Below are 115343 nucleotides of genomic sequence, written 5' to 3'. Positions count from 1 at the left end.
AGGAAATTATGACCAAACAGACCAAAAAGCAGATGTTCGCACTGGCCGCCATCGCCTCGATCGGCCTCTCCGCATCCACTGTCTTTGCGCAGGTGAAAGACGTCGTGGTGGATGGCAAGGGTGAAATCCCCTACCTGATCGACGGCCGTAACGTCGTCGCCCGCAGCGGTACCGGCCTGTGCTGGCGCACCGGCTACTGGAGCCCGGCAGCCGCCGCCACCGCGATGGCCGGCCAACTGCCGGTCGGCTGCGAATGCGACAGCGACATCGTGCCGAAGGACAAGTGCGCACCGGCTCCCGCCGCTACTCCGACTGCAGCCCCGGCTCCCGCCGCAGCCACGCCGAAGCCCACCGCCGACAAGGTCAAGCTGTCCGCCGACGCCCTGTTCGACTTCGACAAGGCCGTGCTGAAGCCCGAAGGCAAGACCAAGCTCGACGACCTCGCGGCCAAGGCCAAGGGCATCAAGCTCGAAGTGATCCTCGCCGTCGGACACACCGACCGCCTGGGCTCCGACTCCTACAACCAGAAACTGTCCGAGCGCCGTGCCAACGCCGTGAAGACCTACCTGGTCAGCAAGGGCATCGAAGCCAACCGCGTCTACACCGAAGGCAAGGGCGAGCGTCAGCCGATTACCGGCAAGAACTGCTCGGACAAGCTGGGCCGCAAGAAACTGATCGAGTGCCTGCAGCCCGATCGTCGCGTGGAAATCGAACTGGTCGGCACGAAGTAATTCTGCCGGACTCAGTCAAAGGCCCTGCCTCGGCAGGGCCTTTTCATTTCCACCTCACCTTTGCTCCAATTGCGTCTTCGCCCGATCACAGTCGAGACCCGAGCCATGAATACCAATGCCGACCCGGCCGAACTGCAAAAATTCAGCGACCTCGCGCACCGCTGGTGGGACCCCACGTCCGAATTCAAGCCCCTGCACGAAATCAACCCCTTACGACTGCGCTGGATAGACGGCCACGCGGATCTCGCGGGCAAGCGCGTTCTGGACATCGGATGCGGAGGCGGCATCCTGTCGGAAAGCATGGCGGCACTCGGAGCACAGGTAACGGGAATCGATCTGTCCGACAAGGCCTTGGGCGTTGCCCGCCTGCACCTGTTCGAATCAGGCAACAAGGTGGATTACCAGCACTGCAGCGCGGAGGAGTTTGCCTCCCGACATCCCGGCGAATTCGACGTCGTGACGTGCATGGAAATGCTCGAGCACGTACCCGATCCTGCCAGCACCGTCGCCGCCTGCGCCGGACTCGTCAGGCCGGGAGGCCAAGTCTTTTTCTCCACCCTCAACCGCAATTTCAAGTCCTATCTGCTCGCCGTCGTAGGCGCGGAATACATCCTGAACCTGCTCCCGCGCGGGACGCACGAGTACGCAAAGTTCATCAAGCCATCTGAACTTGCACGCTATTGCAGGAATGCAGGTCTGGAGAGCGCAGAACTCCTGGGGATGAGTTACAACCCCCTCACCCAGACCTATTCCCTGGGACAGGATACGAGTGTGAATTACATGCTTCAGACACGACGCGAAGCCTGACGCACGAACACGGGCGCACTCGCGCGGCAGGAAATCGAAAGGCTCTGGCGCCGAGTGCAAAAAGTGCTAGACTTGCTCTTGAAATCCGGTGCCCCGCCACCAGATTACGAACCGTAATACACAGGGGCCGACTTGGCTTCGACGTGGGTTGCAAAGCAGTGCAGTGCATACCGAGGACCAGTCACCTCGTAAATCCATCTGGAAATCAACAAACGCCAACGACGAACGTTTCGTTCTAGCCGCTTAATCCCGGCTAGCGCTGCACCGGCAGGTCTCTGGGCCGGGTGGTCTTAGCGCAAGCTGAGCCGCTGCAGTGTCATTTACAGAGACTCGCGAGTTGTGCCGGGTCACTTGGCGCAACAGCTAAAAGTAAGGTGACTCGCTCCTGTCCGGCCTGCCGACCGGCTAAGGCAGGGGTTAAACCAAATTGGTCGGCTAAGTATGTAGATCTGTCTGTGGAGGGCTTGCGGACGGGGGTTCAATTCCCCCCGGCTCCACCAATTCAACGCCAAGACATTGATTTGTCTTGGCGTTTTCATTTCACCCGGCGCACAAGCACAACGGACTGCAGGCGAATTCGGCCCCGCCCGCCCCGGGCGGAAGAGGCCGCCGCTGCGGCGCGATGCATTTCAGCGCGAGCGGGTCACGATCGCTTCGATCACCTGTACGTCAGCGTCGACCCGTTCTTCGACATCCTTCGTGATTGCGGGCAGCCTGCGGACCTGCGGAGCGGAATGCGCGAAATCGGCCTTGCTGTCGCCGCCCCGCTTCGACGGCGAACGCGCAGGAGAGCCCCGCACCGTCGCACCGTGCAACGCCCGCGCGTTCGCACCTCGCACAACCCCGGACGCCGGGCGGGCCTCGGGCTTTTCCGCGCCCTGCACCGGCATCTCCACGATGGTCGCTGCCGGAGTACGAACCTCTTGCAGCGGCGGCGCAGGCCGCTGCTCCGCGAGCACAGGCTCCTGACGGACACCGCTCACAATCGGGGCACTCTCCGCAACCAAATCCACATCTTCGTCCACGCGGAAAGTCGCGCGCCCGGACTCCCACGCCACGAATACGAGCGCGGATACGATTGCCAACGCCGCACCCAAGACCAACACCATGCCAGCGCGACTCCCGCCTGCAACCATTCTTCTGCCGGCTGACAGCTCGTCGAGAATTCGAACTTCGCCACAGCCATGCTCACGTGAAGTCGTGGCGAAGAGATTCGGCACCGCCTGAGCACCCACTGCAGCTTCTGTTCCTGAACAAGCATGAGACATACACGAGCACCGATCCATTCGCCATATTCATATACAATAGTCGATTTTAACGACATAAGCATTTACTTGCCCAGCCCCTGGCACCGTGAATTCGCCAATCTTGCTTTTCGCTCCATTCGCATACTTCGTGCTCGTCTGCATCGGACTGGCGCTCCTCCGCTATCCGGCGCGGCGGCGCACGGTTCTCACGGCCGGAGCGGCACGCACACATGAGCTTGCCGCCGCACTGCGCAGCATGTTCATCGACGCTGCAAGGAGCGTGTCGGCAGCCTTTCGCCATGCGCGGACATACGGCGTCAGTATTTCCATCCCCCTGATCGAAAGCCGCCCGGTGGCGGTTTTCGCCATCGTGCTCGCCGTTCTTCCGCCCCTGGTCGTGCTTGCGATGTCGCAACGTGCGATCTTCGAGTTCGCTCCCGACGACACGCTCCCTGACCGCAAGGTCGCTGCACTTCTGGCCGGCGAGCACCTGACGCCGCCGCCACCGCTTCCGCCCACCGTTTTCGCCACGACTGAAGTCGAAATGCTCAGGCCGTCGCTCGGGTCGGCCAGCCGGGACTGGAATCTGCTCGATGACCAGTTCAGGCAACGCCTGCTCACGGTGTTCAAGCTGCTCGAGGAGCAGCATGGCTACCAAGCGGTACTGCTGGAAGGCTATCGCAGCCCGGAACGACAGGCGGAACTGCTGCTACGCGGCCCTGCCGTCACCCAGGCCGGCCCCAACATGAGCTATCACCAGCACGGTCTGGCAGCCGATGTCGCTTTCCTGCGCGACGGCAAGCTGGTCATCTCCGAACGCGACCGTTGGGCCATGCGCGGCTACGAACTCTACGGAGCCCTTGCCGAGGCAGCAGGCCTGACCTGGGGCGGACGCTGGAAGATGATGGACCTGGGGCACGTCGAATTGCGCCGGCGCGGCGTCCTTGCCGACGAACACTCCTGAGAACTTGTGCAGAAATCGTCACAAGCGCGATCGAGCGCAAGGCCTCGGTTTGCGGATGAGCGAGCGAACGACGAGACGTATCGAACGGATAGGCGAGGAGTGAGCGAGTGAGCAACGCAGCAACCGATTCGCGCAGCAGATCAACTCACAAGTTCTGAGCCACCGCCCCGTCAGCAAGACCCAACAGCAACTACGAGGAACCAATTCTCATGGCACGTCCGTTCATCGTCATCGGAGATCGGACCGATCATGGCGGCACCGTGATCGGGGCATCACTCAGCAGCGACTGCAATGGCAAAGGCATCGCGCGCGTCGGCGACCAGGTAACCTGCCCGAGAAAAGGGCACGGCCGCGTGACGGTCATCGCGACGGGCGATCCGACCACCCTCATCGACGGGCGTCCGGCCGCACGCCATGGCGACAAGACTGCCTGCGGAGCGATCCTGATCGCCTCGCAGGCGCTCACCGTCGACTGAGAGCGGACCGCAACCCCATGTTCGCCTTCGCTCTGAGACCCCTTGTACTCGCCGTTCTTGTGACAACGCTGGTCTGGGCGCTCGTCCTCGGCTGGTGGCAGGCCGCGGGATTCGAGCCCAGCACGATCGATGTCGCCACACATCTGGTGTTCTTGCCGGCAACACTCCTTGCCGGGTTCTGGCTCCTGCGCGCCTTCATCGAACACCTCCGCCTGTCGCCTCCCTCTGCCGCGAACGCACACCCTCCCCCGGCACCGGAAACGAGCGGCCTGCAGACGTCTGCCGCATCCAGTCCGACGCGCCGCCCGGACGCGCTCCTGATCGCCTTTGCACTGCAGTGCGCGCACGGAACGGATCCGGCGCAGGTGCTCGATGCAGGCAGGCACGGATGCGCCCCCCCGCTCGATGACCACCTCCGTGATGCGCACGGCTTCCCCGTATTCGCCGCGCGAGTTGCCGACCTCTCACCTGAAGCACTCGACGAAGCACTTTACGACCGTGCCGTCGACTTGTCCCAGCCGAACCGCGAAGAGGAGCGGCGTGCGCTGGCGATGCTGCACATGACGCTCCCCCGCGCTCTTGACGAAATCGCGGAGTCGATCACGCTCCATCCCGCGGCGATCCGCTCCGTATTCTGGCTTTCGGATCGGGACTGGCCTGACGAACAACGCGCCCGCCATGCCGCCTGGCTGCAGCGCAAGCACCTCGCTCCCCGCGGAATCGCCCCGGCCGACGTTCAATTTCGCCACGTTCAGGATGACGCACATGCCTTCGAAATCATCGACGACGTGACCGCGGCGCTGAATCGTCAGGAGTCCCCAGCCGTCGCGCTCGTGATGGGCGCCGTGTCGCATGTCGGCGAGGGGACGGTCGCGAACTGGGAGGCCGGATCGCATCTATTCACTGCGCACACGCAGGACGGCCGGATTCCCGGCGAGGCGGCCGCGGTGCTGTTGCTCGCGAATCCTGCAGGAGCTGCCCTTGTGCGGCGCGTTCCGTCTCCCCGTCTTTCGCGCGCCGCATCGGGCAGAAGCGCGCGCGCCGGAGATGCCGAAGCAACGACCGACGGTTCTCTCCTGGGAAGCCTGATCGACGGCATTCTGGCCGACATGCACCTCGACGCGGCACACATCGCGAATGTGCTTGCCGACGCCGACCATCGCGCCCCGGTGACGAAGGAGCTCCTTCGGACGCTCTCGGAACGGTTCCCCGCTCTCGAGCCGCTGTCGGACACCATCAGCCTCGGACCCGCGACAGGCTTTGCCTCGCCGATCGGCGGACTTGTCGCGCTGCTGTGTGCTGCCGAGGCCGCCAACGCGGCCGATGGCCTCGCTCTGTGCCTGACCTGCCAATCCCCCAATGCACGCGCGGCCATGATCGTCGACGCGAGTCCCCTGAATTCCTCGTCGCCCCCGCAAACGCCCGCCTCCGCACCTGCCGCCACCTGACCAATGTCTTCAATCCGTACCTTTCTGACCGACTCACGCACGCTCTCCTTCATCGGCGTCCTGGCCCTTGCGGCCTTCCTCATGCTGGGCGCCGAAACGCTGGAACTCGCACTGACATGGGCAGCGATCGCCTCGTGCGCACTCCTGGTTATCTGGATCGCGGTCTGGGCATGGCGGCGGCATCGGGCCGCCCTCGCCGCTTCAGCTCTCGAACGGATGCTCGACCCGCGGACGGGCGATAACGAAGGCCGGACCAGGGGAGAGATCGAAACCCTGCGCCAGCGCATGAAGGAAGCCATTCGGACGATCAAGACATCGAAGCTCGGTCTGGTCTCCGGACGCGCCGCACTGTATGAGCTGCCGTGGTACATCACGATAGGCAACCCTGCCGCCGGCAAGAGCACGGCCGTCGTCAATTCGGGGCTCACCTTCCCCCTCGGCGATGCCGCCGGCAGCGTCGTGCAGGGACTCGGCGGAACGCGCAACTGCGACTGGTTTTTCACGACGGAAGGGATCCTCCTCGACACGGCCGGCCGCTACTCCGTCCATGAAGAAGACCGCGAGGAATGGCTGGGTTTTCTCGATCTGCTGAGAAGAAATCGTCCGCTCGCGCCGATCAACGGGATCATCGTCACGGCAAGCATCGGCGAGCTGCTCCGCAACTCCCCAAGCTTCGCAATCGCGCTTGCCAAGAACCTGCGCCAGCGGGTTCAGGAACTCACCGAACGCCTCGAAGTGTTTGCGCCGATCTACGTGATGTTCTCGAAGGCCGATCTCATCGCGGGGTTCAACGAATTCTTTCAGGACGTGGACTGGAACGAGCGTGACCGTGTGTGGGGCGCCACGTTGCCCTACGAGACCGACGGTAACGACGCCATAGGGCTGTTCGACCGCTACTTCGACGAACTCTACGAAGGGCTGCGCGAAATGAGCGTAGCGCAGATGTCGATTGCCCGCGGCGAGCGCATGGCACCGGGACTGCTCACCTTCCCGCTCGAGTTCGCGGCGATCAAGCCGGTGCTGCGGTCCTTCATCGCCACGCTGTTCGAGGAAAACCCCTTCCAGTTCAAACCGATCTTCCGCGGCTTCTACATCACCTCGGCAATCCAGAGCGGAGAGACGCCCAGCAGCTCCAGCGAGCGCGTGGAAAATCGCTTCGGGCTTTCGGGCGACGGTCCGGCTGCAGCCCGGATCGCCTCGAACAACGGTTTCTTCCTGAAGGACCTGTTCTCCAAGGTGATCTTCGCCGACCGTAACCTGGTGCGGCACTATGCCAGCAGACGAAAAAAGCGCCTGCATCATGTCACCTCGCTGGCCGCGGCGGCACTGCTGGGCCTTTCGCTGGCCGGCTGGAGCTGGTCCTACGCGAACAATCGCAGCCTGGTCGAAAACGTCCGCGCCGACCTCGACCGGGCTGTCCGCCTTCAGGAAGACCGCATCGACCTGCAGTCCCGGCTCGAAGCGCTCGAACTCCTCCAGGATCGCATTGCGCAACTGGAGCATTTCGAAACGGAACCCTCCCGGTCGCTCGGGCTCGGTCTGTTCCAGGGCAACGAGGTGAAATCCAGATTGCTCGAAGAATACTACCGGGGCATCACCGAAATCATGCTTCGCCCGGTCAGTGAAAGCATCGAAGGCTTCCTTGCCGCGGTCAACCGCAACTCGGGCCGTCTGCGACAGACCGACAATGCAGACCGGGGGCCAGCCGGCAACGCTTCTCCGAACGGACAACCGTACAAGGAAGCCACACCGACCAGCGTCGAGGACGCCTACAACGCCCTGAAAACCTATCTGATGCTGGGCGACAAGTCACACACCGAGGTCGGCCATCTCTCCGATCAGCTCAGCCGCTACTGGCGCACCTGGCTGGACGCCAATCGCGGTTCCATGCCGCGGGAACAGATGATGCGCAGCGCAGAGCGGATCATCAGTTTCCACCTGCGGCACGTGAACGATCCTGGCTGGCCGACGATCGCCGGGAAGCTTTCCGTGATCGACGAAACGCGCGGGACGCTGCGCCACGTGGTGCGCGGCATGCCCGCAATCGAACGCGTCTACGGGGACATCAAGGCACGAGCGGCCACCCGCTTCCCCCCGGTGACGGTAACAAACCTCGCAGGCGCGGATGACGCGGGTCTTGTCAGCGGCAGTCACGTGATATCCGGTGCATTTACCGCCGAAGCCTGGCGAAGCTATGTTGAAGCCGCCATCAAGGATGCGGCCACCGGAGAACTCCACAGTACGGATTGGGTCCTCGACACCAGCGCGAAGGACGACCTGTCCCTTGCCGGCAGCCCTGAGCAGATCCAGAAGACGCTCGTGGCGATGTACAAGAAGGAATACGTCCAGGAGTGGCAGAAGTTCGTAACAGGCATCGGCGTCAGCGGGTTCGACGGTTTCCCTGCTGCGGTAGCCGCGATGAATCGACTCGGCGACATGACAGCCTCCCCCCTGGGGAAATTGCTGCGCACTGTGCATGAGCAGACCGCTTGGGACAATCCGGGGGCAGGCCATGCCGTAGCCGAGCGTGCACAGAAGGGCTTCATCGAGTGGTTCAAGCAGTCGATCCTGCGGATGTCGCCCGCTCCGGTCACGCTCGAGGTGTCCTCGACCACGACGACGATCGCCAGCCCGATGGGCGCCATCGGCCAGGAATTCGTCGGCGTCGGTCGTCTGCTCGCGAGGCGGGACAGCGGCGAATCGATCCTCGACCTCTATCTGCGCCGCCTCTCCGGACTGCGGACCCGCCTCAACCTCCTCGTCAACCAGGGCGACCCTGGCCCGGGCGCGGTCAAGCTGATGAGCGAAACGATCGAAGGCGGCAATTCGGAGCTAGCAGACACGCTCCGGTTCGTGGACGAGCAGATGCTGACGGGCATGCCCGACAACCAGCGCGAAGTGCTCCGCCCGCTGCTCGTGAGGCCCCTGCTGCAGACCTTCGCCGCCCTGATCGGCCCGGCCGAGCGCGAGCTCGACAAGAGCTGGATTGCAAACGTGTATGAACCGTTCGGGCGACAGCTCGCGGGGAAATATCCGTTCAACGCAACGTCGGGCATAGAAGCAACACCGGCCGAGATCGCGCAGATCTTTGGTCCGGAAGGCGCAATCTCTAAGTACGCGGCGACCAGCATCGGGCCGCTGATGGTGCGACGCGGCGACTATATCGAACCACGGACCTGGGGCGATCTCGGCATCCACCTGCGGCCGGATTTCCTCGCCGCATTCCCGGGCTGGGTCGCGCCGCTGGACGGCAGCAGCGCCACACAAGCCGCTGCAGTTGCGCAAACGAGCTTCCGACTGCTGCCGCTGCCGTCGCCGGGGACGACCGAATACACGATCGAGATCGACGGGCAGAGATTGCGCTACCGCAACGGGGCCGCTCAGTGGGCGACCTTCGTGTGGCCGAATCCGGCAGGAACCCCGGGCGCGCGAGTCGTCGCAACGACCTTCGACGGGCAGGAACTCGAGGTCGCGAATTTCAGCGGGCGCTTCGGGCTCGAAAAGCTGATCAACTCCGCCACCCAAACCCGCAATGCAGACGGCTCCTTCAATCTCGCCTGGCAAGCGGGCGAGGTCTCCGTTCCGGTCACACTCAAGATCGTAAGCAGCCCGGACATGCAGACGGGCAAGAACGCCGGCGCCAAGGGCAGCCGCAACGCGCCCCTCCCCTCCAGCGTGGCCGGCGAGGCAGTGAAGGCACCGGCCGACGACGCCGAAACCGGAACCCCGGCCGCGCTCGCGGCCACGACTCAGGAACGGGGGATCCGGCCATGAGGGGCCCCGCCATTCACGCCACCGGCTATTTCGGCAAGCTGCCCGCGCGCGGCGATTTCGTGAAGGGAGGCGGATCGGCACAACTGATCGCGATGCTCGACCGCTGGATATCGGAAAGCATGAACCTGTTGTCGGCCGATCCCCGCTGGCGCATACCATACGACAGCATGAGTCCGGTCCACTTCGCCTTCGTCGGCCCGCGCAGCCGCCTCTCGGTCGTCGGCCATCTTCAGCCGAGCCACGACGCGTCCTCGCGGCGCTTTCCCTTCCTCGTCGCGTCGACCATCGAGTCGGAGGCCGGACATGCCCACCCCGGCCCCCTGGCCCTGTCGTCCCTGTGGGAAAAGTTCGGGCACCTCGTCGGTCTTGCCCGGGCGGCCGACGAACCCGCCTCCATGCTGCACGCCCTTGCGCGCATCGACTGCGCACAGGAACTCGCACACATGGCACGACCGTCCGGCGCCGACGCGGTGCCGGATTCAATCACCATTGCGGACATCGACCGCCTGCTCGAACATGACGGCCACGCCGGAAATGCCCGCCGCATCATCCTGTCCCTCGGTGTGCTGCTGCGACCGCTGCTCGGCAGCAACAAACCGACGATCGAACGCGGCCTGCGCTTGCCCCTGCCGAGTGACCTCGGGCTTCGCGACGCGCTGGCACAGGTCTGGTTGAACCTCATCAGCGGTTTCCTCAGGAATACCCCCTGCGAACTCCAGCTGCTGCAGGCGCCGGTTGCCGGACGCAATACGCTCGTCGTCGGCTTCAACGGCGCATCGCCACTGCCGCTCGTCAGCCTGGTCTCGCCAGGGAGCGCGCCCGACGCCGTCGTGAGCCTCGAAGCCCCCGAATGGATCGACACCCACCCCGACCTGATGAGCGACTACGGAATCGCCAAGCTGTCGAGCTACCTCGCGCAGCCCGGGACGACCCTCGCCACAGCGCTCGCCACCTTCAGGGAAGTATTTTTCGGAGAATGATCTTGAAGTTCAGTTCAGCACTCGCGGCCGGGCTGCTCTATGCCGCGGCAGGCATGAGCGCACAGCCCCCGCAAACCCCGGCGCCGGACGGAATGGTGTACGTCACCGGAACGGTACCCGACGAAAACGCACGCGTGGCCGTCATTTCCCGCCTACGCGACCTCTATGGAGCAGACAAGGTCGTCGACCGCCTCGATTCGGGGGGCGTCGTCGCGCCGCCCGACTGGACCGGCCATGTCGTGAAGACGCTCGGCAACGGCATCCGCAACGTGCGCCAGGGACAGCTCGACGTCAACGGAACCCAGGTCACGATCAGCGGCAATGTCACCAACGAAGCCCGGCGGCAGCAAGTCGCCAGCGAAATTGCGACTGCGCTGAACCCGACCTACACCGTGAATAACGGTCTGCGCGTGCCGGCCGGCTCCCAGGCGCTGCTCGATCAGACGCTCGCGGATCGTGTGGTCGAGTTCGAAAGCGGGTCTGCGATCCTGACACCAACCGGCATTGCCATTCTTGACGAGATGGCGGCAGCCATTGGCAGACTCGATCGCCCCCGCGTCGACATCATCGGGCATACGGACTCCACCGGAAACCGGATGGCCAACATCACGCTGAGCCTCGCCCGAGCCGACGCGGTCAAAACCTATCTTACAGGCAAGGGCATCCCTGCGGCGGGCCTGAGCGCGCACGGCGCGGGCCCCGACCGTCCGGTGACGCCGAACGACACGCCGGAAGGACGCGCGCGCAATCGCCGGATCGAATTCCGGCTCGCCGAGTGAGCCCGGCCGGGCCGTTCAGCGTCCCGGCGCATCCTGGGTCACAAGCCCGAGCAACTCCTCGACGTGGGAGAGCGCCCCGTCGTCCCTCACCACGGTGCGCAGCCACTCGTGCAGCGACATCTCGCCCCAACGCGCTGCCTTGTCGGCGAGATAGGCCACGGGACTGTGCGGCTCGGTGCGCCGGAAGAAGTCCGCCACCTCGCGCAGCCGCTCTATCGCATCGGCCCGCGTCACGATCGCCCCGGGACTTGCTCCGCCGGGCGCTCGCTCGCCCCCCGGGATCCGCCCGCTTTCCCCGGGCGAAACCGCACGCGACTGCGAGGTCGGCGCAGGCACATCGCCGCCGAAGCGCCGCAGGGTGTCGCGCACCTCGATCAGAGCCTGGCGCGCGTCGTCGAACCCCGGGCCATCCAGACCGAGCTTCGCATCCACGACCCGTTCGAGTTCGCCCAGCGCCAGCCGTGCCGCTTCCGCCTCTGCGGCGATACGGACGAAAAAGTCGCGGGGCGTGTCCCGGCGTGCCGCCTCGAACTGGTCGAGTGTCACCGGCGCCGCACGCATGAGGAATTCCGCCTCCTGCGGATTGCGCTCCAGGCTGGCCGCCAGATTGCGCGCGGATTCCAGGTCGGCCATCGAGAAGCATCCGCGCGACGAATCCGTCACAAGGGTATCGCGAATGATGCGGCGGGACTGCGTCACCAGCCAGTCGAGATTCCCCGCTCGCATCTCCTGGTCACCGTCGTCGGAAAGGGGATGGATGTCGTCCCAATATGACTCGCACAGTCCGGCCACCAGCCGATAGCCGTCGGCAAGGCCGCCAAATCCGCGAGTTCTCGCCACGGCTTCGGTCAACCAGACGGCGAGACGGACATCCTTCGCGCGAACTGCCAGCGCATCCTCGCACAGACGCGCAACACGTGGCCAGTCGGCCTCCTTCAGCGGCCTCACCCATTCGCCCTGACTCACCGAAGGATCGTCGCAGCGGCGCGCCTCCTGGATCTCGTCGAAAAGCGCGGAAAAGGTGAGATCCTCGCCGCAGCGGTTGCCGGGCAGCGGTCGGAGCAGTGCATCGAAGTCCATGGGCGGTTCCGGTTAAGGCCAAACCGCCATTTTACATGACGCAGAAATAACCCCGACAGCATGCCGGAGCGTTTTCAGGCGTGCTGAATGAGCTCGATCTTGTAGCCGTCCGGATCCTCGACGAAGGCGATGACGGTCGTGCCGTGCTTCATCGGCCCGGCCTCGCGCACCACCTTCCCGCCGCGTGCCCGGATCTCGTCGCAGGCACGATACGCATCGGGAACCGCCAGCGCGATATGGCCGAAAGCATTGCCCATCTCGTAGGAATCGACGCCCCAGTTCCAGGTGAGCTCGATGACAGCCCCTTCGGACTCGTCCTGGTAACCGACGAAAGCCAGGGTGAACTTCCCCTCGGGGTAGTCATGGCGGCGCAGCAGCCGCATTCCGAGCACCTCGGTGTAGAACTTGATGGAACGATCGAGATCGCCGACTCGCAGCATGGTGTGAAGCAGTTTCATTTCAGCAGTCCTCTTCAGTCTTCGGCAATGAGCGCCGCATCGGCGCCATCGATGACGGGCAACGCACGCCCGGCATCGCGCAGACGCGCGCGCGCGGCCTTCCAGTCCGGATACAACGCGTCGACCACGGCCCAGAACCGCGGCGAGTGGTTCATTTCCGCGAGATGTGCCACCTCGTGAGCGACGACGTAGTCGACGAGCGTCGGCGGCAGATGGATCAGCCGCCAGTGCAGCCGGATACCGCTACGGCTGCTGCAACTCCCCCAGCGAGTGCGAGCCGACGACAGGCGCACCGCCGGCACCGCATGACCAAGGCGGAAACAGAACTCGGCCACGCGCTCGCCGAACCAGGGCAGGGCGCGAGCGCGCAGGGCGCGAACGAGCGCCTTGCGTGCCCCCGGGCCGTCGGGTAACACGAGCTCTTCGATGCCGTCCGCGCCGAGGCGCCAACGCGCCGAGCGGCCGCCCGCCCCGAGGCGCATCCGGCACGTCTCGCCCAGAAGCGGAAACAGGGCGCCATCCTCGACCGTCATCACAGGCGGCGACACCCGAACGGAAAGCTTCCCGATCAGCCAGTCATGGTGGCTGCGGATGAAGCGGTCGATCTCCGCCTGCGTCGCGGGCCATGGCGCGGCGACACGGACCCCGCGGTGATCGACCTGCAGCGCGAAGCTGCGTCGCGGAGAACGCCTCAGCACGTATCCGAGATCCCGCTCACCCAGACGGATGCTGCGGGGCTCCTCGCTCGCGGGGCGTGACTGGCGCAACAGGCCGGCCAGTCTGCTCACGCTTTCTCCTGCCATGCGTATCCGCGCCCCCCGACCTCTGCGCGGATGCGCGCCATCGCCGTCGCCACGCTTGCGGCGGGGCCTTTCACGCCGAGCTCGATGGTCCGGACCTCACCCGGCGCAGTCGGCACGCTCGGCAGGCTGAACAACTCGAGATCGGGAAACTCCGTCGACACGAACTCCATCAGATCAACCAGTTTCCCTTCCACCGCGTCCAGGACCGTGATCGCCGCTTCGGTGTAGTCATCTGCGTGGTGCAGATGGCGAAACTGCGTATCCAGCACCCATTCGATCATCGGCCAGGCCATCACGGGGAACCCAGGCACGAAGTAATGCCCGCGGATCGAAAAGCCCGGTACCTGGTTGTACGGATTCGGGATGATCGCGCTGCCCTGCGGATAGGTTCCGAGTTGCAGGCGATGCGGCGTAATTTCGGCGCCGAATTTCTCGCGCAGGATCGCCTCGGCCTCGGGATGCAGCGCGAGTTCCAGGCCCAGTGCGGCCGCCGCGCACTGACGCGTGCGGTCATCCGGTGTGGCGCCGATGCCGCCGAAGCTGAATACGACATCGCCGCTGGCGAAGCTTTCGCGCAGCGCCGCGACGAGCCGCTGCGCGTCGTCGCCGACGTAACGCGCCCAGGCAAGCCGGAGTCCGCGCGCCCCGAGCATCTCGACGAGCTTCGTCAGATGCTTGTCGCTGCGCCTGCCGGACAGGATTTCGTCGCCGATGATGATTGCGCCGAACGCCATCCCTTACTTCCGCGACTGCGGCACGGGCAGGGCATCGAGGACGGTCACACCTCGTTCGATGCGCTCGCGCCGCAACGCCTCGAGCATGAAATGGACAAATGCAAGGCCGCAGAACGCGGGCGCCACGAGATTGACGAAGGGCACATAGGCAAGCAGTGCGCAACCGCCTCCGAGCAGGAGCATGGACGTCCGCTGCACCCGCGGCAGGCGCTTGAGTTCGTCGCAGTCGGCGTGCAGCATCAGCGCGTCATAACCGAACGCACGCTGGTTCAACCAAGCGGTCAACACGACAGACGCGACAAGTCCCGCCCCGGGGATCAGCCACAGCGGCAGCGAAACGACCATGCCGAGCAGGAACAGCAGCCCCGCGATGGTCGCATTCCACGCGCTGCCGAGATTCGAGCCGCCGCGACGCAATTCCAGCTCGCCATAATCCTTCAACGCCACCCGCTCGAGCATCAGCGGCAGCGCGAACACCGCAACCAGCAGCGCCGCGGTGACGTAGATCAGCGGCAGGAACGCCAGCGCGAGGGCGATTTCGACGACGATCAGCGTCGCCGTTCCACCGATCTCCGACGTCGCGATCCATTCGCCGACAAAGGCCCATCCCTGGATCCAGCTCACGATCGCCTCGACCAGCGTCGACCATGACAGGACGGCAATCGTCATCCACACGACCAGGGCAACCAGACTGGGCCACACGAGGTGGACGAATACTCCCTTGCGCCCGAGACTGCGCAACGCCCGACCGAACGCAAGCAGGATGTCGCGCATCGCCCTTCTCCGCTCAGCGCATCATGCCGGGCAGCATGCCCTTCATGCCGCGCATCATCTTCTGCATGCCGCCCTTGGAGAACTGCTTCATGACCTTCTGCGTCTGCTCGAACTGATTGAGCAGGCGATTGACTTCCTGCACGGTCACCCCCGCCCCGGCGGCAATCCGCCGCTTGCGGCTCGCCTTGAGCAGCTCCGGCTTGGCGCGCTCGAGTGGCGTCATCGAATTGATGATGCCCTCGATCCGCCCGATCGCCTTCTCCTCGACGCCGCCCTGCAGCTTTCCGGCCATCTGCGAGAACTGCGCGGGCAGCTTGTCCATCATCGACGCAAGGCCGCCCATCTTGCGCATCTGCCCGATCTGCTCCTTGAAGTCGTTGAGGTCGAAGCCCTTGCCGGTCTTGAGCTTCTCGGCGAAGGCACGCGCCTTCTCCTCATCGACCCCGCGCCGCGCGTCCTCGACCAGACCGAGGATGTCGCCCATGCCGAGGATCCGGCTGGCCATGCGCTCGGGGTGGAATTCTTCCAGGCCGGTGAGCTTCTCGCCCACGCCGGCGAATTTCAGCGGCTTGCCGGTCACGTGGCGAACGGACAGTGCCGCACCGCCGCGCGCATCGCCGTCGAGCTTGGTCAGCACGACGCCGGTGAGGGGCAAGGCCTCGTTGAACGCGCGCGCCGTATTCACGGCATCCTGGCCGAGCATCGCGTCGACCACGAACAATGTTTCCACGGGATTGATCGCGGCATGGATCGCCTTGATCTCGTCCATCATCGCCTGATCGATAGCGAGCCGACCGGCCGTGTCGAACAGCACCACGTCATAGTAGTGGCGCCGCGCATGATCGATGACCGCGAGTGCGATATCGACGGGCTTCTGGTCGGGCGTCGTCGGATAGAAATCGATCCCGGCCTGCGCGGAAACCGCCTTCAGCTGCTCGATCGCAGCCGGCCGATAGACGTCGGCCGAGACGGCGAGGACCTTCTTCTTCATCCGCTCATGCAGCAGCTTGCCGAGCTTGCCGGTGGTGGTCGTCTTGCCCGCGCCCTGCAGGCCCGCCATCAGGATCACGGCCGGCGGCTGCGTCGCGAGGTTCAGGCCGATGTGGGCGCCGCCCATCAGGGCCTTCAGTTCATCGTGCACCACCCCCACAAGGGCCTGGCCGGGCGTCAGCGAGCCGACGACTTCCTGGCCGACGGCCTTTTCCTTCACCCGCGCGATGAAGTCCTTGACCACGGGCAGAGCCACGTCCGCCTCGAGGAGCGCAAGGCGTACCTCGCGCATTGCATCCTGGATATTGTCTTCGGTGAGGCGTGCCTGGCCACGCAGGGTCTTGACGACCCTGGAGAGGCGCTGAGTGAGATTGTCGAGCATATTGGCTGGGGCCCTAGGCCTTGGAGTAAACTGCAGGGAACTATGCAAACCATTCTACTTCATCTGTTCGCCGCGACACTCTACGCGGTTCTGGGCGCCCACTTCTGGCGAGTCACGGCACAGGCGGCGCCGAACCAGCCGAGGCGCAGCATGTCGGCCGCGGAACGGCTCACGATGTTCGGCGCGATCCTTGCCCATGGCTGGGCACTGCAGGGAGAACTGTTCCCCGGCGAAGGCATGCGCTTCGGCTTCGGCTTCGCCGTATCGCTGGTCATCTGGCTGGCGGTGTGCTTCTACTGGATCGAGACCTTCTACGCCCGCCTCGACGGCCTCCACGGCGTCGTCGTCGCCGCCGGCGTGGCAGGTAGCCTGCTGCCCCTCGGCTTTCCGGGACAGCATATGCTCGTGAATGCCGGCAGTCCCGGATTCCGCGTCCACTTCATCATGGCGATGCTGGCCTACAGCGTATTCACGCTGGCGGCGCTGCACGCGATGCTGATGGCCATCGCGGAGCGGCAGTTGCACAGCGGACGACTCACCCGGACCTTCGCGAACCTGCCGCCGTTGCTGACGATGGAGACGCTGCTGTTCCGTCTGATCGGCATCGCGTTCATCCTGCTGACGCTCACGCTGAGTTCGGGCGTCGTGTTCTCCGAAGCGCTGTTCGGACAAGCCTTCCGCCTCGACCACAAGACGGTGTTCGCGATCGTTTCGTGGCTGCTATTCGGAGCCCTTCTCGTCGGACGGCGCGTCTGGGGCTGGCGTGGACGCGTCGCGCTGCGCTGGACGCTGGCCGGCTTCGTTGCGCTGGTGCTCGCCTACGTCGGCAGCCGTTTCGTGATCGAGGTGCTGCTCGGACGCACCGCCTGATCCCCGGCAGGCGGCCCGGACTGCCGCCAGACGTATCCGCCGCGGCCTTTACAATTCATTACGCGGCGGGCAAGATCGAATGTCAGTTAGCTAAGATCGGGACATGGCAGCAAACCCCCAGACCGCCCTGAGCGGACTCGCGCGAGCACTGATCCAGCACGGCCGGCTCTCCGAAGCCGACGCGGTTACGTGCACCAAGGGCGCTGCAAACGTCCCGAACGGCTTCATCCTCGAGCTTGCTCAGCGCAAGCTCCTGACCGCGAAGACCGTAGCGTGGTTCGCTGCCGAAACATTCGGCTATCCGCTGCTCGACATTTCGTCCGTGGATCGCACCAGCATCCCCCGCGATGCGATCGACCGCAAGTTGATGGCCAAGCACCAGGTCGTCGCGCTGGGCAAGCGCCAGAATCGCCTCACCGTTGCGACGGCCGACCCGTCCAACATGCGCGCGCTCGACGAGATCCGATTCCAGACCGGAATGCAGGTCGACCTCATCGTTGTCGAAGCCGATCGCCTGGCGCGCCTCGCCGAGACCCTGTCCGAATCGACCGAGGACACGCTGAAGGAGCTCACCGGCGAAGAGTTCGACATGGATCTCCTGCAGGATCAGGAAACCGGTGCCGAACAGCCAGCCGATGACGCCTCCGCGGAAGTCGACGACGCCCCGGTCGTCAAGTTCATCCAGAAGGTCCTGATTGACGCGATCAACGAAGGCGCATCCGATATCCACTTCGAACCATACGAGAAGTACTACCGGATCCGCGTCCGTACCGACGGCATCCTGCGGGAAATCGCGCAGCCGCCGCTGATCCTGAAGGAAAAGATCGCGGCGCGCATCAAGGTCATTTCGCGCCTGGACATTTCCGAGAAGCGCATCCCGCAGGACGGACGCATGAAGCTCGTCCTGTCGAAGAACAAGTCGATTGACTTCCGCGTGTCCTCGCTGCCGACCCTGCACGGCGAAAAGATCGTGATGCGTATTCTCGACGCGTCCTCGGCGATGCTGGGGGTCGACGCGCTCGGTTACGAGCCGGAGCAGAAAAAGGTACTGCTCGACGCGATCGAACGCCCATACGGGATGATCCTCGTGACGGGTCCGACCGGCTCGGGCAAGACCGTGTCGCTGTACACCTGCCTCAACATCCTGAACAAGCCGGGCGTCAACATCTCGACCGCCGAGGACCCCGCGGAAATCAACCTGGCCGGCATCAATCAGGTCAACGTGAACGACAAGGCCGGACTGACCTTCGCCGCGTCGCTGCGCGCCTTCCTGCGCCAGGATCCGGACGTGATCATGGTCGGCGAAATCCGCGACCTCGAGACCGCCGAAATCTCGATCAAGGCGGCGCAGACCGGCCACCTCGTGCTGTCGACGCTGCATACCAACGACGCCCCGACCACGCTCGAGCGCCTGCGCAACATGGGCGTCGCGCCGTTCAACATCGCCTCCTCCGTGATCCTGATCACCGCACAGCGCCTGGCGCGGCGGCTGTGCACGTGCAAGCAGCCGGTGGACATTCCGGTCGAAGCCCTGCTCGAAGCGGGATTCAGCGGCGAAGACCTCGACGGCAGCTGGCGCCCGTACGGCCCTGTCGGATGCGAGCGCTGCAAGGGCAGCGGCTACAAGGGGCGCCTGGGCATCTACCAGGTCATGCCCATTTCGGAGGAAATTGCCCATATCATCATGACCAACGGCAATTCGATGGACATCGCCGCACAGGCTCAACGTGAGGGCGTGCGCGACCTGCGCCAGTCCGGCCTGCTTAAAGTGAAACAGGGTGCGACCTCGCTCGAGGAAGTGCTCGCCACCACCAACGAATAGGGAACATCGAAAGCTCATGGCGACCACTACCCGAGCCAGAGGCACCGCCGCCGGCCCCAAGGAAACCCTCTACACATGGGAGGGCAAGGACAAGAACGGCAAGCAGGTGCGCGGCGAAATTCGCGCGAGCGGCGAATCGGTCGTTCAGGCCACGCTGCGCCGTCAGGGCGTGCAGGTCCTCAAGGTCAAGAAGGCCAAGATGGCCCGCGGCCACAAGATCACCGACAAGGACATCGCGCTCTTCACGCGCCAGCTGGCGACCATGATGAAGTCCGGCGTCCCGCTGCTGCAGGCCTTCGACATCGGCATCAAGGGGTCCGGCAACCCCAGCCTGGCGCGACTGCTGAACGAGGTGCGCAACGACGTCGAAACCGGATCCAGCCTCTCCCAGGCCTTCAGCAGGCATCCGATCTATTTCGACAAGCTGTTCTGCAACCTGGTCGGAGCCGGCGAGCAGGCGGGTATTCTCGACGGACTCCTCGACCGCATCGCGACCTACAAGGAAAAGATTCTCGCGATCAAGGGCAAGATCAAGTCCGCAATGTTCTACCCGATAGCGGTCATCGTCGTCGCCGCGATCGTCGTGACCGTGATCATGTTGTTCGTGGTGCCCGAGTTCAAGAAGGTGTTCGCGAGCTTCGGCGCCGAACTTCCTGCGCCGACAATGGTAGTGATCGGAATGTCCGACGCCTTCGTCGCGTACTGGTACGTCGTATTCGGCATCATCGCCGGCGTCATCACGGGGATCAGCTACACGTACAAGCGCTCGACGGCGATGCAGATCGCGCTCGACCGGATAATACTCAAGCTGCCCGTCGTCGGCGATATCGTCCTGAAGGCAACGATCGCGCGCTGGACGCGCACGTTGTCGACGATGTTCGCAGCCGGCGTGCCGCTCGTCGAAGCGCTCGATTCGGTCGGGGGCGCCGCAGGCAACTACGTGTACCTGACGGCAACCAAGCAGATCCAGACCGAGGTCAGCACCGGCACCAGTCTGACGGTGGCCATGCAGAATTCGAACGTGTTCCCCAGCATGGTCGTGCAGATGGTCTCGATCGGCGAGGAGTCCGGCCAGCTAGACTCGATGCTTGGAAAGGTCGCCGACTTCTTCGAGCAGGAAGTGGACGATGCGGTCGCCGGCCTGTCGACCCTGCTCGAACCGCTCATCATGGTCTTCCTCGGCGTGGTCATCGGCGGCCTCGTCGTCGCGATGTACCTGCCGATCTTCAAGCTCGGCCAGGTCGTCTGACCCCCTCCTTCCGCCCGGCGCACACGAGCCGGGCGGCGCCACGCAAGCCCTCCCATGCCAGACTTCCTCCGCGACCCGGTCCTGTTCACCTTCCTCGCAACGCTTCTCGGCCTTTTCGTCGGCAGTTTCCTGAATGTCGTGATCCATCGCCTGCCGCAAATGATGGAGCGCGAATGGCATGCGCAGGCCGCGGAACTGCGTAACGAACCGCCCCCGCAGCAGGAGCCGTTCAACCTCGCCACCCCTCGCTCGCGTTGCCCGCACTGCGGGCACATGATCACGGCGCTCGAGAACATCCCGGTCGTCAGCTACCTGATGCTGCGCGGACGCTGCCGCCACTGCAGCGCCCCCATCAGCCGCCGCTATCCCGTCGTGGAGATGCTGACGGCCGTCCTGTCGGGCTACGCCGCCTGGCATTTCGGTTTCGGCCTTGCCGCACTCGGCGCCCTGGCCTTCGTCTGGACGATGGTCGCACTCGCCTTCATCGACCTCGACACACAGCTTCTGCCCGACAGCCTGACGCTGCCCCTGCTCTGGTTGGGACTCGCATTGAATCTCGCCGGCACCTACTCCGACATCTCGGCGAGCGTGATCGGCGCGATGGCGGGCTACCTTTCACTGTGGTCGGTGTATTGGCTGTTCAGGCTTGCGACCGGCAAGGAAGGTATGGGCTATGGCGATTTCAAGCTGCTTGCCGCCATCGGGGCGTGGCTGGGATGGCAGATGCTGCCGCTGACGATCCTGTTCTCGTCGCTGGTTGGCGCAGTGGTCGGCATCGGCCTGATCGTGTTCGCGCGCCACGGCCGCAACGTCCCCATCCCGTTCGGCCCGTATCTCGCAGCGGCGGGCGTGCTGGCGCTGTTCTGGGGCAAAACCCTGACGGGGCTCTACCTCGGCACCTTCTGACGCGGGCTTGAAGCGCCGCCGCGCGCCCCCATATCGCAAGAGCTGCAATGCTCGCGCGCGACGGGCGGCTCCCTTCTCGCCAATGCTGCGTTGCGCTAGACTTAGATGCTTGATTTCCGGAGGTTGCCATGCCCATTTATGAATATCGTTGCGACAGCTGCGGGTTCCAGAAGGAACACCTCCAGAAGATGAGCGACGAGCCGCTCGCCGTCTGTCCGTCCTGCAACGCGAACAGCTATCAGAAGCAACTCTCCGCAGCCGGCTTCCAGCTGAAGGGCACCGGCTGGTATGCGACGGATTTCAAGGGCAGCAGTTCCACCCCGGCGAAGGCCGAACCCGCCGCTGCGCCGGCAGGTTGCGGTGGCGCGTGCGCCTGCCACCCGGGCTGAGGGCGACCGCGGCACGTGAAAAAGTATTTCATCACCGGACTGCTGATCTGGATCCCGCTGTCGATCACCTTCATGGTCCTGGCGTGGATCGTCGGCACGCTCGACCAGATCATCGAATGGCTGCCTGACGGCCTCCAGCCGCGGAACCTGCTCGGCTTCGACATTCCCGGCGCCGGCCTCGTGCTCGGCCTGGTCATCCTGCTGAGCACCGGCCTCGTCGCGGCCAACGTCATCGGGCAGAAGCTCGTCCGCTACTGGGAGGCGCTCCTTGCGCGCATCCCAGTGGTCAAATCGCTCTATTACGGCGTAAAGCAGGTTTCGGACACGCTGTTTTCCAGCTCCGGCCAGGCTTTCCGCAAGGCGCTGCTCGTCCAGTACCCGCGCCAGGGCTCGTGGACGATCGCCTTCCTCACCGGCAAGCCCGGCGGCGACGCAGCCACCCACCTCAAGGGCGAGCATGTCAGCGTCTATGTGCCGACGACACCGAACCCCACCTCGGGCTTCTTCCTGATGATGGCCAGGGAAGACGTGATCGAACTCGACATGAGTGTCGATGAAGCCCTGAAATACATCATCTCGATGGGCGTGGTGGCACCTCCCGCGCACGTCGCTCCAGCGCGCTCGGCGCTCCTGAATGAGTAACCTCGCGGCCCGCAGCGGCCGCGCCTTAGTTTCGGAACTGAACCCATGCGAACCAAGTACTGCGGACAGGTAACCGCCGCCGACCTCGACCAGACCGTGACCCTGTGCGGCTGGGTACACCGCCGCCGCGACCACGGCGGGGTCATCTTCATTGACCTGCGCGACCGTGAGGGACTCGTGCAGGTCGTGTGCGACCCCGACCGCGCCGAAACCTTCCGCACCGCGGAATCGATCCGCAACGAGTACGTGATCAACCTGACCGGCAAGGTGCGCCGCCGGCCGGCCGGTACCGAAAATGCGAACCTCGTGTCCGGCGAGATCGAGGTGCTCTGCCACACCATCGAGGTGCTCAACGCGTCGGTGACGCCGCCCTTCCAGCTCGACGACGACAACCTGTCCGAGAACGTGCGACTGGTGAACCGGGTGCTCGACCTGCGCCGTCCGCAGATGCAGAAGAACATGATGCTGCGTTACAAGGTCGCAATGGCGTTCCGCCGCTTCCTCGACGGGCAGGGGTTCATCGACATCGAAACGCCGATGCTCACGAAGAGCACGCCGGAAGGCGCCCGCGACTACCTCGTGCCCTCGCGCGTCCATCCCGGCCAGTTCTTCGCGCTGCCCCAATCGCCGCAGCTCTTCAAGCAACTGCTGATGGTTGCCGGCTTCGACCGCTACTACCAGATCACGAAGTGCTTCCGCGACGAGGATCTGCGCGCCGACCGCCAGCCGGAGTTCACCCAGGTCGATATCGAGACCTCGTTCCTGAACGAAATCGAGATCACCGCGATCATGGAAGACATGATCCGCTTCGTGTTCAAGGAAGCGCTCGCGGTCGACCTGCCGAATCCTTTCCCGCGCATGACCTACGCCGAGGCCATGCGCCGCTTCGGCTCGGACAAGCCGGACCTGCGCGTGACGCTGGAGCTGACCGAAGTGACCGACGCCGTGCAGGACGTGGCCTTCAAGGTGTTCAGCGGTCCGGCGACCAGCGGTGGTCGCGTCGCCGCGCTGCGCGTGCCGGGCGGCGCCTCGCTGACGCGCGGCGAGATCGACGAGTACACCAAGTTCGTCGGCATCTATGGCGCCAAGGGCCTCGCCTACATCAAGGTCAATGACGCCGCGCAGCCGAACGAGGCGGGTCTGCAGTCGCCCATCGTCAAGAACCTCCACGAGACGGCGCTGCGCACCATCCTCGAACGCACCGGCGCGCAGTCCGGCGACCTGATCTTCTTCGGCGCAGACAAGACCAAGGTCGTCAATGACGCCCTCGGCGCCCTGCGCATCAAGCTCGGCCACGAAAAGGGCTACGTCACGGGCGACGCCTGGTGTCCGCTGTGGGTGGTCGACTTCCCGATGTTCGAGTACGACGAGGACGACAAGCGCTGGGTCGCCTGCCACCATCCCTTCACGAGCCCGAAGGATGACCATGTCGAAATGCTCGAATCGAACCCGGGCGAGTGCCTGGCGAAAGCCTACGACCTGGCGCTGAACGGCTGGGAGATCGGCGGGGGCTCGGTACGTATCCATCGTGCCGAGGTTCAGTCGCGCGTGTTCGAAGCGCTCAACATCGGTCCCGAGGAGCAGCAGCTCAAGTTCGGCTTCCTGCTCGACGCACTCAAGTTCGGCGCCCCGCCGCACGGCGGCCTCGCGTTCGGCCTCGACCGCGTGGTCACCCTGATGACCGGCGCCGAGTCGATCCGCGACGTGATCGCCTTCCCGAAGACCCAGCGCGCGCAGTGCCTGCTCACCGATGCGCCGAGCGCGGTCGACGAGAAGCAGTTGCGCGAACTGCATATCCGTCTGCGCCAGAAGGTCGAGACGCAGGTCGAAGTCGCCAAGGCCTGACGATCCACGTACACGGCATAAACGGAGGGCAGATGGGCGACCATCTGCCCTCTTTGTTTGACCGATGCGCGCCCTGGACCACGGGATGCACCGAAAAGCTACAGAATTTCCCCGACATTGCCGTAAGCTTGGGAAACGCCCCGACGTGGCGTCACCTGTACAGCCCGCAATGGAACCATGGCCGACCTCGAACGCCTGAACCTCCTCATCGTCGAAAGCAACCAGGGCATGCGCAGCCAGTTGCGGTCGATGCTCAACAGCTTCGGGATTGCCAACGTCAAGTTCGCACCCTCGGCGGGCGCCGCCATCAGCCGCCTGCGCGACCGCCGCTACGACGTCATACTGAGCGAATACAGCCTCGGCGATGGCCAGGATGGCCAGCATCTGCTGGAAGATCTGCGCAACAACGAGATCATTCCGCTCGACACCCTGTTCATCATGATCACAGGTGAGCGCAACTACGAGCGCGTGATCAGTGCGGCCGAGCTCGCGCCGAACGACTACATCCTGAAACCGCTCACCCCCGACATGCTGCACATGCGGCTGCTGCGGGCGCTGGAGAAGCGCGAGACCTTCCTGCCTGTCTATCGGCTCGTCGAAGCGGGAGAAACGCAGCGGGCCATCGAGGCCTGCACGGCCCGGGCGGATACGCACCCGCGCTACCGCATCGACTTCCTGCGCCTCGAAGCGGAGCTGCACGCCGCGCTGGGGCATACCGATCAGGCGGAAGGCATCTACCGCGAGATCCTTGCCGCAAAGGTCGTGCCGTGGGCGCGACTCGGCCTGGCCAAGATGTTGTTCGCGAAGAAGGACTACACGGCAGCCGAGGAGATTCTGAGCGCATTGGTGGCTGAAAACAGCCGGTACGTGGATGCCTACGACTGGCTCGCACGCACCCGCGAGGAAACGGGGCGCATCGAGGAGGCACGCGACGTCCTGACCAGCGCGGTCGCGCTTTCGCCTCATCGTCTCGGGCGCCTGCGTCATCTCGGCAATGTTCAGCTGGCCGCCGGGGATGCCGCTACCGCCGAGCGGACTCTGGCCGAGGTTGTGCGCAAGGGCAAGTACTCCGATTTCCGTAATCCGGAGGACCATGTACATCTGGTGCGGGCGCAGCTCAGCCAGGGCCGTACCGAAGAAGCGCAGGCGACGATCCGCGACCTGGAGTCGAGCATGGGGGGGGTGCCTGCGACGCCGGTATGCGCCTCGCTGTCGAAAGCGCTTTATCACACCAGCACCGGCGCCGCAGAACTCGCGCAGGCGGCACTCCAGGACGCACTGCTGGGCGGCGCCGCCCTGTCATCCCTGTCGATCGATATGAAGCAGGAACTCGTCAAGGCCTGCCTGGACAATCACATGGAGGCAGAAGGCAGTCAGCTGGTGATCGATATCCTGCGCAACGCCGCGGACGAACGTACGGTGGAGAAGACGCGTGCGATCCTGCGGGAAAGGGGACGCGGCGACCTGTCGAACGAGCTCGAGGAGCGCGTCCATGTCGAGGTGCGTGGCCTGATCGCTGCGGGCGCCGATATGGTCAAGGCGGGCAACTTCGACGGCGCCGTGCGGGAAATGATGTCCGCGGTGCAGAAGATGCCGGGAAATCCGCACGTGCTTTTCAACGCAGCACTCGCGCTGTTGCGGCACATCGAGAACCGCGGCTGGAACGAGCGCCTTGCGGCGCAGGCTCGCGGCCTGATCGCGCGCACGCGACGGCTCGACCCCAGCAATCCGCGCCTTGATGCGCTGAGCGGCTTCATGCAGCAGCTGGTCCGGAAATACAATCCGCACCAGGGCGGCTGACCTCGGGAACAGGGATTTCGCACGAAATTCCCAGGGCGGACCGACCCCAGGAGATTCATTTGCGGGCACTGATATTCAGATTCGCACTGTTCGCTGCGGCAGCGCTCGCGGCTTTGCCGGGTTGCGGCCGCGGACCGGACACCTCGACGACCGCCGACGCTCTCCCGCGGGAGGCGCTGGCAACGCTGGCGCTGATCGACCGTGGTGGCCCCTACCCGTATCGCAAGGACGGCACGGTGTTCCAGAATCGGGAACGCCAGCTTCCGGACAAGCCCCGCGGTTACTACCGCGAGTACACGGTGCCCACACCGGGCGAGAATGACCGCGGCGCACGCCGGATCGTTACGGGAGGGAATCCTCCCGAGGTGTATTACTACACCGCCGACCACTATCGCAGTTTCCGCCGGATCGATCCACGGCGCTGATGCGGGAGGAAGCGATGGACAACGAAAGTCGACTCGCAGACAGGCTGCGCAAGGGCTCGGGCGCCGGGGTGTACCACTTGCCCGCCGACGGAGGGATCGCCATCGCCGCGGCCGCCGCGTCGGGCAACCTGGGCGTGGCGCGGGCCGACCTGACGGATTGCCAGGACAAGGCCGAGTTCCTGCGCCGCATCGCTGAGGCACTGCGCTTTCCCGCGTGGTTCGGACACAACTGGGACGCGCTCGCGGACTGCCTGAGCGATATGAGCTGGTGGCCGGCCGCGGGCCACGTGCTGATCCTCGAACACGCGGACCGTTTTCGCACCGCGGCCGAGGGGGACTTCCTGACCGCGCTCGAGATTCTGGAAGAAGCCGCCCGCGACCGGAGCGCGGACGATGCGCCGTTGTGGACCTTCGTCGGGCTCGCGGCCGACGGCATCGCCCACCTGCGCAGCTTGTGACAAACGCGATGGCCTACAAGCTGCCGGTGTCGGTGCTCGTCGTGGTGCATACGTCGGCGTTCGACATCCTGTTGCTGCAGCGGGTGTCACCGCCGGGATTCTGGCAGTCGGTCACCGGGAGCCTCGAGCCGGGCGAATCGCCCGCGGAGGCGGCGTTGCGGGAGATTCGCGAGGAAACCGGCATCGGTGCCGGAACGAGCTGTCTCGTCGACTGGCACCATAGCAACCGTTTCGCGATCCGCGACGAATGGCGTCACCGTTATGCGCCGGACGTCTCGCACAATACGGAACACGTCTTCAGCCTGTGCGTGCCGGACGGCCAGCCGGTCACGCTTGCAGCCGACGAGCACGACGCAGCGCTGTGGCTGCCGCGCGAAGCGGCCGCAGCGAAGGTCTTCTCGTGGACCAACCGCGACGCGATCCTGCAGCTGCCGGAACACTATCCGGCAGGCGGCAAACGCTAGCCGCTTCAGCCGTACGGACCGCTCAACCCTCCGACGCCTCGAGCATCGCCTTCAGACAGACTGGGCAGTAGCATCCTGCCCCTTCGTCGGGAGCTGAGGAGAGGGGCGGCAACACCGCACACCAGCATACCGGCTCCCCCGCCAGCATTCCACACGTGAAGGCAGCCCCGCAGCGCGGGCACACGGGCATCGCATGCGGCATTTCCGCCATCGGCGGGTCGTCTTGGGTCATTTCCGGATCCCCTGCAGGAAGCCCGAAAGTCTACTCCCGTGCATCCCCGGAATCTTGAAATGCTCCATTCCGAATCTATATTGGGGATGGGAAGACCATCTTGTCAGAGAGGAGAAAGCCATGAGCAACCTGATTCGTCGCGATCCCTTCGATGACCTGCTGCGCGGTTTCTTCGTCCGTCCGGTCGATTTCGGCGGCGGCGGGGCCAGCGAAGCTCCTCAGATGCGCGTGGATGTGAAGGAGGACAACGACACCTACCAGGTTCACGCGGAACTGCCGGGCATCAGGAAAGAGGACATCCATGTCCATATCGATGGTCCGGTGGTGTCGATCAGTGCCGAACGCAAGCAGGAGAAGGAAGTCAAGGAAGGCGAGCGGGTGTTGCGTACCGAGCGTTATTTCGGAAAGGTGTCACGCAGCTTCCAGCTCGGCCAGGAAGTCGACGAAGCCAAATCGAGCGCCAAGTTCAAGGATGGAGTGCTCGAACTGAGCCTGCCGAAGAAAGCTCATGAGCAGGCAAAACGGCTGACGATCGACTGAAATCCGTGCTGCGTAGCGTCCGGCAAGCCGCAATTCTCCGTCAAGGGGGATTGCGGCTTCTGCTTTGCAACATGACTCTTTAAAATGGCGGCGCACAATCATCCAGGAAGCTGCCATGTCCGACACCCCCGATACCGGTAAGGTCAAACCCGCGCTGAAGGCCGAGATCCTCGCGGAGGCCCTGCCCTATATCAAGCGTTTCTTCGACAAGACGATCGTCATCAAGTACGGCGGCAACGCGATGACCGATCCGAAGCTGAAGGACTGCTTCGCACGCGACGTCGTGCTGCTGAAGCTGGTAGGACTGAATCCGGTCGTGGTGCACGGCGGCGGCCCGCAGATCGAGAACCTGCTCGCTCGCGTCGGCAAGAAGGGCGAATTCGTCCAAGGGATGCGCGTGACGGACGCCGAGACGATGGAAGTCGTCGAGATGGTGCTGGGCGGACAGGTCAACAAGGAGATCGTCAATCTGATCAACCAGGCGGGCGGCAAAGCCGTGGGCCTGACCGGCAAGGACGCAAACTTCATCCGCGCGAAGAAGCTGATGATGCAGAAGAAGGACGCTCCGCCGGGAGACCTCGTCGATATCGGCCAGGTCGGCGAGATCACGCAGATCGACCCGACCCTGATCGCCTTCCTCGATCAGGGCGACTTCATCCCGGTGATCGCGCCGATCGGCGTCGGCGAGGACGGCGAGACCTACAACATCAACGCTGACGTGGTTGCCGGCAAGCTCGCCGAGATCCTGAAGGCCGAGAAACTGGTGCTGCTGACGAACACGCCGGGCGTGCTGGACAAGGACGGTAACCTGCTGACCGGCCTCACGCCGCGCCAGATCGACGGACTGGTCGAGGACGGCACGCTGTCGGGCGGCATGCTGCCGAAGATCGGCTCGGCGCTCGATGCGGCACGCAACGGGGTGAAGTCCGTGCACATCATCGACGGCCGCGTCGAACATTGCCTGCTGCTTGAGATCCTGACCGACCACGGCGTCGGCACGATGATCAAGAGCAAGTAACTCGCACGCGGCACAAGGAAGCCGGGGCTGTCCGCAAGGCAGCGCCGGCTTTTTGTTGCCCTCGCGCGCGCCTCAGTCGCCCAGTCCGCCGCGGCGCTGCAGCTCCAGCACGAGGTAGGTGGCCGCCTCGTCGGCGCTCATCGTCACGGTGTTGATGCGCACGTCGGGCGTTTCCGGCGCCTCGTAAGGCGAATCGATGCCCGTGAAGTTCTTGAGCTCGCCGCGCCGCGCCTTCTTGTACAGGCCCTTGGCGTCGCGCCCTTCGGCAACTTCGAGCGGCGTGTCGATGAACACCTCGATGAATTCGTCATCTGCCACGAGGCTGCGCGCCATCTGACGCTCGGCGCGGAACGGCGAGATGAAGGCGGTGATGACGATGAGGCCGGCATCGACCATCAGCTTCGCGACCTCGGCCACGCGGCGGATGTTTTCGACGCGGTCGGCCTCGGTGAAGCCGAGGTCCTTGTTGAGGCCGTGGCGCACGTTGTCGCCGTCGAGCAGGTAGGTGTGATAACCGTGCGCGTGCAGCTTCTTCTCGACGAGGTTGGCGATGGTCGACTTGCCTGCGCCCGACAGGCCGGTGAACCACAGCACGCATGGCTTCTGGTGCTTGAGCGCGGCGCGCGAAGTCTTGTCCACGTCGACGTGCTGCATGTGGATGTTCTGGCTGCGACGCAGCGCGAAATGGATCAGCCCCGCGCCGACGGTGTTGTTGCTCAGGCGGTCGATGAGGATGAAGCCGCCGGTGTCGCGGTTCTCGGCGTACGGATCGAAGGCGATCGGGCGGTCGAGACTGAGGTTGCACACGCCGATCGCGTTGAGTTCCAGCGTGCGCGCGGCCACATGCTCCAGCGTGTTCACGTTCACCTGGTACTTGATGTGGGTGACGGTCGCCGTCACGGTCTTCGCGCCGATCTTGAGCAGATAGGGCCGGCCGGGCAGCAGCGGCTCGTCGTGCATCCACACCAGGGTCGTCTCGAACTGGTCGGCCGAGCCGGCGGGCGAGTCTGCGGTCGAAATGACGTCGCCGCGCGAGATGTCGATCTCGTCGGCCAGCGTGAGCGTGATCGACTGGCCGGCGACGGCCTGCTCGAGGTCGCCGTCACGCGTGACGATGCGCGCGACCGTGCTTTCCTTGCCCGAGGGCTGGACGCGGATGCGGTCGCCCGGCTTCACGATGCCTCCGGCAATGGTGCCGGCAAAGCCGCGGAAGTCGAGGTTGGGACGATTGACCCACTGCACGGGCAGGCGGAAGGGCTGCTTCTGCAGGCGTTCGTCGTCCACCTCGACGGTTTCGAGGTAGCCCATCAGCGTGGTGCCGTGGTACCAGGGCATGTTGGCGCTGGGCTCGATGATGTTGTCGCCCTTGTAGGCGGACATCGGGATGAAGGTCACGCCATCGAGGCCGATCTGTTCGGCGAAGCTGCGGTAGTCGTCGCAGATGCGCCGGAACACGGGCTCGGCATAGTCGACGAGATCCATCTTGTTGATCGCGACGACGATGCGGCGGATACCCAGCAGCGACACGAGGTAGCTGTGGCGGCGAGTCTGCGTGAGCACGCCGCGGCGGGCATCGACCATCAGCACGGCGGCGTCTGCGGTCGAGGCGCCGGTCACCATGTTGCGGGTGTATTGCTCGTGGCCCGGCGTGTCGGCGACGATGAACTTTCTCTTGTCGGTGGAGAAGAAGCGATAGGCGACGTCGATCGTGATGCCCTGCTCGCGCTCGGCGGCGAGGCCGTCGACGAGCAGCGCGAAATCGAGGTTCTCGCCCTGCGTGCCGTACTTCTTCGAATCGGCCTCCATTGCGGCGAGCTGGTCCTCGAAGAGCATCTTCGATTCGTACAGCAGGCGCCCGATCAGAGTGCTCTTGCCGTCGTCAACGCTGCCGCAGGTGATGAAGCGCAGCAGGCTCTTCTTCTCGTGCGCTTGGAGGTACTGCTCGATGTCGGTGGCGATCAGGTCGGAGATGTGTGCCATTAGAAGTACCCCTCCTGTTTCTTCTTTTCCATGGACGCGGCGGAATCGTGGTCGATGACCCGCCCCTGGCGCTCGGACGTTTTCGTCAGCAGCATTTCCTGGATGATCGCCGGCAGCGTGTCCGCTTCGGACACCACCGCACCGGTGAGCGGGTAGCAGCCGAGCGTGCGGAAGCGCACTTTCTTCATCATCGGCACTTCGCCCGCATGCAGCGGCATGCGCTCGTCGTCGACCATGATCAGCGCGCCGTCACGTTCCACGACCGGGCGCACCGCGGCAAAGTACAGCGGCACGATGGGCACCTTCTCGAGGTAGATGTACTGCCAGATGTCGAGCTCGGTCCAGTTCGACAGCGGAAACACGCGCATCGACTCGCCCTTGTGCTTGCGGGCGTTGTAAAGCTTCCACAGCTCGGGGCGCTGGCTCTTCGGGTCCCAGCGGTGCTGGGCGGTGCGGAAGGAGAAGATGCGCTCCTTGGCGCGCGATTTTTCCTCGTCGCGGCGGGCGCCGCCGAAGGCCGCATCGAAGCCGTACTGGTCGAGCGCCTGCTTGAGGCCCTCGGTCTTCATGATGTCGGTGTGGATCGCCGAGCCGTGGGTGAAGGGGTTGATGTCCTTGGCGATGCCCTCGGGGTTGATATGCACGATCAGGTCGAGCCCGAGCTTGCTCACCATCTCGTCGCGGAAGGCGTACATGTCGCGGAACTTCCAGCGCGTGTCGACATGCAGCAGCGGGAACGGCGGGGGCGCCGGGTGGAAGGCCTTCATCGCGAGATGCAGCATCACCGCGCTGTCCTTGCCGATGGAGTACAGCATCACCGGGTTTTCCGCTTCGGCGACCACCTCGCGCATGATATGGATGCTTTCGGCTTCGAGCCGCTGCAGGTGGGTAAGAGACATCGAGGTCCTCGTGATGACGATGAATTGCACAGTCGGCCCGCGTGATCGGACCTACAATGCCGGGTCGCCAAGTATACCAACCGGCTGGAGTGGCACCTGTGTCAGATAACCGTCCCCTTTGCGATCTCCTCGAACGCCTGCTGCCGATCGCGCGCGATGCGGGCGAAGTCGTGATGTCGGTGTATGCGACGGATTTTTCGGTGCGCGGCAAGGACGATGCGTCGCCGGTCACCGAGGCGGACGAACGCGCCGAGGCGGTGATCCTCGCAGGGCTCGCGGCACTCACGCCGGACGTCCCGGTGGTGGCGGAAGAGGCGGTCGCAGCGGGGCACGTTCCGGCCATCGCCAGTCGTTTCTGGCTCGTCGATCCGCTCGACGGCACCAAGGAGTTCATCAAGCGCAATGGCGAGTTCACGGTCAATATCGCCCTGATCGACGACGGCCGGCCGCTGCTGGGTGTGGTTCTCGCGCCCGCCCTCGACCGGCTCTACGCGGGGGCGGTCGGCGTCGGCGCCTTCATCGAGGATGCGCACGGCCGCCATGCGATCCGCTGCCGCGTGCCGCCGGCCGAGGGCCTCACCGTGGTCGCCAGCCGCTCGCACGGCGATGCCGCGGCGCTCGACACCTTTCTCGCGGGACGCAAGGTCGCGAAGCTCGCGAGCGCCGGCTCGTCGCTGAAGCTGTGCCTGATCGCAGCCGGCGAGGCCGACCTTTACCCGCGGCTGGGGCGCACGATGGAATGGGACATCGCCGCCGGCCATGCCGTGCTCGCCGCCGCAGGCGGACGTGTCGCCGGGCTGGACGGACGCCCCCTCGCCTACGCCAAGCCGGGTTTCGAGAACCCCCATTTCGCCGCATGGGGCTTCGATGAAGGCGTCACGCCCCACGCGCAATGACGGCTTACGCAGTCCTGCTGTCCATCGTCGCGCTGCTGGCGCTCCTCATCCGCGGGCGTACCGCGCCCGCCATGCTGTTCACGGTATGGGCCGCGGCGTACTACCTGGCCGGATTCGTCAGTGAGCGCGAGTGGCTCGCCGGCTACACGAATTCCGCGCTGATCACCCTGATCCTGCTGTTGCTGGTGTCGCTGGCGCTGGAGCGCTCGCCGCTGTTGGACCGCTTTTCGGATCTCGTCCTGAAGGGCGGGCCGGCGCGCGCGATCCTGCGCCTGTCCGTCGTGACGACGATGTTTTCGGCTGTCCTCAACAACACGGCCGTCGTCGGTGCCCTGCTGGGGGTGGTGTCCAAGCAGCGCCGCGTGGCGCCGTCGAAGCTGCTGATTCCCCTTTCCTACGCCGCGATCCTGGGCGGCGTCACGACCCTGATCGGCACCTCGACGAACCTCGTCGTCAACTCCTTCGTGATCGATGCCGGACTGCCGGCACTGGAGATGTTCCAGTTCAGCCTCGTCGGCATCCCTCTCGCGCTCGCGTGCATCGCGGTGATGGTGATGTGCTCGCGCCTGTTGCCGACACACGAACCGGCCGAGCGGGAAAACCGCCAGACCTACTTTCTCGAAGCGCAGGTCACCCCCGATTCGCCGCTGGCCGGCCGCAGCATCGAGCAGAACCGGCTGCGCAACCTCGACGGCCTGTTCCTGCTGGAACTCGAGCGCGAGGGCCGGCTGATCTCCCCGGTGGGGCCGGACGAAATCCTCGAAGAAGGCGACGTCCTCGTCTTCACCGGGCAAGTCGAAAAGATGCAGGCGCTGCAGCAGATTCCCGGCCTGCAGGTGTTCGGCACGCGCGCCGACGCGCTGTTGGGCTCCAATCTCGTCGAGGTGGTGATCTCGAACGAGTCGATCCTGCCCAATCGCACGCTGCGGGAAGTGGACTTCCGCTCGCAGTTCGACGCCGGCGTCGTCGGCATCCGGCGTGGCGACAAGCGCCTGACGGGGCAGCTCGGACGGATCCCGCTGCGCGTCGGCGACGCGCTGCTGCTCGCCGTCGGCCCGGATTTCGCCCAGCACCGCAACATCGACCGCAACTTCCACCTGCTCGACACGGGGGTGCTGCGACCGAAGCTGACGCCGCGCCAGAGCACGCTCGCACTGACCGGCTTCGCGCTCGCGATTGCGGTGTCCGCAGTCGGCGTGTGGCCGCTGCTGAACTGCCTGCTCGTGCTGCTCGCGATCCTGCTCGCGACGCGCATCCTGTCGGTGAGCGAAATGCGTCGGCGCTTTCCCTTCGACCTGCTGGTGACGATCGGCTCGGCGCTCGCGATTGCGAAGGCGCTGGAGTCGTCCGGTGCGGCGGAACTGGTCGCCGACGCGATGCGCGGCCTGTTCGACGGCCACGGCGTGGTCGGGGCCTTCGTCGGCGTATACCTGATCACCGTCGTGCTGACGGAAGTGATCACGAACAACGCCGCCGCGGCGCTGGCGTTTCCGATCGCGCTGTCGACCGCCCGCGCATTCGACGTCGATCCGATGCCCTTCGTGATGGCGATCGCCTACGGCGCGAGCGCGGGCTTCCTGATCCCCTTCGGCTACCAGACGCACCTGATGGTGATGTCGCCGGGCCGATACCGCACGCTGGACTTCTTGCGCATCGGCCTGCCGGTCAGCCTGACCTATTCGGCCGCTGTCCTGCTGCTGGTGCCGGTATTCTTCCCGTTCTGAGACGTCTCAGCGGGCGCTGAGACGGGTGACGAAATCGACGACGGTACCGACGGTCGCAAAGGAGCTGCCGTCGATCTCGTCGTCCGGCACCTCGATGCCGAAGCGTTCCTCGATCGCGTGGATGACCGCGAGCACGGCCATAGAGTCGAGCTCGGGCACGCTGCCGAGCAGCGCCGTATCGGCATCGAATTGCAACCCGCGGCCATTGAGGCTCAACACTTCGTCGAGCAGGGCCAAGACCTGTTCCTGGATGTTCAAAGCAAAAACCTCACAGCACCTACCAACACACTTTACGATCACAACCGTCCGCACGCTGCCGGCCCGGAGTCGCGCATTATACTTCCGGTCTGCACTCGCCCGCCTCGCTTCGCCGCGATAAAGAATGCGCAACGCCGAGCCAAGACTACCGCAATGATGCCGACCGCCCTGCTCCACGACCTGATCCGCGCCGCCGTCGCACGCAATCCCGCGCAGGCGGCACTGAGCCGCAGCGCACAAACCCTATCCTACGCGGAACTCGACGCGCAATGCGACGCGTTCGCGGCGGGACTGCTCGGACTGGGCCTCGCACGGGGCGAACGGGTCGCGATCTACCTCGAAAAGCGCTTCGAGTTCGTCGCCGCCGCCTTCGGGACGAGCGCTGCCGGTGGCGTGTTCGTGCCAGTCAATCCGCTGCTCAAGGGTGAGCAGGCCGGGCATATCCTGCGCGACTGCAACGTCCGTGTGCTGGTCACGAGCGCCGAGCGCCTCCCGCTGTTGCAATCGGTGCTCGCACAGTGCCACGACCTGCGCCAGATCGTGCTGGTCGGCACTCCGGCGGAGCTGCCGGCGGTGGAAGGCGCGACCGTGCACCGCTGGAGCGATCTTGCGGCCGCCCCCGCACGCAGCGGACACCGCGTGATCGACACCGACATGGCGGCGATCCTGTACACCTCGGGCAGCACCGGGCGCCCCAAGGGCGTGGTGCTGTCCCATCGCAACCTCGTCACCGGCGCGCGCAGCGTTGCGCAGTACCTCGAGAATCATGCCGGCGACACCCTGCTAGCGGCGCTGCCGCTGTCCTTCGATGCCGGTTTCTCGCAACTCACGACGGCCTTCCACGCCGGCGCGCGCGCGGTGCTGATCGACTACCTGCTGCCGCGCGACGTGCTCAACGCGGTCGTGCGCGAGCAGGTGACCGGGCTCACCGCGGTCCCGCCGCTGTGGATCCAGCTCGCGGGACTCGAATGGCCGGAATCGGTCGCCGGGCACCTGCGCTACATCGCCAACACCGGCGGACGCATGCCCTTCGAGACGCTGAAGACGCTGCGCGCGAAACTGCCGCGCACCCGCCCATTCCTGATGTACGGGCTGACCGAAGCCTTCCGCGCCACCTACCTGCCGCCGGAGGAGGTCGACCGCCGTCCCGACTCGATCGGCAAGGCGATCCCGAACGCCGAGGTGCTGGTGCTGCGCGAGGATGGCAGCGAATGCGCGCCGAACGAACCCGGCGAACTGGTGCAGCGTGGCGCACTGGTCGGCATGGGCTACTGGAACGACGCGGAGAAGACCGCCGAGCGCTACAAGCCGCTGCCCGCCGGCGCCGGCGGACGTGATGCCGGACTGATGATCCCCGAGATCGCCGTGTTCTCGGGAGACACCGTGCGCCGCGACGAGGACGGCTTCCTGTACTTCATCGGCCGGCGCGACGAGATGATGAAGACGTCCGGCTACCGCGTGAGCCCCACCGAGGTCGAAGAGATCGTCTATGGCACCGGCCGCGTCGGCGAGTGCGTCGCCTTCGGGCTGCCGCATCCTGCGCTCGGACAGGCGATCTGCGTCGTCGCCACGCCCGCCCCCGGCACGACGCTGGACACGACGGCGCTGCTCGCCGACTGCCGCAGCCGCATGCCGGCCTACATGGTGCCGGCGCGCATCGAGGTCCGCAGCGGCCCGCTGCCGCGCAACCCCAACGGCAAGATCGACCGCAAGCTGCTTGCCAGCGAAACCCAGCAACAGGAATCCGCGCAGTGAGCACCGCCGCCAAACCCGCCCCCGTTCACGCTCCGATGTCGCAGTTCCCGATCCGCAACGGCGAGCTGATCATCGGCGGCGTGCCGCTCACGCGTCTTGCCGCGCGCGTCGGACAGACGCCGTTCTACGCCTACGACCGCCAGCTGCTGGGCGCACGCGTGGGCGAACTGCGGGAAGCGCTTCCCGATGCGATCGACCTTCACTATGCGGTGAAGGCAAACCCGATGCCCGCGCTGGTCGGGTTCATGGCCGAACTCGTCGACGGCCTCGACGTGGCGTCCGCCGGCGAGCTGCGCGTGGCGCTCGACGCCGGCTGCGCCCCCGCCGACATCAGCTTCGCCGGCCCCGGCAAGCGCGACACCGAGCTCGAACAGGCGGTCGCTGCCGGCGTGCTGCTGAACGTCGAATCGGCGGGCGAGCTGCGCCGGCTCGCGGACATCTCGGCCCGCCTCGGCTGGCCGGCGCGGGTCGCCCTGCGCGTGAATCCCGACTTCGAACTCAAGAGCTCGGGCATGAAGATGGGCGGCGGCCCCAAGCCCTTCGGTGTCGATGCCGAGGCGGCGCCGGAGCTCCTCGCCGAGCTCGGACGGCTCGGGCTCGCCTTCGAGGGCTTCCACCTCTTCGCGGGTTCGCAGAACCTGCGCGCTGAAGCGATCGTCGAGGCGCAACAGAAGAGCTTCGAGCTCGCGTTGCGCCTCGCGGACGCAGCGCCCACGCCGGCGCGCGTGCTGAACCTCGGCGGCGGCTTCGGCATTCCCTACTTTCCCGGCGAGACACGCCTCGATCTTGCCCCGATCGGCGCGAATCTCGCCGAAATCGCGCATGCGGCGGAAAGCCGGATGCCGGACGCGACGCTCGTCATCGAACTGGGGCGTTATCTCGTCGGCGAGGCGGGCATCTACGTCAGCCGCGTCGTGGACCGCAAGGTGTCACGCGGGCAGGTCTTCCTCGTGTGCGACGGCGGCCTGCACCACCACCTCTCGGCCTCGGGCAACTTCGGCCAGGTCATCCGCAAGAACTATCCGACGGCGATCGGCAACCGCGCCGACGCGCTCGCCTCCACGGTAGCGACGGCGGTCGGCCCGCTGTGCACCCCGCTCGATCTCCTGGCGGAGCGCATGCCCCTGCCGGAAGCGCAGGTCGGCGATCTCGTCGTGATCTTCCAGTCCGGCGCCTACGGAGCAAGCGCCAGCCCGCAGGCCTTTCTCGGGCATCCGCCGGTGGTCGAAGTGCTGGTCTGACGGGAGCTAACCGCCCGAAGCCAGGGCGCGGACCGTCTTGCGCTCCCCGCCGGCGTCGATCTCCACCTCGACACCATTGGTCCCGGGCCGGAACCACCAGCGCGTCGTGCGTTTCGGACCGGCGATCTCGCAGCCGACGCGGCCGCCTTCCGCAAGGCGCTTGATCGCATGGGCCGGTTTGTATGCCAACGGACCGGGCAGCATCACAACCAGGAACTGATCCTCAAGCCGCTCGCGACCAGGCAGGACTTCGATGCGCCAACTGCCAGGCTCGGCGAGTGGAATACGCGCCGCCGCAGCCTGGACCTTCCCGCCTTCATCGTAATTCACATCGTCGACGAGGAATTCGAGACCGCGCCCGCCCACCGCATTCAGCGTGGCGTCCGCGGGAAACACCACCGTCGCGTGCAGCGATCCCCCCAATCGCGAAGGCCTGTCCGAGGCCAGCGTCCGGACGACGAAACGATCACGCCCAAGTGCAGGCGGCTCGATGGCATGCAGAAGCCAGCGCTTGCGGAACGAAGGTTCGGCAGCGACGACCTGATCCTGCACGACGACCACGTCGTCGACCTTGTCATAGGCAAACACGCGCCACGCCCGCTCTACGCGCCGGGTACGATGGGAAAACGTACCCTCCCCGGAATACGCGTTGGTATATGCAGGAGTAACATCGGCGACAGCGATCGTCAGTCCGTCCTGCTCGACGTAAGCCTCGATCTTGCCCGTGTGATAGATCTCGCGCCGCGACTGCCATTCCGGGAGATTGAGCGGCGCGGGCTCGATGCCCCACCCCGACCCCACGCGGCGCTGGCCACCGTCGTTCGCAATGTGGCGCTTTTCGCCTCGCTTGTTCACGACGGGCTCGTTGTCATCGGGATCGGTGACTGTCACCAGGTTATGGGCAATCGACTGATACGTGTAGTTCATGTGGTGGTCCGAGCCGTACTCCGGTCCGTACAAGCCACTGTCTATCGCCAGCGCGCCACCCTTGAAGATGGTGAAGCCCCCTTGGTCGAGATGCGAGTGTGACCAATAGTTGTCGCCCGCCTTGAACGTCACGTAGGTCGCATCCCGGCCCCAGCCGCTACGCGCCACCACCATGCCAATACCGTCGAAGAACTTGCTCGTCGGCAGCCGTTCGCGCGCACCGGAGTCGATCTGCGAGGGCAAGGGAAGCGGACCCCATGGCCACGAGGTCGGCGTGTAGGCGCGTGTATGCCCGATCCCGGCCGGGTAGTCATATTCGACCGCGAGCGCGACCTGATCCGGCACATCCTTGTCGAAGAAGCCGGCATCGCCCCAACGGAAATGCGTGCCATCGGGCCGGACGCGATACGTGAGGAATTCCAGGAACCCACGCAGTTCCGGTTCGCTGCGGAACAGATCCTCACCGGTCGCTGCCCGCCACATGGCCGGCACGCGATAGACCGCCTGTCCGATGCCGATGCCGACGTATTCGCCGCCCTCGTGCCAGCCGCCGTTCTTCCCCATCACCTGACGCCAGACGGGCAGCACGTCGTTCTTGAGGAGGTGATGGGCGACCCGCATTGCGCCCTCTCCACGCGGATCGTCGCCATACAGCGCGATCGCCAGCGCCAGCAGGCGTTGGAAGGGGCTGTTGTAGAAGTAGACGTTGTATGGCGTCATGCGCTCGTCGCGGATCACGCGATACGCGAATTCGAAACCATCCGCGACGCGCTCGCGCAACTGCAGGCGCTGCGCCTCGCTCCATTGGTCGTAAAGCCAGTCATAGGCCTGCACCACGGTTTCCGTGCCATTGGCACGGTAGTGGAACTGCACTTCCATCAGGCGGCGGAAGAGCAGCTCGAGATCCTGGGTGCCGGGCTCGATGAAGGCCATTGTGATCGACGCTTCCAGATTGCCCCTCCCGCCCTTCGCCTGACGCCTCTGTTCGTCGAGGTACGCGGGGTTATGCATGCGCAGCGCGGCCATGTCTGCGGAGGTGGGTGCCGGCAGGCGAGGGTGCGCCATGCGGAAGCCGGACAGCCTTACGGGTGGAAGCTCCTCCGGCAGAGGAAGGCGCGGCAGCGATCCGCCCTGCAACGGAAGCTCGATCGGACGTGTCAGGACGCCGAGCACGCCGAAAGCCCCCACGACCGACAACACGGCAAGGGCAGCTCCAACCGCGCGACGACGTCGCCCCTGCGCTCGCCCATCTCCATGCTGCGCCCCCCGCGCCGGTGACGGCAGTGGCGCGTCGGCTGACACGTCGACCGGAGCCCAGATCCATGCGGCAAGCCAGCCCCCCAACGCCAACAACGCATCGGTGATGTCTGGATGACGTCCCGGGATCGTCCTTTGCCCCCACTCGGTGGCAAAAGCGACCGCAAATACCGCCACAGCACCGAAAAATGCAACGCCAATGCGCAAGCGTCGCGACGTCACGGCGCAGGCGAGGCAGCCCAGGGCGAGGAACTGAAGACTCCCGCCCAAGACATCGAGCACGCCCGTGCTGCCATGCATCTGTCCGCGAAACGGCACCCAATTCATCGGCGCTGCGGCCGCGGGCGCGAAGATGTACGTTGGCGGCGGGGCGTTGGCGGACAACTGTTCGATGACGAAGGCCGCCACCAAGGCAGCCCCCCCCACCCCTGCCAGCAGACGATCACGACGGGCCAGGGGCCAGAAAACCGCCGCCGCGAGCACAAGACCGAAAAAGGCCTTGCCCGATACGATCCATCGCTGAACCGGAACCCCAAGGTAAAGCACCGCAACGCAAAACTTCGCGAACAGCAACGCCGTCAACACCCCGAAGACGACTGCGCGGCGCGGGCGGTCGAGTCGCAAGCCGACTGCGCACAGAGCCATCAGACCGAGCGCCTGCGCGGCATAGGTGACGACTGCGACCGGGTTTGCGCCACCGACATCGAAGAATGCCAACAACGCGGGCAAGACGCTCGAGGCCCGCCCCACGCCGTCCAGCGCTGGGGCCAGCGGCCCAAGCAACACAAACATCGCCATGCAAGATGCGGCGAAAGCGATCTCGGCCTGCGCGCCGGGCCGAAGCAAGGCCTCGCGCCAGCGATGAACCCTCCCGCCCAACCCGGCACGCGAGGACAACAGCCCCGCGGCGACCGCGCCGATCGCGGCGCCACCCATGTTCGTCAGCACGTCACCGAGGGACGCGACCCGCGACGGCAGGTAACTCTGCGTCGCCTCCATGCCGATGCTCACCATCGCACCGAGAAGAACCGCCAGCAGCACCGCAATCGCCCGCGTGAACACCCGCCCCGGCCAGATCCAGAACAGCACCCCGAGGGGTATGTAGGCGAGGATGTTGACGAACACGTCGGAGGCCGACACTTCGCGCGGCAATCCCCCCGCGAGAAACGCGAAGGGCTGCACGCCACCCTGGCGCCAGTCGGCAAACGGAAAGAGGCTGCCGTAGGCGATCAGCAGCACGTAACTTAGCGCGGCCAACGCCGGCAAGGCGCGTCCGAATCCATCGGAATCGCGTTTCCGGCCCATGGAATGCCCCCGTTTCCGTGACTCGCTCCGTCCGTGCATGGGGCATTTCAGCAGGGCATGCCTCGCGAATCAAGCCGCGCGGAGCCGGCCACGAGAGGTGAAGGAGTCATACTTCACGGAGCTGTCACGGGTTCGGTGCAAAAATTGCCCTGCTCGGCTCCGCTTCCACTGGCGCGGACGCCTACGATACATACGCGGCTCCGGTTACAGCCGCCAGGCATCATGCAGTTGCGCGTTGCGACCCCTCCACGCTCACGACAGGACATGACAGGTTTGATCCCGAACCTCTGGCAATACCGCGAACTGGTCGCCGCCCTGGCGTGGAAGAACGTCGCGGTACGCTACAAGCAGTCCTACATGGGCATCCTGTGGGCGGTGCTCAAGCCCGTCGTACTGGTGATCATCTTCGTGATCCTGCGCAGCATCGTCGGCATCGACAGCGGCACCATCCCTTATCCCGTGCTGACTTATTGCGCCCTCACGATCTGGATCTTCTTCCAGGAGTCGGCCTCCGAAGGGGTCAACAGCGTGGTCGGCAACACCAACCTCATCCGCAAGATCTACTTCCCCCGCGAAGTCTTCCCGCTGACCAGCGTCGTCACCAAGCTCGTCGAGTTGTGCATCGGCCTCGTGATCCTCGCCGGCCTGATGGCCTGGTACGGGATGGCGCCCAACTGGCAGATGCTGTGGATCCCCGCGCTGGTGCTGTACGCGATTCTTGCCGCGCTCACGATTGCCTTTGTCGGCGCCGCGCTCAATGTCTATTACCGCGACATCGCGGCGGCCCTGCCCGTGCTGTTGTCGCTGATGATGTACATGTCGCCGGTGATCTACCCGCTGCAACTCGTCAGGGACAAGCTCCTCGTGCAACACGCAGGGGGGGATTGGTCGCAAGCGCTCTATCTCATCTTCACGCTCAATCCGCTGGCCGGACTGATCGACGCGTTCCAGAACGTCACGCTGCGCGGACTGCCGCCCGACGCCGAAGCGATCCTGCCGGGCCTCGTACTGACGCTCGGGCTGCTGCCCTTCAGCTATCTGTATTTCAAGCGCGCCGAAGCGTATTTCGCGGACGTGATCTGACCATGCCGATCATCGAAGTCGATCATGTCACGAAGGAATACCGGCTGGGCCAGCTCACCAGCCTCAAGCAGAGTGCGCTCAATGCGCTGAACCGCCTTACCGGCCGGCCCGTAGAACAGCGCGAGCCGTTCAAGGCGCTTGACGACGTCACGTTCTCCGTCGAACAGGGCGAAGTGCTTGGAATCATCGGCCACAACGGCGCCGGCAAGAGCACGCTGCTGAAACTGCTCGCCAACATCTCGAAGCCGACGGACGGGCGGATTGCGGTAAGGGGCAAGGTTGCTCCGCTGATCGAAGTCGGTGCCGGCCTGGTCGCCGACCTGACCGGGCGCGAAAACATCTACCTGAACGGCGCGATCCTCGGCATCCCGAAAGCCGAAATCCGCCGCAAGTTCGACGAAATCGTCGCCTTCGCGGAACTGGAGCAATTCATCGACACGCCGATCAAGCGCTACAGCTCGGGCATGCAGGTGCGGCTCGGGTTTGCGGTCGCCACCAGCGTTGAATCGGACATCCTGATCGTGGACGAGGTCCTGGCGGTGGGCGACCTGGCGTTTCAGCGGAAATGCTTTGACCGGATGGAGGATCTGATCAAGTTCCAAGGGAACACGATTCTCGTCGTGAGCCACAATATCAGACAGATAGAACGCATGTGCAAGAGAGTCCTACTTCTCGACCATGGCCATCTAATTGCGGACGACGACCCGAAAGTTGTCTGCGATGAATTCTATGCCCGAAGTCAGTCGAAAATCGCAGAAACATCAGCCTCAAAATCTGCCCATCGGGGACGCGTCGAATCTACGGGTGAAATCGACCTGTTAGAAATGTCGATCGAGGATGCCAATGGAAAAAAGCTCGACCAGGTAACGACAGGTTCAACGTTCTCAATCCATCTGAGACTGCGGTGCCATGAGAGGGCCGAGAACATCACGATTGGCCTCGGAGTACACACAACCGACTTTGTGTACCTCACAACGCACAACAGCGAAATAACCCAGTCACGTGTCGACCTAAGCGCCGGCGATCACGACATTTACCTGAGAATAAGCCACTTTCCCTTGCTTCCAGGCCTCTATATGTGGCGAATGGGCATAACCTGCGGCGACACCTATCGGACAGCTTTTTATGGAGAGAACCTCCTGAGCATCTCAGTTCTCAAGCCACACCAAAGGCATGTTCCCGCTTCCATGCGCGACGGCTTCTTTGCATTGGACGGCGTATGGGAATTCGAATCACACCCCGAAAGCTCCGTCACATAGCCACATACAAGGTGGCACATAAATTGGCGACTGAGAGCACACAAGCCATGCAAACTGCCGAACACATCAGCGTCGAGAATCGCTGCAGGATTTGCAACGAGTCAGGCGACCACGAAGTTTTTCGCATTCGAGAAATGATGTTCGGAACCCAAGATACATTCGAATACTTTCAATGCAGGCACTGCGAATGCCTGCAAATTTCAGAGATCCCCGCCAATCTTTCATCGTATTACCCGGAAAACTATTACTCCCATAAAAAAATCGCCACTAAGAACAAGAAATGGATCCTGACATCAGCTCTTGAAAAATCACTTATTAACACGGCCCTATTCAATACAAACTACAAGCTTTCCAGCATTGCGAGGCATTTTGTTTCATTGCCAAGCTATTTTTTTCGAGCGCGCCCAACCCTGCTTCAAAGAGCGGGAATTAGAGATTACCGCGCAAGAATTCTCGACATTGGTTGCGGGACACAGGCCTTGTGGCTACAGGATTTGCAGCGAGTTGGTTTTGTCAATCTGACGGGCATTGACCCATTCGCAAAGGGAGATTTTTCGATCGGGCGGATAAATATCCTCCGCCTGGACGCATCTGAACTCGCACACAAAACAGATCAGAAATTCGATGTAATCGCCCTGAATCACTCGCTCGAACATATCCCTGACCAGTTCGGAACGCTCGCATCCATCAACAGACTTTTGTCGCCGGATGGCACTTGCATTATCCGCATCCCTACGATTTCATCCATGTCATGGAAGATCTATGGCGTGGACTGGGTTGAACTGGACGCACCTCGCCATCTATACATCCACTCCAAGAGAAGCATTCGCGAACTAGCGCGGCGCGCGGGTCTGGAACTCTTCGACACTCAATACGACACAACGGCATTTGAGTTCTATGGAAGCGAACAATACAGACTCAATATCCCGCTTACCTCTCCTGAATCACTATGGGCAAACCCGGAGAGCACCGTATTTACTCGCGAACAACAACTTGAGTTCGCGGAACGTGCCGAGAAGGCGAATATAGACGGCACGGCGGGAAGAGCGTGCTTCTTCTTTCGCCGCACCAGACGCTCGGACCATCCGACTGGAACATGATCATTCTCATCGGTTACAGGCGATAAGATTTTCACCCCAACCACACGTGCGATTGACTTAAACCTGAAGCCAAAATGACCGGACATCAGTCCCAATACACTCGCAGAGCGGTCGTATGCATGACGACATTCAATCGCGTGGACTGCGCCAGAATCAATCAGGAAATTATAAAACTTAATTATTCCACGCCTTTCCCGATCGTCCACGCATGCTCCAGTGCAGCTTACGCAAAACACCTTGAGGACGTCTTGATTCCCTGCGAGCAGCCGTCATCGAAGGCAGCGCAAGACTCGCCCATCGAGGAATTACAGCGCGGCGCGCTAAATCTGCTAAAGCAATCACTCTCGGCCGCACTGGAGACATACTCGCCCGAGTATCTCGTGCATCTTGAGGGTGACACATGGATCATGGACGAGCGAGTAATCTGCAATATCATTTCCCGAATGGATCAGAACCGGGAACTGATGATCTGTACCTCTGCCTGGGACGAAGATTTGCTTGCATTCCGGTATATGAAAAGGCGCTCCTTGGCGACGAGGTTGCACCTTCAGTTTGCGCACGTCTTGCGGAAGTTTGGCCACCCCTACAAGTTGGCGTGCACGGATAGTCTCGCCACCCAATTCTTTGTAATCCGCGCCACCCCGGAACTGCTTGAATCCATTTTCTCCCTGGAGCCAATTCCTGACCTCGACCTGGAGCAAGCTTTTTACCGTGCATTCATGGCACGATTCGGCGAGAAGAATATTCTGCGGCAAACAGTCAGGGAGCCAATACATCCCTTCAATCGCTTTGTTTGCGAGGGGCTGTCGCTATTTTCCCAGCACTGGCCGGCTCGCGGGACTGCCAATGACAGGCGAGACCCGACCCATCCACGCTACATCGCACCTACGGTCGATGGAAAAAAGGAAACGCTTCTGCGATTTACCTCGATCCGTCGCGGGGAGCACCTTCAAAGGCTGCTTAACGCAGACACGTTCGACTATTACAACGCCGGGGCCAGCAGAACATAGGAAGGTCAGGTGATGCATAGCGCTCTCGTCAGTACCCGATCGACCACACCATGAACCGGCTAGACTTGTCCGAATTGCCTGTGGGTGAGGTGCGAATCCTGACGGCCTGCGGAGCACGGCGTCGCGTCGATGAACACAGTCTGCACAGCCTGTGCGATGCCTTCGATGGCGCTCACTGCCTGTTCGTTCGGGCGACGACGACTGCGCGCGTCTGGCTTGGAGGCGACTTCCGTCTCCTGCGTTGTCCTGCGGGTGGCTGGTTGCTGCAATCCCGGATTCCTGAAAGCGCGAGCTATTGGGCGCCAACACCCGTGATGCAAAGGAGGATCGACGACCACGGCCACATCCTCGACGAACGGCCGGACGAATGGGCCGGCTTCGAGCTCGACGGGAGCGGAATCGGGATCCGCTTCCCGACCGTTGCGGAAGGCTGGGTACTGGATGCCGTGCTGTGGAAGCTGGGCGATCCTATGCTGGTTGACGAGTTATCGGAGCTGTCCGCGGTCGAGACCCAAGGCTACTTCCTCCTCGGGTCACATACGCGTTACGGGCGACCGGGGGATCTGTACCGGCACCTGATCCATGGTCAGGTGTATGAGGATCGTTACGCGTGGCCGCACAAGCGACGAATCTGTTCGGAAAACGACGCCCATGCGCTGCATCTGGTGTTCAGCGGATTGCAGCGGGCGACCGGCAAGCGGATCTACGCCCTGCTGAAGGCGCAGTTGCTGCTGTCGGTGCTGTCGCGACAGTCTGAGGACGGCGGGTTTCGCCACGGCGAATGGAGCAACGCGATGGAGTCGCACTTCCGGCTCCACTGTTCGGCGATGCACCTGATGATGGACAGTCTGGACGAACGCAGCGACCCGGTGGTGCGCGACGCGCTCGGACGGGCGGCGGACTTCATCGCCGGCAAGCACGATGTGACCGCCGCCGGCGCCTGGTTTTATCACGACGAACTGGAGTGCAGCGCGGACGGCATGGCGCGGGGACCGTTCCGGTGGTGGCCGAGTGCGGCGCTCGGCAAGTCCCCGCAGAACATGCTGGTGCTGAACACCCATCTCGATGCGCTGGTGGCACTGGACCGCTACCATCGACTCACCGGCGACGATCGTTTCGCCTCGCTCGTGGAGTCCGGCTTCGGGGCGGCGCGGGTGGTACTGGCGTTGCGGCCGATGGAGTGGCTGTATCGCATTCTGTTCTCCGCGATCGAACTGGGCTTGATGCCTACAACGCAGGCGGCCGTCCTCCCCGCTTGGAAACGCATGTGGAAGCGCATCGGCTGGAAGGTGTTCGTACCCCGACTGCCGCGCATCAAGACGCGCTACCCGCGCCTGACCATGCCCGGCGGTTACATCGACCGCGAACTCAGCCTGCAGGGCTGGGCCAACGACTACCTGGCGGTCAATCTGATGGATCTGGTCCGCAGCGCGAGCGATAGCCGGCGCGCGGTGTTCATGCCCTTCGTCGAGGGGATCGTCGCCTTTTGCACGCGCACGCAGATTGCCTTGCGCTGGCTGGAACAGGACCACCGGGCCTACGCGGTCGGCTTTCTGGCCGAAGCGTTGTATCTGCTTTGCCGCCGCGAGTCCCGCCCCGCGCTCGACGCGATGCTGGCGGAGAGTCTGGTGCTATGCGTCCGTCACGGACTCGGTGTGCCACCGTCGCTGCTCGGGGCGAATACGGAAGCGCAGCAGGCAGGGGCCACACGCGTGCCGCGGACCGCGACGGCGGACCTTGTCGTCGCCGATCTGTCGGGCGCCGGTCGGGTGGCCTGTCTCGTCGTGAATGCGGGAACGAGCTCCGTCTCGCTGCCCGCAGCGCTGGAGCTCGTCCCGACAGGCTGGCGTGTTCCGTCCGGCGATCTGGCGCCCGGCGCATGGCTGCGGGTGGTGCCATGACGCTCCGCGTGGGCCTGGTCACGTCCGAGTTCCCGCCCGATCTGGGAGGTGTCGAGACCTACTCATGGCAGCTCGCACGCGAACTGGGGGCCCGCCGCGAGCTCGAGGTGACGGTCTATGCGCCGCCGGCGGCGCGGGGGCTTGCACCACCGCAGGGGGTGACGATCCGTCCTGTGCTGACGAGTTGCATGGAACTGGACTGGGCGCGACTGAGCGGCGAGCCGATCGACGTATGGCACGCCTTGTCGGCCGCACACTGCTGGCTCGCGCAGAAAGACCGCCCGACGGTGGTCTCGGTGCATGGCAACGATTTTCTCGTGCCCTACCCCGCGACGATGCGGCCTGCGCTTGCGATGCCCGCGCTGTGGCGGCTGCGCGGGTTTGCATGGAAGGAGTTCGAGCCGCTATGGCGGCGCGCGACCGCGCAGATGCTCAGGCGGGCGCTGCCGCGCTGCGGCGCGGTGATCGCGAACAGCCGGTATACCGCCGACGTGCTGCAGGCCCTGGTGCCGGGCGGCGGGGATCGCATCGAGGTGGCGGGGGTGGGGGTCGATGCCGCGTTTTTCGACGTGGCGCGCATGCCTGGACACGGGCGACCGCGGCTGCTGACGGTGTGCCGGCTTTCCGAGGCGCGCAAGAACGTCGAACTCGTGCTGCGCGCGCTGGGAGCCCTCAAGGAGCGTTTCGACTTCGAGTACGTCGTGGCGGGCGACGGGGCGCTGCGCGAGGGACTCGAACGGCTGGCGGCAGAGCTGGGCCTGGGGGCACGGGTGCGCTTCGCCGGACGCGTCAGCGATGCGGAGCTGAGACAGCTCTATGCGATGGCCGACCTGTTCGTGCTGACGGCGTCGGTGATTCCGGCCAGCCACGAGGGATTCGGCATTGTCTATCTGGAAGCGGCCGCCAGCGGCGTGCCGAGCCTTGCGGCGCGGCTGGCGGGTGCAGTCGAGGCCGTGGCCGAAGGCGAGTCCGGCTATTTCGTCGAGACGCCGAGTGTGGAGGCGATCGAAGCCGCTCTCGCGTTGTTCCTGTCCGGCCGGATCCGCTTCGATGTCGAAGACTGCCGCAGTTTCGCGCGCCGCTTCACTTGGGCAAGGGTGGCGGACGTCGCGATGAAGTCTTATCGTCAAACACTGTCGATGCCTGCCTCCATGCCATGAGCGAAGCAATCGTCCCCGGCCTCGTGTCCGTCATCATGCCGTGCTTCAACGCCGCGCCCTTCGTCGCCGAAGCGGTGGCATCGGCGCTGCGGCAGACCTACGGCAAGCTGGAGGTGGTCGTCGTCGATGACGGCTCGAGCGATGGCAGCGCCGAGATCGTGGAGAGACTGGTCGCCGAGCATCCCGAGCGCGTTCGGCTCTACCGTCAGGCGCGCAACGGCCCCTACCCGGCGCGAAACATCGCCCTGCGACATGCACGCGGCGAATTCGTCGCCTTCCTCGACGCGGATGACTACTGGGACGCGGATTGCATCGAGAAGCTGCATCACGCGCTGGTTTCCGCTGCGGCCGAGATCGCCTATTGCGGCTGGCAGAACGTCGGCGAGGGGGTCCAGTCGCCGCCACATGTGCCGCCGGAATACGAACGCGAGGATCCGGTCGCCCATTTCCTGCGCACCTGCCCATGGCCGATCCACGCGGCGCTGGTCCGGCACGCTCTGGTGGATTCACTGCAGGGCTTTTCGGAGCAGCGCTTTTCGTCGATGGATTACGACTTCTGGCTGCGGGCGCTCGCCGCGACGCGCAAGATCGTGCGCGTACCGCAGGTGCTCGCGTACTACCGCTGGCATGGCCAGGGTCAGGTGTCGGCGGTGAAATGGCGACAGGTGCTCGACGCCCTCGCGGCTCAGCAGGGCTTCATCCGCACGAACCCGCAACTCGTCGCCCATTTGCCGCAGGAACGACTGCACGCGCTCACCGAGGGGCGCGTGCTTGAACAGGCCTACCGGGCGTTCTGGAAGCGCGACCTGGTATCGGCGCAACACCTCTTCCGCCATGCCGCCGCAGCGCGCGCGTTCGGCACCGGCGATCTGCGCCATGTCATCAGCGCACTGCTGCCACTGCCGCTCTACCGCTGGGTCACCCGGCTTGCCGATCGGGGAGGCACATGAACGCCGCGCGTGTTCCAGTGTTGATGTACCACCGCGTCGGCGACGTCCGCGATGCACGGGAGGCCCGTTATGCAATCTCGGCAGCCAATTTCACTGCCCACATGCGGGCGGTCGCGCACGCGGGCTTCCGGGCGATCGGCATCGACGCATTCGTCGCGTGGCTTCAGGGGGGGCAGTCGCTTCCAGAGGGGGCGCTGCTGATCACGTTCGACGACGGTTTCCGCGGGGTGCGCGAAAACGCCGTGCCGGTGCTCGAACAATTGGCCTGGCCCTTCACCGTGTTTCTCGTCAGCGACCAGATCGGCGGGGAGAACGCATGGATGCGTGGATCGGATCCGGAAGCGGGAACCTACCCGCTGCTCGACGCCGACGAAATCCATGACATGCAGCAACGCGGCTGCAGCTTCCAGTCCCATACGCGCAGCCATCGCCGCCTGCCTGCATTGGACGACGACGCACTGAGGGACGAGTTGCGGGGATCGCGCGAAACGCTGTCGGAACTGCTGCGCGCGGAAGTGCGCTATCTCGCCTACCCCTTCGGGCAAGTCGATGAGCGCGTCGAAGTGGCCTCCCGCAACGCCGGGTACACGGCGGCCTTCGCCACGCAACCGGGGTTCAACCGGCCGGATGTCGATCGCTTCCGTATCCGTCGCCTGGACGTGTTTGGCACGGACTCGGCTGCGATGCTGCTGCGCAAGATCCGCCTCGGCAGCAACGATGGCAGTCTCGGCAACATGCTCGGTTATCGCCTGCGGCGAGTGGCGAGCCGACTACCGGGGATGGCGCGATGAGCCCCGCAGCGGCGGCCGCGGAGCCGGACACCGACGCCACGCACATGGATGCTTCGGTGATCGTCTGCACCTACAATCGCGCCGCATCGCTGCGCGACACGCTGCGGGCCTTGCGCGCGCAGCAGATGTCCGCAGGGCGGCGCTGGGAAGTGGTGGTCGTGGACAACAATTCCAGCGACGGCACCCGCGCGGAAGTCGAATCTGCCCAACGCGACTGGCCGCAGTTGCGCTACGAGTTCGAACCGCAGCAGGGGCTATCCTGCGCGCGCAATCGCGGTATCGCGGCCGCTCACGGCGATGTGCTGCTGTTTACCGACGATGACGTGCTGCCCGAAGCGGACTGGCTGGAGGCCACGCTGGACGGTCTGGGGCGGCATCACGCCGACGCGTGCGGCGGATACGTGGCGCCGATCTGGGGCGCCCCGCCGCCGCCCTGGCTGACGGAGCGTTTTCACGGCTTCCTGGCGATCCGCGCCGCACGCAACGACGAGTACCCGATTACGCATGCGGCCGATGCGCCGTTCGGGGCCAACATGGCCGTCCACCGGAGCGTGTTCAATCGCATCGGCGGATTCGACACCGGGCGCGGGCGCAAGGGCGCCGTGCTCGCGGCAGGGGAAGACGGCGAACTGTTCGCGCGGATACTGGAAGCCGGCTTCAAGGTCGTGTTTCTCGGCGCTTCGCGCGTGCATCACAAGGTTGAGGCGTTCCGCCTGACGAAGCGCTATTTCCGCCGCTGGCGGCTGCACAACAGCCGCAATCAGGCGATCCACCTGGGCATGCCCGGCACGCGCAGGCTGTTCAATATTCCGCTCTACCTGTTTCCGCAATTCCTGCGCGCCGTCGGGCGTGCCGTCGCCGGCCACTTCACCGCCAGCGGCGACGAGGCCTTCAATCGGGAGATCGTCGTCTGCCACTTTCTCGGCGTGTTTCAGGGCCTTTGGCAGGCACGGCGTCACCGAAATTGAGTCGCAAGCGCAACGGACGATCACTCCATGCCCCTGCCCCATCTGAGCAGCCTGCCCAAGCTCCTCGACCGCGAAGTGCGCGACAAGAACCTGCGCCTGCTCGGCTGGCGGGCGAAGGAGTTCGCCTGGTCGGTGCTGCGGCCGGCGATGCCCGATCCGGTATTCATCATCGGCTGCTCGCGCTCGGGCACGACAGTCACTTTCCAAACCATCGCCGCGTCGGGCCAATTCCTGCATTTCGATTATGAAATTCCGCAGTTCTGGAACAGCCTGTACGGTCCGCTCAACAACGGCTGGAAGTCCGAGGCAGCCGGTGCGGAGGACGCCCGTCCCGAGCACCGCGACCGCGCGCTGGCCCATTTCTATGCCCGGCTCGGCGCCGGCCCGGTGCTCGACAAGACCTGCATCAACACGCTGCGCGTGGCCTATCTGCATACCCTATTCCCGCAGGCGAAGTTCGTCTTCATCCAGCGCGACGGGCGCGACAACGTCAGCTCGATGATCGACGGCTGGCGCCTCGGGCGCGTCGATGGGGGATTCGGACTGGAGCGCAACTTCGGGCCGTCGCCGGTGCCGGTGGCGATCAACGGCGGCGAGTTCCATGAATGGCATTTCTTCATCCCGCCCGGCTGGCGCGACTACAACACCGCAAGGCTGGAGGAGGTGTGCGCCTGGCAGTGGGTGACGGCGAATCGGCTGGCGCTCGACGCTTCGCGCGCGATCCCCCCTGCACAATGGATACGGCTGCGCTACGAGGATCTGTTCGAACGCCCCGTGGAGATGTTTCGCGAGGCCTTCGCGCGCCTCGATATCCCGTTCGACGAACCCATGCAGGCGCGCTGCGCGAGTCTGACAAGCCGCCCGACGAGCATCGTCAAGGGCGCGCCCTGCCCGCAGAAGTGGAAGGAACACAACCCGGCGGCGATCGAGCGCATCCTCCCGCTGATCACGCCGCTGATGCGGGAAATGGGCTATGACCCGAACGACTGAGACGCCGACGGTCAGCGTGATCATCCCGGCCTGGAACGCCGCATGGTGCGTCGGCAGGGCCATCGACAGCGTATTCGCGCAGGAGTATCGCGACTTCGAGCTGATCGTCGTCGATGACGGCAGCACGGACGATACGGCCGCGGTGCTGGCGACGTACGCAGACCGCCTGCAGGTCGTCACGAAGCCGAACGGCGGCATGAGCAGCGCACGCAATGCCGGCATCCGCGCGGCAAGGGGACTCTACCTCGCGTTTCTCGACGCCGACGATCGCTGGCTGCCATACAAACTTGCTCGCCAGGTCGCGATGCTCGGCAGTCACCCGGAACTGGCGTTTTGCGCCGCCGTCGCGACGATCGAAGACCTGCAGGGCAGGACACTCGGCGAGTGGCGTGGCGCGCAGGGGCGGACCGCCGATGTCGCGGAGGTGTTCGAGAATCATACGGCGGTGGCAGGGGGGGCATCGGCCGTGCTGGCGCGGCGTGACCTCGTCACAAGGCTCGGGGGCTTCGACGAGACGCTCGCCGGCGCCGAGGATACCGATCTCTGGATCCGCCTCGCCGCTCACGGCGGTTTCGCCTGCATTGACGAGCCGATGGTCGTGGTGCTGCGCCGCCCCGACAGCGTGAGCCGCAATTTCGAGGCGATGCGCCGCGGCGCCCTGACGATGATCGGCAAGAATCGCAATCTGCTGCCGGAGGAACTGCGCGACGCGTTCTGGCGCAAGGTCTATGCGGGAACGCTTTGCGACTATGCGAAATGGGCCTATCGCGACGGGCGACGGGGGGCTGCTCTGCGCGACGTCCTGACCGCCCTGTGGGTGTCGCCGCTCGAACGCGGCCGGCTGGCGATCAGTCTCGCGCTGGCCATGCTGACGGGACAGCGGATCTGATGCGTGAATCGGCGAAATGAGTGAAGCGGACATGACGAACGGCGGGGCGACAACAACGGCGGGGATGAGCCTGACGGTCCTGATTTGCACGCACAACCGCGTCGAGTTGCTGGAACGGGTCATCGCCTCGCTGAATGCGGCTCACCGGCCGCCCGATACCGAGGTGCGGCTGCTGGTCGTGGCAAATGCGTGCACCGACGGCACGCATGACCTCCTCGCCAACTACTACCGGATCGGTGACGAGCTCCTGCCGCTGGACTGGATCGCGGAACCCACTCCGGGCAAATCCCACGCCCTGAACCGGGCGCTGCCGCAGGTGAGCGGTCGCGTCGTGGCCTTCGTCGATGACGATCACCGGGTCGACAGCGATTACCTGGTCGAGATTGCGAACGCGGTGCGCAAGTGGCCCGAGGCGGGTCTGATCTGCGGGCGAATCCTGCCGGACTGGGACGGCACCGAACCCGAGTGGGTGCACGACGACGGCCCCTATCGCATCTATCCGCTCCCGGTGCCGCGCTACGACCAGGGCGACACGCCGATGCAGGTCGACCTCGACGGCGCGATTCCCGGCGGCGGCAATCTCGTCGCGCATACGGACGTGATCCGCGCAACCGGGCCGTTCCTGACCGAACTGGGTCCGACCGGGCACGACCTCGGCGGGGCCGAGGATCTCGAATGGATCCGGCGGGCGCTGCGTGGCGGGGCGACCCTGCGCTACGCGCCGGCGATCGTCCAGTACCACTTCGTCGACGGCGAGCGGCTGACGCTGTCCTACCTGATGCGCAAGGGCTTCCACCGCTCCAAGTCGGTGATGCGTTTTCGCCGCACGGAAAGCGGCGTGCCGCTGTACATGTGGCGCAAGGTCGCCAGCTATGCAAGCGGCTGCGCACTCGCACTGAACGCGCAGGCGCGGCGCTTCTACCTCGTGCGGATTGCTTCGGCCCTCGGCGAGGTGAGCGGCATGCGCGAGGCCGCGCGGCATCGGCGCCGGCGCGCCCGTCTCCCTTGGCTGCCGGTGCAGACCAGCCTTGCGCTGGCAGGGCTGCTCGGCATCACGGGCTTCGTGGTCGCCGCACATCTGGCCTGGCCGCGGGTGATGGACGCGCTGCTGCCGGCAGCGCTGGTTGCAGTCGCGCTGGCGCTGTCGCTGGTCGCAAAATCGGTCGTCGACTTCTCGCAGACCGGACCGCAGCTGCGCGAGGAAATCGTCAAGCGCTACCGCGCCTATTTCCCGTTCGCGATGGCCCGCCTGGGCCTATGGACCTTCGCCGTCGGCCTGTTCTGCGCACTGCCGGGGGCGGTCGTCGCGACGGCCTCGGCCGATGCGCAGGGGATGCCGTACGCCCCGTGGCGGACGGGACTGGGCGCGCTGCTGACACTCGCACTCGCAAGCGGCTACCTCACCTGCCGCACCCTCGTGCAGAACCCGGGGTTGATCGTGGCTTCATGGCAGTACCGAACCGATCGCCTGCATCGTCTGTGGAGCCTGTTGTCCGCCGACGGCCTCCGCCGGGCCGCGTCGCTCGGAGCCGTCGGCGTCGCCGGACTTGCCGCGGCGCTGGTGCTTGCGCTCGCCGTTACCGGCCACGGGGAATCCGCCGCGGCCTTGACCAGCCTGGCGATCGGCTACTGGGGCGTGTTCGTGTTCGCCCTGTGGGAGCCGGAGGGCAACACACCGGTGCAGCACCAGCGCGCTCGTCCGAACCTGCTCCTGATCGGCTCGGACACGCTTCGTGCCGATCGCGTCGGCGCGTTGCGGAACGGTCAGTCGCTGACACCGCACATCGACGCACTGGCCGAGCGCGGCACGCGCTTCGACACCTGCTACGTGCCATGCGCGAGGACGGCACCGAGTCTGATCTCGCTGCTTACGGGAACCTGGCCCCACACGCATGGCATACGCGACAACTTCGTGGCCGATGACGAGACACAGCTCGAAATCCAGGCGCTGCCGATGATCCTGCGTGCGCTCGGCTACCGGACGGCGGCCGTTTCCGACTGGTGCGGTGCGGATCTCGGAAAGTTCTCGCTCGGTTTCGACGTCCTCGATCTCCCCGAGGACCAGTGGAACCTGAAATACCTGATCCGGCAGGGCCCGAAGGACATCCGCCTGTTCCTGTCGGTGTTCCTGCACAACCGGATCGGCCGCCTGCTAGTCCCGGAAATCCATTACCTCGGCGGCACGCCGCAGACGACCCAGCTGGGCCAACGCACCCGCCGGCTGATCTCGCGCCTCGCGAGCACCGCCGAACCGTTCATGCTCAACGTCTTCTACTCGACGACGCACCCCCCTTTCGCCTCGGAATACCCGTTCTACCTGCGCCATGCCGATCCCGACTATGCCGGCGCGTCGAAATTCGCCATGGCACGACTGACGGACCCATTCGAGATCATTCGGCGGCAAGGCGAGCCGCGCGAGGAATTCGACCTCGACCAGATCCTCGCGCTATACGACGGCTGCGTATCGCAGTTCGACGATGAAGTCGGCAAGATCATGAGCCACCTGGAAAGCAGCGGCCTCGCCGACAACACGATCGTGGTCCTGTACAGCGATCACGGCATGGAGTTTTTCGAGCACGACACCTGGGGCCAGGGTAACTCGGCAGTGGGCGATTTCAGCGCGCGAGTGCCGCTCGTGATTGCCGATCCACGCAAGAAGCGGCACCTGCGGATCGATCAGGTGGTGCGCTCGATCGACCTGCTGCCTACCGTGCTCGACCTCCTCGAAGCTCCGTCGGTGAAATGCGACGGTGTCTCACTGGCCGCGGCGATGGACGACCCGCACCTGGATCTCGGTCTGAAGGCCTTCAACGAAACCGGCATCTGGATCGCCCACGTTCCGGGATTGCCGCCGGATCATCTGAGCTACCCGGACCTGCTGGAACTGCTGGATATCCCCAATGAAACGAGCGGATCGCTGTCGATCAGGCAGGAATACAAGGATCGCGTGATCATCGCCAAGGATCGCATGATGCGCCACGGACGGTGGAAACTCGTCTATCAGCCTCTCGAACGCGGCATGCGGCTGGCGCTGTTCGACGTGGAGACCGACCCGGACTGCACGCACGACATCTCGGCAGTGAACCCCGAGCAGGTGGAACTGCTGTGGCACGAATTGCGCAACTGGATCGAGCGCGACCCCGTCGCACGCCGCCATTTGCGGACGTATCACAACACGTCCACGGCTACTCCGGCTTCTTCTCCTGCGTTGACTTGAAGGACTCGACCCAGCGGCGCTGGATCTCCTCCGGCGGGCAGAAACGACAGGAGCGGCCTGCGCTCGCTGCATCCGGCGGCCCTGCCTGCTCTCCCTCGGACGACTTATCCCGTTGTTCTGCATCTGCATCGACCTGAATGACCGGATCGACGGGCGGCAAGCCTTGAGGCTCGGGCACATCCGGTTCCACGGCCTTCTTTTCCGGGGCAGGCTCGACGCGCGCAATCGGCTCGGGGAAGGGCTTCTTTCCACCGAGTTCCAGATAACGCTTCTGCAGCAGCGTGGCTTCGGGGTTGTGCCGCAGTCCGCGTGCGATGGTCTCGCGCGCCTCCGCCTTCTTTCCGCCTTCTTCCTGAAGCAGAGAAAGTTCGTTGAAGGCATTGACCTCCGTTGGGTCGGTCTCGATCGCGGTGGAGAATTCCTGCGCGGCCAATGTCTTGTCACCCTTGAGCTTCAATGCCCTGCCCTTGTCCACATGGACCTTCGGCCGCATGCTGAATGCCTGCGTCGTATGCTGGAGAACATAGTCGCAACCATCGATCGCGCTCTCGAGGTTGTACCTGAAGGTCGTCTTGTCACCCATGGTGCGAATCGCACGATAGCGGAACCGAATGCAATCGCAGTAATGGTGCATGTGCTGCCAATCGCGGCGATTACCCCGGTCTTTGGCTCCAGCGCCATACACGTAGGTGGAACAGAGCGCTTCTTCCTGTTGAGTTCTGGCGAACGGCTCGACAGCCCCTGCCGGTGCGGCCAAGACCGCGAGCGCAAGCAGTACCCCAAGCTTCTTTTCGTCCAGCATTGTCGTCAGTCCTCCAAAGTCCTGCACCCGGCCGGCCCTACAGGGCGCTCCGGGTCCGGATTGCCACCGCGTCCCAGCCAAACTCCCCGCGCGCCCTCTGCATCGCCTGCCGCGCCAGCGCGTCGAGTTGCGCCCCATCCTCAAGCAGGCGACGGATCGCCTCCGCGACGGCAGCCTGATCGTCTCCGTCGGCCCGGATTCCGGTTACCCCGTCGAGCACGGCGGATCCGGTACCACCGGCCTTGCCCGCGATCGAGGCCTTGCCGCAGGCAGCCGCCTCGAGAAAGACGAGCCCGAAGCCCTCCGTATCGCCATCGATATCGCGATTGACGAGCAAGAACAGGTCGCACGCGTTGTACCACCGCGGCAGATCGTCCATGGCCACGTGCCCCAGCAGATGGACGTGCTCCTGCACGCCGGCATCGCGTGCCACACTTTGAAGATAGGCGCGATCTTCGCCGATGCCCACGATCGCATAATGCACGTCATGCCCCGCAGCGCGCAGGGCCGGCAGGCAGCGGATCACCGTATCGAACCCCTTGCGCCGGCTGAGTCGTCCCACCGACAGCAGCAGGCGCGCGCCGCGCGGCAGCCCGATGCCGTCGCGGAGATCCTGGAACGGGAGGCCGGGGCGGAAACGCTGGATATCGACCCCGGGGTTGATGATGACGATCCGCTCGCGGGAGACCCCCATACCGGCGAGCACCTCGCAGGTGAAATTGCTGTTGGCGACGACGTGATCGGCGTGCCGCAGGACGAAGCACATCACCCTGAACTTGTTCCCGTGCCCCCAGCCGGTCAGTTCCTCGCCATGCGCGTACACGACCACCGGCCGGCCGGTAAGGCGAGCGACGCCCAAGGCGACGAGCCCTTCCGGGAGCGCGCGACCGGCGTGGACCGCATCGAAGCGCTGACGCAAGGCCAGCGCGAGAGACTTTGCGAAGAGCTTGAGGTACATGCCGAGCGATTCGGGCCGCAACCAGCGCACGCGGCGCAGGCCGACGCGGTGGACGGCATTGGGGTGATCGGCATCATGAGCGGCATCGCCTGGCACTGCGGCAGTGACGATGGCAATCTCCTTCCCCCCCAGACGCCGGTAGACTTCGTCGAACCAGACGGCGGTTCCGCCCTTGGTCGGCAGGAACAGTTCGGTAATGACGAGATAGCCCTGCTTCATCGGTCGTTGCATCCATCCGGAATCCCGAAGGAGTCTAGCAACCGGCAGCACCCGGCGAGCGTCGGAATGTCACGTCGCCGAACAAATATCGAGCCGCTCGCAGGACCGCCCCCAGACCGCTGAATTTGAGCAGCCGAGCGGCCTCGGGGTCGCGCTCCAGTCGCGCGCACCAAACGGCGAGACGCGGCCGCAGCGCCAGCACGCGCAGAGGGGAACCTGGATCGCGCAGCGCCCCGGCAAGTTCCGCCGTGCTCATGAAGCGCAGGTCGGGATGGCGCGCCAGCGCCCCGCGCAAGGCACGCTCCAGCTCCGCGATGGCGGCATCGCGCACCGGGAGCGGTCCGACAAAATTCGCGCGGTGGGTCTCCAGCAGGACGGGCCGACCTTCGGCGACCTTCTCCGCAAGAGCTTCCCACACCCGTTCCGCGCGATGGCCGCGCAGCGGCTCGAAATACACGTCGCGCACGACGTAGCAGACGTCGCCACAACCGCGCTCGCCGTTGCGCATGCGCCGGGTCGGCGCGACAAGCTGCCCCGCCGCATCCCGCCCTTCGTAGCGGCGGCCAGGTGTCACGACACAGCGCACTCCGCTCGCCGCCCAGGCCTGTTCGACGCGATCGTCCCAGACGAAGGTGTTGGGCACCGCTACGTCCGGCGCATCGCCGAACACCTGCCGCAAGAGGTCGGCCTCCTCGCCCACCGCGCACACGATCTCCGCAGGAGCCAGGGGCGAACTCGGCAGTCGTGCGCAATCGACCCAGCGGCTCTGCAAGTAAGCAGGAAGGTCCTCGGTGCGTACCCCGGGGGTATGCAGCCAGCGCTGCAGAGCGTCGGATTCGGCAGGACTCGCGCTGGAGGCGCCTCCTCGAAGCCGGGCGAGCAGGGACGCAGGCCAGAAATGCTCCAACCCGTGGCGCTGAAGGGCAAACACGCCGACGCGGCAACCAGCCCGCATTGCCTCAACGATCGGCACAAAATCGCAATCGGCGAGGGACCTACGCGCATACCGTGTATTGCCCGATGCGAGCATCGCAGCCCCGTCGGGGACGGCGCCCACCACTCCGAGTGTCATCACAGCCGGATGCCCGGCGGCGTCGCGAACCGCTGTCAAGGTGTCCAACAGGACGCCCAAGGCCGTGGCATCCTCTGCCGGCCCCGGCCCCCAATCATCGCTTTCGATGATCACCACCGGACGCGCCAGCACCGGCTCACGCCACGCGGCGGCGAGCGCCCGCCCGTGCAATGCGATCAGCAATCCCACTGAGGCGCCGAACCAGCCGAGGATCAGGAAGAACAATATCCCCATCAGAAATCGAAGTAGATGAACTTCTGCGTCGGACCGCCGAAGACGACGATCGCGAGCACCAGGGAAGCATAGGCAACGCCACGCAGCGGGAACGGCACCCGCCACCACCAATCCACCCCGCGACGTTCGAAAACCGCGACGATGCGCGGCTCGATCAGAACGAGCACGACCGTCATGAGCACTCCGACAACTTCATACAGGCGCACCGACACGAGGGCGGCCGGCTCGGCAAGGCCCAGCATCGCCGCGCACACGGTCCACGCGTCGGTGAAGTTCGGAGCGCGGAAGAATACCCAGGTGAAATGGATCGCGACGAAGGTCAGCGGCCAGCCCAGCCACGACAGGGCGCGATCGAGCAATGCCCCTTCCGCGATACCCGCCACACGCAGCGCCGCATTGAGCAAACGGTGCCCGATCAGCAGGGTGCCGTGCAGGAATCCCCAGAACACGAAGGTCCAGTTCGCGCCGTGCCACAAGCCGCCCAGCAGCATCGTGATCATCAGGTTGCGGTAGCTGCCAAAGCGCCCGCTGCGGTTTCCGCCGATCGAAATGTAGAGGTAGTCGCGCAACCAGCGCGACAACGACATGTGCCAGCGGTGCCAGAATTCGGTGGCGCTGCGTGCCATATAGGGAAAGCGGAAATTCAGCGGCAGGGTGACGCCGAACATGCAGGCGAGGCCGAGAGCCATTTCGCTGTAGCCGGAAAAGTCGAGGTAGATCTCCATGCCGAACCCCAGCGTGGCCAGCCAGGCCAGCAGGAAATCGAGTTGCGCCGGTTGTGCGAACAGGGCATCGACCAGCGGGGCCAGATTGTCGGCCAGAAGCGCCTTTTTGATCAGACCACCGGCAAAGATGAAGGCGCCGATCTTGAGATTGCGCCAGCTCACCGGCTGCAGGTCTTCGAGCTGTGCCACAAGCTCATGGACACGCACGATGGGGCCGGCGATCAGCTGCGGAAAGAAGCTGACGAACAGGCACCAGTGGCGGAAGCTGATGCTGCGCGTGCAGTCGCCCCGATAGACGTCGATCATCGCGCTCAGCATGTGGAAGGTGTAGAAGCTGATGCCGAGCGGCAGCACCCAGTCGATCCACGCCGGGCGCGCCACGGCCACCTCCGCCCCCGCAACCCGCGCAAGCCACAATGCGGACTCGATCAACAGCGCAAGGTATTTGAAGCAACCGAGCACCGTCAGATTGGCTGCGATCGCGGTGATCATGAGCGCACGCGAGCGCGTCGCCAGCATGCCCCGATACACGAACCAGTTTGCCGTCACTGACGCGCCGAGCAGGATCAGGTAGGCCGGCTTCCACGACGCGTAGAAAATCAGGCTCGCCATCAGCAGCACCGTGGCACGCTGCGTCGGCGAGCGGGCGAGCAGGTATGTCGCCAGCACCGCGGCGAAGAACACGGCGAAGGACACACTGCTGAAGATCATCGCGCACCCACCCTCACGGGGCGGGCCCCGTCATCGGCCAGCGCCCGTCCGAGCATGGCACTGAAGCGCTGGGCGCCCCGGTCGTTAAGGTGGCCGGCGTTGACGAATTCGGCCGGATCACGCCGCTCGCCGGCGGCCAGTGCCAGCATGGGCACGTCGCGCGCGGCCAGCTCGGAACGGATTTTCAGGTAGGGCGCGGCCGCCGGGTGCGCCTCGTCGAGGTAGAGCACCTGACGCGTCAGCAGCGGGGGAAAAACCACGCTCGCCCTCACCCCGCACTGACGGAGCAGATCCAGCATCGCCAGCAAGTCGGCCGCGGCGATGCGGTCGGGCGGCGCGGTGGAGCCCGCCTCCTGGCGCATGACCTGGTCCGCATCCTGCGCCGCGGCGCCGAAACCGGGACGATAGCCCTGTCGCCGCGCGGCCCCGCCACCCACCGGCTCGACCGGCCCGAGTACGGCGCGAACCAGTTGCTCCAGTTTCGCCGGTTCGCGCAGTTGCTTGAGATTCCCCGCATAGCCCCAGCCACGCAGGATGCTTCGCGCGAGATTCGCGTAGTCACCGTGCGCAAGCATGCGCTCGCGGTCGCCGAAGAACACGAGATAGCCCAGAGAGTCATCGGCCTGCACGAGCCCCTCGTCGAGTCCGATAACGACCTGCTCGATCGCGCCCGGCCCTAGCAGGCGCGCGGAGTCCAGCCGGCGGACGATGCCATGGAGAACGCTCGCATTGGCGCCGGGCAGGCCGAGATTGAAGCCCGACGGGCCGGACCGGCCACCGGCGTGCTCGACGACCGTCACGGGATCGAAGCCGTTGTCGACGCGGCTGTTTCCCAGCAGCAGCAGGCGCGGCGGATTGCGCTCGACATGCAGGAGTTTGTCCATCGCCCGCCCCGCCGCGAACACCGCGCGAAACCGATGCAGGACCGTGTCCGAATGCAGCAGGGCCTCTGCTCCCAGCAACAGCACGATAGCCACGGCAATCCCCGCGCCCGGACGCAGCCATGCCCGCTTCATCGCGATGCCCTCGAACGTTTGCATGTGCAAGCGTGACCTCTGCGGCATTCCCGCCACACGGCATCGGCTACCATTGCCGCAGCCCCGATCAACCGGATGACGGCATGCTCATGAACACTCGACGGATCCTGTGCGGCTGGGTAAATCTCGCGGAGGCTGATGCTGCCCCGCCGGGGACACTGCAGGCAATGTTCGCTGCCGATGCGGCGGGCGAACCCGGAGGTCTGCTCGAAATGCACGGCGCGGGCTGCATCGCGACGGGGCCGGCGACAAGCTGGCTGGCACAGCACGCCAGCGCACGCCATGTGGCGGCGCTGCTCGGCCGGCCGCGCTGGACGGACGCGGCGACCGCAGCCCACGCGGCGGAGCACGGCCACGCTGCGGCCGCAATCCGGCGTTACGGTGAAGTCAGCGATCGGCTCCTGGATGATCTCCAGGGCAACTTCGCGTTGGTCCTGATCGACCTGGCGAAGGGCCGCACGTTGCTGGCCGTCGACCGCACCGGCATCGAGCGGCTGTGTTTCGCACGGGTGGGGCCCCTGTTGGTGTTTTCCACCAGCGCCCGCGCTGTCGCCGCACATCCGGCGATCAATGCCGCACTCGACCGCCAGGCACTGTACGAGTACCTCTATTGCCACATGGTGCCCAGCCCCGACACCGCGTTTCGCGCGGTCGAGAAGCTGCTGCCGGCGCAATGTCTGGTAGCGACCGGGGGAGACGCGACGCGGCACTTTTACTGGGTGATGCCCTTTGCACCGGACAATCGGGCAGACGAGGCGCATCAGGAACGAACGTTCAGGCAGCTCCTGCGTCAGTCGGTGCAGCGCCACGTGGATGAGCTGCCGGTCGGCGCCTTCCTGTCCGGGGGAACCGACAGCTCGACGGTTACCGGCCTGCTCGGCGAGGTCAGCGGCAAGCCGGCGCGCACCTTCTCGATCGGCTTCGACGCCGAGGGTTTTGACGAGCTCGATTACGCGCGCATCACGGCCCGCCATTTCGGTGCCGACGCGACCGAGTTCTACGTCACTCCCGAACATGTCGCCGAGGCGTTGCCGCTCATTGCCGCCGCCTATGACGAACCCTTCGGCAACGCGTCCGCCGTGCCGACCTACTTCTGCGCCCGCATCGCGCGCGAACACGGCATCGAGGCGATGCTCGCGGGTGACGGCGGCGACGAATTCTTCGGCGGCAACGCGCGCTATGCCAAGCAGGGAGTGTTCGAGCATTACCACTCGCTCGCGCCGGGGCTGCGGCGCATGCTCGAGCCACTGGTGCTGAATTTTCCGCTCGGATCGGCATTGATGCCGGTGCGCAAGGCACAGAGCTACATCCGGCAGGCGCGCATCCTGTTGCCCGACCGTCTGGAAACCTACAACTTCCTGCATCGCGACCCGCTCGCGGCAATCTTCGAGAGCGAGTTCCTCGCCGCGGTCGACACCGAACGTCCGCTGGCGCTGATGCGCGAAGCGTACTTTCGCGCCGCATCGCCGGAACCGGTCGATCGCATGATGCATCTGGATCACAAGATCACGCTGGCCGACAATGACCTGCGCAAGGTGTCGCGGATGTGCGAGGCCGCGGGGGTCGAGGTGCGGTTTCCCTTCCTCGACGAGGATCTGATCGCCTTCTCCGGCACGCTGGCCGTGCGCCAGAAGGTGAGCGGCACCCGTCTGCGTGTATTTTTCAAACAGGCGCTGCGCGACTTCCTGCCGGGCGAGACGATCACCAAATCCAAGCATGGCTTCGGCCTGCCGTTCGGCCTGTGGCTCGCCGCCGACGGTCCGCTGCGTTCGCAGGCGGTCGCCGCACTGGACAGCCTCGCCCGTCGCGGGATCGTTCGTCCGGACTATCTGCAGAAGCTGTGGCGGGAACATTCGTCGGGCCATGCGAGCTATTACGGAGTCATGATCTGGGTACTGACCCAACTGGAACTCTGGCTGCAGCGGAATGGCGGTCCGGCCGAACCTTGAGCGGCACGGCCTCGCGCACGCGGGGTGATCCCGCCGCCGGTGCAGCGACGCCGAAGGCACGCTTCCCGGCGGCTTCGGCTTCACGCACCAATACTCTCGCGACCACCACGATCAGCACGAGGTTGTAGTAGTAATCAAAGTACGCCATGCCGAGGAAGGCACCCGCGGCGAGATAGGCGACGACGCTGACCTGCACCATCGCGGCGAGATCGCCCAGCCAGGCATGCTCGGAATCCGGTTTGACAGCCCTCGCGACGGCGCTCGCCGACCGCCAGGTGAATATCGCCAGCAGCAGGAACAGGAACAGACCGACGAAGCCGTGTTCGCCCAGCACTTCGAAATAGATCGAGTGCACGTCACGAACGTTGGATGGATCGGGCGCATACAGATAGAACATCTCGCGCTGGAAGGTTTCGAAACCGCCGCCCAGCGGCCGGTCCATCGCAAGATGAAACGCCATCCACCACGCGTTGATGCGCCCCAGCGCGGACTGGTCCTCCTGGTAGGTATTGATCGTCGCCATGCGCTCGTACCACGCCTCCGGCATGATCATCCAGATCATCAGTATCGACAGTCCCGCAAGTACGACGACGAGAAACTTGTGCCGAGCCTTGAGCCAGAACACCAGACCCATCGCGGCCATGCCCAGCAACGCGCCACGCGACTGTGTCCCGATCGCCCCGATCGCCGTGAGCACGGTTGCCAGGTACACCGCGGGTCGCAGCCAGCCATGCACGGTGCTGCGCGCAAGGAAGTACAGCAGCGGCACGGTCATCGCAAGGGCCAGACCAAGCTCGTTGTTGCCTTCGATAAAGGTGCCTGACGGCCCCTGCACACGGTACACCCCGCCATTGACGATCGTGAAGATGCCGCCCTTGACACCGTAGAACGCCAAGGACAAGGCGATCGTCCAGACGAGGGCTTTGAGCCTCTCGGGTGTGTTGATGAGGATCATCGCGACGAAGATCATCAGTTGGATCTTGATGACCTTCTCGAACTGTGGCCAGGCCAAGATCGGGTAAGCCGCAAAGATCGTCGTGACCAGCATCCACCCGACAAAAAGCAGCAGCACAACGGACTCCCGCTCCCACGGGATGCGCTTCGGCTCCTTCGACGGCAACATCGCGATCAGCGTCGTCAGGGCCACGATGTAGGCGAAGGGCATCGTCGTGCTGAACCCCCACGCGAGGCGATGCGGATTCATGAAGCCGAGCCACGTCCACACGAGGATGCCGATCCACGGCCGCCTGAGGATGAACGGCAGGGTCGCGAAAACCGCAAACGTTACTGCGATATCGCGCATGCGGTGTCGACCTCACGAATATCCCGCGTCTCGTCCGCAGGAAACCAGCGGGTACGCGCCGGTAGCCGGATGTCGGCGGGAATGCCGTGTGGCATCCGCCGGGCAAGCGCACGCTCGTGCCGCAGCAGGCGATCCTTCACCTGATAGAGGCGCCCCCGGCCCGGCTGCTGCTGACCGAAGCGCTCGCCGGCAGCGACACGATCGAGGAGTTCCGCGAAGACATCGGTGCTATGCGCGACCGCGCGCCAGAACAGCGTCAGCTCGTCGTCGCCGGGCCTGACCTCGGGACTGGCGTGGGCGATGAGGCCGCCAGTGTCGATGCCGGGATCGATGTAGTGGATGGTGCAGCCCACCTGTTCCGGCTCGCCGTTGTGCAGCGCCCAGAACGTACAGTCGGCGCCACGATACTGCGGCGAAAGGCCGCCATGCAGATTGACGAGCCGCGGACGGCCCGCCTCCAGCAACGCGCCCTTGATCAGCGACGTACCGAACACGGCGATGAGATCGGGCGACAACGCGGCGACGAGATCGGCCACGCCGGGATGATTCACGGTCGGAAAGCTGCGGACGAGGTCAGCGCGATCGAGCGTGGCCGGCGCGTCGCCAAAGAAAAATCTGGCCTCGCGGTCGCCCGTGTAGCGCCTCCGGTCGCGCAGCCAGCGCCAGGCTTTGCTGGACAAAGTCTTCAGCCGCAGCACCCGCAGGATCTTCTCGCGGTTCCACTCCGCTCCGCTTTCCTGAACGATCGCGAGGACGTCGGCGCGCCCGCACAAGGCATTCGCGAAATGCAGGTGACGCGGCGCCCCGCCGCACAGGATCAGCAGGCGCAGCCGGCTCATGCGGGAACCTCGCACTCGCGTCGCGCGACAAGCGGCGGCAGCGCGCGGCCGGTTTCGTCCATGATCAACGCATCGGCAAAGAACTTGGCCGCCCAGTTCGGAAACTCGAACCGCGAATAGTCGCCCCAGATCGGCACCGAGCCCGGGATTGCGCCGCGCACGATGTCGTCTTCGTCGGCGAGGCGCTGCGTCCTCTTCACGTAGCCGATCGCCCGGCGGGCTGCAGCGGTGAAGTCGCCCGAACCGGTCATCTGTCCCAGACGCAGCCAATTCAAGGCCATTTGCGCCACACCGGTCACACAGGCGTAGGAGTAGGTCGTGACCCAGCCGTCGCCGTAGCGTCCGGCGAGCCAGCCATTGTCCCGCAACACCCCCATCATTCCGCGCGCTGCGCGCTCCGCGGCCTGCAGGTAACGCGCGTCGTCGAGCAATGCGCCGCATTCGAGGAATCCCCGGATCGCGTAGGCGATCGTGTGCGTGAACGGATCCTGGCCAGCGGTGAAGGCATTGGTCCGGAACCAGCCGCATTCGGTCTGCTGGGTAAGCGCCCAGTCGAGATTGCGCCGCGCGCCATCGACGAGGCGCCGTTCACCCGACAGCTGGCCGGTCGCGGCGAGCGCCCAGATCGCCCGCGTGTTGTAGACGTGCGGCACGCCGTTATGCTCCGAGCGCCGGAAACAACCGTCCGCGTCCTGCTGACGAACGAGCCACCAGCCGGCGCGCACCGCAGCGTCGAGACATTCGGTGCGCTGCAGGCTCACCGCCCCGGCGATCATGCCGTGCATGATCTGGCCGGTATTGAAGATCACCGGCTGGCTTCCCGGCTCGCCGAAATGCCCGGGAAAGGCGCCGTCCTCATGCTGCAGCGACATCTCCCAGTCGATCATGCGCCGCGCCCGCTCAAGGAGTTCGGGCCGTTCGAGGAGTTCGGCGGCGGCAATGAAGGTTTCGATGATGTAGCCGGTGGTCTCCGGGTAACCGGGCAACCAGCCGTCCTCGAAGCTCCACCCGGCGGAAACGCCTCCCGCGTCGGACTCGCGCATGCGCACATCCTGCGCGCGGCACAACCAGTCGATTGCCGCCTGCAGGTGCGTGCGGTGCTCGCGCTCCGGCTGACGTGCGGCGCCGCCGAGGTCGTTGAGGATCAGGCGTGCGTGGCGCGGCGACCACGGCTTGTAGCGCAGGGGCAGGCGCAGGACCGCGAGCGAATTCATGCCGTGCCCCCGGTTGCGGACTGGAGGCGTGGTGCCAGCGCGACATGGCTGACTACATAGCGGTGTTTGCCGGATGCCTCGGGGGGGATCTCGTCGAGCAGGCGGCATTCGACGCGCAAGTCGGCCCCCAGCCGTGCCCTCAGCCCCGTCACAATCTGCGCCTCGCGTTCCGGCGACCAGGCGCGATCCGGGACCACCTGGACCTCGATCACGTCGGGCGCATGCTGGATGCACTTGAACTGCTTGATGCCGTCGACCGCCCGCAGCACATAGATCACCGCCAGCGCGTGCATGACCGTGCCGTCCGAGCGCACGACGAAGTCGGTCTGCCTGCCGGCGACCTGGTCGATGACGTGCAGACCACGCCCTGCGCGGCAGGCCTCCGCCGACAGACGCAGCACGTCGCCGGTCCGGTAGCGGATGAAGGGCTGCCCCTCCGAACACAGACCGGTCATGACAGCCTCCCCTGTCTCGCCGCTGGCAACGGGCTGACCTTGCGCATCCAGCACCTCCAGCACAATGCTCTCGCTGATCAGCAGCATCTGCCCTTCCGGCGTCTCATGCGCGGTGAATCCGATGTCGCGGCTGCCGAATTCGTTCGCGACCGGCACCCCGAATACCGACCCGATCAGCTCCCGCTGGTGCTCGAACAGCGGTTCCCCGGTCGTGCATACGACCTTCAGCGTCGGCAGGCGCATGTCCGCACCACGATCCTGCGCGTGCGCCGCCAGCAGCGCGATCGAACTGGCGTAGCCATACACGCACGCAGGCCGGTAGGCGCGGATGGCATCGAGATAGCCGTCCATCGCCGCCTCGGACATATTGAACGCATTCAGCACGAGCTGATTGAGCAGTCGATCACGGACGACTTTGACTACATCGGTCTTGTTCAACTCGACCGGAGCGCCCCACAGATAGACCTCGCGCTCGCCGACTTCCACGCCCCACCAGCGACGCGCGCGCATGCGGCCCGCTGCGTCCGACGCCTGGCGTGCGCGGCCGAAATAAAAGGACAGCGGCACGCCGCTGGAGCCACCGGTGTTGTAGGGAAACACTCCCCCGGGCGCGTCGCGCCAGACGATCTCGTCGCGATGGGCGCGGGCGTCCGCCTTGTCCATCGTCGGCAGCTTGAGCAGATCGACAAGCGCCATCTCGCGGCCATGAGGGTCGAGTCCGGCCTCGTCGATCCGTTGGGCAAACCACGGGCTGTGCGCGTGCGCCGTGCGCAACAATGAGCCGAGCTTGCGCGCCTGCAGCGATTCGATCTCGTCGCGCGGCAACCACTGGCTGCGTTCGAGCTCGTCGAGATACGTGAAGGTGGGGCGGCCCATCAAGCGCTCGTGGAGCGGAAACAGCGCATCACTGACCAGTCGGGCAGGCAGGCTCATCGATATCTCCAGGTCACCGCACCGCCACCGGTGCCACCCCGTTCTGCACGGCGGCCGTGTAGCCGGCGAACAGCGTGTCGCGCACGGCCGTCCAGGTATAGCGCCGCACCTCGCGAAGCCCGCACTCGACCAATTGCTGGCGGAGCTCCGGCGAGCGCAGCAGACGCGTGACGGCGGACGCCATCGCCGCCGCATCATCGCGCGGCACAAGCAGCGCACTGCGACCGTCTTCGACGATATACGGCACGCCGCCGACCGCGGTGCTCACCACCGGCACACCGCTCGCAAGCGCCTCCAGTACGGAATTCGGCGTGTTGTCGACACGCGATGGATTCAGCATCACATCGGCGTCACGATAGAGCCCGGCCATTTCGTCGCGATCGAGCCGGCCGGTGAAGCACACATGACCTCCCAGGTCCAGTTGGGCAGCCAGGCGCTCGAGTTCGCCCGCCTGGGGTCCCGAGCCGGCCACCGAAAGCCGCGCCTGCGGGTATTCCGCAAGAATCCGCGCAAACGCATGCAGGGCCACGGAAATGCCGTAGATCGGCTCCAGGTTGCGCGCGACCACGATATGTGGGGCGCCAGCCCCCCCTTGCCGTGACGAAGCGGGTTTGAAGCGCGCAAGATCGACGACGTTGGGCACGATATGGGTCGCGACCCCATGACGCGCGAAGATCTCGTGCAGAAAGCCCGACGGCACCAGTACACCACCGGCCCGCAGGAGCGTTGGCCTGACCCAACGCGCCGAGCGCGAGAGAAAATCGCCCGCCTCGCCGCCACGGTAGTTCACCACCACCGGCACGCCGCGCAATGCGGCAACCCATACCGCGGGCGCAGCAAAAAGGTGCCACGACCAGCCCGAATTGGCCATCACGTGCATCAGGTCGGCCCGCCCTGCGGCCGCCCACAGACGCAGCAGGTAGGGCACCAGCCGGAATCCCGCGCGCAGGCCCTTCACGCCGCGAACCCAGGCCGGCTTATAGGGCGCATTCACCTGGACGAGCTCCACATCAAGCCCCTCGGCACGCAACAGTTCCCCCAGCTGGAGGGTCTGGTTCGCGATGCCCCCCGCCGGCGGCGGCAGCGGGCCGATCAGTGCGATGCGCTTGCCCGCCCAGTTCACGCTAACGCCCCGTCGCCTGAGCGAGGGAGTCGCCCAACTCGCCTCCCTTGTCCCGCAGGAATGACGCGAGTGCGGTCTCGGCCACGGTCCGCGCCCCTTCGCCGAGCGACGTATAGATCATGACGGCGGCCGAATCGTCGCCGCGCCCGCGCAAGCGGGCCAGCGTCTGGTAAAACTTCGCGGCGTATTCACTGGTCGTCCAATGTCCGTCGATCCAGTACCAGTGCCAGATCAACAACCGAGTGGCGGCGCCATTGACAATCTCGGTGCTGAGCACATTCACCTCGCGTCCGCCGACCTGCACCGGGAGCTCGCGATGCGCCGCCACGCTCCATTGCCTGTCCTTGTACTTGAGCAGCCGGTTCTCGGAATTGACGAGTTCCTCTCCCGGCCCCTGATTGCGGTAGTAGGCAACGTACAGCCCGATCGGCACATTGCCGTTCGCCCATGATTCGCGCAGTTCATCGCGCATGCCCGAGTAATGCGGCTTCCAGTCGGGCACGCGGTCGCCTGCAACACGCTGCCAGCCTGCACCGGACTGCAGTCCGGCAAGGCTCACCGCCCCTCGCGCACCTTGCGCATTGAGCACGCCGAGCAACGGCGGCCACAACAGCACCAGAGCAACCGCGACGACGGGCAGCGGCGCCACGAACCACGACGACCTGGAGGCGGAGCCGCCGTCCGCAGTGACCGCCGCACGCGGCACCGACGCATCGTAAAATTCATCCTCGCGCCAGCGTGCGCCGGCCCAGAACAAGAGCATCATGACCACCCCGAAGAACACCCAGCCGTAGATGAGGTGATCGAGGCCGGCGGCAATGCGGTTGTCGCTCATGTGCGCGAGCAGGACGATGCCGTAAGCCCTCAGCCAGTTCGCGATGATGGGCAGCACCACCGACAGCGCGACGAAGATCAGGCGCCGGAGCAGCGAGCGGTAGGTAAGATACGCATACAGGCTGCCGACCACCACGGACGCGATCAGGTAGCGCACCCCGCTGCAGCCCTCGACGACCTCCCAGTGTCCGGACGGAATCACCAGGCTGCGCCCCTCCGCGTAAATCGGCACACCCGACAGGCGCAGGCCCCATATGATGAAATCGGTCGTGCGATCCATCATCGTCGGGAACAGGAATTCACCGAAGGGCACGAGGAAGAACAGGAAGCCCAGCGGAAACACCAGCGCCCGCACCACTTGTGTCCCCATCACCGCCCACACCAGCGCGATGATCATGCCGACCAAGGCGAATTGCGACACGCTGGCGACGCTCGCGAGTTCGCCGAGCAGCCACGCGAAACCCGCCGCGGCTGCGGCCGCCATGCCGAGCAGGGAATGGGTCAGCGGCAATCCGCGCAGGCGGGCGCGCTCGCGCCAGATCAGCCAGCCCGTGATCGGTGCGACGAGGTAGCCGTGCGCGAAGGTGTCCGAGCGGTCCCAGATCTCGACCATGGCTGCGAGCGTGTCGCGGTACGTGCCGAGCAGGGCAACGATCCCGATGACCAGCACCGCGAGACGGATTACCGTATCACGCGAAACACCGGCCGCCGGCGCCGCAAGTGCCACGCCGCCGGCCTGCTGCCTCACTTGGTCTTCCGGCGCGCTCATACAGCCCCCGCCAGCCGCGCATAGGGCACGCGATACGCCCCGACGCTGGTACGCCAGTTGCGCTCCGATTCGACGAAGCGCCGTCCTGCGACCCGGTAGTCGCCCCACTGACCCCGCTTGGCCAGCATGTCGACGACAGCCTCGGTGAGCGCCTGCGGATTGCCCGCTCGGAACAGTCGCCCGGTCACGCCATCACGCACGAGTTCCTTGTGGCCGCCGACATCGGAGGCGACGAAAACCCGCCCTTGCGCCATCGCCTCGAGGGGCTTCAGCGGTGTCACCAACTCCGTGAGGCGCATCGAGTGACGCGGGTAGGCCAGCAGGTCGATGAGATCGTAGTAGCGACTCACCTCGTCATGCGGCACGCGGCCGGCGAAAATGACACGGCCGGCGATCCCCAGCCGGTCGGCCTGGGCCTTGAGGCTCGCCTCCTGCGGACCGCCACCGACCAGAAGCACTCGCAGGTCGGGCAGGCGCTGGAGCAGAACGGGCACCGCGTCCAACAGCAGGTCCAGCCCCTCGTAAGCGTAGAACGAACCCACGAAACCGATGACCGTCCTGCCATCCAGCCCGAGACGGGATTTCAGCGCCGCGTCGGGCTCGCCCGAGAGCTGGAAGGATTCGATATCGACCGCGTTGGGAATCACGGTGACGCGCTCGGCGGCGATCCCGCGTCCGACGATGTCGGCGCGCAATCCCTCGCAGATCGTGAACACGTGATCGACCCGCTTCAATGCCCAGGTTTCCAGCGCATGCGTCATGCGATAACGCGGACCCCGCTCGCGTGCCGTGCCATGGTCGACCGCGGCATCCTCCCAGAACGCCCGGATCTCATAGACGACGGGGATGCCCAGCCGACGGCCGGCGCTCAGGGCCGGCAACGCGTTCAGCACCGGCGAGTGCGCGTGGATCACGTCCGGCCGCAGCTTCGTGGCCACCTCGACGATCCGCGTTCGCAACGCCCGCATCAGGGCCGTCTCGCGGAGCACGGGCGTCGTCGCCGAAATGGGCGGCGTGCGGAAGAATCGCAGGCCGTCGACGTCTTCGTCCAGGGCGGCCGTCGCGCCCTGCTTCGGCGACGTCAGGTGGAAGGTCTCCCATCCCAGCGCACGCTGCTCGCGCAGGATCGCCGCGGAGCGGAAGGTATAGCCGCTATGCAAGGGGATCGAATGATCGAAGACGTGCAGGATTTTCATCGCTCAGGTCACCACCCAGGCCGCCACTCAGACCGCCACTCTCGACGCTTCGACCGACCCGGCGAGGGCGCCGCTCTGGCGGACAAAGGACTCGAACATCAACAGCGTCCACAGCGGCGCGCTGTAGTCGCGGGCGCCCGACTGATGGGCGTCGACGAGATGGCGCAGCGTATCGGCATTGAACAGCCCGGTGGACGCAAGCGTCCCGCCCAGCATCGCCTCCCGCACCCGGGCCTTCAGCGGCCCGCGGAACCAGCGCGCGAGCGGCACGGCAAAACCCATCTTCGGCCGGTACAGCACCTCGTGCGGCAGCAGCGGTTCCATCGCCTTCTTGAACAGATACTTGCCCTCGTTGCCCTTCACCTTGAGGCAGGAGGGCAGCGTCGCGAGCCATTCGACCAGCGGGTGATCCATCAGCGGCTCGCGTACCTCCAGCGAATGCGCCATGCTCGCGCGATCGACCTTGGTGTTGATGTCGCCGACGAGGTAGGTTTTCAGGTCGAGGTACTGGACGAGCGCCAGCGGATCGTCCGTCCCTGCGTTGGCCGCGTGCCGGCGAAACACGTCGAGCGCGTTGTAGCCGCCGAGCTGTGCCTTGAAGGTGCTCGAGTAGAGTTGCCGGCGCAGGTCATCGCGCAGAATCGATACCGAATGGAAATACGCCTGCACCGAATCACGCGCCAGCGCCTGGAAGGTCGTCTTCGCGCGCAGCACGCGCGGCGCCCAGTCGGCCTTCGGATACAGCCGCCCGAGCACGCCGAACATCGGCCGGCGCACCCCGAGCGGCAGGCTCGCGCGCAGCTTCTCCTCCATCATGTGCAGGCGGTAACGCCGATAACCACCGAAACTCTCGTCGCCGCCGTCGCCCGACAGCGCCACGGTCACTTTCCTGCGCGCGAGCTGGCACACGCGCCAGGTCGGGATCGCGGAGCTGTCGGCATAGGGCTCGTCATACAGCACCGCGAGCTTGTCGATCAGCTCGAAATCGTCGGACTGCACCGTTTCGACGTAGTGGTTCGTCCGATAGCGCCCGGCCACCTGCTGCGCAAAGGCGGCCTCGTCGAAGGCCGGATCGTCGAAGGCGATCGAGCACGTATTGACCGGATCGCCGCTCAGACCTGCCATCGTCGCCACCACAGCGCTCGAATCCACGCCGCCGGACAGGAAGGCGCCGAGCGGGACTTCCGCGATCATGCGCAGGCGGACCGACTCGCGCAGGCGTTCGGTCAGCTCCGCGGCCGCGTCGGCCAGCCCGATCGGGTTGTCGAGCGTGAACCGCACGTCCCAGTAGCTCTTCGGCGCCGGCACCGCTTCGCCGCGACGGACTGTCAGCGTTTCGGCGGGCCCGAGCTTTCTGGCACCGACGAAGATCGTGCGCGGCTCGGCGACATAGCCGAGCGCGAAATACTCCTCGACCGCGCACGGATCGATGCGCCGGTCCAGGGCCGGATGCTGCATCAGCACTTTCAGCTCGGAACCGAAGGCCAGCGAGCCATCCGGCAGCAGCGCGTAATACAGCGGTTTGACGCCAAGACGGTCACGCGCGAGGAACAGCGTCTCGCGCTTGCGATCCCACAACCCGAACGCAAACATTCCGCGGAAGCGGCGCACGCAGTCCTCGCCCCACTCCTCCCACGCGTGCACGATGACCTCGGTATCGCTGCGGGTGTGGAAACGGTGACCGCAGCGCTCCAGTTCGGGCACCAGTTCCTGGTAGTTGTAGATCTCGCCGTTGAAGACGACTGCGACGGAACCATCCTCGTTGAAAAGCGGCTGCTGGCCCGTGGACAGGTCGATGATCGACAACCGCCGATGGGCGAGCGCGACACCCGGCTCGAAATGCACCCCGCCTTCGTCCGGCCCGCGATGAAACTGGACGTCGTTCATGCGCTGCACGAGATCGCGCGGAAATTCCCGCTTGTCACGCGTGTGGAACAGCCCGGCGATTCCGCACATCCACGTTTCTCCCGCTTCAGGTCGCCGGCACCGGACGCCCCGCCGCACTCAACAAGGACTCGTACAGCTGCGCATAGCGCGCAACCATGCCGTCGATGCTGAACTCCGCCTCGGCGCGCTTCCGCGCCGCCTGCCCATGCTGCTGCATCATCCGGCCGTCCTCGACGTAGCGCGCCAGCGCATCGGCCAGCGCAGCACTGTCTCCGGCCGGGACGAGCATTCCCGTTTCGCCCTCGATCACCAGTTCTGCATTCCCGCCCACTCGCGTCGCAATCACCGGCAGACCACAGGCCATCGCTTCCAGAATGGTGTTGGAGATGCCCTCCGCCCGCGACGGCAGCACGAACACATCCAGCGCCCGCATCGCCTCCGGCACGTCGCGCCGCTCCCCGGCCAGCCACACGCAAGCGCCAACGCCCTCCCTGGCGATCTCCGCCTCGAGCTCCGCCCGCAGGGAGCCGTCGCCGACGATCATCAGGCGCAAGCGCCGGGCGAGTTGCGGTGCCCGACGGAGCAATTGCACGAACGCGCGCAGCAGGTTCAGCGGATCCTTGATCGGTTCGAGCCTGCCGACCGTGCCGATCACACACAGATCGTCGCCCTCGAACGGCGAGCCCGCCAGCACCTCTCGTCCCCGCACGCCCGGCCTGAATCGCTGCGTATCGACCCCGTTGCAGATGCGGGTCATGCACGCCGCGCCCACTCCGACCGACGCATTCAAATATCGCAGGAGATGGTCGGACAGCGGTATGTAATGGGTCACGAACGGCCGATACAGCCGACGCATCCACTGGAAGCGCCGTCGCGTTCCATCGGGATCGGACACGTCCCAGCCGTGCTCGCCATGCACGCGCACCGGCACCCCCGCTGCCCACGCAGGCACGACGGCTTCCAGCGCGGCGAGGTTGCGCGTATGCACCACCGCGGGCCGCAGCTCGCTGAACAATCGGAACAGCGCGGGGTACAACTTAACGCCGTGCCCTGGCGGTTTGTGCAGCGAAACGAAACGGACGTCGTCGTGCACGACGCGCTGGCAGAATGCCGGGTCGCAGTCGGTCAGCGCGACGACGGCGTGGCGGAAGCGGCTGACCGGCAGCCGGTTGATCAGATTGACGACGCCGTTTTCCAGCCCGCCGACCTGGAAGCGATACACGACATGCACCACCAGCGGCCGCGGGTCGTGGTCAGCGGCGTCCTGCGCGCGCGGTCGCGCGACAGCGGGCTCGCGTGCCGCGTCGAGCAGCGCATCCAGGCGCCCGAGGTGGGCATCCCAACTGTACGCAGCCAGGACGCGGGCACGCGCGCATGTGCCCATTTGCATCGCCCGCTCGGGGTCGCCGAGCAGCGCGGAAATCCGCGCGGCAAACTCGTGGGTCGTCCCGGCGACCTCGAAGTCATGCCCCGGTTCGCCCGCCAGCCCGGTCGCCGAGGATGCCGACACCACCACCGGTCGCGCCATCGCCATCGCCTCCAGCACCTTGTTCTGGATGCCCCGCGCGATCCGCAGCGGTGCTGCCACGACCTGCGCATGCGCGATCCACGGCCGCACGTCGGGCACGCTGCCGGTCACCACTACCGAGGGGCCGGCCAGCGCCAGCACCGCCGGCGCGGGATTCATCCCGACGATGCAGAACCGCAGGTCCGCACGCGACCGCTGCAACAGAGGCAGGATGTCCTGCACGAACCACACCACCGCATCGACGTTGGGCCAATAGTCCATCGCCCCGGTGAACACGACGACCGGCCCGCCGGCGGGATAAGGGTTCGCATGGCCCGCATCGGGCGAGAAGAACTCCGCATCGACCCCGTTCGGCATCGCCACGACCCGACCGGACACTTCCGGTGCGGCCCGCCGGAAGAGATCCGCCTCGGCGTCGGTCACGAAGATGCTGGCATCCGTCGCCGCAGCCACCTCCCGCTCGAACGCCAGCAGCTTCGCCCCCTCCCGCCGATACAACCACGACATCGGCCATGCGCGCGCGCCGGCGTAGTCGGACCACTTCGCGGAATCCACATCGCAGAAGTCCACTACCCGACGGTCGAGCCCGGCGTGATCGAGGTATTGCGCCATCGGCCCGGAAAACGCCACCGCTCGACGGATCCCCTGACTGCGGACAGTTCCATCCACCCAATTCCGCAGGCGCCGGCTACGATAGTAGGGCAGGCTCAACGCCTCCCCGCTCAACAGCCCCCGCAGACTGGCAAGCCGGGTGCGTACGGGCGACAGCGGGATCGCACAGACGTCCGCGCACCACTCGCGGAGGGTTTCGACATGGGGCGCATCCTCGGCACGATCGACAAAGGTTCCTAGATAGACACGATACGATCGCGCCAGATGACGCAGGATGTGGAACGACCGCAGCTTGTCGCCCTTGTTCGGCGGATACGGGATCCGATGCACCAGATACAGCAGCGGCGGGCGGACGTCCATGCTCACCCCAGGTTTCGCACGATATGCGGCCCCAACGCATTCGCAACCCGAAGCGGCAGCCGTCGCCACAGGGCGATCAGGGTCCGGTACTTCGGATTCATCGGGTTGTTCTGCGGCACTGCGTCGCGCTTGTACAAGCGATACTCGTAGGCCAGCGGTTGCGGCTCGAAGCCCCAGTTCTTCTTGAAGCTGTAGGGACCGGTGCCGACCTTGCTGCGACCGAAGTCGAACAAGGTGGCCCCGCGGCTGGCAGCGCGGCGCATCAGCTCCCAGTACTTGAAGTCGTTCGCAGCCAGCTCACGTGCGGCCGATGCATCGCCGGCGTAATAAGGCAGCACTTCATCGCGGAAATAGAAGCTCAGCACGCTGGACATCGGCGTGCCCGCCGCATCCGTGACCGTCAACACCTCGCAGTTCGAACCGAACTCATGCAGCAGTCGCGCAAAAAAGGCCTTCGGCAGCGCCGGCGTGCCATGCCGCAGCACGTTCCCGGCATACAACGGAAAAAAACGCTCCACATCGGCATCGACCCGCGCGACCAGTCCGTTGCGCATCCCCTTGCGCACCATCGCGCGCTGCTTACGGGGGATTGCCGACAGGTTGGCCTCGTCGTCGGGAGCGATCTCCTTGCGGAAAGTCACGTACAAGTCCTGATGCGGCCAGTCTGCATGCCGCCCTCTCAGGTTGCGGTATTCCAGATGCTGCACGCCGAGCCGCCGCGCCAGGTTTTCGGCTTCCCCCTCCAGCGCGGCGACCGCATCGGCGGCCCCCGCCACGCCGCCGTAAGCGCAGAAAGGCAGCGATGCGAGCGCGTGCCCGAAGAGCCGGCTCTTCACCTCGGCCAGCGGCAGGATCGCGACGATTTCGCCGGCCCGTTCGGCGTACAGGAAGTGCGTCCGGTGGCGGAAGACGTCCCGGATGATGTCCTGCCACGCCGCCAGGTGAAAGAAGCTCGCCTCGGGGCACGCGTACACGAACGCGTCCCAGCGCCGACGGTCGGTGTCGTCGAGGCGCTTGACCAGCAAGGGCGGACGGTCCATCGCGCTGGCCCTCCCCGGCGGGGTCACAAATCCGCAAAAACCCGATCGGCACGCCCCCAGGCGAAGTCGCGCAGGAGGCAGCGCAGGCGCCCCTCCGTCCGCTCGAGATTCACGTAGTGACGAAATCGCGTCTTCATCGACGCCCTGCTCACCCGCGGCTGCTCCGGATCGATCTCCCAGGGATGAAAATAGAAGATCGCCGCGCGCGCATCGTCGCGATTCACCTTGGCAATCTGCCAGCGCGAAACGGCATAGGGCAGCAGCCGGAAGAAGCCCCCGCCGCCGGCCGGCCAGTTGCGCCCCATCCAGCGCATCGTGGTGACCGGCACCTCCAGCAATCCGCTTTCCAGCCGGTACGGAAAGCGGGGCGCGTCAGGCATGCCGTAATGGTCGTGCTGCACCGGGTACACGCTGGAACTGTAGGCATAGCCGGCCTCGGCGATGCAATCGTGCGCCCACAGGTTGGCCTTGCCGATGGAAAAACTCGGCGCGCGATACCCGGCCACCGATTCGCCCCCGATATCCTCCAGTACCGCCTTCGCCAGCACGATGTCGGCCAGGAAACGATCGCGCGGCTGCGCGCTTGCGCGCTCGTGCTCGTAGCCGTGACTGGCGATCTCGTGACCCTGCGCAACAATCAGGCGAACCAGTTGGGGGTAACGCTCCGCAACCCAGCCCAGCACGAAGAACGTCGCGCGTGCGTCATGGTCGTCGAGCAACTGGAGGATCAGATTCACGTTCCGCTCCACCCGACACGGCACCTGCTCCCACTCGGCGCGCGGAAAATGGGGCGCGAGCGCGGATACCTGGAAGTAATCCTCCACGTCTATGGTCAGCGCGTTGACGATCCGCTCGCCCATGTCACTCGCCCCCCGAAGACTCCCGCGCACTCAACCACGCGGCGAGGTGGGCGGCGATGCGCTCGGCAGCACGGCCATCCCAGTACTCCGGCACGCGACCGCGCCTGCCGCCGCCCTCGAGCACCGCGTCGGCAGCGTCACGCAAGGCCGCGGGATCGACTCCCACCAGCGTGTTCGTTCCTTGCTCCACCGTGATCGGCCGCTCGGTATTCTCGCGAATCGTCAGGCAGGGCACGCCCAGCGCGGTGGTCTCCTCCTGGATCCCGCCCGAATCGGTCAGCACCATCGTCGCCCCGGCCATCAGGCCGAGCATTTCCAGATACCCCTGCGGCGGCAACACCAGGAAGCCCGGCGCATCGAGTTTGTCCAGCATCCCGAACCGCTCGAGATTCGCGCGAGTACGCGGATGCAGCGCAAAAACCAGCGGCAGGCGCCTGCTGATCGTCCGCAGCGCATCGACGATCGGCCCGAGCGTGTCCGGATGATCCACGTTCGACGGCCGGTGCAGCGTCACGACCCCGTATCCCCGCCGCAGCCGCTCCATCCCGAATCCCGCCGTCGTCATGAGATCGGACGCCGAAGGCGCCTTCGACAGGTTCGCAAGCAGGCTGTCGATCATCACGTTACCGACGAACACGACCCGCTCAGGCGCAATCCCCTCGCGTACCAGATTGGCGTGGGCGCTGCGCTCCGTCGTGTAGAGAACGTCCGCGATCTGGTCGGTCAGGACGCGATTGATCTCCTCCGGCATCGTCCGGTCGTAGCTGCGCAGGCCGGACTCCACGTGCACGACGGGAATTCCCCGCTTCGACGCGACCAACGCGCAGGCGAGCGTCGAGTTCACATCCCCTACCACGAGGACCGCCCGTGCGCCATGCTCGTCAATCACCGGCTCGAAGCGTTTCATCACCTCCGCCGTCTGCACCGCATGGCTAGCCGACCCGACACCAAGATTCACGTCCGGCGGCGGCAGTTCGAGGTCCGCGAACAGGCGGTCGCTCATCGCCACGTCGTAGTGCTGCCCCGTGTGTACCAGCAGGACGGGCACCACGGGCTCATGCGCCTTGAAAGCCCGGATGATCGGCGCCATTTTCATATAGTTCGGTCGCGCGCCGACCACGCAGATCACGGGGCGAAGGGAAGTCTTAATGCCCACCGGGCGCCCCGCCTTCGTCGTCGCGGCGAACGGCCTGAAGAAGCTGGTTCAGCACGTCCAGCGTCGCCGCCATCGATTGCTCCAGACCGGCGATGCGCGCCTCGATGCGCTGCACGTCGAAGTTCGCCGCCATCCCGCTCGCGCGGTCGGCAAGCGCCCCCGGAACCTGCAAGCGCCGCGGATCGATCGCGCCCACGGCATGGGACGCATGCCCGCTGCCGTTGGGCCCTCGGGGCGCCGTTGCGTGGGGGCGCGGCGTGGCGAATTCGTCCTTCAATTCACCCACCACCTCCTGCACGTCCGCTTCAACGATCGTGTGCCGGTCCGCGATGAAGGCTGCAAGCATCAGGCGGTCGCACAGCGAATTGATGCGGCGCGGAATGCCGTCCGTATTGGCGTAGATGAGCGCGAATGCGGCATCGTCGAAGCTGGGGTTGCTCTGCCAGCCGACATGGTGAAGCCGGTGCTCGATATAGGCGCGTGTTTCGGCTGCATCCATCGGCCCCAGGTGATACGACGCAATCACCCGCTGACGCAGCTGCTGCATCTGCGGCCCCTGCATGATGTCGCGGAATTCGGGCTGCCCGACCAGGAAGCTCTGCAGAAGGGCATGGTCTTCGAGCTGGAAGTTCGACAACATCCGGAGTTCTTCCACCGCCAGCGGGCTCAGATTCTGCGCCTCGTCGACAATCAGCAGCGCACGCTTGCCCCTCGCGGCGAGGGACACGAAGAAGGTCTCGAGGGCCAGCAGCAACCCCGCCTTGTCGAGCCCACGGCTTGGCACGCTGAACGCCGCCGCAACCATGCGCAGGATGTCATTCTCGTCGACCTGCGTGCTCACCAGATTCGCCGCGACCACCTTGTCGGGGTCCAGATGCTCGAGCAGGCTGCGCACCAGCGTCGTCTTGCCCGCCCCGATCTCGCCAGTGACGACGATGAACCCTTCGTTCTGGTGCAGGCCGTATTCCAGGTAGGCCATCGCCCGCTTATGCCCGCGGCTGCCGAAGAAGAACGCGGGATCGGGATTCAGCTGAAAGGGCTTGGCGCGCAGCCGGAAATAGGATTCGTACATTCCAATTCTGCTCAGAAGTTCATCGAAATCGTGGCCGTGATCACGTTCTCGATGAAATCGCTCAAGCCTTCCGAGCGCTGGTAGCGGTAGCTCAACCCGCCCGTGGTGTTCGGCCCGAGCTGCTTCGACAGCGCAAGACTGAAGGCTGTCCGTTCGGTCTCGGAGTCATCTGTTCCGCGTCCAGTCGAGCGCGAGCGTGTCAGACTCGCGCTCAGCGATGTCTGCGGCGCGAGCCGGTGACTCAGCGCAACCGTCGCAGAGCGCGTCTTCACGTTGTCCAATCGCGCGAAATCGTCTTGCGGGTTCCCCGTCACCTCCGCTCCGAGGCGACTGCGCTCGGACTGCTGCAGCGACAAGGTCAGCACGTTGCGGACCCCGATCAGGGACACGCTCCCGGTCAGGTTGCGCGTCAAGAAACGGGCATTCGACAGGAACATGTCGCGCGCACCGATAGCCGGGTAGCCCAGAAGCCGGCGGACCACGGCTTCACGCAGCAAAGGATCGGGGATCGCGCGCTCGAGCGCATCGTAAAGCTGACGAAACTCGGGGTCCCGGAATACGTCGGCGCCCAGCAATTCGAGCGAGGAGGAAATGTCGCGCGAATACGAAAGATTCCAGTTCGACAGCGCATGGCGGTGATTGAAGCGGAAGTCGTAGCCGCGACCGAAGACGCGCTTCTCCGTCGTACCCGAAATCGTCGTGCGCTCAGTCGGATTCCAGTCGAAGCCGCCCCCCACGATAGAGCTGCTGTCGTCGGAGGCGGTATCGTAATCATTCCGCTCGTGGCCGACGATTCCGCGCAACCTGAATTGCGGCGTCACCGTCACGAACAGGGTTCCTCGCACACTTTCTTCCGACGAGCTCCCGGTCGTCCCAGCACGCCCCGAGTCGCTGTCCGAACGGCTGTACGACACTCCCCAGCCGATACGCCCGAACTGCACCGGATTAGCGACCTGCGCGTTCAGATCCGATTCCCGGCGGTCACCCAGCCCCCCGCCTCCGCTCATCCAGCGCGTCATGTAACTGGCCGTGCCGCTCGTTTCCGGCCCCAGCCTGAAGTTCAACCGAGGTCCGATACCGAACATGCGCGTTTCGTTGTCGCTCGAGATATCCTGCGAATCGCCCGCGGCACGGCCAAAAAACGCCGAACGGTTACTCCTGCTCATCGAGGCGTCCATGTCGATGAACAAGGTCTTTTCCACCGCTTCGAATTGCCCATGCCCGTTGAGCACCAGGAAGGTGTCGTTGCGATCCGATTCCCTCATGTACGCGATATTGCGCACCATCGCGTTCAGATTGCCCCGCAAGCGTCCGCTATTGCGCAGCACGGACACCCCGGGCGCCACCTCCAGGCTCAGGTCGCCGTCCCCGCCTCGCGCATCGGCTCCGACGTTGTCCGAGTACGTCACCGTCGCGCTGACGTAAGGCCGTATCAGGCTCTGGGCATCCGCCGTATCCGGCGCGGAAATCGCCGCCAACGCCAATCCGACGCAAATGGCCTTGAGGACCGGATTGAGCTCAGGCAACTGCATCCGGGTGCGCGTCGGAGCCATGAGTCCGTCCGTATCCGTAGCCGTAGCCGTATCCATAGCCGTAAATGCCACTTCGCCCCCCCTCCGTCGCCTTGTTCAGGACGAGGAGCTTCACCGGGCAATTCTCGATGGTGGCCAAGGCCTGCATGAGAGCACCGTGCGTCGTTCGACCGGATTCGACCACCACAACCACCTGCCCCATGTGGGAGGCGAGAACTCTGGCCTCGGTGGTGGACAACAAGGGTGGAGAATCGAACACGATGATTCGTTCCGCATACCTCGTTGCCATTTCCTCCAGCATGCGCGTCATCGCATCCGACGCGATAAGCTCCGTCGAACGCTGATGCGTCATGCCGGCCGGCAGGATCGTCAATTTCTCCACGTTCGTGCGCAGCATGACTTCCGCAAGGTCCGACACATCCCCTACGAGCACATCCATGAGCCCCTTGCGCGGGGGAAGCCCCAAGCGCTGCAGGATCGACGGACGGGCGAAATCGGCATCCACGAGCAGCACCGTATTGTCGAGCTCCATCGCGATGCTCATCGCGAGATTCATGGCCGTGAACGACTTGCCTTCTCCCGGCAACGCACTCGTGACCATGATCAGATTGCCATTCTCGATCGGCGCAGCGCCCCGCCCTTGAGCGTTGCGTATCAGCGGGCGCTTCACGACCCGATACTCTTCCGCAATCACGGATTGCGGCTGACCGGGAGTGACCATCCCCAGCTGCTTGAGTCGAGCGAGATCGAGCACCACCGCGTTCGCCGCACCAACACCGTCCCCGCTGCTATCGGGGCGCGAGCCCCCGGCCTGGTGTGCGCGCGCAGCCATCGGCTCCGGGGTCGCCGCAGCACCAGCCGGGTCTGCGCCAACATGGGGCTCCTGCACGGAGCGCGCCTCCACGGGCGTATCCGTCCCGGCAAGCTCCTGCTCTGCCCGCTTCAGCTGGTCGAGCCGTTCGACCGCTTTTTCGATCAGACTCATGAAACGATCTCCCTGATGCGGCTCACGTCTGCAGCCACTTGAGCAGCACGGTCATCGCCCCGACCGCAACGGCGAAACTCGCGACCCCCCCGCTGAACAACATCATCCGGCGCCGGTCGGCCTTTTCCTTGGCAGGATCGGGCAAGAGGGAAATCACCCCCAGCACGGGCAGCCCGGTCACTTCACGCAAGCCACGGGGCTCGATGAAAGCTGGACGGAGCTGCGCGATCAGGAACGTCACGGCGATGCCGGCAGCCAGGGCCAGGAGACCGGCAAGCGGCATCAACAAGAGCCGGTTGGGCGCAGCCGGCGTGTGCGGCAGCGTGGGCGGATCGATCACGCGGAACTCGGTAATCCCCCCCTGGGCACTCATCTCGACAGACATGGTGGCCGATTCACGCCGCTGCACGAGCGACTCATAATTTTGCCGATGAACGTTATAGTCCCGGTTCAACTGGGTCTGCTCCGCCTCGATCTTCGGCAACAATTCCTGCTGCGAGCGCAACTGTGCCAGCCTCGAATTCAACTCGGCGAGGCGGGCTCGCAGTGACGCCACCCTGGCGTCCGCTTCCGAAAGGGCCATCTTCAGTTGCTGGAAAACGGGATTGGCACCGGGAGCCGCCCCCTGGCCGCCCCCGGACTTGCGCATGGTTTCAATTTCCTGCTTTTTTTCCGTTTCAAGCTGCGCGATGACCCGTCGCACCCCGACCACGTCCGGATGCTCGTTCGTGTAGCGCAGCATCATCTCGTCCAGATTCTTTTTCAGCACCGCCAGGCGTGCATCCACATCCGGGACCGACACCATCGACGGATCCGGCGGATCGGCGCGCAGCATCGGATCCTCGACCCCCAGTTGGCGCTCGAGCGAACCACGCGAATTCTCGGCCTCCTTCAGCTCGAGCTCGGTATCGTTCAGCCGGTTCATCAGTTCCGCGATCTGCGAGACGTAATCCCTTCCCCCATCGCCAAGCAGGGCCATGTTCCGCAAACGAAAATCCTTGAGCCGATTTTCCGCCTCGGTCAGCTTTTCCTCATAGTTTCCGATCTGCTCGTCAATGAAGCGACGGGCCGAACTCGAGTCCTGCTGCTTTCCCACGAGGCCCGACTCGACAAACAGCGACACCAGCGCCTGTACGACCCGCTGTGCGCGTTCCGGCACCCTATCGCGATAGGCCAGCGTAAATAGGTTGTCCCGCCCCGTACCGCGAATTTCCAGATCGCTCATCAAGGACGTGATCAACGATTCACGCTCGGTCGGCGTACGTGTCGTGATATCCAGATCGGCCATGGAGATCAACTTCTCGACATTCGGCCGCGTGATCAGCGTGCGACTCAGGATCGCCACTTGCTGATCCACGTTGGGCTGCACGGCAAGACCGGACATCAGGGGGCGCAGAACAGACTGCGTATCAACGAAGATGCGGGCAGAAGACTCGAAGCGGTCGGGGATCGAATACACCACAAATCCACCCACGACACCGACCACCCACGTCACGGCAAGGCCCCACCAACGGAAACGCCACATTCCGCGCAGGTAGCCGTACAACCGGGTCAGGAGTTCTTCCATGAATCTACCTGTAAGTTCGCGCGATCAGGGCCACACGGGTACCGGGCGCCCCCGCAACGGATCAGAACCAGCTCTGCGGGATGATCAGGACGTCCCCCGGACGCATCTCGACGTTGGCGGAAACATCTCCACGTTTCACGAGATCCTTCAGGCGGACGCTGTACTGTTTGTTCCCCTCGGCCGTGCGCAGGATCGTCGCGGCGTTGCCGTCAGCGAATTCGGTGACTCCGCCGACCTTGATCATCACGTCGAGCAGGGTCATCTTCTGCTGATAGGGCAGCGTCTGCGGTTGCGCCGCTTCACCCACGACGCGGATCTGCTCGCTGTACGGCCCGATGAAGGACGTCACGATCACGGTGACGACCGGCTCGCGGATGAACTTCGAAAGCGCCTTCTCGATATCGCGGGCCAAGGTCGACGCATCCTTGCCCAAGGCCGGAAGGTCTTCGACCAGCGGAGTCGTGATCTTCCCGTCCGGACGCACCGGAACGGACATCGAAAGCTCGGGGTTCCGCCACACAACGATGTTTATAGCATCGCCCGGCCCGATCACGTAATTGTATTCAGCTTCTGCGGCACCGGCCGGCGCCGGCGGATACGCGGATGTGGCGCAACCGGCCAGCACCCCGAGGAGCAGCGACAGCAAACACAGATTGCGGATCCGCGCCCCCAACTTCGATGCACCGAAACTCATGACTGAAGTCTCCCACGTTCGTCGGCGTCGAATAAGCACAGCGAGCCTTCGCACATGCTAGGTGACTTCGGGTGCGTTCCAACAGGAACAATTACACAACCGCTTACAGCACCTCAACCGCCTCGCCGTTAAAGTCCGCACACTCCGGGACAGATAGTGTCCTGCCGCGTATTGACACGTCAGAATTTTCACGGAACCGATGAATAGCGCAGCCAGCATTCATGAAGCGCGCCCGCAGAGCGCACGCATTCCGAGCGGGCCGATGCACGCCCGCCGCGGCCTGCGCGGAGAAATCCTCCACCCGGAGTTCGCCCTGCGGCGCAATGGCTACCATCTGCGGATCGCCCCCGCTCACGGCCCCCTGCGTGCGGACGTCGACCGTCTGATTCACCGGATGTACTCGTGGCGCGGACTGACACCGTACCAGGGGCACGAAATCACGGGGCAACCAATCCAGACAACTTTGGTTGCCTGCAAGGGCGATCGACCGTTCGGAACACTTACGGTGGGCATGGACGTCGGCGGCGGCCTTCTCGCCGATACCCTCTACCGCTCGGAGATCGACTCGACGCGACGTCAGGGCGGACAGGTGTGCGAAGTGACGCGGCTCGCGATGGATCCCGAGCACAGCACCGCGGAAGCGATGGCGGCGATCTTCCACCTCGGTTTCATCATCGCCCGCCTCGTGCATGGCATGACCGACAGTTTCATCGAGGTACACCCGCGCCATACCTCGTACTACCGTCGCACGCTGGGTTACCGCATCGCAGGCCCGCATCTCACCTGCCCCCGCGTCGGCGCACCCGCTGTCCTCATGCATCTGCCGCTATCGCATGCCGAACAGCAAGCCCTGCGCTACGGCGGCAGCGCTCAAACGCACAGCCGAAACTTGTATCAGCTGTTCCTCTCACCGTCGGAACAGCGCACCGTCCTGAACTCGCTGCACCGCCCGCACGCATAACGGAAGCGTGGCCCGGGCGGCGGCATAGCTGCGCCGCGAACTGCGTCCGGAAAATGAAACGGGCGCCGAAGCGCCCGTTGCGGTCACACGATCCGGGAAGGATCAAAAGTTGTGACGCAGGCCGACGCCGACCGAGGTGTTATCCAGGCCCAGTCCCGTACCCGACAGGAAGCTGTATGCGCCGCCGCCGTCATACGCGCCGCCGTTGTCGATCGACACCTTCTGCTTGTCGTTGTCGATCTTGGTCCACTGCGCGTAGACCTTGGTGCGCTTCGACAGGTTGTAGTTGTAGGCCAGCGTGAGCTGCCGGGCACCGGTGTCATCGGTGCTGCTCCAATCCTGCGCGACGCCGTAGTTCACGTGGAACTCGTTGGCACCGACCGGCACCATCACCGCGACGCGATAGTAATTGCGGTCGTGATCACCCGTCAGGCCCGTGATGTCCTGCAGAGCGCCATTCTCCGACTTGTTGCGCTCGGCCAGAGCGCCCACAACAACCGCCTTGAAGTCATACACGGCGGCCAGCGCAAGCATGCTGTCCTTGCTCTTGCCGTCGTCGAAGTTGTAGAAGCGGTTCGTCTGCGCGTAGCCGAAGCCGACGTGCAGCGGACCGTTGTCGTAGCTCAGCGTGGCCGAGTAGTGCGTCGGGCGGTCGTTGCGCGTCGCGGTGTCGGTCGCCTGCTCGTTCAGGGCCGAATACTGGGCCTCGAAGGTGAAGCCGCCACCGAACGTCGGGCTGGCGTAGCTGACGGAGTTGCGAACGAAGAAGTTGTCCGGATCGAACGCCTGATACCACAGGAAGGCATCCGACGAGTTGCCGGTGTCGTGGTTGTGCATCCCCAGGTAGTCGTGCGTCGCGTAGTACAGCGGGCTGGTGATGTAGCCCAGCTTGACGGTACCCAGGTTGCTCTTCAGGCCGACGAAGGTATCACGGCTGGCGAGATTGCCGCCGCCGGAGTCGGAACGGAAGCCGCTTTCGACCTGGAACAGCGCGGACATGCCGTTACCCAGATCCTCGTTGCCGCGGAAGCCGATACGGGACGAGTTATTGACTACTTGAGTGACGCTCTTCTCGCCCTGGATCTTGGTCTGTTCCAGCGAGGTATTCACGCGACCGTAAACGGTCACGTTCGTTTGCGCCTGAGCGGCGCCGGCGACACCGATGGCGGCCAGCGCGATGGCCAGCGTCTTGACGTTCAGCATTGATTCGACTCCCCACTTGTAATGGATTAATTGTCGGCATCCGCAACAAGGCTGGTCCGGAACCCGGGTAGGGACCCGCAGCCGCGGCGGAGGCACCGGGCGATTATAGGTGTGCACACAATGGAAGGAAGCGAAAGCGCATCGGTTCGTCACGCAACTGTCGTATCGTTGCAACAACACGAACGCAGCGGAGATCGGACATGCCGGAACACGGCGAAACAGCCTCCTCGGCATGACCCGGCGCCCGCACAAACACGGGAGCGTAGACGTAAAAACGGGCGCCGAAGCGCCCGTTTTGACCAATTCCGAAAGAACCGGAATTAGAAGGTGTGACGCAGGCCGACGCCGAAGCCACGCGGATCCTGGCCGTCGCCAATCGGCGTGCTCGAGGAACCGATCTTGCTCAGGTAGAAGTCCGCAGCCGAGGCGCTGTCGTTGTTCAGGCGGGTGTAGTACGCCTTGACCATCGTGCGCTTGCTCAGAGCGTAGGTGTAGCCCAGGGTCCACTGCGAGAACTCGGTGTTGTCGCAAGCATCGAAGTCGCATGCGTCGCCGTCCAGCTCCTGCGAACGAGCGTACTGGAGATAGACCGCCTGGTTGCCACCGAACTTCTGCTCGGCACCGACCATCCACGCGTTGCGCTTGACTTCGGTGTCGCCAAGGACGGCGCTCGAAGCTTCGTACTTCGCACGATCGTACAGAGCCGACACCGACGTGTTCGACGGGAAGGTGTACTTCGCGGCGATACGGGCATCCTTCAGCTTGTCGCTGATGTTGTTGTTGTTCGCCAGGCCGAACACCGAGGCCGCAGCCAGGGGATCTTTCGACACGGCATAACCGGCCGAAACGTACAGCGGGCCGTTGTCGTAGGCAGCAGCCAGCTGGTACGACTGAGCATTGACGCCTTCGCCGCCGTTGATATCGGGCGACTTGCGGTTTTCGCCAGCCGAGTAAGCCAGCTGAGCCGTCAGACCGCTGAAGTTCGGGGTCGTGTACATCACGGCGTTGTTGATACGCTCGTCGATACCGGTCAGAGCAACGCCACCGATCGTGCCGTAGGTAGCGGCCTGGAAGCCGATACCGGTAGCGGCCGGGTTGAAGTCAACCTTGGCGCCGGCAGCACGCATGATCGTGGTCAGCTTGCCGAGTTGCAGCGTACCGAAGCCACCGTTCAGGCCGACGAAGGTGTCGCGGGTCGCCAGCGTGCTGGTACCCGACCCGTCCGCCTGGAAGCCGCTTTCGATCTGGAACAGGGCCTTCAGGCCATTGCCCAGGTCCTCGGTGCCACGGAAGCCGATCAGCGAGCTGTTCGACGTGACGCGGGTACGACGATCAAAATCGATCGAATCGCCGCCGGTCGCCTTGACCGACTCCACGGTCGCATCAACGACGCCATACACGGTCACGTTGGTCTGCGCGAAAACCGGAGCGGACGCCAGGCCAGCGATGGCCAGGGCGATCAGTTTCTTTTGCATGTATTTCTCCTCTAATTGAAGCTGAAGCCGCGGTCGTGACCCCGGCCCGACTTACCTCTCAAGCGAGAAGTTGCCACGATTGTGCTCAACGGGCCGGCTGCGGTGCAAGAATCGTTCGCACGGAACACCGCAAATGGATAAAAGTTGTTGCATGGGTGCAACAGGCGCCCGATCGTTCAGCCACCTGTACTTGCCGGACCAACCACTGCAACGCCCGGAAGCCCATGCCTGGCGCCGTTTTCGGACGAGCGACCATCCGGCCAGGATGGCTCGCGGGGGGAATTTCACGTGGACGGCATAGTCGGTGCACCGCACAGGGAACTCTTTTCCTCCCTTAGCACTCCGAGTCGCTGAGTGCTAATATCACGCGCATGGAGGATTACCGTACATGAGCCAAGCCCTGTCCTTCCCCGCCCCGTCCGCGGTCGGCAGCATCGATCAGTACATCCAGTCGGTCAATCGCATTCCGATGCTCACGGAACGTGAAGAGGTCGAGCTGGCGACGCGTCTGCGCGACGATGGCGACGTGGAGGCGGCGCGACGTCTGGTGATGTCGCACCTGCGCCTGGTCGTCGCCATCGCGCGCGGCTACCTCGGCTACGGCTTGCCGCATGCCGACCTGATCCAGGAAGGCAACATCGGCCTGATGAAGGCGGTGAAGCGTTTCGACCCGGCGCGCGGCGTGCGCCTGGTGTCGTTCGCGATCCACTGGATCAAGGCCGAAATCCACGAGTACGTGCTGAAGAACTGGCGCCTGGTGAAGATCGCGACAACGAAGGCGCAACGCAAGCTGTTCTTCAACCTGCGCAGCCTGAAGCAGGATTCGACGACCCTGAGCGGCGACGAGATCCACGCGGTGGCGATGCAGCTGGGGGTGAAGCCCGAGGAGGTCGTCGAGATGGAAACACGCCTGAGCGGGCGCGACATCCCGCTCGAGGGCGACAACGACGACGATGACGAGCGCTTCGCGCCCATCGCCTACCTGCCGGACCCGCATGCGGAACCGTCGGAAGTGCTGGAGCGCGCCGAGCTTGCCCACCTGCAGGACGTGGGATTGCACAACGCGCTCGCGAGCCTCGACGAGCGCAGCCGCACCATCGTGCAGCGGCGCTGGCTGACGGAAGGCGACAGCGCGACCCTGCACGAACTCGCGGCGGAGTACGGCGTGTCCGCCGAGCGTATCCGCCAGATCGAGGCGAAGGCGATGCAGAAGATGCGCGGACTGCTCACGGCCTGAGGGACCCGGAACTATTAATCGCGCCGAAACACCGTTCGGGCTGAGCCCGTCGAAGCCCGGCCATTGCCCTTCGACAAGCTCAGGGCGAGCGGATGTACTTGAACGTTGAGCCAATAACGGCAGCTTCAGGCTGCCGTTTTCATTTCCCGGCCAGCAGGCTGCGGATATCCGCGACGATGTTGTCGGCGGTTTCGCCGTGCTTCACGTAGAGGCGCACACGCCCCGCGGGATCGAAGACGTAGGTTCCCGTGGAGTGATCGACGGTGTAGCTGTTGCCGGACGTGTCGCCGCTCTTCTGGAAGAAGACGCGGAATTCCTTGGCGACCGCGGCGGTCTGGACCGCGTCGCCGCGCAGCGCGATGAAGCGCGGGTCGAACACGGGGATGTATTGCGCGAGGAGTTGCTGCGTGTCGCGCTCGGGGTCCACGGTAACGAACAGGACCTGCAGGCGCTCCGCGTCGGGGCCGAGCTGGCGCATGACCTCGGCCATTGTCGCAAGATTCGTCGGACACACGTCCGGGCACTGCGTATAGCCGAAGAACAGCGTGACGACCTTGCCGCGAAAATCGGCCAGCGTGCGCTGCGTGCCGTTGTGGTCGGACAGCGCGAGTCCCTTGCCGTAGTCGGCACCGGTGATGTCGGTGGCGCGGAAGGCGGTCGTGGCGGAGGGGTTGGAGCAGGCTGCGAGGGTGGCGACTGCGAGCGTTGCGGCGACGATCAGGGCGCGGAGCATCTTTCCTGGGACCGGAACATGGAGGGGATCAGAAACGCAGGTAATGATCCGCCAGCAGGGCCGCGAAGAGCAAGAACAGATACAGGATGGAGAAGCGGAAGGCGCGTCGTGCGCGGGCGTCGCTGTAGTCGACGTACAGACGCCATGCGTGCCCGAGGTAGCAGCCGCCGAGCGCGATCGCGGCGATGAGATAGGGGATGCCGCTCATGCGCGTCGCGAACGGCAGCAGCGTGACGCCGAAGAGGATGCATGTATACAGCAGCACCGAGAGCCGCGTGAATTCGGGGCCGTGGGTGACCGGCAGCATCGGCAGCCCGGCGCGCGCGTAGTCGGCGCTGCGGTAGAGCGCGAGGGACCAGAAGTGCGGCGGGGTCCACGCGAAGATGATGAGAAAGAGAAGCAGCGCGTCGGCGCTGACGTCGCCGGTGACGGCAGCCCAGCCGAGCACCGGGGGCATGGCGCCGGAAGCGCCGCCGATGACGATGTTCTGCGGCGTGCGCGGCTTGAGGAAGATGGTGTAGACCACCGCGTAGCCGACGAAAGTGGCGAGCGTGAGCCACATCGTCAGCGGGTTGACGTGCTGATGCAGGATCAGGAGGCCGCTGCCGCCGAGCGCGCCGGCAAAGGCGAGCGTTTCGCGCCGGGTGAGTTCGCCGCGCGGCAGGGGGCGCCCGCGGGTGCGGCTCATGCGCGCATCGATCTGCGCTTCGATGAGGCAGTTCATCGCCGCTGCGGCACCCGCGACGCAGGCGATGCCGACGGTAGCAGCGAACACGATGGCGGGCGACGGCAAGCCGTCGGGGACGGCGAGGAACATGCCGATGATGGCGCAGAACACGATCAGGGAATTCACCCGCGGCTTCGTCAGCACGTAAAAGGCGTGCAGACGCGCGGTCGCGACGTGGGAACCAGCGACGTGAGAATCAGGCGTAAGAATTTTCGCGGCCCGCATGAGCTGCCCTCCTCTGCGCAGCCATTGCGGGACTGCGGGCCCCGCGCAGGCTGTGGTTGATCCACACCATCACGATGACGAGCGCCGCTGCACCGGCGTTGTGCGCGACCGCGAGCGGCAGCGGAAGACTAAGCACGACGTTGGCGATACCGAGGGCGAGCTGGGCGGCGAGTGCGACCAGCAGGACGGCAGCGAAACGGCGCGTCACGGAGCGGCGCAGCAGCGCGCCGCCGAGCGCGACCAGCGCCATTCCGGCAATCACTGCGCCGACGCGATGCGACCAGTGGATCGCAGTGAGCGCCGCCAGCGGGAGCACTTCGCCGTCGGCCGTCATGCCGAGCTCGCGCACGACATGGAAGGCATTCGCATAGTCGGCCGGCGGCCACAGGCTGCCCTGGCAGGCCGGGAGGTCGGTGCAGGCGAGCGCGGCGTAGTTGGTGCTCGTCCAGCCTCCGAGCGCAATCTGCACCGCAAGCAGCGCGAAGGCCGCGCGTGCGAGGACGATTAGACGGCGCGGAACCTCGATCCGTGCCGACGCCTGGGCATGCAAGGCAAGCCAGGCGAGCAGCGCCACGGTCGTGAGGCCGCCGAGGAGGTGGGCCGTGACGATGGCCGGCTTGAGCAGCAGCGTGACGGTCCATTTGCCGAGCAGGCCCTGGAAGATCACGATGCCCATGAGGGCTGCGGCGAGCCGCGGGGCGACGCCCGGGGTGCCGCGGCGGCGCCAGGCGAGGAGCGCGATGGCAAGGATGAGCAGGCCGAGACTGGCGGCGAGGTAGCGGTGGATCATCTCCTTCCACGCCTTCGGAAGGCTGACCGGCCCTTGCGGGTCGGCGGCGTGGGTCTCGCTGATCGCGTCGGCGGCGTGATGCGGGCTGAGCTGACCGTAGCAGCCCGGCCAGTCGGGGCAGCCGAGGCCCGCGTCGGACAGGCGGACATAGGCACCGAAGACGACGACGAGGGTCGTGAGCGCAAGCGCGAGCAGAATCAGGCGGCGGTAGGCGGTCATCGTGCGGCGCGCTCGGCGGTGGCGGGGGTCGAGTGCGCCGGAGGAGTCGACTGCACCCGACCGAGCGCCGAATACTTGAGCAGGCGCTGCAGGTCCTTGATGACGCGGCGCGGATCGGCGTTCTCGTGGAAGCGCATGATCACGCTGCCGCGCGGATCGACCAGATAGACGTGACGCCCCCGCTCGGCGGCAGGCAAGTGCGCGAGCCACGCCGGGGTGGCACGGGCAAGGCGTAGCCCGTCGTGCACCGCGAGCAGCTCGGCAGCCGGCATCGCGGCGTCGGAAACCAGCCACAGGCGTGCGACGCGCTCCATCTCTTCGCCCTGCGCGAGACGCGACTGGCGCATCAGGTACAGGGCATCCGTGCAGGCGCGGTCGCACGCGCCGGATGCGGCGAAGAGCAGGGTCCAGCGACCCTCGAGTTCCTTGCGCGCGACATCCGGCTGACCGGCGACGCCCGGCAGTACCGCGTCGGGCAGGGCCGCGGGCACAAGCAGTTCGCCGTAGTTGGCCCGCCCTTCCGGCTGCCAGACGTAATAGGCGAAATAGGAGGCGACGACGGGCAGCACGCAGACGAAGGCGAGCAGCGCCAGCGTGCGGCGTCCGGCGCGGGTGCGCGCGGCGGCGTCCGGCGCAGGTACGGACGGGGGCTCAGAGAGGCTTGCGCTGGTCATGCCGGGGACTCCGGAAAGCGTTCCACAGGTACCACAGGGTGAGCGCGGTCGCGAGGGTAGCAAGGGCGTACCACTGGAGGGCGTAGCCGCGGTGGCGCTCGATGCCGGCATCGGGCTCGGGCCAGCTGCGGATCAGGCCGTCGTCGGCGGGACTGGTCTGCTGCACGTAGAAGTCGGCCACCGGAAGTCGCGTTTCGCTGCGGTAGCGGGCGAGATCGAGCGCCTGCCAGACGCTGCCCGAGGGCGCATCGGCGGCAAGCATGAAGGGTTTTTCATCGGGATGGCGCACGCGGCCGGTGACGACGGTCGCGCCGGGCGGGTTGGCGATCCGGGGGGGCGGCTGCGAGCGGTCGGCACCCGCGCCGATCCAGCCGCGGTTGACCAGCACGACACCCCCCTGCCCTGCGAGCTGCAGCGGCGTGAAGACGTGGTAGCCGGCGCGCCCCTCGTGAACTCGGTTGTCGATCAGGATGCTGCGCCCGGGGAGCCATTCGCCATGGAGTTCGACGCTTTGCCACTCGGAAGGAGGCGTTGAGTCGAGGGGCTGGGCGGGGCGCTCGGCCGCGGCACGGTATTCGGCCTGCAGTTCGGCCTTTTCCGCCGCGCGGCGCGTCTGCCAGTTGCCCAGCTGCAGCGTGAGCAGCGCGAGCGCCACGCCCGCGAGCAGCGGCACGGGATGCAGACGGGCGTGACGACGCAGGCTCATTCGCAGTGGCCGGTTACAGCAGGTAGACGACGACGAACAGCAGCAGCCATACGACGTCAACGAAGTGCCAGTACCACGCGGCGGCCTCGAAGCCGAAGTGGCTGTCGGGGGTGAAATGTCCGGCCAGCGCGCGGCCGAGCATCACCGTGAGCATGATTGCGCCGACCGTGACGTGCATGCCATGGAAGCCGGTGAGGAGGTAGAAGGTGGAGCCGTAGATGCCGGTATCGAGGCGCAGGTTGAGTTCGGCGTAGGCGTGGCGGTATTCGTAGATCTGCAGGCTGAGGAAGAGCACGCCGAGCAGGATGGTGACGAGCAGGCCGAGCTTGAGCTGGCTGCGCTTGTCGTGGCGCAGGCCGTGGTGCGCCCAGGTGAGGGTCGCGCCGGAACTGAGCAGGATCAGGGTGTTGAGTGCGGGGATGCCCCAGGCGGTCATCGGCGTGAAGGGGTCGGGCTTGTCGGGGCCGGCCGTGGGCCAGCCGCCGGCGAAGCCCTGCCACAGCAGTTCCACGGTGTCGCCGGTGGCGAGCCAGGGGACGGAGAGGACACGGGCGTAGAACAGCGCGCCGAAGAAGGCGGCGAAGAACATGACTTCGGAGAAGATGAACCAGCCCATCGACCAGCGGAAGGAGCGGTCGACCTTGCGGCCGTACTTGCCGCCTTCGGACTCGTGCACGACCTGGCCGAACCAGCCGAACAGCATGAAGACGAGGACCGCGATGCCGAGAAAGAACGCCCAGGGTCCGGCCTTGAAGCCGTTGAGCCACATCGCGGCGCCGCTGCCGAAGAGCAGCAGCGCGATCGAGCCGAAGATGGGGTACTTCGAGGGTTCGGGGACGAAGTATTTTTCGAAGGTTTGCGTCATGTCTTCCCTCCTGACTCCCCGGCGTTTTCCCGCGCCGGAACGTAGGGCGGAAAAGCGACGCGCCTTCCGCCGAATGGCCTGCGATCATGTCGTTTCGACCTCGTCATGCGTCAGCCTCCGACGATCAGGCGCACGACGGCGACCAGGGTGAGCACGAATGCGAGACCTGCGAGCAGACCGGCAAGGACGACCGCGCGCGGGTCGAGCGAACGGGAATCGTGTTCGTAGTCGTGCCGGCGCCGTATGCCGACGAAGGACCACAGCACGGCGCGCAGGGTCGCGAGGAAGCCGGCGCGCGGCGGTGTGGCGGGATCGTTGCTGGGCGGCGCGTGGCGCGGGTCGTGGTTCTGCATGGCGATCACGAACGGCCTCCCGCGCCGTCACCGGCAAGGCGGCGCCCGGCTATTTCAAAGAAGGTGTAAGAGAGGGTGATGACCTTGACGTCCTCGGGCAGGCCGGGATCGACGACGAAGGCGACGGGCATCGTGCGTTTTTCGCCGGCGGCCAGCGTCTGCCTGGCAAAGCAGAAGCATTCGAGCTTGCGGAAGTACTGGCCGGCGAGTTGCGGGCCGTAGCTGGGGACGGCCTGGCCGGTGACAGGTTCGCTGCGGGTGTTGGACACTTCGTAGGCGACGGTGGCGAGTTCGCCGGGATGGACGCTGATCTGGGTCTGCAGCGGGCGGAACTGCCACGGCAGGTCGTGGATGTTGCCGTCGAACTGGATCGTGACGGTGCGCGTGAGGTCGATCTGGGTGTTGACGGCGGTGTCGGGCTTGAGCAGGTTGTTGATGCCGGTGACTTCGCAGATCTTTTCGTAGAAGGGCACGAGCAGGAAGCCGAAGCCGAACATGACGACGGCCGCGACGGCGAGGCGCACGAGCAGGCGCCGGTTTTCCGCGGCGATACGGCCGGACGCGGTCATGGGGTGAGCCCCTTGAACTTGAACAGCGCCGCGACGAAGAACAGCAGCGCGACGACCGCCAGCAGCAGGGCGGTGCGGCGGTTCGCGGCACGGCGGGCGGGGTCGTCGCTGTGGGTCATCGCGGGTTCGAGCTCGTCCATGCCCGGAACAGCTCTGACGCCGTAGGCTGCGATCCGCGCCGCGCCGGGTATTCGCGCTGCCGGCTGCGGAACTCGCCCTGCGGGCTCAGACAGTCCTCGCCGGGTCTGCGAACACCCGACACGCCGCTCGCATCGGTACCGGCTCGACGGCTGATTTTGGCAACGCTGTTCATTTCACCACCGGCGCTTCTTCGAAGGTGTGGTGCGGCGCGGGCGACGGGACGGTCCATTCCAGTCCTTCGGCGCCTTCCCAGGCACGTGCGGCGGCCTTTTCGCCGCCGCGCACGCATTTCACGACCGCTGCAAGGAAGATGAGCTGGGAGAGGCCGAAGCCGAAGGCGCCGATCGAGGCCAGCATGTTGAAGTCGGCAAACTGCAGCGCGTAGTCGGGGATGCGGCGCGGCATGCCGGCGAGCCCGAGGAAGTGCATCGGGAAGAAGGTGATGTTGAAGAAGACGATCGAGCACCAGAAGTGCAGCTTGCCGATGCGCTCGTCGGGCATGTGGCCGGTCCACTTCGGCAGCCAGTAGTAGGCGCCGGCGAAGAGCGCGAAGAGGCTGCCGGCGACCAGCACGTAGTGGAAATGCGCGACGACGTAGTAGGTGTCCTGCACCTGGATGTCGATCGGGGCGATGGCGCAGATGAGGCCGGTGAAGCCGCCCATCGTGAACACGAAGATGAAGCCGACAGCGAAGAGCATCGGCGTCTCGAAGGTCATCGAGCCGCGCCACATCGTCGCGACCCAGTTGAACACCTTCACGCCGGTGGGCACGGCGATGAGCATCGTCGCGTACATGAAGAAGAGCTGGCCGACGGCGGGCATGCCGGTGGTGAACATGTGGTGCGCCCACACGCTGAAGGAGAGGATCGCGATCGACGCGGTGGCGTACACCATCGACGCGTAGCCGAACAGCGGCTTGCGCGCGAAGGTGGGAATGATCTGGCTGATGATGCCGAAGGCCGGGAGGATCATGATGTAGACCTCCGGATGGCCGAAGAACCAGAAGATGTGCTGGTACATCACCGGGTCGCCGCCGCCGGCGGCGCTGAAGAAGCTGGTGCCGAAATGGCGGTCGGTGAGCACCATCGTCACGGCGCCGGCCAGCACCGGCATGACCGCGATCAGCAGGTAGGCGGTGATGAGCCAGGTCCAGCAGAAGAGCGGCATCTTCATCATCGTCATGCCGGGCGCGCGCATGTTGAGGATGGTGACGACGATGTTGATGGCGCCCATGATGGAGCTCACGCCCATGATGTGGATCGCGAAGATCGCCATGTCCATGCCCATGCCCATCTGCACGGAGAGCGGCGCGTAGAGCGTCCAGCCCGCGGCGGTGGCGCCGCCGGGAACGAAGAAGGAGCCGATCAGCAGGGTCGCGGCCGGCGGCAGGAGCCAGAAGCTCCAGTTGTTCATGCGCGCGAAGGCCATGTCGCACGCGCCGATCATAAGCGGGATCTGCCAGTTCGCGAAGCCGACGAAGGCGGGCATGATGGCGCCGAACACCATCACGAGGCCGTGCATGGTCGTGAGCTGGTTGAAGAACTCGGGCTGCACGACCTGCAGGCCGGGCTGGAACAGCTCCGCGCGGATCGTCAGCGCCATCACGCCCCCCGAGAGGAACATGATGAAGCTGAAGACCAGGTACATCGTGCCGATGTCCTTGTGATTGGTCGTCGTGATCCAGCGCATCAGGCCGGTGGGGCCATGATGGTCGCCGTGCGCGTGATCGGACATGACTGCCGCCATGCTGCCTCCTTGACGAATCGGACGTTCGAGCTGCTTCAGTTGCCCGTGCTTGCCATCATTTGCCCCGCGCCGCCGCGATCTGCGACGGTTGGATGGCTTCGCCGGTCTTGTTGCTCCAGGTGTTGCGCGTGTAGGTGATGACGGCCGCGATGTCGGCGTCGGACAGCAGCGCGCCGAAGGCGGCCATCGGCGTGCCAGGACGTCCCTTCAGCACGACCTCGATCTGCCCGGCCGCATCGCCGAGGACGACCTTCGAGCCGTCGAGCGGCGGGAAGGCGGGCGGCAGGCCCTTGCCGTCGGCCTGATGGCAGGCGACGCAGTTCGCCGCGAAGACCTTGGCGCCGTGCTCGACGAGTTCGGCAAACGCCCATTCGCGCGCACCGGCGCTCGCGGCGGCGGCCATCGCGGCCTGCCGGTCGGCGACCCACTTGGTGTAGGCCTCCTGCGACACGACATGCACTTCGATGGGCATGAAGCCGTGGTCCTTGCCGCACAGCTCGGCGCAGTTGCCGCGGTAGACGCCTTCCTGGTCGGCACGGAACCATGCATCGCGGATGAAGCCGGGGATGGCGTCCTGCTTGACGCCGAACGCCGGCAGCCACCATGAATGGATCACGTCGGCGGCGGTTGTCAGCACGCGGATCTTCTTGCCGGCCGGGACGACGACGGGGTTGTCGACCTCGACCAGATAATGCTCGCCCTTGGCGGCCTTGCCCTCGACCTGCTCGCGCGGGGTCGACAGGTTGGACACGAAGCGGATGCCCTGCCCTTCGCCCTGCAGGTAGTCGTAACCCCACTTCCACTGGTAGCCGGTGGCCTTGATGGTGATGTCCGGGTCGCGCGTGTCCTTCATCTCCAGCACCGTCCGGGTCGCCGGCCAGGCCATGCCGAGGAGGATGAGAATGGGGATGACGGTCCACGCGATTTCGACCGCGGTGTTCTCGTGGAAGTGGGCAGCGACCGCGCCTTTCGACTTGCGGTGGTGGATCACCGCCCAGAACATCACGCCGAAGACGATCACGAAGATGAACAGGCAGATCAGCAACATGAGCGTGTGCATGTCGTAGATCTGCGCGGCGATGCCGGTGGCAGGGGGCTGGAGGTTGTAACGGCTTTGGGCGAGGAGAGCCGGCGAGGTGAGCATCAGGAATACGGCTACTGCATGACGACTGGCAAGACCCATGTCCCAACCCCCATCGAATGCGGCGGCTCACGCGAGCCGTATTTCAGCGAATGCAAATTGATCATGCCATAGCGGCTTCTCTGGTCGCAATACAAGTTTTTGAGCTTTATCAACATATTGCAGCGCAATATGTGATATCCGCCCGCTCGCAGCTGCGATCAAGGTGCGGCGAGGCGGTGCCGCAATGTGCGCAGGATGCAGCCGATCAGGGGGATGTGCTCGTAGAGCTGGCGCGCGGGATCCCAGTGATCGATGTGCTCGATGACCCGCCCGCCGGCATCGAAACGCAGCTGCGTGACGCCGCGGATCTCGCGGCACGCGCGCCCGGCGCCGAAGCGGAAGGTCCAAGCCAGCATCGCCTCCCGCTCGCCCGCGAGACAGCTCGTCACCTCGAAGCGCGGCGCCTCGACGGTCGCGAACATGTGGCGAAAGATGTGCGCGATCGCGTCAAGGCCGGTGACGTCGTTGAAGGGATCGACGAAGCGCGCGTCCGGCGCGTAGAAATCCGCCAGGGACGCGAGCGACTGCGGTGTGAGCGTCGCATAGAATTCGGCGAGCCTTTCGGCGGCTGCGCGCGTCATGGCCCGGTTACCCGCCGCACGAGCGGAAAGTACAGCCGGTACGGCAGGACGCGCAGCAGCTTCATCAGCCGCGTGAAGCGGCGCGGAAAGTGGGTCTCGAAATTGCCGCGCGCGAAGCCGGCAACGATCTCCGCCGCAGCGTCCTCGGGCTGCATCAGGGCGGGCATCGTGAAGGGGTTCTGCGCCGTGAGGCGGGTTGCGACGAAGCCCGGACTGATGAGGTGGATCGCGACCCCGCGCGGCGCGAGGTCGAGATACAGGGACTCGGCGAAATTGACGAGCGCGGCCTTCGACGCTCCATAGGCCGCCGCCTGCGGCAATCCGCGGTAGGCCGCGACGCTGCCGACGATCGCGATTGCGCCGCGCTCCTGCGCAAGAAGGGTCGGGAGGACGCTTGCGACACCGTCGATCACCCCGAGCAGATTCACGTCGAGGGTCGCGCGCACCGCCTCCGGCTCGAGTTCCCAGGCGCGCATCGGCCGGTAGGTGCCGGCGTTGAGGACGACGAGGTCGATACCGCCCCAGGCGGCGAGCAGATCGTCGCGCACGCGCGCATATTCCGGCACCCCGCGCGTGACGTCCATCGTCAGCGCGAGACTGCCGGGACAGTCCGCGGCGACCGCGGCGAGGCGGTCGGCATCGCGCGCCGACAGCGCGAGCCGCGCACCGCGTGCGGCCAGATCACTCGCAAGCGCCGCGCCGATCCCGGCCGAGCCGCCGACCAGCCAGACGCGCAGGCCGCGCCAGTCCCGGATCGGCGGATTGAGCGGCTCAAGGAAGCGCATGCGCTTCTCTCTTCACGAAGGACAGGGTCACCTCGCCGAGACGCACGCCGAACTTGCTCATCACCGACCGGTTCAGCATCACGCGCTCGTCCATCAGGAACATCCAGTCGTCGAAATCGACGTGCCAGGTCCGATCGCCGACCGGCAGCGCGAGCACGTAGCGCCAGCGCAGCGCGTTGCCGCGCGCCTCGCCGCGCGCCTCGCCGACGACGTCGGCCGCGACGCCGCCGTAGCGATGCGTGTCGTGCCGCGTGATCGTCCACACGCGCCGCTGGGTCGTGCCGTCCGAGTAGGTGAAGCGCTCGTCGAGCGTGCCGACATCGCCGCGCCAGCTCGCCTCGATGACGACATGAAATCGCTTGACGACCTTGCCCGAGCGGTCCTGGAACATGCCGTAGGCGTCGAGCGTGCCATCGAAGTAGCGGCGCAGGTCGAGGACCGGCGTTTCGGCGGCGTACTCCTGCACATCGATGCCGGCACAACCGGCCATCCCCGCGACCATCGCAAGGGTCATCAGTATTCGGCGCATCGCCGCTCCTCCTCCATCAGGTCACGCCGGTAATGCCACAGCAGCGCCGCAGCCAGCGCCTTGAGCGCCACCGGCAGCAGTGCGTACACGCCTGCGAGGACCGCCAGCGCGTCGGGGTCGCGGGTGCCGGGTGCGTACCCCAGCCGATCGAGGAGCGGCAACGCGAGCCCGGCGGCAATCGCGAGATTCGCCTTGGAGACGAGATTCCACCATCCGAACCACGCGCCCGCGCGCGGCCCCGCCGAACGCTCCCGGGCGAGCAGATCCGCGAGCATGGCCGCCGGCAGCGCCAGGTCCGCCCCCAGCGCCGCCCCCGAGAGCACGCAGATCAGCGCGAAACTGCGCAGGTCGCCCGCGCCGAGCGTCGCCGCCCAGGCAAACACCGCCATCGCGAGCAGCATGGCGAGCAGCCAGGCCCCGAGCTTTCCGAACACGGACGCGCAGCGCACCCACAGCGGCATGCTCGCGGCCCCGGCGACGAAATACAGAGCGAGGAACAGGCCGGATGCGGACTCCGCCTGCAGCACGTCGGAGACGAAGAACAGCACCGTCGCGGCGGGGATCGCGGCGGCGATGCCGTTCGCGGCGAACACCACGAGCAGCCGCGCGAAGGGACGAAAGGCGAGCGCGTCGCGCATGGCCGCGCGCAGGGACACGGCGCCGCCGTCCACCTTTGCCACCGCCGGCGCGAAGCGCAAGGTGAGCCCCGCGCCGAGCACGAGGATGAAGGGGAAGATCCAGCCGAGCAGCACCAGGCCGCTGGCGGAGTCGTGCCCGAGCACGGACGGCAGTCCGGCCGCGAGCACGACGCCCGCCAGCGCGAAGCCCTCGCGGCTTGCGACGACGCGCGTGCGCCCATCGGGTGTATCGGCCAGCTCCGCACCCCACGCGGCGTAGTTGATGGTGGCGAGCGAGTAGCCGAGCGTGACGAGCAGCAGCGACGCCGCCAGCCACACGAGCCCGGCACCCGCCGGCGGACCGAGCAGCGCGATGAATCCTGCGGCCAGCAGCGGCAGCGCCGCGACGATCCACGCACGTCGCGCCACGAAACGATCGCTCGCCCAGCCGATGAGCGGATCGGTGAGCGCATCGACGATACGCACGCCAAGCAGGACGGCGCCGATCGCCGCGAGCGGCAGGCCGAGGCCGTCCGCGTAGAGCTTGGGTGCGTGCACATAGATCGGCAGCGCGGCGAAGGCCAGCGGCAGCCCCAGCACGCCGTAGGCCAGGGCGGGTCCGCGCTCAACCTTCATCGCCGATCCCCAGCAGGCTTGAACGCAGGCCCGGCTCGCGCGTGCGCGGGTCGAGCCAGATCGCGAAGAAGGCGCGCGCGAAGTCCGCGTCACGCAACTCGGCGGTCAGCGCGCCGCGATGGTAGAAGGCCACCCGGCCGTCGGGTTCCGCCAGCCCGACGATCGTGTCGCCGGGCTCGACTGACGGGAATGCGCGCGCCAGCAGCGGTCGCCAGGTCTCGCGCCGTTCCGCGTCCGCGAACCCGAGACGCGCCATCTCGTCGAGACTGGCCGCGACGAGGCGCTCGCCGCGGATCGGTCGCGCGTAGCGGATCTCCAGCGCGAAGGGGCGCTCGGGGCGCCAGGACGCGGCACCGCGCGTCCACAGGCTGGCGTCGTAGAGCGCGAGACCGAACCAGCGCATCGTGCCCTGCCCCACGACGCCCCAGCCCGTGCCGACCCCCGGGGCCCGCGCCTCGAGTCCGGATGCGGCCGCGCGCCCGGCCCCGAGCGCGCACGCGAGCGCGATGCAGCCGGCAAGCAGCAGCGGCCGCACCCCTGCGCGCTCAGCGGTGGGCGAGTTCGAAGTGATGGACATCGATGTCGCCAACAAGGAAACCGGCCTCGCAGTACGCCAGATAGAAGCGCCACAGGCGCATGAAGCGCGCATCGAAGCCCTGCGCCGCGACCTCGGCGCGCTGCGCGTCGAACTGCGCGTGCCAGCATTGCAGCGTGCGCGCGTAGTCGCGCCCGAAGACGAAGTCCCCGGTGAGCGCGAGTCCTGCGGCGTCGGCCTGGCGGCGCACGATGGCCGGCGTCGGCAGCATCCCGCCGGGGAAGATGTAGCGCTGGATGAAGTCCGTTCCCCGCCGGTAGCGCGGGAACAGGGCCTCGTCGATCGTGATCGCCTGCACCACGCAGCGCCCGCCGCGCCGCAGGCGGCGCGCGAGCGTCGCGAAATAGGTCGGCCAGAAGCGCTCCCCGACCGCCTCGATCATCTCGATGGACACGACGTGGTCGTACTCGCCCAGCACGTCGCGGTAGTCGCACAGCGCGAAGCTTGCACGATCGGCGAAGCCTTCGCGCTCGGCGCGGGCGCGCGCATGGGCGAGCTGCGCGGGCGAGAGCGTGATGCCGAACACGAGACAGCCGAACTCCTTTGCCGCGACCTCGGCGAAGCCGCCCCAGCCGCAGCCGACCTCGAGGATCGTCTGCCCCGGCTGCGCACCAAGGCGCTCGAGGATGCGCCGATACTTGCGCCGCTGGGCCGTCTCGAGCGGCTCCGCGGCATCGCCGAAGAGGGCCGCCGAATAGCTCATCGTTGGATCGAGCCACAGCGCGTAGAAGTCGTTGCCGAGGTCGTAGTGCGCCTCGATGTTGCGCCGCGCCCCGCTGCGCGTGTTGGCGCGCAACGCATGCCACATGCGGTAGCCCGCCAGTGGCAGCAGGCGCCCGTACACGGCGCGTCCCAGCCGTGCGCGGTTTTCCGCCAGCAGCGTCAGCAGTGCGGTCAGGTCGTCGGTGTCCCAGAGTCCGGCCAGGTAGCTCTCGCCGAGGCCGATGTCGCCGCGTGCCAGCGCCGCCGCGAAGGTCTCGTGGTCGCGCACGCGCCAGTGCGCGCGCAGCGCACCGGGACCGAGGCGCAGGGTCTCGCCCCCGGGCAGCTCAAGCGCCAGCGCCCCGCCCTCGAGCGATTCGAGCAGCCCCAGCGCCAGCCGGGTCGCGCGCGGCGCACTGGACGCCGACCAGGCTACCGGTTTCGCGAGCGTATTTTCGAGGGTATTCATCGCGTGGTTTCCTCCAGCGGGGGCAGCGGTTTGTGAAAGAAGCGGACCCGTTTCAGCCACAGGCGCAGCGCCTGCCAGTGGATTCGCACGACGACAGCGAGGGTCATGAACGGATAGCGCACAAGCCAGGCGAGCATCGCGCGGCCATCGAGGGGCCGGGCGCGCCCGCCGACCGCCGTGCTGAGGCGACGCTCGCCGCCCTCCCAGTAATCGATCGCGACGGCGGGGGCGACGCCCTCGGCGTGGAAACGGAAACGGTACTCGCCCGCCACGGGCAGGAAGGGCGACACATGGAAGACCTTGATCGCGCGCAGCTCGTCGCCGGGGCGGATCGGCCCCCGGTCGCGGTGATGGATGAGGTAGTTGTGATGCTCGCCGAAGGTGTTGCTCACCTCGGCCAGAACCACCCGGAGCGTGCCGGCACGGTCGTGACAGAACCAGAAGCTCACGGGATTGAAGAGGAAGCCCAGCATGCGCGGCATCGTCTGCAGCACGACCTCGCCGTCGGCGACCCCGGCCAGTCCGTGACGCTCGAGCAAGCCACTCAGCCACGGCAGCAGCGGCGTGCCGTCGCGCGGACCGTGGTCACGGCTGCGAAACGAGAAGACATTCGCGCGCTCGACCCCGAGCAGCGGCACGGACAGGTCGCCGAGCCGCGACAAGGGCAGGCGCAGGAAGGCGGTCGGATACACGAAGCGGTTGTGCACCGGGGCGTGGCGCTCGTGAAACACCGCACCGAAACACACGGCCGGCAGCAGCGGGTCGTGCGCCGCGCTCATGCGCTGCACGCCTCCACGACGTTCTCACTGCCGCGCGCGCTGCCGCGCCAGGGCACGCGACCGCCCAGCGCCTCGACGATCGGCAAGGCCGATTTCAAGCCGTCCTCGTGAAAGCCGTAGCCGGTCCACGCGCCCGCGAACCATGTGCGGCGCACCCCCTGAATGCCGCCGAGCGCACGCTGCGCCGCCACCGCAGCGATGTCGAACACCGGATGGGCGTAGTCGAAACTCGCCAGCACGCGTGCCGGATCCGGTTCGCGCACGGGATTGAGCGTCACCACCACCGGCGTGTCGAAGGGCAAGGGCTGCAGGCGGTTGATCAGGTAGCTGACCGAGACTGCGCCGTCCACCGGTGCCGCACTCTCCCCTGCGGGGGCCGCGGCGTAGTTCCACGCCGCCCATACGCCCTGCCGCCGCGGCAGCAGGCTGGCATCCGTGTGCAGCACGGCGCGGTTGGGCTGATAGCGCACCGCCGACAGGATCTGGCGCTCGCCGGCCGTCGCATCGGCCCCGAGGATCGCCAGCGCCTGGTCGCTATGGCACGCGAACACGACCTCGTCGAAGCGGTCGATCCGCTGCGGGGTATGCACCCACACCGCGTTGGCGTCGCGAAAGACCCCCAGCACCGGCGTGTCGAGGCGCAGGTCGTCGAGCTGACTGCACATGCGCCGCACGTACTCGCGCCCGCCGCCGCGCACCGTGAGCCACTGCGGCCGATCGGCGATCTGCAGCAGGCCGTGGTTGTCGCAGAAGCGCACGAAGGTCTCGAGGGGATAATGGAGCATGGCCCGCGTCGGGCAGGACCAGATCGCCGCAGCCATCGGCAGCAGATACCAGTCGCGGAACTCGCGGCTGTAGCGGTTCGCCGCCAGGTATTCACCCAGCCCCAGCCCCGCCGCGCTGCCGCCCAGGGCGAGTCGGGGAGCCTCGCGATTGAAGCGCAGGATGTCGCGCAGCATGCGCCAGAACCCCGGGCGCGCCGCATTGCCCGGCTGGGCGAACAAGCTGCGCAGGCTCGTTCCCGACCACTCCAGGTCCGGCTGCGCCAGGCTCACGGAAAACGACATCTCCGTTTCGACGGCCTCGACGCCGAGCAGGCCGAAGAGCGCGATCAGGTTCGGGTAGGTGCGGCGGTTGAAGACCAGGAAGCCGGTGTCGACGGGATGAGTCACCCCGTCCAGCGTCACGTCGACCGTGTTCGTGTGCCCGCCCGCCTGCTTGCCGGCCTCGAAGACGGTCACGTCATGCTCGCGCGAGAGCATCCACGCACAGGCCAATCCGGAGATCCCCGCGCCGACGACCGCAATCCGGCGCGCCGGACGCGGCTCCCACGGGAGGGCTTCGCGCATGTTCATGACGAACGCCCCTGCACCGCCGCCGGCGCATAGTCGCCGCGATGAAGGAAGAGCTTCAGTGTCAGCCCCTCATCCACGGCATAATTGTCCTGGACAGAAACCGCTGCCGACGGATCGACCGGCATTGCCGCACTGACCCGCGGAGCAGTCAGGTACGTGACCAGCGCAGCACCTGCCACTACCGTCGCCGCAAGCAGCAGGATGCGCTGCACGAGAGAGAACTTAAGGGTCTTGGCTTTCATTTTGTCCTGGACAAAATTTGTACACGGCTCTAACTTAGAACCATTCGCACACTGCGTCAAGGATTTGTCCACGACAAATGAAAAATCTCACCAACCACTCCGACGGCGTCGGCATTGCCGCGGTCGAGCGCGACACCGGGCTGCCCAAGGACACGTTGCGCGTATGGGAGCGCCGCTACGGCTTTCCGCAGCCCCTGCGCGACGCCAACGGCGAGCGCGTGTACCCCGCCGCACAGGTGGACAAACTGCGCCTCATCCGCCGCCTTCTCGACCAGGGCCTGCGCCCGTCGCGCATCGTCGCGGCCAGCACGGAAGAACTCGCACAGCTGCTCGAGGCGTCGCCCGAGGCCGCTCCGCCCGCCGCCCCCGCAGGCTGGGACACCCTGCTCGCCTTCATGCAGCGGCAGGACGGCGCAGCGCTCCAGCGCGCGCTGCAACAGAGCCTGCTGAAACAGGGCCTGCAGCGCTTTCTCGCCGACACGCTCACCCCCCTCACCGACGCGGTCGGGCAGGCGTGGCTGCGCGGCGAACTGAGCGTGGCCGGCGAACACCTGTACACGGAGCAGGTGCACAACGTGTTGCGCGGCGCCATCGCGAGCCAAGGCGGACATGGCGGGTCGCCGTCCATCCTGCTCACGACCTTCCCGAACGAACTGCATTCGCTCGGCCTGCTGATGGCGGAGGCGATGTTCGCGCCCGAGGGCGCACGCTGCACCTCGCTCGGCACCCAGACGCCGCTCGCCGACATCGAGCACGCCGCCACGCAGGGCGGGATCGACGTCGTCGCGCTGTCCTTCAGCGCCGCCTATCCACCCCGCCAGGCGGTCGAGGGCCTCACCACGCTGCGTGCGCGCCTGCCCGCCGGCATTGCACTCTGGGCCGGCGGCCAGGCCGTGCGCGAGCAGCAGCGCAAGCTGCCGGGAATCCGCGTCATCGCGGACCTGCACGACGGCATCGCCGCCCTCGCGGAGTGGCGCGCCGCGCATCCGGCATGACGCGTCGGCAGGCGCATCCCGGGCGCGCGCGCTAGAATCGCGCCTTCCGGGACCGCACGCGGTCCCCGTCCCGCCGTCAGGAACCGATGCCCTACCCTCGCCCCGCCTTCGAAGCCAAGATCTGCCCCCCCGGGGAGCTGCGCGCCCGCGCCGCGGCCCTGTCGCGCCCGCTCGTGTTCACCAACGGCTGCTTCGACATCCTGCACCGCGGGCATGTCACCTACCTCGCGCAGGCGCGCGCGCTCGGCGCGGCGATGGTCGTCGCGCTGAACACCGACGCATCGGTGAAGCGGCTCGGCAAGGGCGACGACCGTCCGGTGAATCCGCTGGAGGACCGCGCCGCCGTGATGGCCGCGCTGGAATGCGTCGATCTCGTCACATGGTTCGACGAGGACACGCCGCTGCAGCGCATCCTCGACGCACGCCCGGAGGTGCTGGTGAAAGGCGGCGACTGGCCGGTGGACCGCATCGTCGGCGCCACGGAAGTGAGCGGCTGGGGCGGGACGGTGCATTCCATCCCGTTCGAGCACGACCGCTCGACGACCGCCCTGATCGGGCGCATCCGCAGTCTCTGACGCCGACGCGGCGCTCAGCCCGCCGACGGCACTCCTGCGGCCACGCCCGCCTGCGCCGTCAGCGGGGCGACACGCGGCAGGCGCACGCGCATCGTCGTCCCCGCCCCGAGGCGGCTGTCGACCGTGATCGTGCCGCCGAGCACGTTCGACAGCAGGCTGTGCACGATGTGCAGGCCCAGGCCGCTGCCCCCCTTGCCGAGGCGCGACGTGAAGAAGGGCTCGAAGATGCGCCCCTGCAGTTCGTCCGGGATGCCGCGCCCGTCGTCGCTCACTTCGAGCAACACCCAGTCGGAATCGTCCGCGCGACCGACGATGCGCACCTCGCCTTCGCTGCGCCCCTCCAGCCCGTGCAGCACCGCATTGTTGATGAGGTTCGCGAGCACCTGCCCGAGCGCCCCCGGGTAGCTGTCGAGGCGCAATGCGGCGTCCACTTCGATCGTCAGGCGGAAGGGCAGCCGCTTGAGCGACGGCCGCAGCGTCATGACGATCTCGTCGACGACCTCGCCGAGGGTGAATTCGCGGCGCTGTGCGCTCGACTGGTCCACCGCCACCTGCTTGAAACTCGCAACCAGCGCCGCGGAACGCTCGAGGTTGCGCTCGATGATCGCATTGCCCGCCTCGGCGTCCGCGAGGTAACGCTCCAGGGTCGAGCGACGCAGCCCCGTTTCGAGCTCGCGCCGCAGGGCGCGCGTCTGGTCGCCCACGGTGTTCGCGGCGATCAGGCTGTTGCCCAGCGGCGTGCCGAGCTCATGCGCGACACCCGCGACGAGCGCCCCCAGCGCCGCCATCTTCTCCGACTGGACCAGCTCCTCCTGCGTCCGCTGCAAGGTGTCGAGTGCCGCGGAGAGTTCCGCGTTGCTCCGGCGCAGGGCCTCGGTGCGCTCGGCGACACGCGCCTCGAGCGTCTGGTTGAGCTCCTGCAGTTCCCCCTGGCTCGCCACGATCGCCCCCTCGCGCTCGCGGATCGCCTGCCCCATGTGCTGGAAGGTCGCGGCGAGCCGATTGAACTCGCGCACCCGCGAAGGCCTCCACTCCAGATCGTAACGCCCCCGTTCGACGCCACGGGCGAAGAGCGACAGGTCGCGGAACAGGCGGCCGAAATAGCCGGCCTGGATCGCCGCGCCGACCAGGCCGACGATCCAGGCCGTGGCCAGCCCGACGAGCATGATGAGCTCGGCGCTCCGCGAAGCGCGGAACGCCTCCGACTGCGGCCGGATCACGAGCACCTGCCAGCCCAGCGGCGATACCGGCACGCTGCTGCCGATCATGTCGATGCCGTCCACTGTCAGGAGCACCTGACGGCTGCCGTCGTCGTGATCGTGCCGCGCCCCGTGCGGCACATCGGCGAGCACCGGCACCGTCCCGGCCTTCAGGCCGGCGGTGTCGCCGAGGAGCGCCCCGCGGCCGTCCAGCAGCAACGTGCGCAGCCCGCCGTCGTCCATCACGCCGGCAACGGCATGCAGCAGCGGCCCCGACGACAACTCCCCGAACAGCGTCACCCCCGCATGGCGGACGGCGACGACCGCGAGCGCATCGCCCGTGGACGGCGACAGCACGACGTCCGACCAATGCACGCCCGGCGCGCGCTTCATCGCCGCCACCAGCGGATGCATCGACACGTCGCGATCGACGAACTCGCCACGCGACGGGCGGCGCGCCGGCGGCACCCCCGCGGCGAAGATCCTGCCGCCATCGTCGACCGCGTACACGGCCGCGAGGGCGTCATTGCTGTCGACGAGGCGATCGAGCAGCGCCGAAACCGCCTCGGGGCTCCACGGATCGCCCGTCACCAGGACCTGCGAGATCGCACGCACCGCCGCTTCCGGACGCGTGACCTGCGCCTCGATCTGGGCCGCGACGGCGTGCGAGATCTGGTGCTGGCGCAGGGCCGTGTCGCGGTCGATCTGCGGCAGCAGCCAGAGGTCCATCAGGCCGTAGACGACCGCGAAGGTCAGCGTCGCGACCAGCAGCGAACGCAGGAAGAGCAGCCGGGAGAGGCGGACCGGGCGCATCAGGCGACGCTCGCGGCAGATCCTGCAGTCACGCGGCAACGGTCATCGCCGGAGCGAACCGCGGCCATGCCTTCCGGCGCAGCGCCCGTCATCGCGCACATTGCATGGTGCGGCAGGCCGCGCGCACTCACCATCCGCGCTGCGCGTCCGATCCCCACGAGTGCTCGGCCAGCCAGACGCGCCAGTCGTCGGCCGGCATGGGCCGCGCGAAGTGATAACCCTGTCCGAGCTGGCAGCCCATCGCCTGCAGCCGCCCGGCCTGCTCGGCCTGCTCGATGCCCTCGGCGATCAGTTCGATGCCCAGCCGGTCACCCAGCCCGCACACGAGGCCGGCGATATCGCCGCCCTTGCCGGCACCGCCGATGTCGTTGATGAAGGCGCGGTCGATCTTCAGACGATCGACGTTCATGCGCTGCAGTTGGCTCAGCGACGAGAAGCCGGTGCCGAAATCGTCGATCGCGATATCCAGCCCCATCGCCTTGACGCGCCCGAACAGCTCGATCATGCGGTCGCCCTCGCCCATCGCGACCGACTCGGTGATCTCCAGCTCGATCTGCCGTGGCGACACGCCGCTGTCCTCGATCGCCGCACGCAGCCGGCCGAGGAAGTGCGGATCGCGGAACTGGATCACGGAGACGTTGATCGCCATGCGCACCGCGCCGTGCCCCGCCTGCGCCATGCGCGCGGCCTCCTCGCAAGCACGCCGCAACACCCACTCGCCGATCGACACGATCAGGCCCGAGCGCTCGGCCAGCGGGATGAAGCGGTCGGGGGGAATCATCGCGCCGTCGCTCGTGCGCCAGCGCAGCAGGGCCTCGGCGCCGACACAGCGCCCCGAGGCGAGTTCGACCTGCGGCTGGAAGACGAGGAAGAGTTCGTTCGCACCGAAGGCGCCGCGCAGGTTGTGCAGGAGATTCACGCGCCCGCGGATCTCCTCGCTGACGCCGCGGTTGTAGCGCGCGACGGACCCCCGCTCGGCCTGCTTCGCGCGCTTGAGCGCGAGGTAGCCGTCCTCCAGCGCCTCGCTGCCGTCCCCGCCGACGTCGTCGAGGCGGACGATGCCGACCGTCACCGACACGATGATGCTTTCGCCTTCGACCTCGAGCGGCTCGGCGAAGAGCCCGTCGAGGCAGCTCACGTCGGCGTCGTGCGCGGCCCAGAACACCGCGAAGCTGTCGCTGCCGACCCGCGCGACCCGGGCGCTCGCACCGCAGCCGGCGACGATGCGCGCGGCGACACCCTTCAGCAGCGCGTCGCCGTAGTGATAGCCGAAGGCGCCGTTGATCTCGCCGAAATGGTCGACATCCACGACGGCAAGCACCCCGCGCCGGCCTTCGCGTTCGTGCAGGTGGGCGTCGAGCAGTTCGAGCAGCTGCCGGCGGTTGGGCAGATGCACCAGCGGATCGAAGTACGAGTATTCATTGAGCCGCTGCACCAGTTCGATGTTGTCGAGACACACCGACACGTTCGCGCAGAACACTTCCAGCAGGGTCGGATCGAGCTCGTCGGCCAGGTAGCCGGTTTCCACGTAGGCGGCCAGATCGCGTCCGGGCCGCGAGCCGAAGTACAGCGCGATGCCCTGCCCCGGTTCGACGACGTTCGCACGCTGCGTCAGCGCGCGCTCGAGGATCGCGCGGATGGCCGGATCCTGCAGCGCGTCGAGCGGCTGGCGGCAGGCATGGCCGAAGCGGCCTGCCGCCGCGATGACCTCGCACGGCGCGCCGGCATCGCGGCGCACACACACCAGCCCCTCGGGGGGCAAGGCGAGCAGCCCGGCGATCTGCGTGATGACGCCGCCCGCGAAGTCGGCGAGCCCCTCGCAGTGCAGCAGTTCGGCGCTGCCGCGCACGATGTGCGCCAGTCCGGCCCGGCTCGCATTGACGATGCGGATCTGCTGGTAGGCACGGATCGCCGCGGTGAGCGCCGCGTACAGTCTCGTACGCGAGAGCTCCGACTTGTTCCTGTAGTCGTTGATGTCGTAGTCGCGGATCGCGTCGAGTTCCGGCGCGTACCCGGGCTGGCCGGTGCGCAGGATGATGCGCACGTCGTGCATGTGGAAATGGTGGCGGATCTCGTCGACGAGACGCAGGCCGGCATCCTGCGTTTCCATCACGACGTCGAGCAGGATCACCGCGATGTCGCGCTCTTCGGCGAACAGCGCGCGCGCATCGGCGGCCGACCGGGCGTGCAGGAAGGCGAGCGGGCGCCCCAGGATCTCGGTGTTGGCGAGGCTCAGCTCGGTACTGCGATGGACGTCTTCGTCGTCGTCGACGATTGCGACCTTCCACCGGGCAGAGACGGCGGCAGGCGCGAGCTGCGCTTCGGCAGCGAATTCGAGCAGTTCGTCATCGGGATGATTCATCTACGCCACGTCACCCCTGGATTCCCCGCCGCGACTCGCCCACCGTGTCGCGCCAGTCGGACGTGATGTTTTCCTCGAATTGCGGAAATTCGCGATCATGCTCCATCAGCAGGCGCAGGATCGTGCGCGCATGGTCGCCGGGAAAACCCCGCCGCTGGCCGTCGCGGGTGTCGTTCATGAGGCGGTTGATGAACTCGCGGCAGTCGCGCGTTCCCCACAGCTCGTCGATCCGCCTGAGGTGAGGATAGGCCTCGTAGAGCTTCGAAACGTTGGTCTTCCGCATGGGACCCCCCAACCTTGCACAATCCGCAACTTTCGTAATAGTCGAACGATAACACCGTCATCGCCCTGCGTCGAACCCCGGCGCCGCAACCCCGCCGGCGCCGATGCCGAATGCATCACGGCAAGAGTCCGCAATCGCGCTTCCCGGTCTGTATCGCCCGGGGCGGCACCGGTAGAATGCCAGCGATGACCGCGCACACCCCTACTTCCCCGCTACACGTCCTCGAACACGTCTTCGGCTACACCGCCTTCCGCGGCGAACAACAGGCCGTTGTCGAACACGTGACGGCAGGCGGCGACGCGCTGGTGCTGATGCCCACCGGGGGCGGCAAATCGCTGTGCTACCAGGTTCCGGCCCTGCTGCGCCCCGGCACTGCCGTGGTGGTGTCGCCGCTGATCGCCCTGATGCAGGACCAGGTAAGCGCCCTGAAGGAGGCTGGCGTGGCGGCAGCCTACCTGAACTCGAGCCAGGCGGCCGACGAATCCGTCACGGTGGAACGCGACCTCGTCGGCGGCCGGCTCGACCTGCTGTACGTGGCGCCGGAACGCCTGCTCACCGGCCGGTTGCTGGCGACGCTGGACCGCCTGCACGAGGCCGGTCGCATTGCGCTGTTCGCGATCGACGAAGCGCACTGCGTGTCGCAATGGGGCCACGACTTCCGCCCCGAGTACCTGCAGCTCTCGGTGCTGTCGGAACGCTACCCGGGCGTGCCGCGCATCGCGCTGACCGCGACTGCCGACGCCGAGACGCGCGAGGAGATCGCGCAGCGCCTGGGGCTCGCCACGGCACGCCGCTTCATCTCCAGCTTCGACCGGCCGAACATCCGCTATCGCATGGTCGACAAGGACAACCCGCGCAACCAGCTGCTCGCCTTCATCCGCGACGACCACGCGGGCGATGCCGGCATCGTCTATTGCCTGTCGCGGCGCAAGGTCGAGGAGACCGCCGCGTGGCTGGAGGAACAGGGCATCCGCGCGCTGGCCTATCACGCAGGCATGCCGCAGGACGTGCGCGCGGCGAACCAGAGCCGCTTCCTGCGCGAGGACGGCATCGTGATGTGCGCGACGATCGCCTTCGGTATGGGCATCGACAAGCCCGACGTGCGCTTCGTCGCCCACCTCGACCTGCCGCGCTCGATCGAAGGCTACTACCAGGAGACCGGCCGCGCGGGCCGCGACGGCCTCGCGTCGCAGGCGTGGATGGCCTGGGGCGCGCAGGACATCGTGCAGCAGCGGCGCATGATCGACGAATCCGAGGGCAACGAGGACTTCAAGCGCCGCGCCCGCGCGCGCCTCGACGCGCTCGTCGGACTGGTCGAGACCACCGGCTGCCGCCGCCAGCATCTGCTCGCACATTTCGGCGAGACGGGGCAGCCCTGTGGCAACTGCGACAACTGCCTGGAACCGCCGAGCACCTGGGACGCGACCGACGCCGCGCGCAAGGCGCTGTCGGGGGTGTTCCGGACGGGGCAGCGTTTCGGCGCCGGCCACGTGATCGACGTGCTGCGCGGCGAGCTCACCGACAAGGCGCGCGACTGGGAGCACGACAAGGTGAGCACCTTCGGCATCGGCGCCGACGTGGATGAGAAGACCTGGCGCACGCTGTTCCGCCAGCTCGTCGCGCGCGGCCTGCTGGCCGTCGACCACGACCGCCACAACGCGCTGACGCTGACCGACCTGGCGCGGCCGCTGCTGCGCGGCGAGTCG

102 protein-coding genes and 1 other RNA gene (1 of these 103 cut by a window edge) are annotated in these 115343 nt (G+C 65.8%); 44 read left to right on the top strand and 59 right to left on the bottom strand.

The genetic code is table 11. The features are described from left to right. Positions 1–8 precede the first annotated feature (8 nt). The 3 genes from BW991_RS11475 to ssrA all read left to right on the top strand — a co-directional run bounded on the left by BW991_RS11475 (position 9) and on the right by ssrA (position 2038). On the top strand, positions 9–731 hold the full coding sequence (locus BW991_RS11475) for an OmpA family protein (RefSeq protein WP_076602239.1): 723 nt from the start codon (positions 9–11) through the stop codon (positions 729–731). A gap of 105 nt (positions 732–836) precedes the next feature. Then, positions 837–1538 (top strand): bifunctional 2-polyprenyl-6-hydroxyphenol methylase/3-demethylubiquinol 3-O-methyltransferase UbiG, encoded by a 702-nt coding sequence (gene ubiG / locus BW991_RS11470; protein ID WP_076602238.1) that lies wholly within the window; start codon positions 837–839, stop codon positions 1536–1538. A 123-nt stretch (positions 1539–1661) separates the two neighbouring features. Then, positions 1662–2038: a transfer-messenger RNA gene (ssrA, locus tag BW991_RS11465) on the top strand. Between the two features lie 129 nt (positions 2039–2167). On the opposite strand, the gene BW991_RS11460 is transcribed toward ssrA, so the two are convergent. After that, entirely contained in the window at positions 2168–2647 is a 480-nt protein-coding gene (locus BW991_RS11460) for a hypothetical protein (RefSeq protein ID WP_076602237.1), read from the bottom strand. 286 nt (positions 2648–2933) lie between these two features. Between BW991_RS11460 and BW991_RS11455 the strand changes: the two genes are divergently transcribed. From BW991_RS11455 to BW991_RS11430, 6 genes are all read left to right on the top strand, one after another. Further along, a complete protein-coding gene (locus BW991_RS11455) occupies positions 2934–3749 on the top strand; it encodes a M15 family metallopeptidase (protein ID WP_244551672.1) in 816 nt (271 codons plus the stop codon). A gap of 209 nt (positions 3750–3958) precedes the next feature. Beyond that, positions 3959–4225, top strand: a complete 267-nt coding sequence (locus BW991_RS11450; RefSeq protein ID WP_050417177.1) for a PAAR domain-containing protein — start codon at positions 3959–3961, stop codon at positions 4223–4225. A gap of 17 nt (positions 4226–4242) precedes the next feature. After that, positions 4243–5673, top strand: coding sequence for a hypothetical protein (locus BW991_RS11445; RefSeq protein WP_139335923.1), 1431 nt, complete (start codon positions 4243–4245; stop codon positions 5671–5673). Positions 5674–5676: 3 nt separating this feature from the next. Further along, positions 5677–9447 (top strand): type VI secretion system membrane subunit TssM, encoded by a 3771-nt coding sequence (gene tssM / locus BW991_RS11440; RefSeq protein ID WP_076602234.1) that lies wholly within the window; start codon positions 5677–5679, stop codon positions 9445–9447. Beyond that, positions 9444–10427, top strand: coding sequence for a type VI secretion system-associated protein TagF (gene tagF, locus BW991_RS11435; RefSeq protein WP_076602233.1), 984 nt, complete (start codon positions 9444–9446; stop codon positions 10425–10427). The genes tssM and tagF overlap by 4 nt, the downstream gene beginning before the upstream one ends. After that, entirely contained in the window at positions 10424–11206 is a 783-nt protein-coding gene (locus tag BW991_RS11430) for an OmpA family protein (RefSeq protein ID WP_076602232.1), read from the top strand. The genes tagF and BW991_RS11430 overlap by 4 nt, the downstream gene beginning before the upstream one ends. A 15-nt stretch (positions 11207–11221) precedes the next feature. On the opposite strand, the gene tssA is transcribed toward BW991_RS11430, so the two are convergent. The 6 genes from tssA to ffh form a co-directional block, all read right to left on the bottom strand. Beyond that, a complete protein-coding gene (tssA, locus tag BW991_RS11425) occupies positions 11222–12286 on the bottom strand; it encodes a type VI secretion system protein TssA (protein WP_076602231.1) in 1065 nt (354 codons plus the stop codon). A 74-nt stretch (positions 12287–12360) separates the two neighbouring features. Next, the gene (gene gloA, locus BW991_RS11420) at positions 12361–12744 is read right to left on the bottom strand and encodes a lactoylglutathione lyase (protein WP_076602230.1); all 384 of its coding nucleotides are present in this window, start codon (positions 12742–12744) and stop codon (positions 12361–12363) included. A 14-nt stretch (positions 12745–12758) separates the two neighbouring features. Next, entirely contained in the window at positions 12759–13532 is a 774-nt protein-coding gene (locus tag BW991_RS11415; protein ID WP_244551671.1) for a M48 family metallopeptidase, read from the bottom strand. Beyond that, positions 13529–14281 carry a competence/damage-inducible protein A gene (locus BW991_RS11410; RefSeq protein WP_076602228.1) on the bottom strand — a complete coding sequence of 251 codons (753 nt, stop codon included), beginning with the start codon at positions 14279–14281 and terminating at the stop codon, positions 13529–13531. Before BW991_RS11410 ends, BW991_RS11415 begins: the two co-directional genes overlap by 4 nt. 3 nt (positions 14282–14284) lie before the next feature. Continuing rightward, on the bottom strand, positions 14285–15055 hold the full coding sequence (locus BW991_RS11405) for an EI24 domain-containing protein (RefSeq protein WP_076602227.1): 771 nt from the start codon (positions 15053–15055) through the stop codon (positions 14285–14287). Between the two features lie 13 nt (positions 15056–15068). Continuing rightward, positions 15069–16427, bottom strand: coding sequence for a signal recognition particle protein (gene ffh, locus BW991_RS11400; RefSeq protein WP_076602226.1), 1359 nt, complete (start codon positions 16425–16427; stop codon positions 15069–15071). Between the two features lie 42 nt (positions 16428–16469). Here ffh and BW991_RS11395 point away from each other — a divergent pair, with 42 nt between their 5' ends. From BW991_RS11395 to nudB, 11 genes are all read left to right on the top strand, one after another. Next, positions 16470–17297, top strand: a complete 828-nt coding sequence (locus BW991_RS11395; protein WP_076602225.1) for a cytochrome C assembly family protein — start codon at positions 16470–16472, stop codon at positions 17295–17297. 103 nt (positions 17298–17400) lie between these two features. After that, complete coding sequence (pilB, locus tag BW991_RS11390; RefSeq protein WP_076602224.1) at positions 17401–19119, top strand: type IV-A pilus assembly ATPase PilB; 1719 nt, start codon at positions 17401–17403, stop codon at positions 19117–19119. Positions 19120–19135: 16 nt separating this feature from the next. Then, entirely contained in the window at positions 19136–20368 is a 1233-nt protein-coding gene (locus tag BW991_RS11385) for a type II secretion system F family protein (RefSeq protein ID WP_076602223.1), read from the top strand. A 54-nt stretch (positions 20369–20422) separates the two neighbouring features. Further along, complete coding sequence (locus BW991_RS11380; protein WP_076602222.1) at positions 20423–21274, top strand: prepilin peptidase; 852 nt, start codon at positions 20423–20425, stop codon at positions 21272–21274. A 128-nt stretch (positions 21275–21402) separates the two neighbouring features. After that, positions 21403–21663, top strand: coding sequence for an FmdB family zinc ribbon protein (locus BW991_RS11375; protein WP_076602221.1), 261 nt, complete (start codon positions 21403–21405; stop codon positions 21661–21663). A gap of 15 nt (positions 21664–21678) precedes the next feature. After that, complete coding sequence (locus BW991_RS11370; protein WP_076602220.1) at positions 21679–22305, top strand: DUF502 domain-containing protein; 627 nt, start codon at positions 21679–21681, stop codon at positions 22303–22305. A gap of 45 nt (positions 22306–22350) precedes the next feature. Further along, positions 22351–24150: an aspartate--tRNA ligase gene (gene aspS / locus BW991_RS11365; RefSeq protein ID WP_076602219.1), complete on the top strand. Its 1800-nt coding sequence runs from the start codon at positions 22351–22353 to the stop codon at positions 24148–24150. Between the two features lie 177 nt (positions 24151–24327). Continuing rightward, positions 24328–25950: a response regulator gene (locus BW991_RS11360; RefSeq protein WP_076602218.1), complete on the top strand. Its 1623-nt coding sequence runs from the start codon at positions 24328–24330 to the stop codon at positions 25948–25950. 59 nt (positions 25951–26009) lie between these two features. Continuing rightward, a complete protein-coding gene (locus BW991_RS11355) occupies positions 26010–26375 on the top strand; it encodes a guanyl-specific ribonuclease (RefSeq protein ID WP_088179597.1) in 366 nt (121 codons plus the stop codon). Between the two features lie 14 nt (positions 26376–26389). Beyond that, complete coding sequence (locus BW991_RS11350) at positions 26390–26833, top strand: barstar family protein (RefSeq protein WP_076602217.1); 444 nt, start codon at positions 26390–26392, stop codon at positions 26831–26833. Positions 26834–26841: 8 nt separating this feature from the next. Then, the gene (nudB, locus tag BW991_RS11345; protein ID WP_076602216.1) at positions 26842–27297 is read left to right on the top strand and encodes a dihydroneopterin triphosphate diphosphatase; all 456 of its coding nucleotides are present in this window, start codon (positions 26842–26844) and stop codon (positions 27295–27297) included. Positions 27298–27319: 22 nt separating this feature from the next. Here the strand turns inward: nudB and BW991_RS11340 are convergent, their stop codons facing one another. Next, positions 27320–27487, bottom strand: coding sequence for a cysteine-rich CWC family protein (locus BW991_RS11340; protein ID WP_088179605.1), 168 nt, complete (start codon positions 27485–27487; stop codon positions 27320–27322). Positions 27488–27649: 162 nt separating this feature from the next. Here BW991_RS11340 and BW991_RS11335 point away from each other — a divergent pair, with 162 nt between their 5' ends. Both BW991_RS11335 and argB read left to right on the top strand, forming a co-directional pair. Next, positions 27650–28069, top strand: coding sequence for an Hsp20/alpha crystallin family protein (locus BW991_RS11335; protein WP_076602215.1), 420 nt, complete (start codon positions 27650–27652; stop codon positions 28067–28069). Between the two features lie 115 nt (positions 28070–28184). Continuing rightward, a complete protein-coding gene (argB, locus tag BW991_RS11330; RefSeq protein WP_076602214.1) occupies positions 28185–29087 on the top strand; it encodes an acetylglutamate kinase in 903 nt (300 codons plus the stop codon). Between the two features lie 72 nt (positions 29088–29159). Here argB and cysN read toward each other — a convergent pair whose 3' ends face one another. Beyond that, positions 29160–31067 carry a sulfate adenylyltransferase subunit CysN gene (gene cysN / locus BW991_RS11325; RefSeq protein WP_076602213.1) on the bottom strand — a complete coding sequence of 636 codons (1908 nt, stop codon included), beginning with the start codon at positions 31065–31067 and terminating at the stop codon, positions 29160–29162. Continuing rightward, entirely contained in the window at positions 31067–31966 is a 900-nt protein-coding gene (gene cysD, locus BW991_RS11320; RefSeq protein WP_076602212.1) for a sulfate adenylyltransferase subunit CysD, read from the bottom strand. Before cysD ends, cysN begins: the two co-directional genes overlap by 1 nt. A 98-nt stretch (positions 31967–32064) precedes the next feature. Here cysD and cysQ point away from each other — a divergent pair, with 98 nt between their 5' ends. Together cysQ and BW991_RS11310 are read left to right on the top strand one after the other, a co-directional pair. Further along, positions 32065–32862, top strand: coding sequence for a 3'(2'),5'-bisphosphate nucleotidase CysQ (gene cysQ, locus BW991_RS11315; protein WP_076602211.1), 798 nt, complete (start codon positions 32065–32067; stop codon positions 32860–32862). Continuing rightward, positions 32859–34586 carry an SLC13 family permease gene (locus BW991_RS11310; protein WP_076602210.1) on the top strand — a complete coding sequence of 576 codons (1728 nt, stop codon included), beginning with the start codon at positions 32859–32861 and terminating at the stop codon, positions 34584–34586. The genes cysQ and BW991_RS11310 overlap by 4 nt, the downstream gene beginning before the upstream one ends. A 6-nt stretch (positions 34587–34592) precedes the next feature. Here BW991_RS11310 and BW991_RS11305 read toward each other — a convergent pair whose 3' ends face one another. Further along, entirely contained in the window at positions 34593–34844 is a 252-nt protein-coding gene (locus BW991_RS11305) for an acyl carrier protein (RefSeq protein ID WP_076602209.1), read from the bottom strand. A 153-nt stretch (positions 34845–34997) separates the two neighbouring features. On the opposite strand from BW991_RS11305, the gene BW991_RS11300 reads away from it, so the two are divergent. Together BW991_RS11300 and BW991_RS11295 are read left to right on the top strand one after the other, a co-directional pair. Beyond that, positions 34998–36599 carry an acyl-CoA ligase (AMP-forming), exosortase A system-associated gene (locus BW991_RS11300; protein WP_076602208.1) on the top strand — a complete coding sequence of 534 codons (1602 nt, stop codon included), beginning with the start codon at positions 34998–35000 and terminating at the stop codon, positions 36597–36599. A 35-nt stretch (positions 36600–36634) separates the two neighbouring features. Beyond that, complete coding sequence (locus BW991_RS11295) at positions 36635–37840, top strand: pyridoxal-dependent decarboxylase, exosortase A system-associated (protein ID WP_170879093.1); 1206 nt, start codon at positions 36635–36637, stop codon at positions 37838–37840. Positions 37841–37846: 6 nt separating this feature from the next. Here BW991_RS11295 and BW991_RS11290 read toward each other — a convergent pair whose 3' ends face one another. Further along, positions 37847–41329: a VanZ family protein gene (locus BW991_RS11290; RefSeq protein ID WP_076602206.1), complete on the bottom strand. Its 3483-nt coding sequence runs from the start codon at positions 41327–41329 to the stop codon at positions 37847–37849. A 264-nt stretch (positions 41330–41593) separates the two neighbouring features. Here BW991_RS11290 and BW991_RS11285 point away from each other — a divergent pair, with 264 nt between their 5' ends. The 12 genes from BW991_RS11285 (at position 41594) to BW991_RS11230 (ending at position 56647) form a co-directional block, all read left to right on the top strand. Beyond that, positions 41594–42412, top strand: coding sequence for an ABC transporter permease (locus BW991_RS11285; RefSeq protein ID WP_076602205.1), 819 nt, complete (start codon positions 41594–41596; stop codon positions 42410–42412). 2 nt (positions 42413–42414) lie between these two features. Next, positions 42415–43671: an ABC transporter ATP-binding protein gene (locus BW991_RS11280; RefSeq protein ID WP_076602204.1), complete on the top strand. Its 1257-nt coding sequence runs from the start codon at positions 42415–42417 to the stop codon at positions 43669–43671. Positions 43672–43718: 47 nt separating this feature from the next. Further along, complete coding sequence (locus tag BW991_RS11275; protein WP_076602203.1) at positions 43719–44771, top strand: class I SAM-dependent methyltransferase; 1053 nt, start codon at positions 43719–43721, stop codon at positions 44769–44771. 119 nt (positions 44772–44890) lie between these two features. Continuing rightward, positions 44891–45781: a hypothetical protein gene (locus tag BW991_RS11270; protein ID WP_076602202.1), complete on the top strand. Its 891-nt coding sequence runs from the start codon at positions 44891–44893 to the stop codon at positions 45779–45781. A gap of 50 nt (positions 45782–45831) precedes the next feature. Further along, positions 45832–47682, top strand: a complete 1851-nt coding sequence (locus tag BW991_RS23865; RefSeq protein ID WP_170879087.1) for a hypothetical protein — start codon at positions 45832–45834, stop codon at positions 47680–47682. Continuing rightward, complete coding sequence (locus BW991_RS11260; protein WP_076602200.1) at positions 47679–48842, top strand: glycosyltransferase family 4 protein; 1164 nt, start codon at positions 47679–47681, stop codon at positions 48840–48842. The genes BW991_RS23865 and BW991_RS11260 overlap by 4 nt, the downstream gene beginning before the upstream one ends. Beyond that, complete coding sequence (locus BW991_RS11255) at positions 48839–49792, top strand: glycosyltransferase family 2 protein (protein ID WP_076602199.1); 954 nt, start codon at positions 48839–48841, stop codon at positions 49790–49792. The genes BW991_RS11260 and BW991_RS11255 overlap by 4 nt, the downstream gene beginning before the upstream one ends. Further along, positions 49789–50583, top strand: coding sequence for a polysaccharide deacetylase family protein (locus tag BW991_RS11250; RefSeq protein ID WP_076602198.1), 795 nt, complete (start codon positions 49789–49791; stop codon positions 50581–50583). The genes BW991_RS11255 and BW991_RS11250 overlap by 4 nt, the downstream gene beginning before the upstream one ends. Then, positions 50580–51551, top strand: coding sequence for a glycosyltransferase (locus BW991_RS11245; protein ID WP_212566884.1), 972 nt, complete (start codon positions 50580–50582; stop codon positions 51549–51551). The genes BW991_RS11250 and BW991_RS11245 overlap by 4 nt, the downstream gene beginning before the upstream one ends. Positions 51552–51578: 27 nt before the next feature. Continuing rightward, the gene (locus BW991_RS11240) at positions 51579–52541 is read left to right on the top strand and encodes a sulfotransferase family protein (protein ID WP_076602197.1); all 963 of its coding nucleotides are present in this window, start codon (positions 51579–51581) and stop codon (positions 52539–52541) included. After that, on the top strand, positions 52525–53430 hold the full coding sequence (locus BW991_RS11235) for a glycosyltransferase family 2 protein (RefSeq protein ID WP_076602196.1): 906 nt from the start codon (positions 52525–52527) through the stop codon (positions 53428–53430). Before BW991_RS11240 ends, BW991_RS11235 begins: the two co-directional genes overlap by 17 nt. A gap of 16 nt (positions 53431–53446) precedes the next feature. Further along, on the top strand, positions 53447–56647 hold the full coding sequence (locus BW991_RS11230) for a sulfatase-like hydrolase/transferase (RefSeq protein WP_076602195.1): 3201 nt from the start codon (positions 53447–53449) through the stop codon (positions 56645–56647). Here the strand turns inward: BW991_RS11230 and BW991_RS11225 are convergent. From BW991_RS11225 to BW991_RS11205, 5 genes are read right to left on the bottom strand one after another with little or no spacing between them, the layout of a single operon-like run. After that, positions 56616–57449: a tetratricopeptide repeat protein gene (locus BW991_RS11225; protein WP_139335922.1), complete on the bottom strand. Its 834-nt coding sequence runs from the start codon at positions 57447–57449 to the stop codon at positions 56616–56618. The genes BW991_RS11230 and BW991_RS11225 overlap by 32 nt on opposite strands. Before the next feature lie 37 nt (positions 57450–57486). Further along, on the bottom strand, positions 57487–58626 hold the full coding sequence (locus BW991_RS11220) for a glycosyltransferase family 4 protein (RefSeq protein WP_076602193.1): 1140 nt from the start codon (positions 58624–58626) through the stop codon (positions 57487–57489). A 34-nt stretch (positions 58627–58660) separates the two neighbouring features. After that, complete coding sequence (locus tag BW991_RS11215) at positions 58661–59932, bottom strand: hypothetical protein (RefSeq protein WP_076602192.1); 1272 nt, start codon at positions 59930–59932, stop codon at positions 58661–58663. Next, a complete protein-coding gene (locus tag BW991_RS11210) occupies positions 59932–61368 on the bottom strand; it encodes an MBOAT family O-acyltransferase (RefSeq protein ID WP_076602191.1) in 1437 nt (478 codons plus the stop codon). The genes BW991_RS11215 and BW991_RS11210 overlap by 1 nt, the downstream gene beginning before the upstream one ends. After that, positions 61365–62408 (bottom strand): hypothetical protein, encoded by a 1044-nt coding sequence (locus tag BW991_RS11205; RefSeq protein ID WP_244551670.1) that lies wholly within the window; start codon positions 62406–62408, stop codon positions 61365–61367. Before BW991_RS11205 ends, BW991_RS11210 begins: the two co-directional genes overlap by 4 nt. An 80-nt stretch (positions 62409–62488) precedes the next feature. On the opposite strand from BW991_RS11205, the gene BW991_RS11200 reads away from it, so the two are divergent. Continuing rightward, positions 62489–64354, top strand: a complete 1866-nt coding sequence (locus BW991_RS11200; RefSeq protein ID WP_244551669.1) for an asparagine synthetase B family protein — start codon at positions 62489–62491, stop codon at positions 64352–64354. On the opposite strand, the gene BW991_RS11195 is transcribed toward BW991_RS11200, so the two are convergent. The 17 genes from BW991_RS11195 to BW991_RS11110 all read right to left on the bottom strand — a co-directional run bounded on the left by BW991_RS11195 (position 64287) and on the right by BW991_RS11110 (position 86313). Further along, complete coding sequence (locus BW991_RS11195; protein ID WP_076602190.1) at positions 64287–65657, bottom strand: putative O-glycosylation ligase, exosortase A system-associated; 1371 nt, start codon at positions 65655–65657, stop codon at positions 64287–64289. The genes BW991_RS11200 and BW991_RS11195 overlap by 68 nt on opposite strands. After that, positions 65639–66496, bottom strand: a complete 858-nt coding sequence (locus BW991_RS11190; protein WP_076602189.1) for a formyl transferase — start codon at positions 66494–66496, stop codon at positions 65639–65641. The genes BW991_RS11195 and BW991_RS11190 overlap by 19 nt, the downstream gene beginning before the upstream one ends. Then, positions 66493–67710, bottom strand: coding sequence for a prenyltransferase/squalene oxidase repeat-containing protein (locus tag BW991_RS11185; RefSeq protein ID WP_076602188.1), 1218 nt, complete (start codon positions 67708–67710; stop codon positions 66493–66495). Before BW991_RS11185 ends, BW991_RS11190 begins: the two co-directional genes overlap by 4 nt. Next, on the bottom strand, positions 67707–69098 hold the full coding sequence (locus tag BW991_RS11180) for a phenylacetate--CoA ligase family protein (RefSeq protein ID WP_076602187.1): 1392 nt from the start codon (positions 69096–69098) through the stop codon (positions 67707–67709). Before BW991_RS11180 ends, BW991_RS11185 begins: the two co-directional genes overlap by 4 nt. 13 nt (positions 69099–69111) lie before the next feature. Continuing rightward, positions 69112–70221 carry a glycosyltransferase family 4 protein gene (locus BW991_RS11175; protein WP_076602186.1) on the bottom strand — a complete coding sequence of 370 codons (1110 nt, stop codon included), beginning with the start codon at positions 70219–70221 and terminating at the stop codon, positions 69112–69114. Between the two features lies 1 nt (position 70222). Further along, positions 70223–71803: an exosortase A gene (gene xrtA / locus BW991_RS11170; RefSeq protein ID WP_244551668.1), complete on the bottom strand. Its 1581-nt coding sequence runs from the start codon at positions 71801–71803 to the stop codon at positions 70223–70225. A 17-nt stretch (positions 71804–71820) separates the two neighbouring features. Further along, entirely contained in the window at positions 71821–73020 is a 1200-nt protein-coding gene (locus BW991_RS11165; protein WP_076602184.1) for a TIGR04063 family PEP-CTERM/XrtA system glycosyltransferase, read from the bottom strand. A gap of 27 nt (positions 73021–73047) precedes the next feature. After that, on the bottom strand, positions 73048–74976 hold the full coding sequence (locus BW991_RS11160) for an XrtA/PEP-CTERM system amidotransferase (protein ID WP_076602183.1): 1929 nt from the start codon (positions 74974–74976) through the stop codon (positions 73048–73050). 16 nt (positions 74977–74992) lie between these two features. After that, a complete protein-coding gene (locus BW991_RS24430; RefSeq protein ID WP_084205056.1) occupies positions 74993–77407 on the bottom strand; it encodes a TIGR03087 family PEP-CTERM/XrtA system glycosyltransferase in 2415 nt (804 codons plus the stop codon). A gap of 2 nt (positions 77408–77409) precedes the next feature. After that, on the bottom strand, positions 77410–78447 hold the full coding sequence (locus BW991_RS11145) for a FemAB family XrtA/PEP-CTERM system-associated protein (RefSeq protein ID WP_076602182.1): 1038 nt from the start codon (positions 78445–78447) through the stop codon (positions 77410–77412). A 23-nt stretch (positions 78448–78470) separates the two neighbouring features. Then, positions 78471–79307: an XrtA system polysaccharide deacetylase gene (locus tag BW991_RS11140; protein ID WP_076602181.1), complete on the bottom strand. Its 837-nt coding sequence runs from the start codon at positions 79305–79307 to the stop codon at positions 78471–78473. A gap of 1 nt (position 79308) precedes the next feature. Beyond that, entirely contained in the window at positions 79309–80397 is a 1089-nt protein-coding gene (wecB, locus tag BW991_RS11135; RefSeq protein ID WP_244551667.1) for a non-hydrolyzing UDP-N-acetylglucosamine 2-epimerase, read from the bottom strand. Between the two features lie 55 nt (positions 80398–80452). After that, positions 80453–81535: an XrtA/PEP-CTERM system-associated ATPase gene (locus BW991_RS11130; protein WP_076602179.1), complete on the bottom strand. Its 1083-nt coding sequence runs from the start codon at positions 81533–81535 to the stop codon at positions 80453–80455. 11 nt (positions 81536–81546) lie between these two features. Continuing rightward, a complete protein-coding gene (locus BW991_RS11125) occupies positions 81547–83088 on the bottom strand; it encodes a TIGR03016 family PEP-CTERM system-associated outer membrane protein (RefSeq protein ID WP_076602178.1) in 1542 nt (513 codons plus the stop codon). Beyond that, on the bottom strand, positions 83054–84052 hold the full coding sequence (locus BW991_RS11120) for an XrtA-associated tyrosine autokinase (protein ID WP_076602177.1): 999 nt from the start codon (positions 84050–84052) through the stop codon (positions 83054–83056). Before BW991_RS11120 ends, BW991_RS11125 begins: the two co-directional genes overlap by 35 nt. A 22-nt stretch (positions 84053–84074) precedes the next feature. Then, positions 84075–85619, bottom strand: coding sequence for an XrtA system polysaccharide chain length determinant (locus BW991_RS11115; RefSeq protein WP_076602176.1), 1545 nt, complete (start codon positions 85617–85619; stop codon positions 84075–84077). 61 nt (positions 85620–85680) lie between these two features. After that, a complete protein-coding gene (locus BW991_RS11110; protein WP_076602175.1) occupies positions 85681–86313 on the bottom strand; it encodes an XrtA/PEP-CTERM system exopolysaccharide export protein in 633 nt (210 codons plus the stop codon). A gap of 262 nt (positions 86314–86575) precedes the next feature. Between BW991_RS11110 and BW991_RS23670 the strand changes: the two genes are divergently transcribed. After that, entirely contained in the window at positions 86576–87274 is a 699-nt protein-coding gene (locus BW991_RS23670; RefSeq protein WP_139335920.1) for an N-acyl amino acid synthase FeeM domain-containing protein, read from the top strand. Between the two features lie 102 nt (positions 87275–87376). On the opposite strand, the gene BW991_RS11100 is transcribed toward BW991_RS23670, so the two are convergent. Together BW991_RS11100 and BW991_RS11095 are read right to left on the bottom strand one after the other, a co-directional pair. Beyond that, on the bottom strand, positions 87377–88477 hold the full coding sequence (locus tag BW991_RS11100; RefSeq protein ID WP_076602174.1) for a porin: 1101 nt from the start codon (positions 88475–88477) through the stop codon (positions 87377–87379). Between the two features lie 320 nt (positions 88478–88797). Further along, on the bottom strand, positions 88798–89952 hold the full coding sequence (locus tag BW991_RS11095; RefSeq protein WP_076602173.1) for a porin: 1155 nt from the start codon (positions 89950–89952) through the stop codon (positions 88798–88800). Positions 89953–90340: 388 nt separating this feature from the next. Between BW991_RS11095 and rpoH the strand changes: the two genes are divergently transcribed. After that, positions 90341–91189, top strand: a complete 849-nt coding sequence (gene rpoH / locus BW991_RS11090) for an RNA polymerase sigma factor RpoH (RefSeq protein WP_076602172.1) — start codon at positions 90341–90343, stop codon at positions 91187–91189. A 139-nt stretch (positions 91190–91328) separates the two neighbouring features. Here rpoH and BW991_RS11085 read toward each other — a convergent pair whose 3' ends face one another. From BW991_RS11085 to BW991_RS10995, 20 genes are all read right to left on the bottom strand, one after another. Continuing rightward, positions 91329–91922 (bottom strand): SCO family protein, encoded by a 594-nt coding sequence (locus tag BW991_RS11085; protein ID WP_076602171.1) that lies wholly within the window; start codon positions 91920–91922, stop codon positions 91329–91331. Positions 91923–91950: 28 nt separating this feature from the next. Next, positions 91951–92874, bottom strand: coding sequence for a heme o synthase (cyoE, locus tag BW991_RS11080; RefSeq protein WP_076602170.1), 924 nt, complete (start codon positions 92872–92874; stop codon positions 91951–91953). Beyond that, positions 92846–93883 (bottom strand): COX15/CtaA family protein, encoded by a 1038-nt coding sequence (locus tag BW991_RS11075; RefSeq protein WP_076602169.1) that lies wholly within the window; start codon positions 93881–93883, stop codon positions 92846–92848. The genes cyoE and BW991_RS11075 overlap by 29 nt, the downstream gene beginning before the upstream one ends. After that, positions 93880–94557, bottom strand: coding sequence for a hypothetical protein (locus BW991_RS11070; protein ID WP_076602168.1), 678 nt, complete (start codon positions 94555–94557; stop codon positions 93880–93882). Before BW991_RS11070 ends, BW991_RS11075 begins: the two co-directional genes overlap by 4 nt. Then, the gene (locus BW991_RS11065; RefSeq protein WP_076602167.1) at positions 94535–95263 is read right to left on the bottom strand and encodes an SURF1 family protein; all 729 of its coding nucleotides are present in this window, start codon (positions 95261–95263) and stop codon (positions 94535–94537) included. The genes BW991_RS11070 and BW991_RS11065 overlap by 23 nt, the downstream gene beginning before the upstream one ends. A 13-nt stretch (positions 95264–95276) precedes the next feature. Further along, positions 95277–96128 (bottom strand): cytochrome c oxidase subunit 3, encoded by an 852-nt coding sequence (locus BW991_RS11060; protein WP_076602166.1) that lies wholly within the window; start codon positions 96126–96128, stop codon positions 95277–95279. Positions 96129–96238: 110 nt separating this feature from the next. Then, complete coding sequence (locus tag BW991_RS11055) at positions 96239–96481, bottom strand: DUF2970 domain-containing protein (protein ID WP_076602288.1); 243 nt, start codon at positions 96479–96481, stop codon at positions 96239–96241. A 5-nt stretch (positions 96482–96486) separates the two neighbouring features. Further along, positions 96487–97050, bottom strand: a complete 564-nt coding sequence (locus BW991_RS11050) for a cytochrome c oxidase assembly protein (RefSeq protein WP_076602165.1) — start codon at positions 97048–97050, stop codon at positions 96487–96489. Beyond that, complete coding sequence (locus BW991_RS23860; RefSeq protein WP_170879078.1) at positions 97047–97190, bottom strand: hypothetical protein; 144 nt, start codon at positions 97188–97190, stop codon at positions 97047–97049. The genes BW991_RS11050 and BW991_RS23860 overlap by 4 nt, the downstream gene beginning before the upstream one ends. A gap of 169 nt (positions 97191–97359) precedes the next feature. After that, entirely contained in the window at positions 97360–98937 is a 1578-nt protein-coding gene (gene ctaD, locus BW991_RS11045) for a cytochrome c oxidase subunit I (protein ID WP_076602164.1), read from the bottom strand. Positions 98938–98992: 55 nt separating this feature from the next. Continuing rightward, on the bottom strand, positions 98993–100120 hold the full coding sequence (gene coxB / locus BW991_RS11040; protein WP_170879086.1) for a cytochrome c oxidase subunit II: 1128 nt from the start codon (positions 100118–100120) through the stop codon (positions 98993–98995). A 158-nt stretch (positions 100121–100278) separates the two neighbouring features. Next, entirely contained in the window at positions 100279–100701 is a 423-nt protein-coding gene (locus tag BW991_RS11035) for a nuclear transport factor 2 family protein (RefSeq protein WP_076602162.1), read from the bottom strand. Further along, positions 100698–101486, bottom strand: coding sequence for an SDR family NAD(P)-dependent oxidoreductase (locus BW991_RS11030; protein WP_076602161.1), 789 nt, complete (start codon positions 101484–101486; stop codon positions 100698–100700). Before BW991_RS11030 ends, BW991_RS11035 begins: the two co-directional genes overlap by 4 nt. Then, on the bottom strand, positions 101473–101988 hold the full coding sequence (locus BW991_RS11025; protein ID WP_212566886.1) for a DUF3833 domain-containing protein: 516 nt from the start codon (positions 101986–101988) through the stop codon (positions 101473–101475). Before BW991_RS11025 ends, BW991_RS11030 begins: the two co-directional genes overlap by 14 nt. An 11-nt stretch (positions 101989–101999) precedes the next feature. After that, positions 102000–103268: an MFS transporter gene (locus BW991_RS11020; protein ID WP_076602159.1), complete on the bottom strand. Its 1269-nt coding sequence runs from the start codon at positions 103266–103268 to the stop codon at positions 102000–102002. Further along, positions 103258–103845: a chalcone isomerase family protein gene (locus BW991_RS11015; RefSeq protein ID WP_084205052.1), complete on the bottom strand. Its 588-nt coding sequence runs from the start codon at positions 103843–103845 to the stop codon at positions 103258–103260. Before BW991_RS11015 ends, BW991_RS11020 begins: the two co-directional genes overlap by 11 nt. Next, the gene (locus tag BW991_RS11010; protein ID WP_076602158.1) at positions 103814–105034 is read right to left on the bottom strand and encodes an SAM-dependent methyltransferase; all 1221 of its coding nucleotides are present in this window, start codon (positions 105032–105034) and stop codon (positions 103814–103816) included. The genes BW991_RS11015 and BW991_RS11010 overlap by 32 nt, the downstream gene beginning before the upstream one ends. Beyond that, a complete protein-coding gene (locus BW991_RS11005; RefSeq protein ID WP_076602157.1) occupies positions 105031–105813 on the bottom strand; it encodes a DUF1365 domain-containing protein in 783 nt (260 codons plus the stop codon). Before BW991_RS11005 ends, BW991_RS11010 begins: the two co-directional genes overlap by 4 nt. After that, a complete protein-coding gene (locus BW991_RS11000; RefSeq protein WP_076602156.1) occupies positions 105810–107168 on the bottom strand; it encodes an NAD(P)/FAD-dependent oxidoreductase in 1359 nt (452 codons plus the stop codon). The genes BW991_RS11005 and BW991_RS11000 overlap by 4 nt, the downstream gene beginning before the upstream one ends. Then, positions 107165–107410: a hypothetical protein gene (locus BW991_RS10995; RefSeq protein WP_076602155.1), complete on the bottom strand. Its 246-nt coding sequence runs from the start codon at positions 107408–107410 to the stop codon at positions 107165–107167. The genes BW991_RS11000 and BW991_RS10995 overlap by 4 nt, the downstream gene beginning before the upstream one ends. Positions 107411–107487: 77 nt before the next feature. Between BW991_RS10995 and BW991_RS10990 the strand changes: the two genes are divergently transcribed. Together BW991_RS10990 and rfaE2 are read left to right on the top strand one after the other, a co-directional pair. After that, positions 107488–108405 carry a MerR family transcriptional regulator gene (locus BW991_RS10990; protein ID WP_076602154.1) on the top strand — a complete coding sequence of 306 codons (918 nt, stop codon included), beginning with the start codon at positions 107488–107490 and terminating at the stop codon, positions 108403–108405. A gap of 86 nt (positions 108406–108491) precedes the next feature. After that, the gene (gene rfaE2 / locus BW991_RS10985) at positions 108492–108980 is read left to right on the top strand and encodes a D-glycero-beta-D-manno-heptose 1-phosphate adenylyltransferase (protein ID WP_076602153.1); all 489 of its coding nucleotides are present in this window, start codon (positions 108492–108494) and stop codon (positions 108978–108980) included. A 14-nt stretch (positions 108981–108994) separates the two neighbouring features. Here rfaE2 and BW991_RS10980 read toward each other — a convergent pair whose 3' ends face one another. The 3 genes from BW991_RS10980 to BW991_RS10970 all read right to left on the bottom strand — a co-directional run bounded on the left by BW991_RS10980 (position 108995) and on the right by BW991_RS10970 (position 113637). Beyond that, positions 108995–110992 (bottom strand): ATP-binding protein, encoded by a 1998-nt coding sequence (locus BW991_RS10980; protein WP_076602152.1) that lies wholly within the window; start codon positions 110990–110992, stop codon positions 108995–108997. Between the two features lie 127 nt (positions 110993–111119). After that, complete coding sequence (locus tag BW991_RS10975; RefSeq protein ID WP_076602151.1) at positions 111120–113354, bottom strand: putative bifunctional diguanylate cyclase/phosphodiesterase; 2235 nt, start codon at positions 113352–113354, stop codon at positions 111120–111122. A gap of 10 nt (positions 113355–113364) precedes the next feature. Then, positions 113365–113637, bottom strand: a complete 273-nt coding sequence (locus tag BW991_RS10970; protein ID WP_076602150.1) for a hypothetical protein — start codon at positions 113635–113637, stop codon at positions 113365–113367. Between the two features lie 176 nt (positions 113638–113813). Between BW991_RS10970 and recQ the strand changes: the two genes are divergently transcribed. Then, positions 113814–115343 carry the 5' portion of a DNA helicase RecQ gene (gene recQ, locus BW991_RS10965; RefSeq protein WP_076602149.1) on the top strand. The gene runs 300 nt beyond the window's last position, so only the first 1530 of its 1830 coding nucleotides appear in the window; the start codon lies at positions 113814–113816; its stop codon lies off the right edge, out of view.

It is taken from the genome of Aromatoleum tolulyticum, assembly GCF_900156155.1.
Taxonomy (GTDB): domain Bacteria; phylum Pseudomonadota; class Gammaproteobacteria; order Burkholderiales; family Rhodocyclaceae; genus Aromatoleum; species Aromatoleum tolulyticum.
This window is presented reverse-complemented; position numbering and strand designations above follow the sequence as displayed.

Coding starts and splice junctions, on each gene's coding strand:
- BW991_RS11475 (WP_076602239.1), top strand. CDS start 9: ATGACCAAACAGACCAAAAAGCAGATGTTCGCACTGGCCGCCATCGCC.
- ubiG (WP_076602238.1), top strand. CDS start 837: ATGAATACCAATGCCGACCCGGCCGAACTGCAAAAATTCAGCGACCTC.
- BW991_RS11460 (WP_076602237.1), bottom strand. CDS start 2,647: ATGGTGTTGGTCTTGGGTGCGGCGTTGGCAATCGTATCCGCGCTCGTA.
- BW991_RS11450 (WP_050417177.1), top strand. CDS start 3,959: ATGGCACGTCCGTTCATCGTCATCGGAGATCGGACCGATCATGGCGGC.
- BW991_RS11445 (WP_139335923.1), top strand. CDS start 4,243: ATGTTCGCCTTCGCTCTGAGACCCCTTGTACTCGCCGTTCTTGTGACA.
- tssM (WP_076602234.1), top strand. CDS start 5,677: ATGTCTTCAATCCGTACCTTTCTGACCGACTCACGCACGCTCTCCTTC.
- tagF (WP_076602233.1), top strand. CDS start 9,444: ATGAGGGGCCCCGCCATTCACGCCACCGGCTATTTCGGCAAGCTGCCC.
- BW991_RS11430 (WP_076602232.1), top strand. CDS start 10,424: ATGATCTTGAAGTTCAGTTCAGCACTCGCGGCCGGGCTGCTCTATGCC.
- tssA (WP_076602231.1), bottom strand. CDS start 12,286: ATGGACTTCGATGCACTGCTCCGACCGCTGCCCGGCAACCGCTGCGGC.
- gloA (WP_076602230.1), bottom strand. CDS start 12,744: ATGAAACTGCTTCACACCATGCTGCGAGTCGGCGATCTCGATCGTTCC.
- BW991_RS11410 (WP_076602228.1), bottom strand. CDS start 14,281: ATGGCGTTCGGCGCAATCATCATCGGCGACGAAATCCTGTCCGGCAGG.
- BW991_RS11405 (WP_076602227.1), bottom strand. CDS start 15,055: ATGCGCGACATCCTGCTTGCGTTCGGTCGGGCGTTGCGCAGTCTCGGG.
- ffh (WP_076602226.1), bottom strand. CDS start 16,427: ATGCTCGACAATCTCACTCAGCGCCTCTCCAGGGTCGTCAAGACCCTG.
- BW991_RS11395 (WP_076602225.1), top strand. CDS start 16,470: ATGCAAACCATTCTACTTCATCTGTTCGCCGCGACACTCTACGCGGTT.
- pilB (WP_076602224.1), top strand. CDS start 17,401: ATGGCAGCAAACCCCCAGACCGCCCTGAGCGGACTCGCGCGAGCACTG.
- BW991_RS11385 (WP_076602223.1), top strand. CDS start 19,136: ATGGCGACCACTACCCGAGCCAGAGGCACCGCCGCCGGCCCCAAGGAA.
- BW991_RS11380 (WP_076602222.1), top strand. CDS start 20,423: ATGCCAGACTTCCTCCGCGACCCGGTCCTGTTCACCTTCCTCGCAACG.
- BW991_RS11375 (WP_076602221.1), top strand. CDS start 21,403: ATGCCCATTTATGAATATCGTTGCGACAGCTGCGGGTTCCAGAAGGAA.
- aspS (WP_076602219.1), top strand. CDS start 22,351: ATGCGAACCAAGTACTGCGGACAGGTAACCGCCGCCGACCTCGACCAG.
- BW991_RS11360 (WP_076602218.1), top strand. CDS start 24,328: ATGGCCGACCTCGAACGCCTGAACCTCCTCATCGTCGAAAGCAACCAG.
- BW991_RS11350 (WP_076602217.1), top strand. CDS start 26,390: ATGGACAACGAAAGTCGACTCGCAGACAGGCTGCGCAAGGGCTCGGGC.
- nudB (WP_076602216.1), top strand. CDS start 26,842: ATGGCCTACAAGCTGCCGGTGTCGGTGCTCGTCGTGGTGCATACGTCG.
- BW991_RS11340 (WP_088179605.1), bottom strand. CDS start 27,487: ATGCCCGTGTGCCCGCGCTGCGGGGCTGCCTTCACGTGTGGAATGCTG.
- BW991_RS11335 (WP_076602215.1), top strand. CDS start 27,650: ATGAGCAACCTGATTCGTCGCGATCCCTTCGATGACCTGCTGCGCGGT.
- argB (WP_076602214.1), top strand. CDS start 28,185: ATGTCCGACACCCCCGATACCGGTAAGGTCAAACCCGCGCTGAAGGCC.
- cysN (WP_076602213.1), bottom strand. CDS start 31,067: ATGGCACACATCTCCGACCTGATCGCCACCGACATCGAGCAGTACCTC.
- cysD (WP_076602212.1), bottom strand. CDS start 31,966: ATGTCTCTTACCCACCTGCAGCGGCTCGAAGCCGAAAGCATCCATATC.
- BW991_RS11310 (WP_076602210.1), top strand. CDS start 32,859: ATGACGGCTTACGCAGTCCTGCTGTCCATCGTCGCGCTGCTGGCGCTC.
- BW991_RS11300 (WP_076602208.1), top strand. CDS start 34,998: ATGATGCCGACCGCCCTGCTCCACGACCTGATCCGCGCCGCCGTCGCA.
- BW991_RS11295 (WP_170879093.1), top strand. CDS start 36,635: ATGTCGCAGTTCCCGATCCGCAACGGCGAGCTGATCATCGGCGGCGTG.
- BW991_RS11290 (WP_076602206.1), bottom strand. CDS start 41,329: ATGGGCCGGAAACGCGATTCCGATGGATTCGGACGCGCCTTGCCGGCG.
- BW991_RS11285 (WP_076602205.1), top strand. CDS start 41,594: ATGACAGGTTTGATCCCGAACCTCTGGCAATACCGCGAACTGGTCGCC.
- BW991_RS11280 (WP_076602204.1), top strand. CDS start 42,415: ATGCCGATCATCGAAGTCGATCATGTCACGAAGGAATACCGGCTGGGC.
- BW991_RS11275 (WP_076602203.1), top strand. CDS start 43,719: ATGCAAACTGCCGAACACATCAGCGTCGAGAATCGCTGCAGGATTTGC.
- BW991_RS11270 (WP_076602202.1), top strand. CDS start 44,891: ATGACGACATTCAATCGCGTGGACTGCGCCAGAATCAATCAGGAAATT.
- BW991_RS23865 (WP_170879087.1), top strand. CDS start 45,832: ATGAACCGGCTAGACTTGTCCGAATTGCCTGTGGGTGAGGTGCGAATC.
- BW991_RS11260 (WP_076602200.1), top strand. CDS start 47,679: ATGACGCTCCGCGTGGGCCTGGTCACGTCCGAGTTCCCGCCCGATCTG.
- BW991_RS11255 (WP_076602199.1), top strand. CDS start 48,839: ATGAGCGAAGCAATCGTCCCCGGCCTCGTGTCCGTCATCATGCCGTGC.
- BW991_RS11250 (WP_076602198.1), top strand. CDS start 49,789: ATGAACGCCGCGCGTGTTCCAGTGTTGATGTACCACCGCGTCGGCGAC.
- BW991_RS11245 (WP_212566884.1), top strand. CDS start 50,580: ATGAGCCCCGCAGCGGCGGCCGCGGAGCCGGACACCGACGCCACGCAC.
- BW991_RS11240 (WP_076602197.1), top strand. CDS start 51,579: ATGCCCCTGCCCCATCTGAGCAGCCTGCCCAAGCTCCTCGACCGCGAA.
- BW991_RS11235 (WP_076602196.1), top strand. CDS start 52,525: ATGACCCGAACGACTGAGACGCCGACGGTCAGCGTGATCATCCCGGCC.
- BW991_RS11230 (WP_076602195.1), top strand. CDS start 53,447: ATGAGTGAAGCGGACATGACGAACGGCGGGGCGACAACAACGGCGGGG.
- BW991_RS11225 (WP_139335922.1), bottom strand. CDS start 57,449: ATGCTGGACGAAAAGAAGCTTGGGGTACTGCTTGCGCTCGCGGTCTTG.
- BW991_RS11220 (WP_076602193.1), bottom strand. CDS start 58,626: ATGAAGCAGGGCTATCTCGTCATTACCGAACTGTTCCTGCCGACCAAG.
- BW991_RS11215 (WP_076602192.1), bottom strand. CDS start 59,932: ATGGGGATATTGTTCTTCCTGATCCTCGGCTGGTTCGGCGCCTCAGTG.
- BW991_RS11210 (WP_076602191.1), bottom strand. CDS start 61,368: ATGATCTTCAGCAGTGTGTCCTTCGCCGTGTTCTTCGCCGCGGTGCTG.
- BW991_RS11205 (WP_244551670.1), bottom strand. CDS start 62,408: ATGCAAACGTTCGAGGGCATCGCGATGAAGCGGGCATGGCTGCGTCCG.
- BW991_RS11200 (WP_244551669.1), top strand. CDS start 62,489: ATGCTCATGAACACTCGACGGATCCTGTGCGGCTGGGTAAATCTCGCG.
- BW991_RS11195 (WP_076602190.1), bottom strand. CDS start 65,657: ATGCGCGATATCGCAGTAACGTTTGCGGTTTTCGCGACCCTGCCGTTC.
- BW991_RS11190 (WP_076602189.1), bottom strand. CDS start 66,496: ATGAGCCGGCTGCGCCTGCTGATCCTGTGCGGCGGGGCGCCGCGTCAC.
- BW991_RS11185 (WP_076602188.1), bottom strand. CDS start 67,710: ATGAATTCGCTCGCGGTCCTGCGCCTGCCCCTGCGCTACAAGCCGTGG.
- BW991_RS11180 (WP_076602187.1), bottom strand. CDS start 69,098: ATGAGCCTGCCTGCCCGACTGGTCAGTGATGCGCTGTTTCCGCTCCAC.
- BW991_RS11165 (WP_076602184.1), bottom strand. CDS start 73,020: ATGAAAATCCTGCACGTCTTCGATCATTCGATCCCCTTGCATAGCGGC.
- BW991_RS11160 (WP_076602183.1), bottom strand. CDS start 74,976: ATGTGCGGAATCGCCGGGCTGTTCCACACGCGTGACAAGCGGGAATTT.
- BW991_RS24430 (WP_084205056.1), bottom strand. CDS start 77,407: ATGGACGTCCGCCCGCCGCTGCTGTATCTGGTGCATCGGATCCCGTAT.
- BW991_RS11145 (WP_076602182.1), bottom strand. CDS start 78,447: ATGGACCGTCCGCCCTTGCTGGTCAAGCGCCTCGACGACACCGACCGT.
- BW991_RS11140 (WP_076602181.1), bottom strand. CDS start 79,307: ATGGGCGAGCGGATCGTCAACGCGCTGACCATAGACGTGGAGGATTAC.
- wecB (WP_244551667.1), bottom strand. CDS start 80,397: ATGGCGCCGATCATCCGGGCTTTCAAGGCGCATGAGCCCGTGGTGCCC.
- BW991_RS11130 (WP_076602179.1), bottom strand. CDS start 81,535: ATGTACGAATCCTATTTCCGGCTGCGCGCCAAGCCCTTTCAGCTGAAT.
- BW991_RS11125 (WP_076602178.1), bottom strand. CDS start 83,088: ATGGCTCCGACGCGCACCCGGATGCAGTTGCCTGAGCTCAATCCGGTC.
- BW991_RS11120 (WP_076602177.1), bottom strand. CDS start 84,052: ATGAGTCTGATCGAAAAAGCGGTCGAACGGCTCGACCAGCTGAAGCGG.
- BW991_RS11115 (WP_076602176.1), bottom strand. CDS start 85,619: ATGGAAGAACTCCTGACCCGGTTGTACGGCTACCTGCGCGGAATGTGG.
- BW991_RS11110 (WP_076602175.1), bottom strand. CDS start 86,313: ATGAGTTTCGGTGCATCGAAGTTGGGGGCGCGGATCCGCAATCTGTGT.
- BW991_RS23670 (WP_139335920.1), top strand. CDS start 86,576: ATGCACGCCCGCCGCGGCCTGCGCGGAGAAATCCTCCACCCGGAGTTC.
- BW991_RS11100 (WP_076602174.1), bottom strand. CDS start 88,477: ATGCTGAACGTCAAGACGCTGGCCATCGCGCTGGCCGCCATCGGTGTC.
- BW991_RS11095 (WP_076602173.1), bottom strand. CDS start 89,952: ATGCAAAAGAAACTGATCGCCCTGGCCATCGCTGGCCTGGCGTCCGCT.
- rpoH (WP_076602172.1), top strand. CDS start 90,341: ATGAGCCAAGCCCTGTCCTTCCCCGCCCCGTCCGCGGTCGGCAGCATC.
- BW991_RS11085 (WP_076602171.1), bottom strand. CDS start 91,922: ATGCTCCGCGCCCTGATCGTCGCCGCAACGCTCGCAGTCGCCACCCTC.
- cyoE (WP_076602170.1), bottom strand. CDS start 92,874: ATGCGGGCCGCGAAAATTCTTACGCCTGATTCTCACGTCGCTGGTTCC.
- BW991_RS11075 (WP_076602169.1), bottom strand. CDS start 93,883: ATGACCGCCTACCGCCGCCTGATTCTGCTCGCGCTTGCGCTCACGACC.
- BW991_RS11070 (WP_076602168.1), bottom strand. CDS start 94,557: ATGACCAGCGCAAGCCTCTCTGAGCCCCCGTCCGTACCTGCGCCGGAC.
- BW991_RS11065 (WP_076602167.1), bottom strand. CDS start 95,263: ATGAGCCTGCGTCGTCACGCCCGTCTGCATCCCGTGCCGCTGCTCGCG.
- BW991_RS11060 (WP_076602166.1), bottom strand. CDS start 96,128: ATGACGCAAACCTTCGAAAAATACTTCGTCCCCGAACCCTCGAAGTAC.
- BW991_RS11055 (WP_076602288.1), bottom strand. CDS start 96,481: ATGCAGAACCACGACCCGCGCCACGCGCCGCCCAGCAACGATCCCGCC.
- BW991_RS11050 (WP_076602165.1), bottom strand. CDS start 97,050: ATGACCGCGTCCGGCCGTATCGCCGCGGAAAACCGGCGCCTGCTCGTG.
- BW991_RS23860 (WP_170879078.1), bottom strand. CDS start 97,190: ATGGACGAGCTCGAACCCGCGATGACCCACAGCGACGACCCCGCCCGC.
- ctaD (WP_076602164.1), bottom strand. CDS start 98,937: ATGGCGGCAGTCATGTCCGATCACGCGCACGGCGACCATCATGGCCCC.
- coxB (WP_170879086.1), bottom strand. CDS start 100,120: ATGGGTCTTGCCAGTCGTCATGCAGTAGCCGTATTCCTGATGCTCACC.
- BW991_RS11035 (WP_076602162.1), bottom strand. CDS start 100,701: ATGACGCGCGCAGCCGCCGAAAGGCTCGCCGAATTCTATGCGACGCTC.
- BW991_RS11030 (WP_076602161.1), bottom strand. CDS start 101,486: ATGCGCTTCCTTGAGCCGCTCAATCCGCCGATCCGGGACTGGCGCGGC.
- BW991_RS11025 (WP_212566886.1), bottom strand. CDS start 101,988: ATGGTCGCGGGGATGGCCGGTTGTGCCGGCATCGATGTGCAGGAGTAC.
- BW991_RS11020 (WP_076602159.1), bottom strand. CDS start 103,268: ATGAAGGTTGAGCGCGGACCCGCCCTGGCCTACGGCGTGCTGGGGCTG.
- BW991_RS11015 (WP_084205052.1), bottom strand. CDS start 103,845: ATGTCCATCACTTCGAACTCGCCCACCGCTGAGCGCGCAGGGGTGCGG.
- BW991_RS11010 (WP_076602158.1), bottom strand. CDS start 105,034: ATGAATACCCTCGAAAATACGCTCGCGAAACCGGTAGCCTGGTCGGCG.
- BW991_RS11005 (WP_076602157.1), bottom strand. CDS start 105,813: ATGAGCGCGGCGCACGACCCGCTGCTGCCGGCCGTGTGTTTCGGTGCG.
- BW991_RS11000 (WP_076602156.1), bottom strand. CDS start 107,168: ATGAACATGCGCGAAGCCCTCCCGTGGGAGCCGCGTCCGGCGCGCCGG.
- BW991_RS10995 (WP_076602155.1), bottom strand. CDS start 107,410: ATGAAAGCCAAGACCCTTAAGTTCTCTCTCGTGCAGCGCATCCTGCTG.
- BW991_RS10990 (WP_076602154.1), top strand. CDS start 107,488: ATGAAAAATCTCACCAACCACTCCGACGGCGTCGGCATTGCCGCGGTC.
- rfaE2 (WP_076602153.1), top strand. CDS start 108,492: ATGCCCTACCCTCGCCCCGCCTTCGAAGCCAAGATCTGCCCCCCCGGG.
- BW991_RS10980 (WP_076602152.1), bottom strand. CDS start 110,992: ATGCGCCCGGTCCGCCTCTCCCGGCTGCTCTTCCTGCGTTCGCTGCTG.
- BW991_RS10975 (WP_076602151.1), bottom strand. CDS start 113,354: ATGAATCATCCCGATGACGAACTGCTCGAATTCGCTGCCGAAGCGCAG.
- BW991_RS10970 (WP_076602150.1), bottom strand. CDS start 113,637: ATGCGGAAGACCAACGTTTCGAAGCTCTACGAGGCCTATCCTCACCTC.